The organism is Exiguobacterium alkaliphilum 12/1, assembly GCF_000714435.1.
Lineage (GTDB): Bacteria > Bacillota > Bacilli > Exiguobacteriales > Exiguobacteriaceae > Exiguobacterium > Exiguobacterium alkaliphilum.
This window is the reverse complement of record NZ_JJMW01000071.1, coordinates 1-85,323: the sequence shown is the minus strand read 5'-3', so window position 1 is coordinate 85,323 and position 85,323 is coordinate 1. Positions and strand designations below refer to the sequence as shown.

At 54.9% G+C, this 85,323-nt stretch carries 92 protein-coding genes, 1 tRNA gene and 1 other RNA gene; 19 read left to right on the top strand and 75 right to left on the bottom strand.

Annotated elements, in window-relative coordinates; translation table 11 throughout:
* Positions 1 to 635 precede the first annotated feature (635 nt).
* From RT52_RS15945 to RT52_RS15865, 18 genes are all read right to left on the bottom strand, one after another.
* Complete coding sequence (locus tag RT52_RS15945) at positions 636 to 791, bottom strand: hypothetical protein (RefSeq protein ID WP_034816047.1); 156 nt, start codon at positions 789 to 791, stop codon at positions 636 to 638.
* Between the two features lie 125 nt (positions 792 to 916).
* Positions 917 to 1,272: a transfer-messenger RNA gene (gene ssrA, locus RT52_RS16285) on the bottom strand.
* 49 nt (positions 1,273 to 1,321) lie between these two features.
* The gene (smpB, locus tag RT52_RS15940; protein ID WP_029334607.1) at positions 1,322 to 1,792 is read right to left on the bottom strand and encodes an SsrA-binding protein SmpB; all 471 of its coding nucleotides are present in this window, start codon (positions 1,790 to 1,792) and stop codon (positions 1,322 to 1,324) included.
* Positions 1,793 to 1,841: 49 nt separating this feature from the next.
* On the bottom strand, positions 1,842 to 4,253 hold the full coding sequence (gene rnr / locus RT52_RS15935; protein WP_034816045.1) for a ribonuclease R: 2,412 nt from the start codon (positions 4,251 to 4,253) through the stop codon (positions 1,842 to 1,844).
* A 15-nt stretch (positions 4,254 to 4,268) separates the two neighbouring features.
* Positions 4,269 to 5,009, bottom strand: coding sequence for an alpha/beta hydrolase (locus RT52_RS15930; RefSeq protein ID WP_034816042.1), 741 nt, complete (start codon positions 5,007 to 5,009; stop codon positions 4,269 to 4,271).
* A gap of 102 nt (positions 5,010 to 5,111) precedes the next feature.
* Positions 5,112 to 5,336 (bottom strand): preprotein translocase subunit SecG, encoded by a 225-nt coding sequence (gene secG, locus RT52_RS15925; RefSeq protein WP_012726902.1) that lies wholly within the window; start codon positions 5,334 to 5,336, stop codon positions 5,112 to 5,114.
* A gap of 73 nt (positions 5,337 to 5,409) precedes the next feature.
* Complete coding sequence (locus RT52_RS15920) at positions 5,410 to 6,297, bottom strand: YitT family protein (RefSeq protein WP_051690297.1); 888 nt, start codon at positions 6,295 to 6,297, stop codon at positions 5,410 to 5,412.
* A gap of 54 nt (positions 6,298 to 6,351) precedes the next feature.
* The gene (locus tag RT52_RS15915) at positions 6,352 to 7,683 is read right to left on the bottom strand and encodes a glycosyltransferase (protein ID WP_034816040.1); all 1,332 of its coding nucleotides are present in this window, start codon (positions 7,681 to 7,683) and stop codon (positions 6,352 to 6,354) included.
* Entirely contained in the window at positions 7,680 to 8,888 is a 1,209-nt protein-coding gene (locus RT52_RS15910) for a glycosyltransferase family 4 protein (RefSeq protein ID WP_034816060.1), read from the bottom strand. The genes RT52_RS15915 and RT52_RS15910 overlap by 4 nt, the downstream gene beginning before the upstream one ends.
* 21 nt (positions 8,889 to 8,909) lie before the next feature.
* Positions 8,910 to 9,791 (bottom strand): UTP--glucose-1-phosphate uridylyltransferase GalU, encoded by an 882-nt coding sequence (galU, locus tag RT52_RS15905; protein ID WP_034806708.1) that lies wholly within the window; start codon positions 9,789 to 9,791, stop codon positions 8,910 to 8,912.
* A gap of 626 nt (positions 9,792 to 10,417) precedes the next feature.
* Complete coding sequence (gene eno / locus RT52_RS15900) at positions 10,418 to 11,710, bottom strand: phosphopyruvate hydratase (protein WP_024370414.1); 1,293 nt, start codon at positions 11,708 to 11,710, stop codon at positions 10,418 to 10,420.
* A 27-nt stretch (positions 11,711 to 11,737) separates the two neighbouring features.
* Complete coding sequence (gene gpmI / locus RT52_RS15895) at positions 11,738 to 13,279, bottom strand: 2,3-bisphosphoglycerate-independent phosphoglycerate mutase (RefSeq protein WP_034816039.1); 1,542 nt, start codon at positions 13,277 to 13,279, stop codon at positions 11,738 to 11,740.
* Positions 13,280 to 14,032 carry a triose-phosphate isomerase gene (tpiA, locus tag RT52_RS15890; RefSeq protein WP_024370416.1) on the bottom strand — a complete coding sequence of 251 codons (753 nt, stop codon included), beginning with the start codon at positions 14,030 to 14,032 and terminating at the stop codon, positions 13,280 to 13,282.
* Between the two features lie 18 nt (positions 14,033 to 14,050).
* Positions 14,051 to 15,235, bottom strand: coding sequence for a phosphoglycerate kinase (locus tag RT52_RS15885; protein ID WP_034816037.1), 1,185 nt, complete (start codon positions 15,233 to 15,235; stop codon positions 14,051 to 14,053).
* A gap of 98 nt (positions 15,236 to 15,333) precedes the next feature.
* Entirely contained in the window at positions 15,334 to 16,341 is a 1,008-nt protein-coding gene (gap, locus tag RT52_RS15880) for a type I glyceraldehyde-3-phosphate dehydrogenase (protein WP_034806807.1), read from the bottom strand.
* Positions 16,342 to 16,399: 58 nt separating this feature from the next.
* Positions 16,400 to 17,428 (bottom strand): sugar-binding transcriptional regulator, encoded by a 1,029-nt coding sequence (locus RT52_RS15875; protein WP_081825840.1) that lies wholly within the window; start codon positions 17,426 to 17,428, stop codon positions 16,400 to 16,402.
* A gap of 110 nt (positions 17,429 to 17,538) precedes the next feature.
* Positions 17,539 to 17,796, bottom strand: a complete 258-nt coding sequence (locus RT52_RS15870) for a glutaredoxin family protein (RefSeq protein ID WP_034806809.1) — start codon at positions 17,794 to 17,796, stop codon at positions 17,539 to 17,541.
* Positions 17,797 to 18,933 (bottom strand): RNA polymerase factor sigma-54, encoded by a 1,137-nt coding sequence (locus tag RT52_RS15865; RefSeq protein ID WP_034806877.1) that lies wholly within the window; start codon positions 18,931 to 18,933, stop codon positions 17,797 to 17,799.
* A gap of 123 nt (positions 18,934 to 19,056) precedes the next feature.
* Here RT52_RS15865 and RT52_RS15860 point away from each other — a divergent pair.
* Positions 19,057 to 19,129: transfer RNA gene (locus RT52_RS15860), tRNA-Arg, on the top strand.
* A gap of 152 nt (positions 19,130 to 19,281) precedes the next feature.
* Entirely contained in the window at positions 19,282 to 19,857 is a 576-nt protein-coding gene (gene clpP / locus RT52_RS15855; protein WP_024370422.1) for an ATP-dependent Clp endopeptidase proteolytic subunit ClpP, read from the top strand.
* Between the two features lie 36 nt (positions 19,858 to 19,893).
* Here the strand turns inward: clpP and RT52_RS15850 are convergent, their stop codons facing one another.
* The 12 genes from RT52_RS15850 to hprK all read right to left on the bottom strand — a co-directional run bounded on the left by RT52_RS15850 (position 19,894) and on the right by hprK (position 29,978).
* Complete coding sequence (locus RT52_RS15850; protein ID WP_034816036.1) at positions 19,894 to 20,325, bottom strand: hypothetical protein; 432 nt, start codon at positions 20,323 to 20,325, stop codon at positions 19,894 to 19,896.
* 70 nt (positions 20,326 to 20,395) lie between these two features.
* The gene (locus RT52_RS15845) at positions 20,396 to 20,911 is read right to left on the bottom strand and encodes a DUF2179 domain-containing protein (RefSeq protein ID WP_034806813.1); all 516 of its coding nucleotides are present in this window, start codon (positions 20,909 to 20,911) and stop codon (positions 20,396 to 20,398) included.
* A gap of 92 nt (positions 20,912 to 21,003) precedes the next feature.
* On the bottom strand, positions 21,004 to 21,240 hold the full coding sequence (locus RT52_RS15840; RefSeq protein ID WP_024370426.1) for a hypothetical protein: 237 nt from the start codon (positions 21,238 to 21,240) through the stop codon (positions 21,004 to 21,006).
* An 86-nt stretch (positions 21,241 to 21,326) separates the two neighbouring features.
* Positions 21,327 to 22,280, bottom strand: a complete 954-nt coding sequence (gene whiA, locus RT52_RS15835; protein WP_034806814.1) for a DNA-binding protein WhiA — start codon at positions 22,278 to 22,280, stop codon at positions 21,327 to 21,329.
* A 30-nt stretch (positions 22,281 to 22,310) separates the two neighbouring features.
* Positions 22,311 to 23,306: a gluconeogenesis factor YvcK family protein gene (locus RT52_RS15830; RefSeq protein ID WP_034816034.1), complete on the bottom strand. Its 996-nt coding sequence runs from the start codon at positions 23,304 to 23,306 to the stop codon at positions 22,311 to 22,313.
* Between the two features lies 1 nt (position 23,307).
* On the bottom strand, positions 23,308 to 24,180 hold the full coding sequence (rapZ, locus tag RT52_RS15825; RefSeq protein ID WP_034806816.1) for an RNase adapter RapZ: 873 nt from the start codon (positions 24,178 to 24,180) through the stop codon (positions 23,308 to 23,310).
* Between the two features lie 125 nt (positions 24,181 to 24,305).
* Complete coding sequence (trxB, locus tag RT52_RS15820; RefSeq protein WP_034806817.1) at positions 24,306 to 25,259, bottom strand: thioredoxin-disulfide reductase; 954 nt, start codon at positions 25,257 to 25,259, stop codon at positions 24,306 to 24,308.
* A gap of 68 nt (positions 25,260 to 25,327) precedes the next feature.
* Complete coding sequence (locus RT52_RS15815) at positions 25,328 to 26,800, bottom strand: tetratricopeptide repeat protein (RefSeq protein ID WP_034816032.1); 1,473 nt, start codon at positions 26,798 to 26,800, stop codon at positions 25,328 to 25,330.
* Positions 26,801 to 27,096: 296 nt separating this feature from the next.
* Positions 27,097 to 27,579 carry an acyltransferase gene (locus tag RT52_RS15810; RefSeq protein WP_034816030.1) on the bottom strand — a complete coding sequence of 161 codons (483 nt, stop codon included), beginning with the start codon at positions 27,577 to 27,579 and terminating at the stop codon, positions 27,097 to 27,099.
* Positions 27,572 to 28,222 (bottom strand): pyrophosphatase PpaX, encoded by a 651-nt coding sequence (ppaX, locus tag RT52_RS15805; RefSeq protein WP_034816028.1) that lies wholly within the window; start codon positions 28,220 to 28,222, stop codon positions 27,572 to 27,574. The genes RT52_RS15810 and ppaX overlap by 8 nt, the downstream gene beginning before the upstream one ends.
* Positions 28,222 to 29,043, bottom strand: a complete 822-nt coding sequence (gene lgt, locus RT52_RS15800; RefSeq protein ID WP_034816025.1) for a prolipoprotein diacylglyceryl transferase — start codon at positions 29,041 to 29,043, stop codon at positions 28,222 to 28,224. The genes ppaX and lgt overlap by 1 nt, the downstream gene beginning before the upstream one ends.
* Positions 29,040 to 29,978: an HPr(Ser) kinase/phosphatase gene (gene hprK, locus RT52_RS15795; protein ID WP_034816022.1), complete on the bottom strand. Its 939-nt coding sequence runs from the start codon at positions 29,976 to 29,978 to the stop codon at positions 29,040 to 29,042. The genes lgt and hprK overlap by 4 nt, the downstream gene beginning before the upstream one ends.
* A gap of 149 nt (positions 29,979 to 30,127) precedes the next feature.
* Between hprK and RT52_RS15790 the strand changes: the two genes are divergently transcribed.
* Positions 30,128 to 30,484 carry a hypothetical protein gene (locus tag RT52_RS15790; protein WP_034816020.1) on the top strand — a complete coding sequence of 119 codons (357 nt, stop codon included), beginning with the start codon at positions 30,128 to 30,130 and terminating at the stop codon, positions 30,482 to 30,484.
* Positions 30,485 to 30,711: 227 nt separating this feature from the next.
* Here the strand turns inward: RT52_RS15790 and RT52_RS15785 are convergent, their stop codons facing one another.
* The 4 genes from RT52_RS15785 to uvrB are packed head-to-tail and all read right to left on the bottom strand — an operon-like array spanning position 30,712 to position 37,201.
* Positions 30,712 to 31,071, bottom strand: coding sequence for a hypothetical protein (locus RT52_RS15785; RefSeq protein WP_034806831.1), 360 nt, complete (start codon positions 31,069 to 31,071; stop codon positions 30,712 to 30,714).
* Positions 31,072 to 31,121: 50 nt separating this feature from the next.
* A complete protein-coding gene (locus RT52_RS15780) occupies positions 31,122 to 32,297 on the bottom strand; it encodes a DUF4097 family beta strand repeat-containing protein (protein WP_245175481.1) in 1,176 nt (391 codons plus the stop codon).
* Positions 32,298 to 32,356: 59 nt separating this feature from the next.
* Complete coding sequence (gene uvrA, locus RT52_RS15775) at positions 32,357 to 35,230, bottom strand: excinuclease ABC subunit UvrA (RefSeq protein WP_034816017.1); 2,874 nt, start codon at positions 35,228 to 35,230, stop codon at positions 32,357 to 32,359.
* Positions 35,231 to 37,201, bottom strand: coding sequence for an excinuclease ABC subunit UvrB (uvrB, locus tag RT52_RS15770; protein ID WP_034816013.1), 1,971 nt, complete (start codon positions 37,199 to 37,201; stop codon positions 35,231 to 35,233).
* Positions 37,202 to 37,333: 132 nt separating this feature from the next.
* Here uvrB and RT52_RS15765 point away from each other — a divergent pair, with 132 nt between their 5' ends.
* From RT52_RS15765 to glpK, 3 genes are all read left to right on the top strand, one after another.
* Positions 37,334 to 38,170, top strand: a complete 837-nt coding sequence (locus tag RT52_RS15765; protein WP_034816010.1) for a sulfite exporter TauE/SafE family protein — start codon at positions 37,334 to 37,336, stop codon at positions 38,168 to 38,170.
* A 118-nt stretch (positions 38,171 to 38,288) separates the two neighbouring features.
* Complete coding sequence (locus RT52_RS15760) at positions 38,289 to 38,996, top strand: MIP/aquaporin family protein (RefSeq protein ID WP_029334585.1); 708 nt, start codon at positions 38,289 to 38,291, stop codon at positions 38,994 to 38,996.
* 30 nt (positions 38,997 to 39,026) lie between these two features.
* Positions 39,027 to 40,544 (top strand): glycerol kinase GlpK, encoded by a 1,518-nt coding sequence (glpK, locus tag RT52_RS15755; RefSeq protein ID WP_034816007.1) that lies wholly within the window; start codon positions 39,027 to 39,029, stop codon positions 40,542 to 40,544.
* A gap of 45 nt (positions 40,545 to 40,589) precedes the next feature.
* On the opposite strand, the gene RT52_RS15750 is transcribed toward glpK, so the two are convergent.
* The 12 genes from RT52_RS15750 to cspD all read right to left on the bottom strand — a co-directional run bounded on the left by RT52_RS15750 (position 40,590) and on the right by cspD (position 54,548).
* Entirely contained in the window at positions 40,590 to 41,726 is a 1,137-nt protein-coding gene (locus RT52_RS15750) for a PDZ domain-containing protein (RefSeq protein ID WP_034816005.1), read from the bottom strand.
* 40 nt (positions 41,727 to 41,766) lie between these two features.
* Positions 41,767 to 43,179, bottom strand: coding sequence for a S41 family peptidase (locus tag RT52_RS15745; protein ID WP_034816002.1), 1,413 nt, complete (start codon positions 43,177 to 43,179; stop codon positions 41,767 to 41,769).
* Between the two features lie 97 nt (positions 43,180 to 43,276).
* Positions 43,277 to 44,659: a murein hydrolase activator EnvC family protein gene (locus RT52_RS15740; RefSeq protein ID WP_034815999.1), complete on the bottom strand. Its 1,383-nt coding sequence runs from the start codon at positions 44,657 to 44,659 to the stop codon at positions 43,277 to 43,279.
* 23 nt (positions 44,660 to 44,682) lie between these two features.
* Entirely contained in the window at positions 44,683 to 45,585 is a 903-nt protein-coding gene (gene ftsX, locus RT52_RS15735; protein ID WP_034815996.1) for a permease-like cell division protein FtsX, read from the bottom strand.
* On the bottom strand, positions 45,575 to 46,261 hold the full coding sequence (gene ftsE / locus RT52_RS15730; protein ID WP_034806846.1) for a cell division ATP-binding protein FtsE: 687 nt from the start codon (positions 46,259 to 46,261) through the stop codon (positions 45,575 to 45,577). Before ftsE ends, ftsX begins: the two co-directional genes overlap by 11 nt.
* 341 nt (positions 46,262 to 46,602) lie before the next feature.
* Positions 46,603 to 48,210 (bottom strand): BCCT family transporter, encoded by a 1,608-nt coding sequence (locus RT52_RS15725; protein WP_034815993.1) that lies wholly within the window; start codon positions 48,208 to 48,210, stop codon positions 46,603 to 46,605.
* 90 nt (positions 48,211 to 48,300) lie between these two features.
* Positions 48,301 to 48,633: a cytochrome c551 gene (cccB, locus tag RT52_RS15720; protein WP_034815991.1), complete on the bottom strand. Its 333-nt coding sequence runs from the start codon at positions 48,631 to 48,633 to the stop codon at positions 48,301 to 48,303.
* A 107-nt stretch (positions 48,634 to 48,740) separates the two neighbouring features.
* On the bottom strand, positions 48,741 to 49,598 hold the full coding sequence (locus RT52_RS15715) for a YitT family protein (RefSeq protein ID WP_034803916.1): 858 nt from the start codon (positions 49,596 to 49,598) through the stop codon (positions 48,741 to 48,743).
* A gap of 61 nt (positions 49,599 to 49,659) precedes the next feature.
* Positions 49,660 to 50,760 carry a peptide chain release factor 2 gene (gene prfB / locus RT52_RS15710; RefSeq protein WP_034803918.1) on the bottom strand — a complete coding sequence of 367 codons (1,101 nt, stop codon included), beginning with the start codon at positions 50,758 to 50,760 and terminating at the stop codon, positions 49,660 to 49,662.
* 54 nt (positions 50,761 to 50,814) lie between these two features.
* Entirely contained in the window at positions 50,815 to 53,337 is a 2,523-nt protein-coding gene (secA, locus tag RT52_RS15705) for a preprotein translocase subunit SecA (RefSeq protein WP_034815988.1), read from the bottom strand.
* Positions 53,338 to 53,477: 140 nt separating this feature from the next.
* Positions 53,478 to 54,038 (bottom strand): ribosome hibernation-promoting factor, HPF/YfiA family, encoded by a 561-nt coding sequence (gene hpf / locus RT52_RS15700; protein ID WP_034803921.1) that lies wholly within the window; start codon positions 54,036 to 54,038, stop codon positions 53,478 to 53,480.
* Between the two features lie 312 nt (positions 54,039 to 54,350).
* Positions 54,351 to 54,548, bottom strand: a complete 198-nt coding sequence (gene cspD / locus RT52_RS15695; protein WP_024370455.1) for a cold-shock protein CspD — start codon at positions 54,546 to 54,548, stop codon at positions 54,351 to 54,353.
* Positions 54,549 to 54,807: 259 nt separating this feature from the next.
* On the opposite strand from cspD, the gene RT52_RS15690 reads away from it, so the two are divergent.
* The 8 genes from RT52_RS15690 (at position 54,808) to RT52_RS15655 (ending at position 60,479) form a co-directional block, all read left to right on the top strand.
* Entirely contained in the window at positions 54,808 to 55,314 is a 507-nt protein-coding gene (locus RT52_RS15690; protein WP_245175480.1) for a competence protein ComK, read from the top strand.
* Between the two features lie 92 nt (positions 55,315 to 55,406).
* Complete coding sequence (locus RT52_RS15685) at positions 55,407 to 57,086, top strand: hypothetical protein (protein ID WP_245175479.1); 1,680 nt, start codon at positions 55,407 to 55,409, stop codon at positions 57,084 to 57,086.
* A gap of 9 nt (positions 57,087 to 57,095) precedes the next feature.
* A complete protein-coding gene (locus RT52_RS15680) occupies positions 57,096 to 57,386 on the top strand; it encodes an EscU/YscU/HrcU family type III secretion system export apparatus switch protein (protein ID WP_034815980.1) in 291 nt (96 codons plus the stop codon).
* Positions 57,383 to 57,763, top strand: a complete 381-nt coding sequence (locus RT52_RS15675; RefSeq protein WP_034815978.1) for a flagellar protein FliS — start codon at positions 57,383 to 57,385, stop codon at positions 57,761 to 57,763. The genes RT52_RS15680 and RT52_RS15675 overlap by 4 nt, the downstream gene beginning before the upstream one ends.
* The gene (locus tag RT52_RS15670; RefSeq protein ID WP_034815975.1) at positions 57,747 to 58,571 is read left to right on the top strand and encodes a flagellin N-terminal helical domain-containing protein; all 825 of its coding nucleotides are present in this window, start codon (positions 57,747 to 57,749) and stop codon (positions 58,569 to 58,571) included. The genes RT52_RS15675 and RT52_RS15670 overlap by 17 nt, the downstream gene beginning before the upstream one ends.
* A 21-nt stretch (positions 58,572 to 58,592) precedes the next feature.
* A complete protein-coding gene (locus RT52_RS15665; RefSeq protein ID WP_029334571.1) occupies positions 58,593 to 59,036 on the top strand; it encodes a YaaR family protein in 444 nt (147 codons plus the stop codon).
* An 8-nt stretch (positions 59,037 to 59,044) separates the two neighbouring features.
* Positions 59,045 to 59,710 (top strand): DUF2225 domain-containing protein, encoded by a 666-nt coding sequence (locus RT52_RS15660; protein WP_034815973.1) that lies wholly within the window; start codon positions 59,045 to 59,047, stop codon positions 59,708 to 59,710.
* Between the two features lie 271 nt (positions 59,711 to 59,981).
* A complete protein-coding gene (locus tag RT52_RS15655) occupies positions 59,982 to 60,479 on the top strand; it encodes a DUF1572 family protein (protein ID WP_034815971.1) in 498 nt (165 codons plus the stop codon).
* A gap of 29 nt (positions 60,480 to 60,508) precedes the next feature.
* On the opposite strand, the gene RT52_RS15650 is transcribed toward RT52_RS15655, so the two are convergent.
* Together RT52_RS15650 and RT52_RS15645 are read right to left on the bottom strand one after the other, a co-directional pair.
* Positions 60,509 to 61,135 carry a DUF4352 domain-containing protein gene (locus tag RT52_RS15650; RefSeq protein ID WP_034815968.1) on the bottom strand — a complete coding sequence of 209 codons (627 nt, stop codon included), beginning with the start codon at positions 61,133 to 61,135 and terminating at the stop codon, positions 60,509 to 60,511.
* Positions 61,136 to 61,282: 147 nt separating this feature from the next.
* Entirely contained in the window at positions 61,283 to 61,468 is a 186-nt protein-coding gene (locus tag RT52_RS15645) for a hypothetical protein (protein ID WP_034815965.1), read from the bottom strand.
* Between the two features lie 162 nt (positions 61,469 to 61,630).
* Between RT52_RS15645 and RT52_RS16085 the strand changes: the two genes are divergently transcribed.
* On the top strand, positions 61,631 to 62,008 hold the full coding sequence (locus RT52_RS16085) for a DUF3021 family protein (protein ID WP_051690294.1): 378 nt from the start codon (positions 61,631 to 61,633) through the stop codon (positions 62,006 to 62,008).
* A gap of 36 nt (positions 62,009 to 62,044) precedes the next feature.
* Here RT52_RS16085 and RT52_RS15635 read toward each other — a convergent pair whose 3' ends face one another.
* Genes RT52_RS15635 through RT52_RS15615 form a run of 5 tightly spaced genes read right to left on the bottom strand, consistent with a single transcriptional unit; the run spans position 62,045 to position 65,142 of the window.
* A complete protein-coding gene (locus RT52_RS15635) occupies positions 62,045 to 62,398 on the bottom strand; it encodes a flagellar protein FliT (RefSeq protein ID WP_034815963.1) in 354 nt (117 codons plus the stop codon).
* On the bottom strand, positions 62,395 to 62,769 hold the full coding sequence (fliS, locus tag RT52_RS15630) for a flagellar export chaperone FliS (RefSeq protein WP_034815960.1): 375 nt from the start codon (positions 62,767 to 62,769) through the stop codon (positions 62,395 to 62,397). Before fliS ends, RT52_RS15635 begins: the two co-directional genes overlap by 4 nt.
* Positions 62,770 to 62,784: 15 nt before the next feature.
* Positions 62,785 to 64,491 carry a flagellar filament capping protein FliD gene (gene fliD / locus RT52_RS15625; RefSeq protein WP_034815958.1) on the bottom strand — a complete coding sequence of 569 codons (1,707 nt, stop codon included), beginning with the start codon at positions 64,489 to 64,491 and terminating at the stop codon, positions 62,785 to 62,787.
* Positions 64,492 to 64,503: 12 nt separating this feature from the next.
* Complete coding sequence (locus RT52_RS15620; RefSeq protein ID WP_034815955.1) at positions 64,504 to 64,860, bottom strand: flagellar protein FlaG; 357 nt, start codon at positions 64,858 to 64,860, stop codon at positions 64,504 to 64,506.
* Positions 64,861 to 64,914: 54 nt separating this feature from the next.
* Positions 64,915 to 65,142 carry a hypothetical protein gene (locus RT52_RS15615; protein ID WP_034815953.1) on the bottom strand — a complete coding sequence of 76 codons (228 nt, stop codon included), beginning with the start codon at positions 65,140 to 65,142 and terminating at the stop codon, positions 64,915 to 64,917.
* 342 nt (positions 65,143 to 65,484) lie between these two features.
* Between RT52_RS15615 and RT52_RS15610 the strand changes: the two genes are divergently transcribed.
* Positions 65,485 to 66,117 carry a DNA endonuclease gene (locus RT52_RS15610; RefSeq protein WP_245175478.1) on the top strand — a complete coding sequence of 211 codons (633 nt, stop codon included), beginning with the start codon at positions 65,485 to 65,487 and terminating at the stop codon, positions 66,115 to 66,117.
* Positions 66,118 to 66,557: 440 nt separating this feature from the next.
* Here RT52_RS15610 and RT52_RS15605 read toward each other — a convergent pair whose 3' ends face one another.
* The 8 genes from RT52_RS15605 to RT52_RS15575 all read right to left on the bottom strand — a co-directional run bounded on the left by RT52_RS15605 (position 66,558) and on the right by RT52_RS15575 (position 72,760).
* A complete protein-coding gene (locus tag RT52_RS15605; RefSeq protein WP_034815951.1) occupies positions 66,558 to 67,964 on the bottom strand; it encodes a flagellin N-terminal helical domain-containing protein in 1,407 nt (468 codons plus the stop codon).
* A gap of 121 nt (positions 67,965 to 68,085) precedes the next feature.
* Positions 68,086 to 68,910, bottom strand: a complete 825-nt coding sequence (locus tag RT52_RS15600; RefSeq protein ID WP_034818317.1) for a hypothetical protein — start codon at positions 68,908 to 68,910, stop codon at positions 68,086 to 68,088.
* Positions 68,907 to 69,071, bottom strand: a complete 165-nt coding sequence (locus RT52_RS16410; RefSeq protein ID WP_156028834.1) for a hypothetical protein — start codon at positions 69,069 to 69,071, stop codon at positions 68,907 to 68,909. The genes RT52_RS15600 and RT52_RS16410 overlap by 4 nt, the downstream gene beginning before the upstream one ends.
* Before the next feature lie 6 nt (positions 69,072 to 69,077).
* Positions 69,078 to 69,638: a hypothetical protein gene (locus RT52_RS15595; protein ID WP_156028787.1), complete on the bottom strand. Its 561-nt coding sequence runs from the start codon at positions 69,636 to 69,638 to the stop codon at positions 69,078 to 69,080.
* Positions 69,639 to 69,642: 4 nt separating this feature from the next.
* Entirely contained in the window at positions 69,643 to 70,935 is a 1,293-nt protein-coding gene (locus RT52_RS15590) for a methyl-accepting chemotaxis protein (protein WP_034815942.1), read from the bottom strand.
* 122 nt (positions 70,936 to 71,057) lie between these two features.
* Entirely contained in the window at positions 71,058 to 71,381 is a 324-nt protein-coding gene (locus tag RT52_RS15585; protein WP_034815939.1) for a hypothetical protein, read from the bottom strand.
* A 10-nt stretch (positions 71,382 to 71,391) separates the two neighbouring features.
* The gene (locus RT52_RS15580) at positions 71,392 to 72,219 is read right to left on the bottom strand and encodes a GNAT family N-acetyltransferase (RefSeq protein ID WP_034815936.1); all 828 of its coding nucleotides are present in this window, start codon (positions 72,217 to 72,219) and stop codon (positions 71,392 to 71,394) included.
* Between the two features lie 55 nt (positions 72,220 to 72,274).
* Entirely contained in the window at positions 72,275 to 72,760 is a 486-nt protein-coding gene (locus tag RT52_RS15575) for a hypothetical protein (protein WP_024370476.1), read from the bottom strand.
* A 156-nt stretch (positions 72,761 to 72,916) separates the two neighbouring features.
* On the opposite strand from RT52_RS15575, the gene RT52_RS15570 reads away from it, so the two are divergent.
* Positions 72,917 to 73,414 carry a hypothetical protein gene (locus RT52_RS15570; protein WP_034815933.1) on the top strand — a complete coding sequence of 166 codons (498 nt, stop codon included), beginning with the start codon at positions 72,917 to 72,919 and terminating at the stop codon, positions 73,412 to 73,414.
* A 32-nt stretch (positions 73,415 to 73,446) separates the two neighbouring features.
* Here RT52_RS15570 and RT52_RS15565 read toward each other — a convergent pair whose 3' ends face one another.
* Positions 73,447 to 73,740 (bottom strand): putative quinol monooxygenase, encoded by a 294-nt coding sequence (locus tag RT52_RS15565; protein ID WP_034815929.1) that lies wholly within the window; start codon positions 73,738 to 73,740, stop codon positions 73,447 to 73,449.
* A 2-nt stretch (positions 73,741 to 73,742) separates the two neighbouring features.
* Positions 73,743 to 74,693 carry a DMT family transporter gene (locus RT52_RS15560; RefSeq protein WP_034815926.1) on the bottom strand — a complete coding sequence of 317 codons (951 nt, stop codon included), beginning with the start codon at positions 74,691 to 74,693 and terminating at the stop codon, positions 73,743 to 73,745.
* A gap of 120 nt (positions 74,694 to 74,813) precedes the next feature.
* Between RT52_RS15560 and RT52_RS15555 the strand changes: the two genes are divergently transcribed.
* A complete protein-coding gene (locus tag RT52_RS15555; RefSeq protein WP_034815923.1) occupies positions 74,814 to 75,728 on the top strand; it encodes a YitT family protein in 915 nt (304 codons plus the stop codon).
* Between the two features lie 27 nt (positions 75,729 to 75,755).
* Here the strand turns inward: RT52_RS15555 and RT52_RS15550 are convergent, their stop codons facing one another.
* From RT52_RS15550 to RT52_RS15500, 11 genes are all read right to left on the bottom strand, one after another.
* Positions 75,756 to 76,811, bottom strand: coding sequence for a GGDEF domain-containing protein (locus RT52_RS15550; protein WP_034815920.1), 1,056 nt, complete (start codon positions 76,809 to 76,811; stop codon positions 75,756 to 75,758).
* Between the two features lie 99 nt (positions 76,812 to 76,910).
* Positions 76,911 to 77,138 (bottom strand): carbon storage regulator CsrA, encoded by a 228-nt coding sequence (gene csrA, locus RT52_RS15545; RefSeq protein WP_024370483.1) that lies wholly within the window; start codon positions 77,136 to 77,138, stop codon positions 76,911 to 76,913.
* On the bottom strand, positions 77,138 to 77,575 hold the full coding sequence (gene fliW / locus RT52_RS15540) for a flagellar assembly protein FliW (RefSeq protein ID WP_024370484.1): 438 nt from the start codon (positions 77,573 to 77,575) through the stop codon (positions 77,138 to 77,140). Before fliW ends, csrA begins: the two co-directional genes overlap by 1 nt.
* Positions 77,576 to 77,590: 15 nt before the next feature.
* A complete protein-coding gene (locus RT52_RS15535) occupies positions 77,591 to 78,145 on the bottom strand; it encodes a DUF6470 family protein (protein ID WP_245175477.1) in 555 nt (184 codons plus the stop codon).
* 27 nt (positions 78,146 to 78,172) lie between these two features.
* Positions 78,173 to 79,102, bottom strand: coding sequence for a flagellar hook-associated protein FlgL (gene flgL, locus RT52_RS15530; RefSeq protein ID WP_034815915.1), 930 nt, complete (start codon positions 79,100 to 79,102; stop codon positions 78,173 to 78,175).
* A gap of 6 nt (positions 79,103 to 79,108) precedes the next feature.
* A complete protein-coding gene (gene flgK / locus RT52_RS15525; RefSeq protein ID WP_034815913.1) occupies positions 79,109 to 80,617 on the bottom strand; it encodes a flagellar hook-associated protein FlgK in 1,509 nt (502 codons plus the stop codon).
* Between the two features lie 12 nt (positions 80,618 to 80,629).
* On the bottom strand, positions 80,630 to 80,986 hold the full coding sequence (flgN, locus tag RT52_RS15520; RefSeq protein ID WP_034815910.1) for a flagellar export chaperone FlgN: 357 nt from the start codon (positions 80,984 to 80,986) through the stop codon (positions 80,630 to 80,632).
* Between the two features lie 107 nt (positions 80,987 to 81,093).
* The gene (locus RT52_RS15515; protein ID WP_034815907.1) at positions 81,094 to 81,345 is read right to left on the bottom strand and encodes a flagellar biosynthesis anti-sigma factor FlgM; all 252 of its coding nucleotides are present in this window, start codon (positions 81,343 to 81,345) and stop codon (positions 81,094 to 81,096) included.
* A 20-nt stretch (positions 81,346 to 81,365) separates the two neighbouring features.
* Positions 81,366 to 81,749, bottom strand: coding sequence for a flagellar protein (locus tag RT52_RS15510; protein WP_034808221.1), 384 nt, complete (start codon positions 81,747 to 81,749; stop codon positions 81,366 to 81,368).
* Positions 81,750 to 81,768: 19 nt separating this feature from the next.
* The gene (locus tag RT52_RS16080) at positions 81,769 to 82,437 is read right to left on the bottom strand and encodes a ComF family protein (RefSeq protein ID WP_051690292.1); all 669 of its coding nucleotides are present in this window, start codon (positions 82,435 to 82,437) and stop codon (positions 81,769 to 81,771) included.
* Positions 82,434 to 83,585, bottom strand: coding sequence for a DEAD/DEAH box helicase family protein (locus RT52_RS15500; RefSeq protein ID WP_034815903.1), 1,152 nt, complete (start codon positions 83,583 to 83,585; stop codon positions 82,434 to 82,436). Before RT52_RS15500 ends, RT52_RS16080 begins: the two co-directional genes overlap by 4 nt.
* A 164-nt stretch (positions 83,586 to 83,749) precedes the next feature.
* Here RT52_RS15500 and RT52_RS15495 point away from each other — a divergent pair, with 164 nt between their 5' ends.
* Complete coding sequence (locus RT52_RS15495; protein ID WP_034815900.1) at positions 83,750 to 84,496, top strand: hypothetical protein; 747 nt, start codon at positions 83,750 to 83,752, stop codon at positions 84,494 to 84,496.
* 100 nt (positions 84,497 to 84,596) lie between these two features.
* On the opposite strand, the gene RT52_RS15490 is transcribed toward RT52_RS15495, so the two are convergent.
* Positions 84,597 to 85,292: a hemolysin family protein gene (locus RT52_RS15490; RefSeq protein ID WP_051690291.1), complete on the bottom strand. Its 696-nt coding sequence runs from the start codon at positions 85,290 to 85,292 to the stop codon at positions 84,597 to 84,599.
* Positions 85,293 to 85,323 lie beyond the last annotated feature (31 nt).

Below are 85,323 nucleotides of genomic sequence, written 5' to 3'. Positions count from 1 at the left end.
ATTAATAAATATTACCAATTAAACCCTTAATAAAAATCTAATTCATCCCTTTGATTTATTCAACCTTTTTTTAAAAAAATAATAATCACTATATTAATATAGGTTCGCAAATAAATCAGGACGTAAAAATGCCACAAGTACTGATTTAGCAACGCCTGTAGCATTTTTATTTATTCAAAAAGTAGAGACAACAGGAGTCGATCCCTTGTCTGAAGGCATCATCAACACATGCTTCTACGTGTGTAGTTTATCGATAAAGTTCTCAATGAGACACTGCTGATGAACAGACGTTGTTGCATTCGGGTGGATGGCTCGTGATTCGCAGTCTAAAAAAATAAGCTGACTCATGCAGTTCGGCACACTCGCAATCAGTGATTTGTTAATGGCACTTTTGTTATTCATCTTCTAGGATAATAGTGATGTGATTGTTGTGGATTTATTTAACTTGTGGTGAGCATCAAATAACCGAATCGATATCATAATGGAATCAAGTTTGAAATGGAGATAAATCGACTTTGATTAACAAAAGAAGAAACAAGAAAAGGGCCACCCGTGCATAAACTACGCACGGATGACCCTCTTCTTTCATTCCATCTTCTTATAGCATGACACTTAAAGTCAGCTAACCTAGCTGATCACTCACCAGCTTGTTTCTTCTCTTGTTGCTTCTTTAAATACGCTTCTCGAAGCTGATTGATTTTATCTTTTTTATTCGATACAGCTGGTTTTTTCCCATCTTGATACTTGGCAGCGGCCACCTTACTTTTCATATCTAATTGATATTTTCCCATTCGATTCACCTACTTTCATTTCATTGTGAGACATGCTCCATTCACATTAAAAGACCTTCTAATCTCAATGAAATTAGAAGGTCTTCATGAAATATCATTGATCACAGTCATCGTAGACTGCTTAAAAATGGAGACGGCGGGAGTCGAACCCGCGTCCGAAGGCATCGTAACGCATGCTTCTACGTGTGTAGTTTATCTATTGAATCTCAATGTGACACTGCCGATAAACAGGCGTTGTCGCATCCAGTCTGGTTCATCTCTTCTTCGCGCCCTCAGACGGCGAGGTTGAAGCGTAGCTTGCTTAGTTTGAGACCCTGATAATCATCCACACAAGCGATGGATGTCAGGATCCGCAGGGCACTTAGGCTGCTGCGAGTTGTGTGTTAGTTTTGCCAGTTATAGGCGTTTGCGTTTTAACGAGGCCGACCCCTCGACACGCCACATACGACCGACCTACCCCCGTCGAATCCATAACGTCCCCGAGGTGGTAATTGGTACTACAACAACTATACCACAATCAGGTCTCGCTGTCAGTATTTTTGCCGGTCCCGGAGTGCCCGGTCGACGTCGCGCTTCGCATCTTTCTTCTTCAAGTCGTCGCGCTTGTCATACTTCTTCTTCCCGCGCCCGATGCCGAGGAGACATTTCGCGAAGCCATTCTTGATGTACACTTTGAGCGGGATGATCGTATAGCCGTCACGCCCTTGTGCGCCGATGAGCTGATTGATTTGTTTCTTATGCAACAATAGCTTTCGGACACGGAGCGGCTCGTGGTTGAACCGGTTCCCTTGCTCGAACGGGCTGATATGACAGTTGTGAAGTGTCGCCTCGCCACCGTCAAAGCGGACATACGCGTCGGCGATATTGATCTTTGACTGGCGCACCGATTTAATCTCGGTCCCCGTCAACACCATACCGGCTTCAATCGTATCTTCAATCGCATAATCGAAGGACGCTTTTCGGTTTTGGGCGAGCACGTTCGAATCTTTCTTCTTGGCCATACACATTCAGTCCTTTACTTCAATATGGAGGAGGGGTCGCCCCCTCCCGTCAACGACGCTTCTTCGCTCCGCGTTTGGCGTCGCCTTTACGTTTTTGCTTGTCTTTGTTTTTCAAGTTGAGCGCCGAACGGCCTTGTGACGATTTCTCGCCGTCCCGTTTCGGCTTCTCGCCTGGTTTCGCCGATTTGCCGGCTTGACCCGATTTCCCTGACTTGCCACGTTTCGGACGTTTGTCGTCACGACCACGGCCTCCGCGCTTGTCGTCTTTCTTCGGACGGCCTTCTTTCGCCTTGATCGTCGTCGGTTGACGACGGCGCGACTGTTCCCGCTTCGGCATCCCGACGATCGTGAAGTCAATCGTCCGCTCGTCTAGGTTGACGGCGTCGACTTTGACACGGACGGCGTCCCCGATGCGGAACTGACGGTTCGTGCGCTCCCCGAGCAACATGAGCTGCGACTCGTCGAAGTGGTAATAGTCATCCATCGACTGGAGACGGACGAGCCCTTCAATCGTGTTCGGGAGCTCGATGAACATCCCGAAGTTCGTGACACCGCTGACGACGCCATCGAACTCTTCCCCGAGACGCGATTCCATATACTCGGCTTTCTTCAAGGCTTGCGTCTCACGCTCGGCATCGACCGAACGACGCTCACGTTTCGACGCCTGCTCGGCGATCGAGTCGAGACGGTCCTCGTATTTGGCGATCGTCTTCTCTGACACGTCGCCGTTGAAGACGTATGTGCGCATGAGACGGTGGACGATCAAGTCCGGGTAACGACGAATCGGTGACGTGAAGTGCGTGTAGAAGTCGGTCGCAAGACCGAAGTGGCCGAGCGAGACGTCGTCGTACTTCGCCTGTTGCATCGAGCGGAGCATGATCGTGCTGATGACCGCTTCTTCCGGTTCCCCTGCGATCGCCTTCAAAATCTTTTGAAGCGTCTTCGGGTCGACCGTCTGGCCTTTGAACCGTTCGATATGAACGCCGAAGTTGGCGACGAAATCGAAGAAGAAGTCGAGCTTGTCCGACTTCGGATTGTCGTGGACACGATAGATGAACGGGACGTCCATCTTGTGGAAGTGCTCTGCGACCGTCTCGTTGGCGGCGAGCATGAACTCTTCGATCAACTTCTCGGCGACCGAGCGTGGACGTAAGACGATGTCGGCCGGTTTGCCTTCTTCGTCGACGACGACTTTCGCCTCGGCGAAATCGAAGTTGATGGCCCCGCGCGAGTTACGGCGCTTGCGCAGCACTTCCGCGAGCTCGGCCATGAGGTCGAACAACGGGATATACGGCTCGTAGCGTTTGAGCGTCTCTTCGTCGTCGCGCTCGATAATCTCACGGACGTTCGTGTACGTCATCCGCTCCGTCGTCTTGATGACACTCGGGAACAGCTCATGGTTGACGACCTTCCCGTTTTGCGGGGAGATTTCCATGACACAGCTGAGCGTCAAGCGGTTGACGTGCGGGTTGAGCGAACAGATTCCGTTCGAGAGGCGGTGCGGCAGCATCGGGATGACGCGGTCGACGAGATACACACTCGTCCCGCGCTCGAACGCCTCGATGTCGAGCGGCGAGCCTTCCGTCACGTAGTGTGAGACGTCGGCGATGTGGACGCCGAGCTCGTAGTTGCCGTTGTCGAGCTTCTTGACGTGGACGGCATCGTCCAAGTCTTTCGCGTCTTCGCCATCGATCGTGAAGATTGTCTCGTTGCGAAGATCGACGCGGCCCATGAAGTCTTTCTCGTCGGCCTCGTCCGGCACGGCGTTCGCCTGGTTGATGACGTCTTCTGGGAACTCGGTCGGAATCCCGTGCTTGTAGACGATCGACAAGATGTCGACGCCCGGGTCGTTCTTGTGTCCGATGATGCGGACGACGTCACACGCCCCGGCGAAACGGCCGTCCGGATATTTCGTGATGCGGACGACGACTTTATGGCCATCGACGGCACCGAGCGATTTGTCCGGGTTGACGACCGGCCAGAAGTTGATGCGCTTGTCGTCCGGCTCGATGAAGGCGAACTGGTCGAGGCGTCCGCTCGGGAGCGTGTACGTCCCGACAAACTCCGACAAGCCGCGCTTCAATACTTTGAGGAGCACGCCCTCGGTCTTGCCACGGTTGTCCTCGCGTTTTTTGACGAGGATCGTGTCGCCGTGGTAGACGTCTTTCAATTGCTCGGCCGGCAAGAAGACGTCATCGGCCTCTCCTTCGACCGACAAGAAGCCAAAGCCGCGCTGGTGAATCGAGATGATGCCGGCAACTTGGCCGAGTGCGGCGAGCGTCCCGTAACGGTTCGTCCGCGTCCGGCCGATTAACCCCTCTTCTTCGAGGGCGTTTAATGTTCGGATGAGTTCTTTAAACGCATCCGTCGACTCGAGCGCTAATCGCTCGGTCAATTGGTCGACAGTGAGCGCTTTATCGCTCGACTGGATGATTTCTAGTAGTTGGTCACGTAAATTCAACGTGACACCTCCTTTTCACACTGACCAGTCCAACGTTTCGAGAAAATCGAGCACGTCGTGGTGCAGTTTCTCTTTTTCTTTGTCGAGGGTGATCACGTGTCCTGACTCCTCATATATGAGCAGTTCTTTTTGGAACGCGTTGATCGCCTCGTAAATCTCGTGTGCAGATTGAGGATCAACCATGCGGTCTTTCGCCCCTTGGACGACGAGCGCCGGGACGAAGATGTCTTCGAGTTTCGTCGTCGTCTCGCGGACGAACGCACGAAGGTCCTTGAGCGTCGGCATCGGCTTGAAGTCGTCCATCTCTTGCTCGATTTGCTCAGGTGTTTTCGCTTCTCTTGATTTATATTCTCGGGCGTACGCCTGGACTCCTTTGTATAACCGGTCCTCGGCGTCGATGCCGGTCGGTGCGCACATCGGGATGACCCCTTTGACGTTCATTTCTGAGGCGAGGCGAAGCGACATGACGCCGCCAAGCGAGAGGCCACAGACGGCAATCTCGTCATAACCTTTATCTTTTAACGCCTGATACGCGTCCTGGACGTCTTGCCACCAGTCGGCTGGTCCGAACTGAAGCAATTCTTCCGGTGGGACGCCATGTCCCCGATACTGGGGTCCCATACACGTATAGCCTTCTTTTTGTAGGAAACGGCCGAGCATGCGGACGTCCGCGCTCGATCCGGTAAAGCCATGTAACATCAACACGGCACGTGGTCCGCCTTCAAAGAAAAACGGTTTCGGTGCAGTCACTTTCATCGTTCAAGTCATCTCCTCGTACATTCCATTATTCCCAAAAAAAATTCTAAAAAAACAAAAGCTGACCGCCTCACGTAAAAATCGAGAACGATCAGCCTTTCATCATAATGATGCGACTAGTAATCCTAAAATGAAAAACAACGTGCCTAGTACAGCTGCAGTTCGGTTCAAAACAGCGTCAAAGCCGCGCGCTTTCTGGCGGCCGAACAACTGCTCCGCGCCACCTGCAATCGCCCCAAGACCTTGCGACCGACCTGACATGAGCAGTACGACGACAATCAATAAGACAGCCACGACGAGTAGGCTGATTGTAGCGATCGTTTGCATAGTAGTCAGTTCCTCCTTCTTTTTACACGCCTTTTATTATATAGAAGTTATGACGAAAACACCAGCTTTCAAATTATCGGGACGGGTAGCTGAACCCTTCCCCGATGACCTCTTTCACTTGGTGGATGACGACGAACGCACGCGGGTCCGTCACTTCGACGATTTTCTTGAGCGGCGCGACTTGGCGCTTGTCGACGATCATATAGAGCATGTTCTTATCCTGCTTCGTATAGTAGCCGTGGCCGTGGATAATCGTCGCCGAGCGGCCGAGCGTCTCCGTCAACACGACGGCGAGCTCTTCTTGTTTGTCGCTGATGATCGTGACGGCCTTGCGGATGTTGAGTCCCTCGGCGACGAGGTCGATCACCCACGAGCCGATGATGATGGCGATGAGCGTATAGAGGACGACTTGTTCCCCGAGGAAGAAACCCGAGGCGGCGACGACGATGGCATCGATGATGAACATCGACACGGCGACGCTCAAATGAAGATACCGCTCCATGAGCCGGGCGATGATGACCCCGCCCCCGGTCGTTCCGCCGACACGGAGCACCATACCGATACCGATTCCAATCAAAATCCCAGCATAGACGGCCGCGAGCAGCTTGTCTTCCGACGGGCTGCCCCAGTTGTGCGTCAAGCTGAGGAAGAACGACGTCGCGACGACGGAGATGACGGAGTACACCATCGTCCGGCGGTCGAGTAGCTTATACCCGATGATGAAGAGAATCCCGTTCCCGATAATCGACGTGACGCCGAGGTCCCACTCGAACAGATAGAACAAGATGATCGTCACCCCGAGCAGTCCGCCTTCCGAGAAGTCGTTCGGGACGGTGAAGTAGTTGACCCCGAAGGCGAGGATGAACGACCCGGCGATAATCCAGGCGATGTCCTTTAACGAGATCGATTGCAGTTTCTTCCACACCTGTTGGCGGAGCAGATGTTGTTGTTGACGTTTCATATGAGTTCCCCTTTCCACATAAAAAAGACCGCGGCCAAAACCGCAGTCTTCTCGTTATGCTGGTTTTGGCGCACCGTCTTTCATAATCGGCAACTTGCGGTCTGCGACGTTTGCGTAGACGTCCAAGAGTGCCTCTTTTTCCAAATCCCAGTTATATTGTTCACGCGCCGTCTTCGTGTTCGCTTTGACGCGTGCGTAGAGCGCTTCATCTTCGAGCAGGCGGTTGACACCGTCCGCGATCGACTGCGGGTCGTGCGAGTCGACGACGACCCCGACATCGTTCCCGGCGACGACCCGTTCGATTTCAGGGAAATCGCACGAGACGACCGGCACTTCGGCCATCAAATATTCGAACAACTTGTTCGACGAGGCCGAGTAGTGGTTGAAACAGACGTTGTTCAACACTTGGAAGCCGAGATACGCGTTCATCGTATAATACGGTAACGCCTCGACCGGTACTTTGTCAATCATCTTGACGCGGTCCGCCACGCCTTCGTCCTCAATCATCTGCTTGATTGTCGGCTTCAGTTTCCCGTCCCCGATCATGACGAGCGTCCCTTCCTTGAAATCTTTCGCCGCGAGGATGAGTTGCTCGAGACCGCGACCGGCTTGGATACCGCCTTGGTACAACAAGATTTTCTCATCGCTTGGCAAGCCGAGGAGCGCATGCAAGTCTTTCCGGAGCGAGAAGTCGAGCGGACGATAGAACGGATAGTTGTGGAGCACGTACGGATAGAAACCGTAAAGCGTCTCGTTATGCGCCGCGCGCGTATGGTTCTCGACCATCATCGTGTCGACGTACGGCAGGAGCCAGCCTTCGAGGTTACTTTGGATGTAGCCGTAACCGGTCCGGTCCGTCTGGACTTCGTGCGAGTCGTAGACGATCTTCCCTTTGTTGACGAGCTTCCCGGCGATCAACGCTTGCGGGAGCGTGTTCAAGTCGTTGGCATGATAGAAGTCATACGACTTCTTCGTCGAGGCGAACACCATCTCGAGCATCGCGCTCAAGTTGACGATGTTTTTCCGGACCGGTGGGAGCAGAATCGCGCCTGCCGCGGCACCGAGGCCGAGCATCGTGAACGGCGCGAGGACGAACAGTCCGGCTCCGATGAGTCCGGCTCCGATTTTACGCGTCGTCTTCTGTGTGACCCACGTCCGGGCCGATTTGAGCGCCTTCATCCCGTTGACGAGAATCGACGGTTGGCGCTTCACGCGGATGACACGGAATCCTTCCGGACGCATCTCTTCAGCCGGGAGCTCTTTATTCTTCGGGTCTTGGAGGGCAATCAAATCGACCTCGTAGCCCGCCTCGGCGAGCGCCGAGCATTCGCGAAGGACGCGGGCGTCATTCGTAAAATGGTTCCATACAAACATACATACCTTCATCGTGTTTCCTCCATCGTTACTTTTTCGACCACGTCTTCGAGGACGTGGATATTGTTTTCCCAACACAAGTTGTCTTTCACATAGCGGACGCCGTTTCGGCCGTACTGTTCGCGTAACTCCGGACGTTCGAGAAGCGTTCGGAGCGAGCGCTCAATCTCATCGATGTCACGCTTCCGTGACACGTAGCCGACCTCCGCCGCTTCGATGACATTCGCCGCATGGCCTGACACCGCAGCGACGATCGGTTTGCCGACCGCCATGTAGTCGATGAGTTTTCCAGGGATGACCGTGTCGAAGACGTCCTGGTCGATTAAGCTGACGAACGCGACGTCCGCATTTTTAATCGCCTGGAACGCCTCCGTCCGTGGCATCGCTTCGAGGAACAAGAAGTTTTTGAAGCCGCGAGCCTTAATCGTCTCCTTCAACTCGTTCTTCCGATAGCCGTAACCAATCAATTTGAAGTGGACGCGCGGCTCGTCGCGGAACCGCTCCGCGAGCTCGAGCAAGAGCGACACGTCTTGGGCGAGGCCCATGTTTCCGGCGTATAGAATCTCCATCCGGTCGTCTTCTGGGACGGTCCGCTCGAGTTCCCGCTCGCTCTGTCGAATCGAGTTCGGCATGTAGTGCATGCGCTCGTTGTCGACGCCGCGCTGGCGCAGATAGCTGCGGAACCCTTCCGAGTTGATGATGATCGCGTCGGCCGACTTGTACAGCCGCTTCTCGAACCAGAACGCCGGGGCGAGCATCCAGTCGTACTTGAACACGCCGACGCCTTTCACCGACTCCGGCCACAAGTCACGGACGTCCAAGATGAACGGGACGCCATACTTCCGTTTTGCATACACCCCGACGAACGCCATAAAAAAAGACGGGGTCGTCGCGAAGACGACATCCGGTTTCGTGTCGAGCGTCCGTACGGCGCCGACGCCTTTCATCATCTGTTCGACGAACAAGGCGAGCCGGCTGAGCATGTTTGACGTGTGCTTGCGCTTCTTCGTGATGAGCCGCTTGATGAACGGTTGGTTGTTGAGCGCGTGATCGTTCCAGAACCGGTCGTCTTGATACAAGTTGAAGTTCGGATACGATGGCGCGGCCGTGATGACCTCGACGTCGTAGCCACGTTCTTTCATGAGATGCGTAATATTTTGCATCCGGTTGCCGGCACTGCCGATCTCCGGATAATAGTTTTGACAGACCATTAACATTGTTTTCAAAAGTAACACACCTTACTGTTGTTCGAGTTCGTCCACGAAACGCTTCAAGAGCGTGTGGACGTTAGGTTTCAATTCCGGGTCGCACAAGGCGTGGGCGATCGTCGCCTCGATGAAGCCGATCGGTTCCCCGACGTCATAGCGACGACCCTCAAATTCATAGGCGTACACCGTCTTCGCCTCGTTCAATCGGGCGATGGCGTCCGTCAGTTGAATCTCGCCCCCGGCACCGACTTCTTGGGCCGCGAGCGTCTCGAAGACGTCCGGCGTCAAGATGTAGCGACCGAGGATGGCGAGGTTCGAAGGGGCCTCCTCGACCGGCGGTTTCTCAACGAACGTCCGGACCGGGATCAGCTTCCCTTCGACGGCAAGCGGGTCAATTATACCATATCGTTTCGTCATTTCATACGGGACGCGCTGCACGCCGATGATGGCACGTTCGTGGCGTTCGTATTGCTCAATCAACTGCTGTGTCGCCGGTACGTCCGATTCGATGATGTCGTCCCCGAGCAGGACGGCGAACGGCTCGTCGCCGATGAACTTCCGGGCACACCAAATCGCATGGCCGAGTCCCTTCGGCTCTTGTTGGCGTATGTAGTGGATGTTCGCGAGATTCGACGAGTGACGGACCGACTCGAGGAGCTCCGTCTTCCCTTTCGCTTCCAAGTTTTGTTCGAGTTCGATGGCGCGGTCGAAATGGTCCTCGATGGCGCGCTTGTTCTTCCCGGTCACGATGATGATGTCCTCGATGCCCGAGGCGACCGCTTCCTCCACGATGAATTGGATCGTCGGCTTGTTGACGATGGGGAGCATCTCTTTTGGCATCGCCTTCGTCGCCGGCAAGAAACGGGTGCCTAGCCCCGCGGCCGGGATGATGGCTTTCCGTACACGTGTCATGGACGTCTCTCCTTTTTAGCTACTGTATCTGATTATACCCAATTTCCTAGCGTTCACGCACAAAAAAAACGGCCGTGACATGCGTCACGACCATTTCCGGTTGTCCATATACTTGTACAGGAACCAACCGCCGACACCGAGCGCGATGAGAAGAAGGAGAAAACCGCTGATCATCATCATGAACGCCCCCTTTCACCTACACTATCCTATTCCCGGAATGACGGATTAACATACCTCATGTTTCTTGCTTCACTAGACGGCAGACTGCTTTCCAGGGGTGATGCGGATGCCTCCGCAGGGCATTTCGCGCTTTGCCGGGTCATCCTTGCATCACTCTCCCCTAGGAGTCAGCCTGCCGTCTTGTTTCGCGCTCCGCCTTACATGTGACACATACGCCATCGAATAAATGATATATCTAAAAATAATATGAGAGTGAGCGAGCGCCCACAACCGTCCAAGCGGCACCGTGACTCTTGCAGGAAAGCAATCTAACGGAGACCCCGCAAGCACGATGTGCGAGGAGGCTCCGTGGATTGCCTGCAGAAAGCATCGGTGCCGCCGGGACGGATTGAAAAACACTCACACAAAAAAACAGGCCCGCACAAGGCGGACCTGAAAATAATCAATTATTTTTTGAGGTTGTAGAACGACTTGATACCGTCGTATTTCGCTACATCGCCGAGCATGTCTTCGATGCGGAGAAGTTGGTTGTACTTCGCGATACGGTCTGTACGCGAGAGCGAACCAGTCTTGATTTGACCAGCGTTTGTCGCAACCGCGATGTCCGCGATTGTCGCATCTTCTGTTTCACCAGAACGGTGCGAGATAACAGCTGTGTAACCAGCTTTTTTAGCCATTTCGATCGCGTCGAATGTTTCTGTGAGCGTACCGATTTGGTTAACTTTGATGAGGATCGAGTTCGAGATGCCTTTCTCGATACCTTCAGCGAGTTTCTCCGTGTTCGTTACGAAAAGGTCATCCCCAACGAGTTGAACTTTGTGGCCGATCTTGTCAGTAAGAAGCTTGAAGCCATCCCAGTCGTTCTCGTCGCAACCGTCTTCGATTGAGATGATTGGGTACTTGTCAACGAGCTCAGCGTAGAAGTCTACGAGCTCAGCAGTCGTCATCGACTTGCCTTCGCCAGCGAGTTCGTACTTGCCAGTCGACTTGTCGTAGAACTCAGAAGATGCAACGTCCATCGCGAGGTAGATGTCTTCGCCAGCTTTGTAACCAGCTTTTTCGATCGCTTCAAGGATAACCGTGATCGCTTCTTCGTTTGACTTAAGGTTTGGTGCGAAACCACCTTCGTCACCGACAGCTGTGTTGAGACCCATACCAGAAAGAACTGATTTGAGGGCGTGGAATACTTCTGCACCCATGCGGAGCGCTTCGCGGAACGATGGCGCGCCGACAGGCATGATCATGAACTCTTGGAAGTCAACGTTGTTGTCCGCGTGCGAACCACCGTTGATGATGTTCATCATTGGCGTTGGGAGCGTCTTCGCGTTGAATCCGCCGAGGTACGTGTAAAGTGGAAGGCCGAGCTCGTCTGCTGCTGCGTGTGCTGCTGCCATAGAGACACCGAGAATCGCGTTAGCGCCGAGTTTACCTTTGTTTTTCGTACCGTCGAGCTCGATCATTTTAGCGTCGAGTGCGTTTTGGTCGAAGACATCGTAGCCGATGAGTTCTGGTGCGATTGTGTCGTTTACGTTAGCAACGGCTTTAAGTACGCCTTTACCAAGGTAACGTGACTTGTCGCCATCGCGGAGTTCGACTGCTTCGTGCTCACCAGTTGATGCGCCTGATGGGACGAGGGCACGGCCGAAACCGCCGTCTTCTGTGAAGACTTCTACTTCGATTGTTGGGTTACCGCGTGAATCCAAAATTTCGCGTGCGTAAATTTCTGTAATCATTGACATATTAAATCTCTCCTTTTTGGTTGGAAATTATTTTTTTGTAACGATTGACGTACCGGTCATTTCAGCCGGTTGATCGGCACCGAGAAGGTCGATCAACGTCGGCGCGAGGTCGCAAAGCGAGCCTTTTAGAACAGGTTTCAGTTCAACGCCTGGCTTCGTGATGATACATGGGACAGGTTCTGTCGTATGCGCCGTCATCGGTGAGCCGTCCGGGTTCGTGACGAGGTCAGCGTTCCCGTGGTCCGCCGTGATGATCGCCGCGCCGCCTTTGGCAATGAGTGCGTCCACTACTTTACCGAGGCATTCGTCGACGACTTCGACCGCTTTTTTCGTCGGTTCGAGCATGCCCGAGTGACCGACCATGTCCGGGTTCGCGTAGTTGATGATATACGCATCGTATTGATCTGACTCGATACGCTCCAAGAGACCTTCTGTGAGCTCGTATGCGCTCATTTCCGGTTTCAAGTCGTACGTCGCGACTTTCGGCGACGGCACGAGGAAGCGATCTTCGCCTTCGAACGGTGTTTCTTGTTGTCCGTTCAAGAAGAACGTGACGTGCGGGTATTTCTCAGTTTCCGCGGCGCGGAGCTGTTTGTACCCTTGCGCGGCGAGCGTTTCGCCGAGCGTGTTCTTCAAATCTTCCGGTGGGAAGACGATATCTGTGTCGATTTCATCCGAGAACTTTGTCATCGAGACGAGCAAGATGTTCTGTGGATGTGTGTTCGAAAGTTCGAAGCCTTTGAAGCCGGTCTTCTCTTTGAACACTTTCGCAAGTTCGATCGCCCGGTCCGGACGGAAGTTGAAGAACATGATCGCGTCGTTGTCTTTGATCGTCGCGATCGGTTGACCGTCTTTCTCGATGACCGTCGGGTTGACGAACTCATCCGTGAGCCCTGCTTCATACGACTGGTTCAAGACGTCGACGGCGTTCGTGCCGACTTCGCCTTTGCCGTGGACGAGGACGTCGTATACTTTCTCGACGCGCTCCCAACGGTTGTCGCGGTCCATGGCATAATAGCGTCCAGACACGCTAGCGACTTGACCGACACCGAGTTCAGCGAGCTTCGCTTCCGTCTGTTCGAGGAAGCTTGCGCCTGATTTCGGATCACAGTCACGGCCGTCCGTGAAAGCGTGAATGTAGACTTTTTCAATGCCATGAAGTTTAGCGAACTCAACGACAGCGAACATGTGTTGAATGTGCGAGTGAATCCCGCCGTCCGAGACGAGGCCCATAATGTGGAGGCTCGAATCGTACTTCTTCACATGTCCCGCCAAATGGTTCATCGCTTGACGGTCGAAGAACGAACGGTCTTTGATGGCGTTGTTGACGCGCGAGAGTGACTGATAGACGACCCGGCCGGCACCGATGTTCAAGTGACCGACTTCCGAGTTGCCCATCTGTCCTTCCGGAAGGCCGACGTACTCGCCTTGCGCGTTGAGAAGCGTATGCGGATACGTCTCCCAGAAACGGTCGAAGTTCGGTTTGTTCGCCGCAGCGACCGCGTTACCGAACGTCTCGTCCCGCATGCCAAAACCATCTAAGATGATGAGGGCGACTGGTCTTGCCATTTAAATCGCCTCCAACAACTTGAGGAACGAAGCAGCTTCAAGTGAAGCACCGCCGACGAGTGCGCCGTCGATGTCTTCTTGCGCCATATACTCCTTGATGTTCTCAGGTTTTACAGAACCGCCGTATTGGATGCGTACTGCAGCCGCCACGTCTTCACCGTAAAGGCCTTTCACCACGTCACGAACATATTTGCATGAGCTTTGCGCGTCTGCTTCGTCCGCTGATTTACCAGTACCGATTGCCCAGACTGGCTCATAGGCGATGACGAGTTGTTTCACTTGGTCAGCTGAGAGGTCCGCGAGGCCACCTTCGACTTGCGTCTTGATGACTTCTTCGAACTTGCCGCCTTCGCGCTCCTCGAGTGTTTCACCGACACAAACGATTGGCGTAAGACCGTGTTCGAACGCTTTTTTCGTTTTGCTATTGATGAACGCATCCGACTCGCCGAAGTATTCGCGACGCTCTGAGTGTCCAAGGATGACGTACGTCACACCGAGGTCCGCGATCATCGCTGGGCTCGTCTCACCTGTGTACGCCCCGCTGTCTTTGTCGTACATGTTTTGGGCACCAAGCTTCAAGTCTGACCCTTTTGCTGCTTCTACCATTGGAGCTAGGAAGACAGCTGGTGCGCCGATTGCCGCGTCAACTTTGTCTGTTGACGGGACGTTGTTTTTGACTTCCTCGACGAAAGCGACTGCTTCCGAGAGTGTTTTGTTCATTTTCCAGTTACCTGCAATAATCGGTTTACGCATCGATAACCCTCCTCTATTTTACTTGTCGTTAAGCGCCTCGACGCCTGGAAGTTTTTTGCCTTCCATGAATTCGAGTGACGCGCCACCACCCGTCGAGATGTGGCTCATTTGGTCTGCAAGGCCAAACTTGGCAGCTGCTGCAGCTGAGTCCCCACCGCCGATGATCGAGTAAGCATCGCTATCCGCGAGTGCCTGAGCGACACCTTTCGTTCCGTTTGCGTATTTATCAAGTTCGAATACGCCCATCGGTCCGTTCCAAACGACAAGTTTCGATTCGCGAATCGCTTCCGCGTAAAGTTCGACTGTCTTCGGTCCGATATCAAGACCCATATGATCCGCAGGGATCTTGTCGATATCGACTGGTCCGACGTAAGTCTCTTCGCCGAATTCTTTCGTGATGACGCAGTCGACTGGCATCAAGAACTTCACGCCTTTGTCTTCTGCTTTTTTCATGAATTGACGTGCGAGGTCGAGCTTGTCTTCCTCAAGGAGTGACGTCCCGACTTCGTGCCCGAGTGCTTTCGAGAACGTGTACGAGAGACCGCCACCGATGATGAGTGTGTCAACGATGTCAAGAAGGTGGTCGATGACCCCGATCTTGTCAGCAACTTTCGAACCGCCGATGATGGCCGTGAACGGACGATCTGGGTTCGAGAGCGCCTTGCCGAGCACTTCAAGTTCTTTTTCCATCAAAAGACCGGCGACTGCCGTGTCGACGTTTTGCGCGATTCCTTCCGTCGAAGCGTGGGCACGGTGAGCCGCACCGAACGCGTCGTTGACGAAGACGTCAGCAAGTGATGCGAAGCCTTTTGCGAGTTCCGGGTCGTTTTTCGTTTCACCTGGGTAGAAACGAACGTTCTCAAGCACGACGACGTCGCCTTCAGAAAGTTTTGCGACCGCTTCTTCCGCGACCGGGCCATATGCCTCTTCGACGAGTGGTACGTCTTTGCCGAGGAGTTCCCCGAGACGTGCCGCGACCGGTGCGAGTGAGAACTCAGGGTTCTTCTCGCCTTTTGGACGGCCGAGGTGGCTCGCCAAGATGACTTTCGCGCCGCCGTCGATCAAGTGCTTAATCGTCGGAAGAGCCGCTTGGATGCGCGTCTCGTCTTGGATGACGCCATCTTTGAGTGGAACGTTGAAGTCAACGCGGCAGAAGACGCGTTTCCCTTTTACATCGATGTCACGAATAGACTTTTTGTTCATAACCTTCGCCTCCATGTGTCGTGCATTTCAATTTCATAAATAGAGCGGAGAACAATCTCTTGTTTCCGCTCCTATTTGATTCTATTTAGTTCACGAACTTACTTCGCGATTTCAGCGAAGTGCTTGAGTGTGCGAACCAATTGTGCAGTGTAAGACATTTCGTTGTCGTACCATGCAACTGTCTTAACGAGTTGCTTGTCGCCAACTGTCATGACTTTCGTTTGTGTCGCGTCGAAGAGTGAACCGTACGTGATGCCGACGATGTCAGAAGAAACGATTTCGTCTTCCGTGTAACCGTAAGACTCGTTTGCTGCTGCTTTCATCGCTGCGTTGATTTCGTCAACCGATACAGTTTTCTCAAGAACTGTTACGAGCTCTGTGAGTGAACCTGTCGCAACTGGTACACGTTGTGCCGCACCGTCAAGTTTACCTTGAAGTTCTGGGATAACGAGGCCGATTGCCTTCGCCGCACCAGTCGTGTTCGGTACGATGTTCGCTGCTGCCGCACGCGCACGACGGAAGTCACCTTTCGGGTGTGGCGCGTCAAGCGTGTTTTGGTCGCCTGTGTAAGCGTGAATCGTCGTCATGAGACCTTCAACGATTCCGAACTGATCTTGGAGAACTTTCGCCATTGGCGCCAAGCAGTTTGTCGTACATGAAGCACCAGAGATAACTGTCTCTGTACCGTCGAGGATTTCGTGGTTCGTGTTGTAAACAACAGTCTTCATGTCACCTGTAGCTGGTGCCGAGATGACAACTTTTTTCGCGCCAGCTTTCAAGTGAAGCTCCGCTTTCTCTTTGTCTGTGAAGAATCCAGTACATTCGAGAACGATGTCAACACCGAGCTCGCCCCATGGGAGTTCTTCTGGGTTGCGGTTTGCAAGTGTAAGAACTTTCTCGCCGTTTACGAGGAAGTGATCGTCGTGTACTTCAACGTCTCCGTCGAAACGACCTTGCGTCGTGTCGTACTTGAGAAGGTGAGCAAGCATCTTCGTGTCAGTCAAGTCGTTGATTGCAACAACTTCGATTCCTTCGTTTTTGATGATCTCGCGGAATGCCAAACGACCGATACGTCCAAATCCGTTAATACCAACTTTTACTGCCATGTTAATTTCCTCCTTAGGGTAGAAGCTATTTATTGAAGAGCCAACGGGGGTCAACTCTTTAATAACACGTTAATAATTCTGTTGCCGCACCTTCGTCCGTGACGAGAATGATGTTCGGCGTATGTTTCGCATATGCGGCAATCGCCTGCGCCTTCGATTTCCCTCCAGCGACCGCGATGACGGTGTCCATGTTGTCGAGCTCTTCTAATTGAATGCCGACCGTCTTGACCCGATGCACGATTTCACCTTCCGCGTTGAAATAATAGCCAAACGCTTCGGCGACGGCTTCATGCCGTTCGATCATCCGCAAATGCTCCGGTGTGGCGCGACGGCGCTTCGCCATCGTTTCGGCCTCACCAATTCCATGTACCACTATTCGCGCCGCTCTAATCATTTCCAGCACATTTTTTATGCTAGGTTCCTCCACCATCCGCTCGAACGTCTCTTGCGACACTTCGTCTGGAATGTGGAGCAAATGATAGTCTGCGTTGGCCCGGTCCGCCATCCTTGAACAGACGGTGTTCGCCTGAAGTTCAAGCGTCTCACCGAGTCCGCCGCGCGCTGGTACGAAATGCATCGGCCGTTCTTTCTTATCGGGCGACATCATCGCCGCGACAGATGCCATCGTCGTGCCGCCTGTGACCGCGATGATATTGTCGTCCGGTGCCAGTCGCGCTTTTAACTGCGTGACGGCGGCCCGTCCGATATCTCGCTGGACCCAGAACGTCTCGTCCGAGTCTCCCGGTACGATGACGACTTGGCGAACGCCTAGCTTTTGCTCGAGTTCTCGCGCGACTTCTGAGATACCTAGGATTTCTCCCATGACCTCATGCAAGTCTCGAAGAACGTTTCGGCCCGATTCCGTAAGGGAAATACCTTGAGTGGCGACTGCGAGTAGACCTTGGTCTTTCAAGAAGTCGACCTCCCGCCTTAAGATTCGTTCCGTTAGCCCGAGGCTCGTGGCCAATGTCCTGCGGCCAATCGGCTGCATCAATCGGACATAATGTAAGATGTCGTAACGATGTCGGAGCGTGTCGAGCAGGTCTGGGACGATTTGCTTCTGAACATGAATCAGTTGCTGGATCATACCTCATTCCCCCTCGACTTTAAGTGTGGACATTTTTTGTCCCACTTTTATTTTTACGTCCCACCGCTACGAGTTCATCTTATCAATCACCTTTCCGTCTTGCAACCCCTCTAAACGTTTTTTTTCGATGTAAGCGTATACTTAACAAAATCTTCAACTTTGCTGTCATCATATCGCCCTTGACTAATGACGTGCCCTTCATATATGACGACCGGAATCTCGAACAAGTACTTGGCCTCGAGCGCCTCGTCCGTCGTGATGTCGATTTGCTCGAGCTCGAACGGATAGTCCTCTCGCAACCATTCGAGCATGACGAGCGCCTCCTCGCATAACGAACAGTTGTCACGCCGATAAAGTGTCAGCTTCATTCAACTCTCTCCTTTCCATAGTTGCCGCTCCCGTTCCCGCGAGTTGCCGAAACCGAGCGCTTCCCGATAGTTGGCGACCGTCCGTCGCGTCACGTGATACCCTTCGTTCGCGAGCGCCTCGGTCAACGCCTGATCACTAAGCGGTGCCGTCTCGGAACGAATCAGCTCGGCGATGATGCGTTTGATCATGAACGGCGACTGTCCCCGCACGGTCGCCCGCACGAACAAATCACGCCACGCCATCGTGCCGCCCTCGGTGCGGACAAACTTCTGTTGAATCGCCCGCCCGACCGTCGACTCATGTTTACCGATGCGCGCGGCGACTTCTTTTCGTGTCAACGGGTGTAATACGAGCTCCCCGTTCAACCAGTCCGCCTGCCTTTCCGCGATGACGTCCCAAATCGACTGCAACGTCTTCGCCCGCATCGCGAGCGTGTCGTGCCACCACGTCAGCTCTGCGTCCGCCTCGATGTCGAGCGCCGGCGTGAACCACGTCGTGACGAGCTGTCCGTCCTCCCGTCTCACTTCGAGCTCTGGGAAAATTTGTTCGGTTTCTTCATATAATAGTGGCACTTTCGGCAACGTCGCGATGAGGCGCGTGACGCGATCGAATTCGGACGCACTCAACCCGAGGCGGCCCGGGACATCGTCGAAGCCCGCCTCCATCGCCTCGAACACGTCCAAGACGAGCGGGTCGTCGTGTTCGATCGCGTGTCGATATTGGCATTCGTGTTCGTTTTTCGCTCCGACGCCCGTCGGTTCTAGAAACAAGAGCGCCCGGCGCGCTGACTCGATGGCGCTCTCCTCGACACCGAATTGGTCCGCGAGCATCGCATCCGTCTCGGGCAACAGCCCCCGATGGTCGAGCGCGAGGACGAGCTGTCGTTGGAGCGCCTTCTCCGCTTCCGTCCCGCTCCCTTCCTCGATCTGCTCGAACAGACGCGCCTCGAAACCGGCCCCCGCGTCGGCAATCCACTCGACCATGCCGTTCCCTTTGGCGACCTGTCCGCTTCGAGCCGCGAGCCGTCCGAGTTGGAACACGATGGCGGCCCGGTCCGCCTCTAGTACGGGCAGGCGCCGTAGCATGTCTTGCGTCAATTGTTGTCGTTGTACTTGATGCTGCTCTTGCCGTTGCATCTCGGTCACTCCCCTCGCCTCCTATTGTAGCGGAAGCGACTCCACGCCGCTTCAAAAAAAGGTCATGAAACAGGATTGCTTTTTTAAAAAAACAAATGTATAATAAATCGTGTCAGAGAACATGCACCCGTAGCTCAGGGGATAGAGCACTGGTTTCCGGTGCCAGGTGTCGGGAGTTCGAATCTCTCCGGGTGTATCATATGTAAGAGGTCAGGCACACGCCTGGCCTCTTTTTTCGTTTCATCGCCAAAGAATGGTGGAATAGGTGAAAAACGATGACTATCGTTTGACCAACATTGACTATAACGGTATGATATGTTTACAACCTACATAAAGGAGGCAGATTCAATGTTAATTCCAACAGTTATCGAACAAACAGGTCGTGGGGAACGCGCATATGACATTTACTCACGCTTGCTCAAAGACCGGATCATCTTGCTCGGAAGTGCGATTGACGACAACGTCGCCAACTCGATCGTCGCGCAGCTCCTCTTCCTTGCAGCCGAGGACCCAGATAAGGACATCTCGCTTTACATCAACAGCCCGGGTGGTTCGATCACTTCCGGAATGGCGATTTATGACACGATGAACTTCATCAAGCCGAACGTGTCGACGATTTGTATCGGAATGGCCGCATCGATGGGTGCCTTCTTGCTCCAAGCCGGTGAAAAAGGGAAACGCTTCGCATTGCCGAACGCGGAGATCATGATTCACCAACCACTCGGCGGCACGCAAGGTCAAGCGTCGGACATTAAAATCCACGCCGAGCGGATCATCAAGATGCGTGAGAAGTTGAACCAAATCATGGCCGACAACACGGGCCAGCCGCTTGAAGTCATCGAGCGCGACACAGAGCGCGACTACTTCATGTCTGCTGACCAAGCGAAAGACTACGGTCTCATCGACAAGGTCATGACGCGTTAACACATCAATCCCTTCTCGTCTGAGAAGGGATTTTCTTTATTCCGTCACCTCGACCCCGAACACGTAGCGACTATCCCCATTCGCCCAGTCCCCGCCGGTCTCGAACAGATACACGCCTGGCTCCGATGGGACGATTCGCTCGGCCGGGATGAGTTCCCCGTCCACGATTTGATGGAACGTCTCATTGTCCGGCGCTTCATGGAACGAGACGTCAATCGTTGCACCGGGTTCGACCGTCACAATTTGCAAGTCGTCCGGCTCAGGCAAGGCGTGATCTTCACAGACGGCCTCGTCCCCATTCGCCCAACAATACGTCGACTGCTTCACTTCGGCCGTCACCGATCCGACCTTCACGGTTGGAAGCGGCGGTTTGACGCCGGAAGACGTCTGCCAAAACGACAGCCCGTACACAATGCCTCCGACAAGGATCAACACGATCACCCAAAACCACATCGTTTTTCGTCTCATTCGTCCCACTCCTTTGACCCCCTATTCCCGTTCCCACAAAAAAAGACCCACTTTCCGTGAGTCTCGTCCGTCATTTCGGGCGACGGAGCCCTTTCATCATATAGCCGCCTTTGAAGTCAATCGGGTCGAACGCGACGAGGAACGCTTTCGGCTCGTAATGCTCGACGAGCTGACGCAACTCTTTCATGCGCGTCCGGGCCGCCAAGACGTCGAGGCGATAGCGGACGCCGTCACGGCCTTGCCCTTGATAATGGGTCACCCCGTAGCCGCTGTCGCGCATCTTTTGGATGAGTTCGGCCGGGAACTCTTGCGTGTGCACTTGAATCATGTTGTAGCCAATCGCAAGCTTCCGCTCGACGAATCCGCCGACGAGGATCCCGAGTCCGAATCCGACGGCGTAGACGACCATGCCGAGCGTCGTCAAGTCTTGGAACACGATGCCGAGCGCAAAGATGTAGATGAGCGTCTCGAGCGTCCCGAACAATCCGGCGATGACCGTCTTCCCTTTAACGAGCATAATCGTCCGGAGCGTGAGCACCGGGACGTATAGTAGTTGTAACAACAAGATGAGCAAGATTTGACCCATTCCATCGACCTCCTATCGATTCAATATCTCCACTATTCCAAATTTCACAGGCGGATGCAACCAAAAAAGGCTGACCGCAGTCAGCCTTTCGCTTAGTTATCTAAGTTGCGGACACTTGTGAGCAACTCATAGTCCTTACGGATGACTTGATAGATTGCGTTCGTGTTGCCTGAGAGCATCTCTTCCGCCCGGAGTTGGTTGAGGAAAAGGCTCGTCGCAAACGTCACGAGTGCACTTTTTGGAATCCCGATTTCTTTTGCACGCTCGGTGATGACGCGGTCAAGTTCTGCGTCAATCGTGAGCGAAAGTCGTTTCTTATCATTCGCCATAATCATAAAGCTCCTTTAGTTCGCTTTTCAAAATCCTATACACAATTGCTAATTATATAGGAAGAATGGTTTTGGCGCAACCGGTCTCACGAGGAGCCGATTTCTTCGCCCTTTCGGACTTTCTCGGCAATCTGGTCAATCTTCCGGAGTCGGTGGTTGATGCCGGACTTCGAGATTGGTCCTGTCTCGAGCATCTCGCCAAGCTCTTGGAGCGAGACGTCCTGATGCGTGACCCGAAGTTCGGCGATCTCGCGGAGCTTCGTCGGCAACACCTCGAGGCCGACCGTCCGCTCGAGATACTTAATGTTCTCGACTTGGCGGAGCGCCGCCCCGACCGTCTTGTTCAAGTTGGCCGTCTCACAGTTGACGAGCCGGTTGACCGAGTTGCGCATGTCCTTGATGATACGGGCGTCCTCGAAATCGAGCATCCCGCGCGTCGCCCCGACGAGCTTCAAGAAGTCAGAGATTTTCTCGCTCTCCTTGATGTAGAGGATATGCCCTTTTTTCCGCTCGAGCGTCTTCGCGTTCAAGCCGAACCGGTTGGCGAGGTCTCGGAGCGCCTGGTTATGGTTCTCGTACAAGCTGTATACCTCGAGGTGATACGACGACGTCTTCGGATGGTTGATTGAGCCACCGGCGAGGAAGGCGCCGCGCAAGTAGGCACGGGCCAAATTCTCGTCACGTGTCATGTCCGAGTTGAGTGTCCGAATCATCTCGTAATGCTCACCGAGAATCTCGAGGTCCTTCAACATCGTCTCGGCGTGCTGGGAGACGCGGACGATGTAGACGTTGTTCTTCTTCAGCCGCATTTTCTTACGGACGAACAAATCGAGGTGGTGGTCGTACAGTCGTTTCATCAGGGAATAAATCCGTCGGGCGATGGCCGCGTTCTCCGTCGAGACGTCGAGCGTCATCCCGCGCCCGAGGGCGAGCGAGATGACACCGTTCATCCGGACGAGGGCGGACAGTTCCGCTTTCGCCTCGGCATCGGTGACGGTCAGTTGGGTCAATTCTTTTTTGACGTCTGAAGCAAAGCTCATCTCATTCCCCTCCTTTCTTGATCAATCGTTCTATTTCAGTTCAAGCTCTTGGAACGAGCGTGGTTTCTTGATACGGAGGACGCGCTGCATGACGAGCCCGGCAATCGCGTCCGAGTCGTGACGGATGTAGTCACGGTTATAGTCGACGATGTCCCCGGCGAGCACGTTCGTCCCGTAGTTCCGGAGCTTCTTGCGGTCGAAGCGGACCTCCTCGGAGCCGTCCTCGAGATAACGCTCGAGGTACGTCTCTTCAATCGGCTCGTTATTGACGACGATCGTATCAATCGACGATTTGCCGAGATACACCTCGATTGCCTTTAAGTGCTTCATCGCGTCATACCCTTTCGTCTCGCCCGGTTGCGTCATGACGTTACAAATGTAGACGACCGGGACGCCTGCCTCGACGATGGCGTCGCGCACTTCTTGAATCAACAAGTTCGGGATGATGCTCGTATAGAGACTGCCCGGCCCGAGCACGATGACGTCCGCCTCATGGATCGCCTCGACGACCCCTGGTGCCGGCTTGATGCCGTCCTCGAGCAAGAACAGCCGCTTGATCGGTTTCTCGACGAGCGGGATCTTCGACTCGCCTTTGACGATCGTCCCGTCCTCGAACTCGGCCGCGAGCGTCATGAGCGTCTCCGTGACCGGGAGCACGCGACCTTGTGCGTTCAACAGTTGCGACAAGACGTCGACCGCCTTGACGAACGAGCCTTCACAAATATGCGTCGCCGCTGTCAGCATCAGGTTTCCAAGCGAGTGCCCTTCAAGGCCATACCCGCTGTCAAACCGATACTGTAAAATCTTGTCCATGAGCGGCTCGACTTCCGACAAGGCGAGAATGACGTTTCGAATGTCGCCCGGAGGCAACATATGGAACTCGTCGCGGAGCCGTCCTGAGCTGCCCCCGTCATCCCCGACCGTGACGATGGCCGTGATGTCGAGCGGATAATGCTTCAACCCGCGGACGAGCGTCGATAGTCCGGTACCGCCGCCGATGGCGACAACTTTCCGATCGCGTCTCATCTCATTTCTCCTTCGTCGCGTGCGCCAAGTCGCGATGGACGGTCTTGACGTTATAGCGCTCCGCGAAATGTTCCGATACTTTTTCAGCGAACGTGATCGAGCGGTGCTTCCCGCCCGTACAGCCGAACGCGACGACGACTTGCGTCTTTCCTTCCCGCTTGTACTGCGGCAACAGGAATTCGAGCATGTCAATCAGCTTCTTATAGAACGCCCGCGCCTCGGGGTGCGACATGACGTAGTCTTGCACCTCGCTCGTCTGGCCCGTGAGCGGACGGAGCTCCGGGATGTAGAACGGGTTCGTGATGAAGCGGACGTCGAACAACAGGTCGATGTCGAGCGGCACACCGTGCTTGAACCCGAACGACATGAAGTTGACCGTGAACGGGATGCGCTCCTCGTTGAACTGGAGCAAGATCCGGTCCTTGAGCATCTGTGGCTTCAAATCGCTCGTGTCATAGAGCGTATGCGCCCGGTCGCGGAACCCTTCGAGCAGCTCGCGTTCCATCTTGATGCCGACGAGCGGCGCGTCTTCCGGTGCGAGCGGATGTGACCGGCGCGTCTCTTTATAGCGGCGGACGAGCACGTCGTCCCGTGTCTCAAGATAAAGTAAGTGCGGATGGACGTTCTTCTTTTCTAAGTCATCGATGACGATGAACAGGCTATCGATGAAGTCGCGCGTCCGCGTGTCGATGGCGACGGCGATTTTCGGACGGACCGAGCTGATGACATCGATCAGTTGCGGCAACAAGACCGGCGGCAAGTTATCGACGCAAAAATAGCCGAGGTCCTCGAAACTATTCATCGCGACCGATTTCCCGGCCCCGCTCATCCCGCTGATGATGATCAATTCTTCTAATCCTTTAAAGTCTTCCATCTCCATGACGCCCCCTTAATTTTGACAACCGAGCCGTGTGTGTAGCGCTCTTCACTCTTTAGTATAGCGAACGCTCGAAAAAAAGAGAAGGGATTGCGGTCGCCCGCAATGCCTTCTCCGTTGAATCACGCGTTTTGTTCGTGCAACGCCTCGAGGAGACCCTCGATATAGTGTTGCGCGTTTTGCGCGGCAATCGATCCGTCGTTCGTCGCGGTGACGACTTGGCGGAGCGTCTTGTCGCGAACGTCGCCGGCAGCGAAGATTCCAGGAATCTTCGTCTCCATCGCCTCGTTCGTGACGATATAGCCTTGTTCGTTCAAGATGCCGAGATCTTGGACGAACCCGGTGATCGGGTTCATTCCGATATAGATGAAGACGCCGTCGATGTCATAGTCCGTCTCCGTGCCGTCAATCGTGCTGACGAGACGTGCGCCGCCGACTTTGCCGTCGACTTCTTTAATCTCTTGGAGCGTGTGGTTCCAGATGAAGTCGATTTTCGGGTTGTCGAACGCCCGCTTCTGAAGAATCTTCTGGGCGCGCAACTCGTCGCGACGGTGAACGATCGTCACCTTGTCGGCGAAACGAGTCAAGAACACGCCTTCTTCGACGGCAGAGTCGCCGCCACCGATGACGAACAAGTTCTTGCCTTTGAAGAACGCGCCGTCACAGACCGCGCAGTACGAGACGCCGCGACCGCCGAGCTCTTCTTCGCCCGGGACGCCAATCTTTTTATATTGCGCGCCTGAAGCGAGAATGATCGCGCGTGCTTTATAGTCACGGTTATGGGCGTGGACGATTTTGTATTCGTTTTCGTCCGAGATGCGCTGTACGTCACCGTACGCGTATTCCGCGCCGAACGCTTTCGAGTGGTCGAACATCTTTTGTGACAAGTCCGGACCGAGGATGCTGTCGTACCCTGGATAGTTCTCGATATCTTCTGTGTTTGCCATCTGGCCACCTGGGATGCCGCGCTCGATCATGAGCGTCGACAAATTGGCGCGCGATGCGTAGAGCGCCGCCGTCATTCCGGCCGGGCCGGCCCCGATGATGATGACGTCATAGATTTTTTCTTCTGTCATAAAGATACCACCTCTGCATGAAATTGATTGCCTTCAGTATATGAAACCTCGGGAGGTATCGTCTATCTTTATGCTCGTTCGAGTGTCGCTTTGAACGAACGGATCGTGTCCGTGAGCGTCGAGACGTCGACCCCGAACACGTCGGCACAGTCCGCGAGGACGAGCGCGTCCCGTTTCGCATAAAACATCCAGACGAGCGCAGCGGCCGATGCCGTGACGTCGTCAAACGTGTGCTGTCCGAGCAACAGGCGCGCGAATCGTTCGTAGAAGTCGCCTTCGAGGCTCATCTGCTCGGCTTCCGAGACGTGCCGTTCAGCCAAGACGAGCGCTTCGTATGCACGCTCGATACGTGCGTCACCTTTAAACGGGACGGCACAGATGACGGCTTGGCACTTCTTCGCGAAAGCGATGACCGTCTCGTCATCGGTGACCGTGCTCGTCAGCGCGAGCGCCTCAAACGCCTCGTCGTCTTCAAGTTTGGCGATGATGCGGATAATCTCGATCCGCGCCAAATCGTCTTCTTGACGCAAGCCTTGGACGAGCGCCGAGCGGAACTCGAGGTTGTCGCGAATATCGAACGACTGTTTGTCCTCGATTTGCTTCGCTTGCTCACCGTTCAAATAGGTCGCCGCCTCTTCAAGACGTCCGGTCTTGTAGGCGGAGACGCTGAGCCAATGCCCAAACAGTGAATCCCCACGGAAGCCCCGCTCTTTCAAGAGCCGGAGTTCTTCGTAGGCGTGATCGTAATGCCCGACGAGCGCGAGCGTCGTCGCGAGTTTATAGCGCACTTCGAATTGAAGCGGACGGACGCGCGTCAGCGGGGCTGATAGTTGGAGCGCCGCCTCGGACTGTCCGGCTTCATGGAGCAACAAGATCGTGTTCAAAATCGCATGCAAGTTGCCCGGATTCTCATCGAGCACGTACCCGAGCGTCTCGAACGCCGTCTCGTCGTTCCCAAGATAGAAATGGACGACCGCCAAATTGTTATAGCCCGGCCAGAACGTCGGATAGCGGTCAATCAACCGCTCGAGCGTCGACTTAGCGGCAAACAAGCGGCCTTTGTCGATTTGACGCTGTGCCTCCGTATGCCACGTGATCAACTCGTCTTCCTCTTCGTCTTCAAGCTCTTGCTCGAGCTCAATCAGTTCGAGGAGCGACTGGACCGATTCCGCGTAAGGACCGTTCGCCTCTTGTTCGAGGTAGCGGCTCGCGTACGTGGCCGCTTCTTCATATTGTGAGATGTAGGCACAGTTGCTCGCGAGGTGGTAAAGGGCCTCTGTCGCCGTATCATCGAGTTGTAGCACCCGTTTCCACACGTCGTTGGCGTGGTAGACCTCTCCTACTTCAAATAACAGTTCAGCGTACTGTTTATGGTAATCGACACGATGCGTGGCGGCAGCCGTAGCTTCAGCCATGAAAAAAGTCGCTTCATCTAGGCGACCTTCTCGTAACGCGCGACGACCTCTATAGTAGTGGAGCTCCGCAGCGAGCGGAGATTCTGGTTCGGGTAGCGTCATTAGAGCTTCATAGTTCGCTTCCATATTCTAAATCCCCCACATCAAATGCTAAATCGTTTTTTAGTTGCAGGGTTAAGAATACCGCACTCAAACGGCGAGGGCAACTGTAAAATTTAAAAAAAATCGGGACTATATTCCTTCTATAATGAATATATTTTATAGGGTCTCATAATTGCTTTTCGGCAAAAACTTGTTAGCCGCCCCGAGTCGCTTGAAGACACAAAAAAACGGTATCGCTTCGTGAAAAAGTGATACCGCTCAAGTATTTTCAAGTCGTGACGTTCGTCACCGTAAGAAATTGATTTCGTGCTAAATTGTGTCTATTTCGTGTCGACCGTTTGGAGCTTCGCCCCGATGACGCGCTCGCCCGGCAAGACGTCCCGATGGACGACGGCACCGGCACCGACGACGGCCCGGTCGCCGATCGTGACACCTGGAAGGATGGTCACGTTCGCCCCAATCAACACCTCGTCCCCAATCGAGACGTCGCCGATTCGATACTCATCGACGAGGTACTCGTGACAGAGAATCGTCGTGTTGAATCCGATGACGGTGTTCCGTCCAATCGAGATCCGCTCCGGGAACATGACGTCCGGCGTCACCATGAGGGCGAGGGCGCTATACTCCCCGATCCGCATGCCGAGAAACGTTCGATATAACCAACGCTTCGCCTTCACCGACGGGAAGAAGCGGCCGACCATGACGACGGCCGTGTTCTTGAACACGCGGACGAACCGAATCGTCCGATACATCTGCCAGAGCGGGTTCGGCCCGGCGAGACGGAACCGTTCCGTCTTACGCATGGACCGTGACCTCGTCGAGCCACGCCTCGAAATGCTCCATCGACTCGATGATGACATCCGGCTCGAGCGACTCGAGGAAGGCGCGGCCCTTCAGCGCCCAGCCGACGGCGACCGTCTTCGTCCCGGCGTTCTTGCCGCTGAAGATGTCCGTGTCGTTGTCCCCGACCATGACGGCGCGTTCCGGCGCGGATTCGAGCGCGCGGAGGGCACGTTCGACCGGTTCAGGGTGCGGCTTCTCGTTTTCGACGTCGTCGGCCGTGATGACGACGTCGAACAAATGGTCGATGTTGAACAGGCGCAAGCCTTGCTCGACGACCGGACGTCCTTTCGACGTGACGACACCCATCTTATAGCCCTTCGCGTGCAGGCGATAGAGTCCTTCGATGACGCCCGGGTACTCGGCGACGAGGGCATCGTGCATCGCGATGTTGAAGCTCCGGTAAAACGCCTGCATCTCTTTCCATTCCGGCTCGTTCAGCTCACGGAACGACTTCTCGAGCGTCGGGCCGATGAACGGGTACAAGTCTTCATCCCGATACGTCTCGTCCGGGAAGTAGTAGCCGAGCGTGTGCCGGAAGCTCGCGAGGATGAGCGGGTTCGTGTCGAGCAACGTCCCGTCCAAATCAAACAGTAACGTATCCATCAATCAAACAGTCCTTTCTCTGAAGGGTCATCATACCGTTTCGCTTTGCGGCGCACGACCATCATGACGATACCGAAGACGATCATCAAAATCGAGACGATTTGAGCCGTCCGCAAGTCGCCTGCCATGAGGCTGTCCGTCCGGAGCCCTTCGATATAGAAGCGGCCGACCGAGTACCAGACGAAGTACGACAAGAAGATGTAGCCACGCGGCGGATTGCCGACCACGCGCCAGACGACGAGCAGAATGACACCGAGGATGTTCCAAACGCTCTCGAACAAGAACGTCGGCAAGTAATACACGCCGTCGATGAACATCTGGTTGACGATCCAGTCCGGGAGACGGAGCGTTCCTTCGAGGAAGCTACGCGTCGTCTCATCGCCGTGCGCTTCTTGGTTCATGAAGTTGCCCCAACGCCCAACCGCTTGTCCGAGCAGGAGCGACGGCGCGAGGATGTCGGTCACTTTCCAGAACGACATCGACTTGCGCATGCTGTAAATCACGACGACGAGGAGCGCCCCAAAAATCGCCCCGTGGATGGCGATCCCGCCTTGCCGGATGTCGATGATTTGCCCGAGGTTTTGGCTATAGTAGTCCCACTGGAAGACCACGTAATACACACGGGCGAAGACGATACTGATTGGGATCGACCAGATGACGACGTCGACGAGTCGTTCCGAATCATAGTTGATCCGTTTCGCTTCGAACAAGGCGAGTACAAGTCCGAGCATCGCCCCGAAGGCGATAATCATCCCGTACCAGTAAATCGGGAGCGACCCGATTTCAAACGCTACACGATCAAACGTCGGCTCCACCATCATTCCATCTCCCCTTCGTTATCGTGGATCGCGTTCGCGAGACGTTCGGCGAACTCTTCCGCGGTATTGATGCCCATGTTTTGCAGGCGATAGTTCATCGCCGCGACTTCGACGATGACGGCCAAGTTACGTCCCGGACGGACCGGGATCGTGAGGAGCGGTACTTCGCTGTCGATAATCTTCATCGTGTTATGGTCGAGCCCGACACGGTCATATACTTTCCCCGCATCCCAGTTCTCGAGGTTGACGATGAGACTTATCTTCTTGTGCGAGCGAACGGCCCCGGCTCCGAAGAGCGTCATGACATCGATGATGCCGATTCCGCGAATCTCGAGCAAGTGCCGGATGAGTTTCGGTGCCGACCCGACGAGCAGTTGGTCGCCCGTCTGGCGAATCTCGACCGAGTCATCGGCGACGAGACGATGGCCGCGCTTGACGAGCTCGAGCGCCGTCTCGGATTTCCCGACACCGCTCTGGCCTTTAATCAAGACACCGACGCCGTAAATGTCGACGAGCACGCCATGCATCGCCGTCATCGGTGCGAGCTCCATCTCGAGGAAGTTCGTGATTTGTGACTCGATGGACGTCGTCACCGCGTTCGTCTGCATGAGCGGCACGTTCGCCGCCTCGGCCTGTTCTTGAATCTCTTTTGGGATATCGAAGCCGCGCGTGATGAGAATGCCCGGTGTCAGCTCGGTGCAAAGAATCTTCGCGCGTTCGCGGCGACTCTCCTCGGACAGGCTCGCGTAGAACGTGAGCTCCGTCTTCCCGAGCACTTGCAGGCGGTTCTTCGCATAGTGCGTATAGTAGCCGGCGAGGACGAGCCCCGGACGACTGAGGTCAGGTGTGACGACAGGACGGTGGAGTCCTTCTTCACCTGCAACGACTTTCAACTTGAAGCGTTCAACGAGTTGAGCCGTACGTACGATATTTTGCATGAGTATCTGCCCCTTTCACGCTCATTATTGTATCATAACTCTCTACGATTGGCGTCAGCGAAAGTGAGTCGTGGCGTGTCAGAAAAAATGAAACAAATTCGTCTCGGCATCGTAAATAGGGTATAGACCACTAGGAGGAGGTGAAATTCATGAACTCACTATTTTTGATTGCCGTCATCTTTATCTTCATCGTCGCGATTGCGGCACTCGTCTATCTCATCAAGTCGCTTGTCGACATGTGGCGTGAGTACGCTGCGACGAAAAACGAAACGGTCCTGTTATTATTCATCTTGAACATCGTCGGCTTCTTCTTATCCGGCTCGCTCATCTCGATGATCGTCGCCATCATCTTCTACTGGAACCGGTCGAAAAAGATGCGCAACCTCGGGATTATTCTGCTTATCGCCGGACCGATTCTGTTCATCTTGTTGATTATCGGCTCGTTCACGTTATACGACGCACCGATGATGGACTGGGAACAGATGGAGTATGAGATGAACCTGTGACCAGACGGCACAAACGTCAAACAAAGGAGCGTCGTCCCACTCGGGATGATGCTCCTTTGTTTGATCGTCCTTTAGCCACCCTGGCCGCACGCCGCTTTCCTGAGGGGCGGGCTTTCGGGCGGCGCTGTACGTCTTTCCCGTTACGGACTAAACAGGACGTAACCGACTCAATGGAAAGGGCAATCCTGATGATGTCCGACTTGGACTCGAGGTTTTCGATGATTCTGTCATTCACCCGGCATATAGCCGACCACGGTGTCCGACTCCGGCTCGACTAAAATTGTCGGGACACCAACGACACTGTCCGGTTCAGACGCGAACGACACTGCGAGCACCTCGCTCCCAAAATACGTATCATCTAACAGTTCATAGCCGTGATCGACCGTGACACGCTGTACCTCAGCACTTCCTCCCGCATTGATTGCAGGTTCTTCCCAGTTTCGAGCGGTTACATACGCCCAAGCGACGGCGATGGCTTCGTCGTCAGCCGGCTCATTTCCGTTGACGACGCGCTGCTCCTCGTCACATCCGACGAGCAACAGCACCGCGATCATCATCCATCCGGACACTGAAACAAATCGTCGCATCTCATCCCCCCTCTATAAAAGAACCCGGGGCATCGCCTCCGGGTCGTGTATCACTTCTGATGGAACGGATTGTTCAAGTCACCCGGATTGACCGGGTCGACCGGGTCCACCGGTTCATGCTTGTCTTCTTCGAGGAACGTCGACGGCGTATGCTGCGAGCCGTGCTCGAGGTCGATCGTTCCGGTACGCGTTCCGGCCTCGACCTCGATGCGCGGCGTCTGGCCACGGCCCGAGATGAATTCGAGGCGTCGCTGGGCGACGTCTTTCCGGTCGCGGACGATCTCGAGTTCGTCCAAGTTGCAGTGGAGTCCTCCGAAGTTCGTCTCGAGCTCCCCTTCGACCTCGGCGCCGTGCGGCAAGACGAGACGGATGTTCCCCGCGAGCGAGGCGAGTTCGAACTTGGCCGGACGTGCCGTCGCCAGTTCGGCCCGGATGTTGCCGTTGCCGGTCTTGAGCGAGGCTTTGTCATACTTCCCGCTCACGATGACCGCACCGTTGCCGGTCCGGGCGTGGACGAGCTCGGTCTCGACACCGTCGACCTCGACCGTGCCGTTCCCTGTGTTGAGGAGGAGTTCCGAGGCATGGACCTCATGGAGCACGACGCGACCGTTCGCCGTCTGGACGCGCACACTCTCGACATCGAGCCCGTCGGCACGGACTTCCCCGTTGAGCGTCTGGACGTGCAGGTGGTCGAAATGATGATGCGGGACGTATAGCTCGACGTGCGCCCGGACGAGTTTGTCACGGAGCGAGACGACGAGACGGTCCCCGATGACCGAGTGTTTCACGGCCGATTGCAGCTGTTCGAGCGCCTTGTCCGCATCTTGCTGGCGGAGCGGACGGCCGGTGACGATGAGTTCACATTCGTCGTTGTCCGACGAGACGATCGTCGCCGAGGCGTTGAACAAGTCGAGCGCGATGTCAGTCCCGGTGAACGGGAACGACTTCGAGTACGTCACTTCCGGCCCGAAGTTCGAGCTGAACGAGAAATCGCTGTCCCGCAGTTTCGTGACGAGCCCTTCGACCGCCGACGTCAATTTCGTCGTCAGCGACTCGACCGAGTAGGCGTCGACCTTCTCTGTCTCTTGTTGCGCCTCAAGCGCTTGGACACGCTCGGGCTCTAACCGTTCGAGCCGTTCGAGTTGGGTCATGCCTTCCTCGATCGTCAACTTGCCGTCTTTCACTTGCTGGAGAATCAGTTCACGCATTTCTTGTTTCACGTTCATTTCCCCCTTCGAATTGGATACACGTCAATCATGTTCCCGTTTCTCATCATTTCTATACCTTACTTCCGTTTTCCTGCTTTCGGTTTCGCCCGGGCCGCATCCCGTACTAATACCGGCTTCAAATACTTTCCGGTATACGATGCCGCCACTTCGGCGACCTCTTCTGGTGTCCCCGTCGCGACGATCGTCCCGCCGCCGTCACCGCCTTCCGGACCGAGGTCGATCAAGTAGTCGGCCGACTTGATGACGTCGAGGTTGTGCTCGATGACGAGCACCGTGTCCCCGTTCTCGACGAGGCGCTGCAGGACTTTCAACAGCCGGGCGATATCGTCGACATGGAGTCCCGTCGTCGGTTCATCCAAGATGTAAATCGTCTTCCCGGTCGAGCGTTTATGGAGCTCCGAGGCGAGCTTGACGCGCTGCGCCTCCCCGCCCGACAGTTCTGTCGCCGGCTGGCCGAGCTTCATGTAGCCGAGACCGACGTCAAAGATCGTCTGAATCTTGCGCTTAATTTTCGGAATTTTGTCAAAGAAGTCGAGCCCTTCCTCAATCGTCATGTCGAGGACGTCGGCGATCGTCTTCCCTTTATACTTCACTTCGAGCGTCTCACGGTTATAGCGTTTCCCGTGACACACCTCACACGGCACGTACACGTCCGGAAGGAAGTGCATCTCGATTTTGATAATCCCGTCGCCGCGGCACGCCTCACAGCGCCCACCTTTGACGTTGAAACTGAAGCGGCCTTTCTTATAGCCGCGCATCTTCGCTTCGTTCGTCGAGGCGAACACGTCGCGGATATCATCGAACACGCCCGTGTACGTCGCCGGGTTCGACCGCGGTGTCCGTCCGATCGGGGACTGGTCGATGTCGATGACTTTGTCAATCTGGTCGAGCCCTTCAATCTTCTTGTGTTTCCCTGGCTTCGCTTTGGCCCGGTTGATGTGATGGGCGAGCGACTTGTACAGAATCTCGTTGATGAGCGTCGACTTCCCGGACCCGGATACCCCGGTGACGGCGATAAACATGCCGAGCGGGATCGACACATCGACCCCTTTCAAGTTGTTCTCTTCCGCCTTCAAAATCTTGAGGAAGCGCTCGTCCGGTACTTTTCGTTCGGTCGGCAGCGGGATGAACTTTTTGCCCGCTAAGTATTGACCGGTGAGCGATTTCTTATTTTTCATGAGCTGCTTCGGCGTCCCGGCGGCGATGACTTCCCCGCCATGTTCTCCGGCCCCAGGCCCGATGTCGATCAAATAGTCGGCTTCCATCATCGTGTCTTCGTCGTGTTCGACGACGATGAGCGTGTTGCCGATATCGCGCATCTGTTTGAGCGTCGCGATCAAGCGGTCGTTGTCACGCTGGTGTAGCCCGATGGACGGCTCGTCCAAGACGTACAAGACGCCTGTGAGGCGCGACCCGATTTGCGTGGCGAGTCGAATCCGTTGCGCCTCGCCGCCTGAGAGCGTCCCGGCTGCCCGTGACAGCGTCAAATAGTCGAGTCCGACGTTGTTCAAGAAGCTGAGCCGCTCACAAATCTCTTGCAAGATGAGGCGGGCGATGGCGATGTCTTTCTCACTCAACTCGTTCGTGATGGCGTCGAACAAGTTGATCGCGTTGACGACCGACAGCTCGGTCACTTGCCCGATATGGTGGCCCGTGATTTTCACGGCGAGCGTCTCTTCTTTCAACCGGTAACCGCTACACGTCGGACAGGCGTGCGTCGCCATATACATCTCCATCTGTTCGCGGATATAGTCGGACGTCGTCTCTTTGTAGCGGCGCTCGATGTTTCGGAGCACCCCTTCGAAGAAAATCGTGTTCGTCCGGACTTGGCCGAAATCGTTCTCGTAGCGGAACAGGAACGACTCTTCGTCCGTCCCATTCAAAACGAGGTCCTGGTCGCGTTTCGACAACCGCTCGAACGGGACGTCCATGTCGATTTCGAAATGGTTGCACATCGCCGCGAGCAGTTGTGGGTAATATTGCGAACTCGTCGGCTGCCACGCGGCGACCGCGCCTTCTTTCAACGTCTTCGTCGCGTCGGGGATGACGAGTTCCGGGTCGACGTCGAGTTTCGTCCCGAGTCCGTCACACGTCGGGCATGCGCCGAACGGTGAGTTGAACGAGAACATGCGCGGTTCGAGTTCCCCGATCGAGAAGCCGCAAATCGGACAGGCATGATGCTCGCTGAAGAGGAGCTCCGTCCCGTCCATCTTGTCGATGATGGCCCGGCCGTCCGCGAGGCGGAGCGCCGTCTCGAGCGAATCGGCGAGCCGTCCTTCGACGTCAGGTCGGACGACGAGACGGTCGACGACGACTTCAATCGAATGTTTCTTGTTCTTGTCGAGCTCGATCTCGTCCGTCAGTTCGATCGTTTCCCCGTTGACGCGGACACGGACGAACCCTTCTTTCTTGAGCGAGTCGAACACTTTCACATGCGTCCCTTTTCGTCCGGAGACGATCGGGGCGAGAATTTGCAGGCGCGTCTTCTCCGGTAGCTCCATCACTTGGTCGACCATCTGCGAGATCGTCTGGCTCGAGATCTCGATGCCGTGGTTCGGACAGACCGGTTTCCCGATCCGGGCGAACAAGAGCCGTAAGTAGTCGTAAATCTCCGTCACCGTCCCGACGGTCGAGCGCGGGTTCCGGCTCGTCGTCTTCTGGTCAATCGAGATGGCCGGACTGAGACCCTCGATCGTGTCGACGTCCGGTTTGTCCATCTGCCCAAGGAACTGCCTTGCATACGCGGACAAGCTCTCGACGTAGCGGCGCTGCCCTTCCGCGTAAATCGTATCGAAGGCAAGCGAAGACTTCCCGGAACCGGACAGACCCGTCAAGACGACGAGTTGGTCCCGAGGAATCTCGATATCAATGTTTTTCAAGTTGTTGACGCGCGCCCCTTTGATGACGATCGCATTTTTCTTCTCAGCCATTTAACTCCCTACCTTCAACTCCAAGATTAAGTCACGCAATTCGGCCGCCCGCTCGAACTGGAGGTCGCGGGCCGCTTGTTTCATTTCTTCTTCTAGTTTGGCGATTGCCGCCTCGCGCTCGGCCGGCTTCATCGAGCTGAGCGACTCGAGCACTTCCTCCTCGGCATCGACCGTCGCCCGGATGACACCGCGTACTTCTTTTCGAATCGTCTTCGGGGTGATGCCGTGTTCTTCATTATAAGCCAATTGGATCGTCCGCCGTCGGTCGGTCTCATCGATAGCGCGTTGCATCGAATCGGTCATCTTATCGGCGAACAAGATGACATGTCCGTTCGCGTTTCGGGCCGCCCGGCCAATCGTCTGGATGAGTGACCGGTCCGAACGGAGGAACCCTTCCTTATCGGCGTCAAGGATCGTGACGAGACTCACTTCCGGGATGTCGAGCCCTTCCCGGAGCAAGTTGATTCCGACGAGCACGTCATACTTGCCGAGACGGAGGTCGCGGATGATTTCGATCCGTTCGAGCGTCTTGATCTCCGAGTGCATGTAGTTGACCTTGATGCCGGCCTCACGAAGATAGTCAGATAAGTCCTCGGCCATCTTTTTTGTGAGCGTCGTCACGAGGACACGTTCGTCCCGTTTGATGCGCTCGCGGATTTGATCCATCAAGTAGTCAATTTGCCCTTTGATCGGATGAATCTCAATCGTCGGGTCGATGAGGCCCGTCGGACGGATAATCTGTTCGACCATGTGCGGCGTATGTTCGAGCTCATACGGACCCGGCGTCGCCGAAATGAAGATCGCCTGGCTCAACTTCTTCTCGAACTCCTCGAACTTGAGCGGACGGTTGTCTTTCGCCGACGGCAAACGGAAGCCGTGGTCGACGAGCACTTGTTTCCGCGCCTGGTCGCCGTTGTACATCCCGCGCACTTGCGGGAGCGTCACGTGCGACTCGTCGGCGACGAGCAGAAAGTCTTTCGGGAAGTAGTCGATGAGCGTGTACGGTGTCGCGCCCTCGGGCATCAGGTTCAAATGCCGGGAATAGTTCTCGATCCCGGAACAGTAACCCATCTCGCGCATCATCTCGAGGTCGTAGTTCGTCCGTTGTTCGAGCCGTTGCGCCTCGAGCAGTTTTCCTTCCTCGCGGAACTTCTCGAGCTGTTCTTCGAGCTCGGCTTCGATGTTGACGATTGCTTTTTGCAATTTCTCGTCACGCGTGACGAAGTGGGACGCCGGGAAGATGGCGACGTGCTCACGGTCGGCGATAATCTCGCCCGTGAGCGGGTCCATCTCGCGAATCCGGTCAATCTCGTCACCGAAAAACTCGACGCGCATACAATGCTCGTCACGCGACGCTGGGAAAATCTCGACGACGTCGCCGCGGACACGGAACCGTCCGCGCTGGAAATCGATATCGTTCCGTTCATATTGGATGTCAATCAACTTCCGAAGCATCTCATCGCGTCCCATCTCTTTTCCGACACGGAGACTGAGGACGAGACTGCGGTACTCTTCCGGGTTACCGAGACCATAGATGCACGACACCGAGGCGACGATGATGACGTCGTCCCGCTCGAACAAGGCGGACGTGGCCGAGTGACGCAATTTATCGATCTCATCGTTAATCGACGCGTCTTTCTCGATGAACGTGTCCGTCGACGGAACGTACGCTTCCGGCTGGTAATAGTCGTAATAACTGACGAAGTATTCGACGGCGTTGTTCGGGAAGAACTCTTTGAACTCCGAGTAGAGCTGGCCGGCGAGCGTCTTGTTGTGGGCTAAGACGAGCGTCGGCTTCTTCACTTCTTGGATGACGTTCGAGACGGTGAACGTCTTGCCGGTGCCGGTCGCCCCGAGCAACGTCTGGTAGCGGTCGCCACGGTTGACGCCTTCGACGAGCTGTCGAATCGCTTCCGGTTGGTCACCTCCCGGCGTATATTCCGATTGTAATGCGAACGGGATCGATTCCATGATGATTCCTCACTTTCTGTTCCTACATAATTGATTTGATTATAGCACATACACGAACAAATATTCGCTTCTGACATGTCGCCCATTCCGTTATGATAAAGGATGAATCTATGTAGAAACGAGTTGGTCGACATGTGGTCTCTCCTCTTCATCCCGCTCGGCGCCGTCGTCGGCGCCTTGTCCGGGTTCTTCGGCATCGGCGGCGGGGTCATCATCGTCCCGGTGCTGTTGTTCAGCGGTTATACGGCGGCCGAGGCGGTCGCGACGTCTCTGCTCTTCGTCGTCGGCACGAGCCTCGCCGGTGCGAAGCGGCATACGTCGCTCGGCAACGTCTCCTGGACGACCGGGCTCCTCATCGGACTGACTGGTGCCGTGACGGCCCAACTGTCGAGCCGGCTCGTCCTCGCCTTCTCCGGTACGAGTGATTGGCTGCTGAACGTGTTCTATCTCGCTATCCTATCTTATTTTGCCGTTACGCTCTTAAAGAAAACATCGAAACGCCGACCGAAAGAAAACACGACCGTCGCCGCGGGTGTCATCGGGGCGATCGCCGGGCTGTTGTCTGCGCTCCTCGGCATCGGCGGCGGCTTCATCATCGTCCCGCTCCTCGTCAGCTGGCTCGGCTACTCGACGCACCGGGCTGTCGGGACGAGCCTCGCCGCCGTCTTGTTCATCGCGTTCGGAGGACTCGTCAGCTATTTGCCGTCGCTCACGCTCGACTTCCTTGTCCCGGCCGCGCTCATCCTCGGCGCGTTCATCGGGGCCCCGCTCGGCGCGACGGTGACGAGCCGTTATCGTGAGAAAGAGATTTCACGCCGCCTCGCCTTGTTGTATGGCGTGGTCATCGTCTCGATCACACTCGACTTGATGACGCAACTTTGGATGCCGTTCACGTATATGAGTCTAGGCGTCCTTTTCGTTTTTATCGTCGGTATCACCGCCGATTTCATCGGGCGTTTTACCAAGTGAAAGCCACTTTGAAAATAAAAAAGTGGTTTTTTTGAATATCTTTGTTTTGAAGCGCTTTCAATTGGGGGATATAATGAAGTGGTAAGTCAAAATTCAATATGGGAGAGGGGAGTATCACATGTCAGCATTCGTCAGCGAAATTATTGGTACAATGCTACTCATCTTGCTCGGTAACGGTGTCGTCGCCGGCGTCGTCCTCCGTCATTCGAAAGCGGAGAACGCAGGTTGGGTCGTCATCACGTTCGGTTGGGGCTTCGCCGTTATGATCGGGGTATACGCAGCCGGAATCTACGGAGGGGCGCACTTGAACCCTGCCGTCACGGTCGGGCTAGCGACAGCAGGCTCATTCCCTTGGGCTGATGTGCCAGCCTACATCTTGGCACAGTTTATCGGGGCGTTCATCGGGGCCGTCCTCGTGTTCGTGCACTACAAACCGCACTATGATGTGACCGACGATCCGGGTGCCAAACTGGCCACCTTCTCGACCGCACCAGGGATTCGTAGCACGCCGTTCAACTTGATCGGGGAAATCATTGGTACGTTCGTTCTCGTCTTCGGAATTTTGTCATTCGGGGCCAACACGTTCACGGACGGCTTGAATCCGCTCATCGTCGGTTTCCTCGTTGTCTCGATCGGTCTCTCACTTGGTGGTACAACGGGATATGCCATCAACCCGGCACGTGACCTCGGGCCGCGGATTGCGCATGCGATTCTTCCAATCAAAGGCAAAGGGACGTCGGACTGGGGCTATTCATGGATTCCGGTCGTCGGACCAATCATCGGGGCGGTCATCGCCGCCCTCGTCTATGGCATTCTCGTCCCATAATCTTTCTAATTTCTAAGGAGGCACTCTCATATGGAGAAAGAAAAACGTTATATCTTAGCACTTGACCAAGGAACGACAAGCTCACGGGCCATCATCTTCGACCATCACGGGAAAATCGTCACGACGGCGCAACGTGAGTTCAAACAATACTTCCCGAAACCAGGCTGGGTCGAGCATAACGCGAACGAGATTTGGGGTTCTGTCCTCGCCGTCATGGCCGAGGCGTTCGGGTCGGCTGATATCGATCCAAAAGAGATCGCGGCCATCGGAATCACGAACCAACGGGAAACAGCCGTCGTGTGGGAAAAAGAGACGGGACGTCCGGTCTATAACGCCGTCGTCTGGCAATCGCGTCAAACGGCCGACATTTGTGACGAACTGAAAGAAGCGGGCCACGCCGATTTGTTCCGTGACAAGACGGGGCTATTGATCGACGCCTACTTCTCAGGGACGAAAGTGAAATGGATCCTCGACAACGTCGACGGCGCCCGTGAGAAAGCGGACAATGGCGAGCTCCTCTTCGGGACGATCGACACGTGGCTCATCTGGAAACTTTCCGGCGGCCACGCCCACGTCACCGACTACTCGAACGCGTCACGTACGCTCATGTACAACATCTATGAGCAGAAGTGGGATGACGAGCTCCTCGACATCCTCACTGTACCGAAATCGATGCTCCCGGAAGTCAAGCCATCGAGTGAAGTGTACGCCCATACGATCCCGTACCACTTCTTCGGCTTCGAAGTACCGATCGCCGGCGCTGCCGGTGACCAACAGGCCGCCTTGTTCGGGCAAGCGTGCTTCGATTCAGGCGAAGGGAAAAACACGTATGGCACGGGTTGCTTCATGCTCATGAACACGGGCGAGGAAGCCGTCAAATCGGACCATGGCCTGTTGACGACGATCGCCTGGGGCTACGATGGGAAAGTCGAGTATGCGCTCGAAGGATCGATCTTCGTCGCCGGTTCGGCCATCCAATGGCTGCGCGACGGGCTCCGGATGCTCAAGTCAGCGAAAGACACGGAGCAATACGCGAACCGTGTCGAGACGACAGACGGCGTCTACGTCGTCCCTGCCTTCGTCGGGCTCGGTGCCCCGTATTGGAACTCGGACGTGCGCGGTGCCATCTTCGGCCTGACGCGCGGTACCGAGAAAGAACACTTTGTCCGGGCGACGCTCGAGTCGCTCGCCTATCAGACGCGTGACGTCTTGACGGCGATGGAACAAGACTCAGGAATCGAGTTGAAAACGCTCCGTGTCGATGGTGGCGCGGTCAACAACAACTTCCTCATGCAGTTCCAGGCTGATATCTTGGACGTCCCGGTCGAGCGGCCGGAAGTGAGCGAGACGACGGCACTCGGGGCCGCCTACCTCGCCGGTCTTGCCGTCGGATTCTGGAAAGACCAAGCGGAAATCAAGCAACAGTGGAAACTCGACCAACAGTTCGAACCGAGCATGGACGAGTCGCACCGCGAAAATCTTTACAAAGGCTGGCAACACGCCGTCGAAGCGACGATGGGCTTCAAACCATCGAAACTTGAATCGTAAGCACACGAAAGGGAGCCTCCGCGGAGGCTCCCTTTTTTCGAGCATTCATAACTTGCGCAGACGTAGCCGCGGGCTCATCGGCTCCCCGACGAACAAGATGCCGAGCTCATGCGGGTCGGTTTCATACATCGCCCGCTGGACGAACCGGATATCCCCGTTCAAGTTGAGTACCTCGAGCTTGATGTACGGTTTATGAAGCTGGAGCGCCTCATAGAAGCTGCTCCCGCCCGTGATGACCGTCCCGTTCACTTTATAAATCGACTCGCCCGGGATGAGTTGCATCGCTTCCCCTGGCGAACCCGGGAGCGTGTCGACGATGACCGCCCCACGGTTGCCGTTGATGAACACCGGCGTCGTCGCCCGGTTCTCACGTTTGATGAGCTGTAACGCGAGCTCATACAATACATAGAGCGCGATCAAGACGTAACCGGCGTACGGCACGTCAAGTGCGTAAGACGCTCCGAACAGACCGAGCGCGATGACGGCAAGGATGCCGCGATACGTGCTCAACTTTCCGAGGAGCGTCCGTGGCAACGCCCCGGTCGACAAGAGGCTCACCCCGATTGGAATCGGTAGGATGACTGGGACCATCCCGTCGAACCCGAACGACGGCGGCAAGAAGACGACGAGTGGGAAGAACCAGAGTCGTTTGACGACGTGACCGCCGATGAATTGACCACGTTTCGACAAGATGAGCGTCGGCGACGTCTCGACGTTCCCGTTCCACCGTAGCAAGACCGCCTCGGCGAGCGTGACGACGCCGAAGACGAGCGCATACACCGGCCAACCGACCTCGGCGAGCTGAGCGACCGTCTCGTCGAGCGGTCCGAACGAGATGACGTCACGAAGCGACACGGCCGCGAGCATGACGAGGAGCGGGAACGCCGGGCTGACGAAGCGCGGATGCATCGTCAAGACGACGAGGGCGTACAGGACGGTGAACGTGACGAGCCATTCGACGTTGACCGTCGTCTCGAGCCAGACGGTCGCGACCGAGGCGAGCACGCCGAGCAGAAGGCTTGGCCAGACGAAATGAATCCAGTCCGATTTTGGCGGGCGCCGGCGTGAGCGGAACATCGCCCGTTCCCGTTTGATGCGTGTCATGGATATGTAAGCGAGGGCGACGAGCGTCACCCAGAGCAGCGGACTACCAATCAAAGTCAATAAAGCGAGTACACTCATTCGTAGAACGTCCACACGTGTCCAATCCTTTCCCTAATCCTTATTTTGCGGCTTCTTCGAGCGCACGGTTCAACTGGGCGTCGTTCGCCTCGTCTTGAATGACTTCAAGTAGACGTGATTCGAGCGCCGATGCCGTCTCCTCGTTGACGATTCCGTCCGCCGTCAAGTTGTTGTCTTCTTGGAAAGCGGAGACGGCCCGCGCCATCGTATCGCCGTAATAGCCCGCCTGTCCGCCCGGCTCGTAGCCGAGGCCTTCTAAGACGGTATGCAAGTTCGAGACCGAATCGCCGTAGTCGCCGACTTCGAGCGTGTCCGCCTCGGCGAGGATGCGGTTGACGCTGAAATAGTCCGGTTGATTGACTTCGATGTCCGGTTCGATGCCTTTCTCGTTGATCCAGTTGCCGTCCGGCGTGAGCCATTTGCTCGTCGTCAGCTTCAAGTTGCTGCCGTCCGCCAAATCGAACGCCGTCTGGACGACGCCCTTGCCGAACGTCTTGTTGCCGATCACGGTCGCCCCGGCCCCTTCTTTGAGCGCACCGGCAAGAATCTCCGACGCCGAGGCCGAGCCTTCGTCCGTCAAGACGAAAAGGCCGTACGGCTTCGCCTCACGGGCGCGGCCGCTCTGCGACTCACGCTCCCCGTTGGCGTCCTCGATTTGGACGACAGGCGTGTCCGTCGGGACGAACCCTTCGACCATCGTGATGACGGACGGCAACAGGCCACCCGGGTTTCCGCGCACGTCGATGATGAGGCTATCAATGTCTTGACTCTCGAGTTCCTCGAGCTGTTCCAAAAATTCGTCGTCGGTCGGTTCGGAGAACTGGGTCACTTGCAGATAGCCGATCTTCTTGCCCGCTTCTTCCTTCACCTCTGACGTCACCGTCTCGATTGGAATCGTGTCCCGCGTGATCTCATAGTCGGCCTCTTGCCCGCCGCGGCGAATCGTCAACGTGACGACGGTCCCTTTCTCTCCGCGGATGAGACGCACCGCCTCTTCGACGGCCATCCCTTCAATCGACTCGCCGTCGACGGCCGTGATGACATCCCCTGGACGGAGTCCGGCCGCTTCGGCCGGAGCGCCTTTGATTGGAGCGACGATTAAGATGTCTTCTCCTTTCTTCTCCAAAGTCGCGCCGATTCCTTCAAAACTCGACTCAATCGAATCGGTGAATTGCGACGTCTCTTCCGCGTCGAGGAAGTCCGAATACGGGTCGTCGAGGGCGGCGGTCATCCCGTCGAGCGCCCCGATGAGGAGCGCTTCGTCTGATATATCTTTAAGTGAGTGGGCCTCGATGAGCTTGCGCACTTGTTCGACTTTGTCCCAGCCCTCGCTCCGCGGTTGGATGGCGGTCGGAAGAGCAGTCGTATCGGTAAACGCCATCGTCGCGAGCCCTGCACCGGCCCCAGCGACGAACGTGGCGCCGGCGAGTAGTCCAGCGGTTGAATTTTTCACGGGTAGTCCCTCATTTCTCTTGATCAGTCTTTCATTCAGTATAGCAAAAAGTTTAGAAGAAAAGACGCGTTCCACACATTTGGGACGCGTCTCTCCGTCAATAGCCGATATAAGGACCTGGGTCGACCGCGTTCGGTTGCCCCGGGGCCCATTCGCCACGGTGAAGTTCGAAATGTAAGTGCGGCCCCGTCGACCAGCCCGTGTTGCCGAGCGTTCCGACCGTCTGGCCGGCCGCGATCGTCTGGCCCGGTGTGACCGTGATTGAGTCGAGATGGCCGTACACCGTCGTCCACACTTGGCCGCCTAACACGTGCGAGACAAAGACGACGTTGCCGTAGCCCGTCGCCGGCGCCGCCTTGATGACGATGCCGGGTGCCGCCGCCACGATGGGCGTGCCGGTCGCGTTGACGATGTCGATGCCGCGATGCGACTCCGGCGCCCCGGTGAGCGGGTTCGCCCTCGGGCCGAACCGGCTCGAGACGTACCCGGAGACGGGACGGACGAACGTCGACACAGGTTGCGTCACGTTCTCAGCCGCTTCGACTGGCGGAACCGGTGGCGCGACACGTGCTGTGCCCGGCGACGACTCCGTCTTCGCTTTCGCCTCGGCTTCTTGGCGTGCTCGCGCCTCTGCATCTGCCTTCGCTTGGGCGTCCGCCTTCGCCTGTGCCTCGGCTGCTGCTTTCGCTTCCGCTTGTCGTCTCGCTTCCGCTTCGGCCGCCTCGCGTTCGGCGGTTGCAATCGCCTCGAGCTGACCGGCGATGATGCGGCGCTGTTCGTCCATGAGCGCCTGTTCTTCCTCGCGCGTCATCTGTTCGAGCTCGAGTAGCTCGACTTGTTCGTTTAGTTCGGAAAGGAGCGACTGCTTCTCCTCGGCTGCACGGTCGAGCGCCTGCTTCGTGATGACGAGTTCACGCTCTTTTTGTTTGACGAACGACAGCTGGGTCCGTTGCGTCGTCTCGAGCGACTCGAGCCGCTCGACTTCTTCCATGAAGCTATGTATGAGGTCCCGGTCCTGCTCCGCGATCGACTGCGCCGTCATGAGACGCGTGACGAAATCCCCGAACGTGCGGGATTCGAAGATGACTTGGAGATAGGACCGGTCCTCGTTTACTTGAAGCACACGAAGACGCTCACTGAGGAGCGCCTTCTGGCCTTGGAGGTACTGCTCTTGGGCAGCGAGTTGGCGGCGTGTCGTCTCGAGCTCGGTGCGGGCCGCGTCGGCTTCAGCCTGCTGGACGGCAATCTGTTCACTGAGGCTATCGAGCCGTTCGTTGACGGCCTTCACCTCGGTCAAGACCGCGTCACGCTCCGCCTCGGTGATGTCAAGCTCGGCGTCCGTCTCGGCTTGCGCTTTCTTGGATGCCTCTAGCTGTTTGGATAGACGATCTTGTCGTTCCCGTAACGTCTCTTTCTCCGTCGCCATGACCGGCGCGGCAAGTAACGTCATACATAACCCAAGCGCAAGCGAACGTTTCATCCGCCAACTCCCCCTTATCTAAGTTAGACTTTCAAGAATCGACCGAGCGATGTCGTCGATCCCCAGATCCCGATGAACGCCCCGAGTGCCAACAAGACGAGTGACACTTGCGTCGTGAGCGTCGATGGATCAATCAACTTAAATATATCACCATTCAATTGATCTAGCGATGGTTGTAAAGCACTATATGCGACATCGTAGCCGAAGTAGACGACGGCGATCGGGATGAGCGCGCCGAGCACACCGAGGAGGAGTCCTTCGATGAAGAACGGCCAGCGGATGAAGCTGTTTTTCGCCCCGACGAGACGCATGATCTCAATCTCGCGGCGACGCGAGAAAATCGTCATCTTGATCGTGTTCGAGATGAGGAACATCGCCATGAGCGTGAGCCCGACGATCAATACGAGTCCGCCGATGCGAATCCCGTTGAAGAACGCGAACATCTTGTCGATATAGTCCTGTCCGTATGTGACTCTATCGACGTTCTCAAGCGACTGCACCACCTCGGCGACTTGTTCGGTCTCGAGCGGGTCTGACGCCTTGACGATGTAACGGTCGTGGAGCGGGTTGTCCTTCTCGACCGCACCGTATGCGTTCGCGTCTTCCCCTAACTGGTTGCGGAAGTTCTCGAGCTCATCGTCTTTCGAGCTGAACGTGACTTCGGCGACACCAGGAATCTGTTCGATGTTTTGTCCGAGCTGTTCGACGTCCGCCTCTTCGGCGGTCCGTGTGACGAACACTTGAATCTCGACGTCGTTCTCGACGTTTTGTGAGATCTCATTGACGTTGAACATGACGAGCGCGAAAATCCCGACGAGTAACAATGTGATGGTGACGGCACTGATGGCCGCAAACGTCATCCACCCGTTGCGAAGTGTTCCTTTGAACCCTTCCCGTAAGTGGCGGAGTCCACTTTTAAATATCATAGCCATACGCTCCTTTCTCTTCATCGCGGACGACTTTCCCGTTCTCAATCGCGATGACGCGATGGCGAATCTTATCGACGATGTCACGGTTGTGTGTCGCCATGACGATCGTCGCACCGCGGCGGTGAATCTCTTCAAATACTTCCATGATGCCCCACGCCGTGTCCGGGTCTAAGTTCCCGGTCGGCTCATCGGCGATGATGAGCTTCGGCTTGTTGACGATCGCGCGGGCGATCGAGACGCGCTGCTGTTCCCCACCCGACAGTTCGTCCGGATAGTTGCGGGCCTTGTTTTTGAGCCCGACGAGGTTCAACACGTCCATCACTTGCTTGCGCATCGTATTCGTGTCGGCTTGGACGACCTCGAGGGCGAAGGCGACGTTCTCGTACACGGTGAGCGACGGCAACAACTTAAAATCTTGGAAGATGACGCCGAGTTGGCGGCGAAGTTTCGGCACGTGGCGATTCTTCAGCTTGCCGACATCGATGCCGTCAATCAACAATTGACCGCTCGACGGCTTCTCCTCCCGATAAATCATTTTCATAAACGTCGATTTCCCGGCGCCGGATGGTCCGACGACGTAGAGGAACTCGCCGTCTTGGATTTCTATGTCGAGATCATCGACGGCGACGACGCCGTTCGGATATACTTTACTGACTTTTTGCATCGAAATCATAACGTATTCCCTACCCTTTTTAAATATTTTTCATGCATCTATGACGAAGTTTCATTGTTTTAGTAACTGTATATTTTTCGTCTAGCCTCTGTTCTACAGGAAACAGAACGTGCTGTCAAGGCACGTTGCTCGTACCCACGCCCTAGTCAATTAGACCGAAGACAGGACAAGGAGCGCTACCATTATATCAATCGGTTTTTTAAAACACCATTACAGGAGTGTTTCAGTTGGAGGGCGCACGGTGGGAAATTGTCACATCGAATGCTTACTTCACGCATTCGTCATATTTACTGAAATCGCGGTTCAAAAAAGGCGTCCTGTAATGAGGACGCCTTCCGATTTTACTCAGGGGGTTGGTCTTTCAACGCATCGAACGGCGACCGCTTTTTCTTTCGGTACTTGATGTGGATTGTCGGCGATTCGTACTCGTCCGAGGCGCGGATGTCCTTACTCGACACACGCATGAACGACCAGGCGAGCAGTAGCATGATGAAGATGAGCGGGAACCCGCCGACGATGCTCGCCGTTTGGAGCGTGTCGAGTCCCCCGAGGAACATGAGGGTAAGCGGCATGATACAGAGCGCGAACGCCCAGAACAAACGATTCCAAGCCGCCGGCTCCCCTTCGACATACTTTTGTGTCACCGATGCCAAAATATATGAGGATGAATCAAACGTCGTCGCGAGGAAGATGATGGCGAGGAACGTGAACACGGCGACGACGACCTTGCCGAACGGCAGCTGCCCGATGATGGCGATAATCGTCGCAGCCGGTCCGTACGTATCCATATAACCGATGACATCGAACGCGCCGCTCAAGTGGAGATAAAGCCCGAAATTCCCAAGAATTCCGAAGAAGAGGATACAACCGAACGTCCCATATACCATCGTCCCGATGATCATCCCGCGAATCGTCCGACCGCGTGAGATGCGGGCGACGAACAGTCCGACGAACGGCGCATAGACGAGCCACCACGCCCAGTAGAACACGGTCCATGCTTCCGGGAAGCCGGTCTCGGTGAATCCGCCGAGGTTCCCGAACGGTTCCATCCACGTCGCCATCTTGAAGAAGTTGTCGAGCAGGATGCCGACGGCGTTGAACGTCGTCTCGAGGATGAAGCGCGTCGGCCCGAGGATGAGGACGAAGGCGAGAATCGAGAGCGACAGCCAAATGTTCAAGTCACTGAGCACTTTGATGCCGCGCTTTAACCCGACGTACGAGCTGACGGCGAAGATGACCGTGCAGACGAGCATGATGACCGCCTGCATGCCGAGCGTCACCGGGATGCCGGTGATTTCGTTCACTCCTTCGGCGATCATCGGCGTGCCAAGGGCGAGCGTCGTCCCCGCCCCGCCGAGCAGGCCGAAGATGAACAAGATGTCAATCAGCTTCCCGACCGGACCGTCCGCCCATTTGCCGATGACAGGCCGGACCGCCTCGCTCACTTTGAGTACGGACTTGCGCCGGACGTAAAAGAAGTATGCAATCGGGAGCGCCGGGAGCGTATAGATCGCCCAGGCGATCGGACCCCAGTGGAACATCCCGTACGCCGTCGCCCACTGAATGGCCTCGGTCGATTCCGGTTCGACGCCGAACGGAGGCCCTTGATAGTAGTACACCCACTCGATGACCGACCAGTAGAGGATACTCGAGCCGATCCCGGCCGCGAACAGCATCGCCGCCCACGAGAACGTGCTGAACTCCGGCTCCTCGTCTTCGCGCCCGAGCTTGACGTGGCCGTTCTTGCTGAAGGCGACAAAAATCAAAAACCCGAACGCGCCGAGTCCCATCGCCAAGTACAGCATCCCGAAGTTTTGGGTCATGAACGTGTTCGCTACCCCGACCCATGTCCTGCCCGTCTCCGGGAACAAGACGAGCGGCAGCGTCACCGCGAGCAATAGGCAGAACGCGCCGATGAACGTGGGCCAATCAATCAATTTCGTTTTCAATGTACCCCACCCCTTGAAGTTGTTATTCTTTTTTACCAACATTTCATCGCGACGAAACAAAAAACCACGGGTCGCCCCGTGGTCTCCGTATTATTTCTTCTCAGCGAGCCAAGCCGCAACGGCTGCGATCTCGTCGTCATCTTGGATAACGTTCGCAGGCATATTTCCTTGACCGTTTCGAATGATTCCTTCGATGTCTTCAGCCGACAAGCGTGCCCCGACGTCTGTCAAAGCCGGACCGCTCATCCCTTCTAAGTTCGCGCCGTGACAAGCCGCACAGTTTTGCGCGTATACCGCTTCCGCGTCAATCGAGCCTGTCGTCGTCCCCGAATCGTTGCCTGACGTGTCTTCCTCGTCGCCGCCACCGCACGCACCGAGCGTGAGCATGGCGCCGAGGCCGATGGCCATCATCCACTTCTTCATATAGGGTTCCCCTCCTAAGTTGTAGAAATAACCTACAATTACCATTATAGCCGTTCTGAAGCGCTTTCTAACCTAATCTCATGAAAAGTACACAAAGATTACACATCTTACGGCACGTTGATGTAGCGTTTGTCCGACGTGAACCCTTGCCCCATTACCTCGTGCGCCTCGCTGAAGACGAGGAACGCGTCGGGATCGATGCGACGGATAATCTCCTTCAACCGGCTCACCTCATTCTGCCGGACGACGACGAGGAGCATCGGTCGGTCGAGTCGCGAGTAGGCCCCAATCGCCTGAATCTCAGTCGCCCCGCGGTCGAGCTCGTCGAAGACGGCCCGCGTGATGACGTCACGCTTCTCCGAGATGACGTACGCCATCTTGTCTTGCGTGAAGCCGAGCTGGACGAAGTCGATCATCTTGATCGTGATGAAAAGCGCGATGAGCGCATACAGTCCCGTCGTGAACGAGAACGTCACCGCCGCGACGAGGACGACCGCCCCGTCGAGGATGGCGATACACAGATAGAGCGGGATGTGCGTGAACTTATGTAGGATCTGCGCGATCAAGTCCATCCCGCCCGTCGAGGCGCGCCCCCGGAAGATGAGGCCGAGGCCAATCCCGACGCCCGCCCCGCCGAACACGGCCGCGAGCAACGTATCGTTCACTGCGGCACCGGCGTCAATCAACTCATAGAACAAGATCACGCCCGGCAAGAAGATCGAGCCGACGAGCGACTTGACGCCGAAGCCGAGCCCGAGGATCATCCAGCCGATGACGAGGAGGAGCACGTTCGCCACGAGCTGGAACGCCCCCGGCGAGATGCCGAACAGCTCGTACGTGATGATCGAGATCCCGCTGACGCCGCCCGAGGCGAGGTTGTTCGGGAGTAGAAACAAGCTGAACGCCGAGGCGACGAAGACGGACCCGGTCAGTAAATACATATAGTCTTTGACGATTTGCTTCATTAAAGGTTTTCTCCTCTACATACAACGTGGCCCAAAGACATCGGTCTTTGAGCCACATGCATCACATATTTGTCTTGCGGAGGTACGCGTCGATGAAGCCCATGATGTCCCCATCCATGACGCCGCCCGTGTTCCCGACTTCATAGCTCGTCCGGTGGTCTTTGACCATCGCGTACGGGTGGAAGACGTACGAACGGATTTGGCTACCCCAGCCGATGTCCGTCTTCTCGCCGCGAATCTCGTCGAGCTTACGTTGCTGCTCGTCGAGCTCGCGTTGATAAAGTTTCGCCTTAAGCATCTTCATCGCCGACTCACGGTTCTTGATCTGTGAGCGCTCGGTCTGACACGAGACGACGACACCCGTCGGCACGTGCGTGATCCGGACGGCCGAGTCGGTCGTGTTGATGTGCTGACCGCCGGCGCCTGACGCGCGGTACGTGTCGATGCGGAGGTCTTCGGTCTTCACGTCGACTTCGATGTCGTCATCGAACTCCGGCATGATGTCACATGAGACGAATGACGTGTGACGGCGGCCTGACGAGTCGAACGGCGAGATGCGCACCAAACGGTGAATCCCTTTCTCCGCTTTCAAGTACCCGTAGGCGTTGTGCCCGACGATGCGGAGCGTGACCGACTTGACGCCGGCCTCCTCGCCCGGAAGGTAGTCGACCGTCTCGACTTTCCAACCCTGCTTGTCGGCGAAGCGCTGATACATGCGAAGGAGCATCGATGCCCAGTCTTGCGACTCGGTCCCGCCGGCTCCCGGGTGAAGCTCGAGGATGGCGTTGTTCGCGTCATACGGCCCGTTCAAGAGGATCTCGAGCTCAAACTCGTCGAATTGACCTTTCAGCTCCGTCACCATCTCGGCGAGCTCTTGCTGCATCTCGGCGTCCGGCTCTTCCTTGATGAGTTCGAGCGTCACTTCGCCGTCCTCATGTCCGTCGGCGAGCGCCTGATATTTGTCGACCATCGCTTTCAAGCCGTTCGATTCGTCGATGACTTTTTGCGCCTTCTCTTGGCTGTCCCAGAAGTCCGGGTACGTCATCTCGTTCTCGAGCTCGGCGATACGTGCCTGCTTCTCCGTCAAGTTGAGGGAAGCCTTATAGTTGTCGAGGCGTTTGGCCATCGCCTCGAGTTCGTTCCGAATATCTGAAATTTCCATAGTGTGTATCACCTTTCCGTAGGAAAGAGGCGAGCAGGCTCGCCTCTTAAAAAATCAAGCTTGTTGTTTACCGTGGCAGTTCTTGAACTTCTTGCCCGATCCGCACCAGCACGGGTCGTTGCGGCCAAGACGTTGGTCTTCGGTGCGACGGACCGGCTTCTTCTTCACCGGGGCGTCGTCCTTGCCAGAGACGGCCACTTCTTCTTCGACGACTTTCTCACGACGGAGGTTGTCGCCGACCTCGGCGCGAAGGACGAATCCGGTCACTTCTTCCGAGATGGCCGCGTTCATCGCGTCGAACATGTTGATCCCTTCCGCCTGATACTCGCGGAGCGGGTCGTTCTGACCGTAAGCGCGCAAGTGAATCCCTTGGCGGAGCTGGTCCATATGGTCGATGTGCGACATCCAGTGCGAGTCGACGGCACGGAGGACGATGATCTTCTCGAACTCGTTGAACCGCTCTGGCGGCGCGAGTTGACGTTTCGCCTCGTACTGCGCGTTCGTGCGCTCGAGAAGAAGTTCGGTGATCTCTTCGCGTTCCTTGCCGAAGAAGTCTTTCCCTTCGACCGAATTCTCGAGCGCGAGCGTCTGGTTCGCCCAGTGCGCGAGCTCGTCGATGTTCCATTCTTCCGGCACGAGCTCGAGCGGCGTATACTGCGCCACGCCGGCCTCGACCGTGTCTTGCATCATCGAACGGACGATGTCAGACACCGACTCGTTCTCGAGGATGCTGGCCCGGTCCTTATACATGACCTTCCGTTGGTCGGCCATGACGTTATCGTAACCGAGGAGCTGTTTCCGCGCGTCGTAGTTGTTCCCTTCGACTCGTTTTTGGGCCGACTCGACGGCTTTCGAGACCATGCGGCTCTCGATCGGTTGCGTGTCGTCCATCCCGAGACGCTCCATCATGCTCTGGAGGCTGTCGGTACCGAAACGGCGCATCAGTTCGTCTTCGAGCGACAAGTAGAACTGGGATTTACCCGGGTCCCCTTGACGACCGGCACGACCACGGAGCTGGTTGTCGATCCGGCGTGACTCGTGACGTTCCGTCCCGATGATATACAAACCACCGAGATCGATGACGCCTTCTCCGAGCTTGATGTCGGTTCCGCGTCCGGCCATGTTCGTCGCGATCGTGACCGCGCCTTTTTGACCGGCGTTCTCGATGATTTCGGCCTCGCGGGCGTGGTTCTTCGCGTTCAACACTTCATGCTTGATCTTCTTCTTCGAGAGGAGCTTGCTCAAGTATTCAGACGTCTCGACCGCGACCGTCCCGACGAGCACCGGTTGGCCTGTCGCGTGCGCTGCCGTGATTTCTTCGACGACCGCCTTGAACTTGCCTTCCATCGACTTGAAGATGAGGTCGGAGCTATCCTGACGGAGAATCGGTTTGTTCGTCGGGATCGTCACGACCTGCATGTTGTAGATGTTCCGGAACTCTTCTTCCTCCGTCTTCGCCGTACCGGTCATCCCGGCGAGCTTCTCATACATGCGGAAGTAGTTCTGGTACGTGATCGTCGCGAGCGTCATCGATTCGCGTTGAATCTCGACGCCTTCTTTCGCCTCGATTGCCTGGTGCAACCCTTCAGAGTAACGGCGTCCGTCCATGACGCGGCCCGTGAACTGGTCGATGATCATGACTTGGCCGTCACGGATCATATAGTCGACGTCGTGGTGCATGACCGCGTTCGCACGGAGGGCGAGGCCGACGTGGTGGTTGACCGAAACGTGGTCAATCGCGAACAAGTTGTCGATGCCGAAGAACTTCTCGGCGAGGTCGACCCCTTTGTCCGTGAGGAGGACCGATTTTGTCTTCACGTCGACCGTGTAGTCGTCCTCGACTTTCAGTGTGCGGACGAACGCATCGGCGCGCGTGTAGAGCTCGGTCGACTTCTGGGCCGATCCCGAGATGATGAGCGGAGTACGCGCCTCATCGACGAGAATCGAGTCGACTTCATCGACGATCGTGAAGTAAAGTTCGCGCTGGACGCGGTCTTCCTTGTAGAGGACCATGTTGTCGCGCAAATAGTCGAACCCGAGCTCGTTGTTCGTCGAGTACGTGATGTCGCAGTTGTATGCCGCCTGCTTCTCTTCGCGTCCCATGTTCGAGACGTTCAAGCCGACCGAGAGGCCGAGCGCGAAGTAGAGCGGTTCCATCAACTCTTTGTCACGACGGGCCAAATATTCGTTGACCGTGACGACGTGGACGCCGCGGCCCGTGAGCGCGTTCAAGTAAACTGGGAGCGTCGCGACGAGCGTCTTCCCTTCCCCGGTCTTCATCTCGGAGATGTCGCCGTTATGGAGCACGTATCCCCCGATAAGCTGGACGCGGTAGTGACGCATGCCGAGCACGCGCTCCGACGCCTCGCGGCAGACCGCGAACGCTTCCGGGAGGATGTCGTCGAGCGTCTCGCCCTTCGCGAGACGACCGCGGAACTCTTCAGACTTCGCCTGCAACTGTTCGTCAGACAACGCTTTGATCGGTTCAGCAAACGACTCGACGAGGTCGGCCGCTTTCTCTGCTTTTTTCAATATCCGTTTCTGTGGAGCAAATAAATCTTTCAAAAAGTTCGCCATACTCATATCTCCTCAGCATTCCTATAAAATGCATGTTTTTTCCCTAATGTACAGTTTAACCGAAGTGACCCGCGCTTTCAAGGAAAGGCAAAACGAAACGGCCCCCCGTCGAGGGAGGCCGTGTGATAGTCGAGTTAAGATTATTCTGGTTCAATCAAGCCGTATTTGCCGTCTTTCCGACGGTAGACGACGTTCGTGTTGCCCGTCTCGGCGTCTGAGAAGACGAAGAAACTGTGGCCGAGCATATCCATCTGGAGGATCGCTTCTTCTGTGTCCATCGGCTTGAGCGTGAAACGCTTCGTCCGCACGAGTTCGAGCTCTGACTCTTCATCGTCATACACTGCCACGTCTTCCGGGCCTTCGAGCGCTTTGAAGTACTCGCCGATCCCGCCTTCTTTGGCGCGTCCTTTACGGTTGAGTTTCGTTTTGTGTTTACGGATTTGACGCTCCAACTTGTCGACGACAAGGTCGATCGCCGCGTACATATCGAGGTTCGTCTCTTCAGCACGAAGCAACAAGTTCGGCATCGGAATCGTGACTTCTACTTTTTGCTTTTCATTGTACACTTTCAAGTTGACGTAAGCCGTCTGTGCATCCGTAGGAGTTGTGAAATACCGAGTCAACTTCTCCAGCTTCTTCTCGACATAGTCTTGGATGGCTGGTGTGACTTCAATGTTTTCGCCGCGAATGTTATAAATCATCTGAACTCCTCCTTAAAATAACCGCTTGACCCAATGATTCGTCGCATGTGACGGAATCTCCTGCTTCATTTCTGAAAAGAAAGTGGAACCAGGTGGCTCATATTTAGTATACCCCGAATTCGTTTGCATTGAAAACGTTATCATCAGAAAATAATGACAATTTTGTTCCAAATGATCCGTCTCGTCGCTGAATCGGTTGGTATAAAGGTTTGTACCCGTTCCACAGATTTTTAAACGCGAAATTGACGAGTCAGACGTTATGTGAGAAAAACAAAAAAGCCGGCTCTACGCGAGAGCCGGCTCAGTTTGAAATTATAATTTTACAACGTTAGCCGCTTGTGGGCCACGCTCGCCATCAACGATTTCAAACTCTACCTCTTGACCTTCGTCAAGTGATTTGTAGCCGTCAGTTTGGATTGCTGAGAAGTGTACGAACACGTCTTTGCCGCCTTCTACTTCGATGAATCCAAAACCTTTTTCTGAGTTAAACCATTTTACTTTACCTACCATGTGTAAATCCATTCCTTTCACCATTGAAGAATACAGAGGCTTTCCCTCTACCGGTAATCTTACCACCTTATGGATGGCGTGACAAACACTTTCTCAATATTTTGCAAACGATTTACTTTTTGGCTTACATTGGAATTATATTTCCCTACTTTTCATATTGTCATATTGAGTTTACATTTTTTGTGATATATCATGGAAGAGATGATTTAGGTTTGTGCCGCTAACATTTAGCCGATCCTGAAAATCCAATATGAGGAGGATGGTGCAGCGTATGCGCCCCTACTATTCCGACGAAAAATATCGCATCACGAAACGAACCGTGGCGATTTTGCCTTGCTTCGACATGATGAAGCAGTCGCAAATCATTCTCGAGGATGGCACGGACATCTCGACCCCGCTCAGGCCGTATCAGTTGCTGCAGCTCTCTTGCCGCCAGTATAACAGCTCGATCGAGGAACGGATCTTCATCGCCAAGCGCGTCGCCGGCGTCAAAGGGAAAGTGCCCGTCGTCATCGAACCGACGAGCGGTCTCGTCTTCTTCCCGACGAAATCGCCGAAGCGCGAGGACTGCGAATGGTACGCCTGGTCCCACGTCCGTGAAATCGCCACGGTCGAAGGGAACCCGAACGGCATCATCGTCACGACCGACGGCCGCCGGATTCAGACGAACGCGACCGCGTACGTCTTGAAGAATCAAATCAAAGCGACGGGAGAACTCGTCGCCCGGTTCCAACAACTGAACATGAGCCCTGTGCTCGAATCTTGACCTGCCTTCCGTCATGTGACGGGAGGTTTTTTCTTATCTAATTTGCTTCACTTTTTTAAAAAGAGGTCGATATATTGGTCGAGGTGACAACTATGCAAATCCAAGCCCAACCGCTCGCCCTCGTGCAAGCGAGCGCCGGCATCCAGACGAACCGGGTCTATAAGGCCGAGCTCGTCAAACAGACCGGCCCCGATACGGCCATCGTCAAAATCAACGGCGAAGAAGTCGAGCTCACGTTCAAGGACGGCATGCCGAAGACGAACCCGTTCCACGTGACGCTCGCCGACCAAGACGGCACGCTCCTCGCGACGGTCTTCCCGGCAAAAGAAGAAGCGGAACCGGCCAGTCAGCCGGCGAAGCTCGAATCAAAGATTCAGACGCTCCTCGCCGCGCTCCCGCCCGAAGTGAGGAGCGCCGTCAGCCGCCTGCTCCAGACGGGGCGCCTGCCGATGAGCGCCGACACGGTCCGCTTGCTCGAGACGGCGATGAAAGGCGACCTGCGCGACGCGATCCTTCTATTGAAGACGGTCGACACCCCGGACGTCCCCCGCGACGTCCAGAACGCGATCGCCGCGTCGACGCTCTCTGAGGCGAGAGAGCGAATCAAGCCGCCCGCCCCTGACGCGCCGTACCCGCAGAAGGAACGCTTCGTCGAGCTCGTCAACTTGTCCCGCCCCGTGAGCGAACGCATGACGCCGACGCCCGAGACGGTCGACCGCATCATCCGCGACGTCCCGGTCCCGCAAAAATCGGTCGAGCAGCTTCACGTTCCAGTGAACCGCCCACAATTTGATACGGTGACGCTCCCGTCCGGACGGCAAGTCGTCGTCAAGGAAGTGACGAACCATCTCGCGACGGTGACGAACACGTTCCGGAACGAACAGGCGACCGTGACGAAACAGCTCGGCCAAGTCGCCGCGCTCGTCGAGACGAGTCCGCACACGGCCCGCCCCGCCCTCGAGACGGTATCGACCCGGTTGACGCAGCTCATCCAGAAGACCGACGCCTTGTTACATACGGACGCGACGCAAGAGAAAGCGCTCGTCTCGATGACGGCGAAACTCGATGTCGCGCTCGGACTGCTTTCGACGAAGCCGGCCGAGAGCGCCGCCCTCATCAAAGAAGTGCGCGCTGCGTTGAACGACTTCCGGTACGTGCCGAACCACGTCCGGCTCGAATATATCCCGCATGGTGCGACCCGTGCCGGTGAGATCGCGAAAGTCCCGCCGTTCAAGCTCGACCAACAGCTGTCGGGCCGCGTCATCCAAGAGACGGCACAGCGCGTCCAGGCGTCGGGCCTGTCCGTCAAGGCGGATGCGGCGAACCCGGAGGCCGCACGCCTCGCCTCGTTCTTCCAAGTCCAACAGACGCTCAACCGGCTCGACGGTGGCCAGTTGCATCAGCTCTTGCTCGCCTTGCCGGCAAAAGTGCAAGAGATCGACACAGGCATCCACGTCCATATCCAGAACCGGGAAGCCGGTGACGTCGTCGACTGGGAGAACAGCGTCCTCTACATCCGGCTCGAGACGCCGCGGCTCGGCGAGATCGCCGTCAAGCTCGAGGCGATCGACCGGAATCTGCGCCTGACGCTCGAGCACGATGACAAGCGCGTCGAGACGCTCGCCCGTCCGCTCCTCGGAAAGATCGAGACGACTTTGGAGGCGATCGGCTATAAGAGCGTCACGACGCAGTTTAGACCGTTGACGAAGACCGAGAAAGTCGAAGCCGAGCCGGTGACAACACCGACGAGCGGCTACGACTTCAAGATTTAGGAGGCCGACATGTATCAACGCATGGATTTGACGAAACGAAAGACGGCCGCCGTCGTCCGCTACGACGAGTCGACGGACCGGGCCCCGGTCATCGTCGCCCGCGGGACGGGCGCCGTCGCCGACAAGATTTTAGATGAGGCGAGAGCGCGCGGCGTCGCCATCGAGCATGACCACTCGCTCCTTGGCCACCTGCTCGATCTCGACCTCGGCGACGCCATCCCGCCCGAGCTGTATGACGTCATGGCCGAAGTATTGTTGTTGATTGAAGAACTCGACTCACTTAAAGGAGAACAAGGATGAACCAGAATCAACTATACGAGATGAGCGCCGAAGAGCTGACGCAAGCGATGCTTCACGCCCTCGCTTATCATTATGAACACGCATTGACAACGACGATCGCTGAACGAAACCGTCACCTCCGGCAGGCGCGCGAACTACTCGCGAAACTGCACCAAGGTTTGCACGACAACGGCGGCATCATCTCGGCCCAGCTCGATGAGATTTACTTGTATATGGCGAAATCGAGCCTCGAGGCATTGATTGAACAAGACCTGTCAAAAATTGAGGAGTTGCACAATCTCGCAAAAGACCTTGACCACACTTGGGGCGAAGCAATGGAACGGGCTCGACTCACCCCGCAACCGCTAGGAGGGAACCGCTATGAAAATTACCAATAACGTACAAGCCTTAAAAGCATACACGTCGCTCTCGATGAACCAGGCGACGATGAAGAAGACGATGGACCGCCTCTCAAGCGGTGTCCGCATCAATAAAGCGGCTGATGACGCGGCCGGTCTCGCCATCTCAGAGAAGATGCGGATGCGCCTCGACTCACTGTCGATGGCCGAGCGCAACACGCTCGACGGCATCTCGCTCACGCAGACGCTCGAAGGCGGCATGAACGAGACGCACGCCCTCCTCCAACGGATGCGCGAGTTGTCGGTACAGGCGTCGAACGGGACGCTCAGCGGCGACGACGCGAAAGCGATTCAAGAAGAGATCACCGCCCTCACCGCTGAAGTGACGCGCATCGCTGAGACGACCGAGTTCAACTCGAAGAAGATCATGAACGGCGAGTACACGCAAGGCGCGAAGGAGCTGTTCTTCCAAGTCGGGGCCGGGAGCGGTGAAGCCGTCATCTTGAACGTCGCCGACATGCGTGCGAGCGCGCTCGGCATCGACGGACTCAGCGTGTTGACGGCATCCGACGCCGGGGACGCCATCGCCAAGTTCGACGCCGCCATCAACGCCGTCTCGCTCGAGCGCTCGAAGCTCGGCGCCATCCAGAACCGGCTCGAGGCGAACGTCAGCGTCGTCACGATCGGTTCGGAGAACTTGACGGCGTCCGAGTCACGCATCCGTGACGCCGACATGGCCCGCGAGATGATGGACTTCGCCCGCCTCAATATCTTGAACCAGTCCGGCATGGCGATGATCGCCCAGTCGAACGCCCTGCCGCAAGGCGTGTTACAATTATTGAACTAACTTAAGGAAGGACGGATCCCTATGGACATTCGTCGCATCATGGAGACGCAGTCGCTCCTCGGCGCCGGCAAGGCGAAGAAACCGGACGTCGAGCCCGGTGTCTCATTCTCGAACGTCATCGGACAGAAACGAGAGGACCGCGAGCACGAGCGCTTCCAACGCCAAATCGCGGCCATCCACGAACAAGGCGAGCTCCTCGCCGAGAGTCAGACGGTCGAGTCACTCGCTGAATATAAACAACTGATTAAAGACTTTATGAAAGACGCCGTTGACGCGGCACTCCGTCTCGAGGACAAGCGCGGCTTCAACCGCCGCGGCCGGGCCAAGATTTATAAGATCGTCGAACAGGTCGACCAGAAGCTGCTCGCGTTGACGGACCAGGTCATCTCGGGCGAGGCGTCCCGCCTGTCGCTGCTTGACCAGGTCGGTGAGATTCGCGGGTTGCTCGTCAACGTGTACGTGTGAGGTGACCTATGGCTGAACATCTGTTTTCAAAGAAAGTGAAGTGCCCGTACTGTTTGAAAGAGAGCACGACGCCGCGCATCTTGTCGCGCCACATCCGCCCGCAAGAAGTCGCGAAGGACGGCTATACGACGTATGACGGCGAGAACCCGTACTTGTATGAACCGGCCGTCTGCGGCCACTGCCACCTCGTCTTCCATGATTCGTTTGATAAGGTGCGGAAGAACAACCGCGAGGCGCTCGAGACCGAGTACTTCCCGCGCGTGAACGCCGACGTCTTGGCCGGTGACCGGACGCCGGAGCAAGTCATCACGCTGTACAAGTTCGCCGTCATGACGGCCCAATTGAGCGGGCAGAAACCATCCGTCGTCGCCATGCTCGGCATGCGCCTCGTCTGGATGTATCGGTTGACGGGGAACGCGAAGGCGGAACGTGAATGGATGAAGCGGACGCTCGACAAATATAACGAAGTACAAGAAACCTACACCGATCAAGTCCGGACCGGCCTCCCGTACGACCAGCTCATGCTGCGGATTGCGGACCTTTCGGCCGCGCTCGGATTTTATGAAGAAGCGCGTCGTTGGTATGGGATCCTTCTCGGCAGCAAAGAAGTGTCGGAGCGGATTCGGAACCAAGCCCGGGACCATTGGGAAGATTTTCGATTGGAACACGCCTAAAGGGAGAGCCGCAGCTCTCCCTTTTCGCATACAAAAAACCGCGCTCATCCACTCACAGACAAACGCGGTCGGTTCTCTTTACGGGTGAACCCCTAAACCGAAAGGAGATAGACGCGACATGACTCACGTCAAAACCTAAACGAGGCATCCAAGAACCGATCGCGCGGTGGCGTCTTGCACGGTTCATTTCTATTATAAGTTGGAATTTACTATTTTACTATTATTTTTTATGCGATTGAGATTAGGGTATGAATCCAAAGGAGGTCATTTCATGTTTGAAGCCCGCTATATTGAAACGGTACGTTCGATTTTTCAGGAACAAAAGCAACTCGCCGAGGACGCCTTGAATCAAGTGAACGACGAGGACCTGCATCGTGTGCTTGCAAAAGACACCCTCTCGCTCGCCGTCATCGTGCAGCACATCTCGAATAATATGAAATCCAGATGGACCGACTTCTTGACGACGGACGGCGAGAAACCGGACCGCAACCGCGACGCCGAGTTTGAGGACCAGCAGTTGTCTCGTGAAGAACTCATGGCGACGTGGGACGCGCGCTGGCAGCTGTTGGACGATGTATTAGTGAGCCTCACGCCAGAAGACCTTGGTAAGACGGTCTTCATTCGTGGTGAGGAGAAGAGCGTCATCTGGGCGATCGAGAAACAAGTGTCGCACTATAGTTATCACGTTGGGCAAATCGTCTTTCTCGCGAAAGTATTCGCCGGGGATAACTGGAACGTGTTGACGATCCCGTTGCCGCATCAACGATAAAGAGAGGCATCCAAGCGGATGCACTCTCTTTATTTTGTGACGTCGATTTTATATTCGTAGCGGTCTTCAGCGATTTGCTCATAGTTCGCGTCGAACGGCCCGTCGACGATGAAGCGGACTTCCGTCAACTCCTCGGGCATCGCCTCGACGAAGAACAGCACATTCCCTTCCTTCTTCACTTTCCCGAGGAACTCGCCACCGACGTCGTCGGAGTGCCAGAGGTCGGCCGTCACCTGTTCGCCCGTGTTCGTCACGAGCGTCGCCTGGTTCGGGTGGAAGCTGACCGTGTCGTCAATCGTGTTCTCGACGATGACGTTCATCGCGACGACCGTCACCGCCTCTTTCCCATCGAATAGTTCACGGTACGCCTCTGCGACCGTGAGTCGTGACGTCTGGACTTTATCGATGGCGAACTGAATCGAACCGATCGTCTCGTTGACGTCGAGCGCCTTATTCTTCATGTAGATCTGGTTTGAGCCGAGCTCGCTCTCTTGCACGTCCGCCTCTTCTTTTGGTTCAGCCGTCTGTTGTTCCGTTTCAGCTGCCACGACTTCCTCCGTATCGGTCGCCGTCGTCTTCAGTTCGTCGGCTTCTCCGCATCCGACAAGTAGTGCCAAAGGCAACGCGAGCACCAATCCGTATCGTTTCATCTTCATCAAAAATCTCTCCTTTTCGTGTTGGTAGTGGTTGATAAGATGAGCATACGGGATTGTCTAGCCTGACCGGTGTAAGAAAAAGTTCAAGGTGCGTCCCCTGAACAAATAAAAGTCAAGGTCATGAATCTGACCTTGACTTCGGCTACATTATCCTCTTGATTTCAAATCCTCTTCCTCATACGGGTCGGGCCCGTCCTCGAGCGGGGCGTCGTCCTCGATATACGCCTCGAGCTTCGGGTCACGTTCCACGTATTCATCGTACGCTCCTTCTGGACCGTAGACGAAGTAACGACGTTTCTTGGCTGACTCGGGTTTCACTTTTTTCTCACTCATCTCGTTTCCCTCCTCATTCCAGAAAAGAAGCAACGGGTATAGTGGTATTTACCCGATTTTACCCGATAACAGACGTGTTTGCACCTGTCTCGAAAATCGATGAAACTTCTGAGCGGTCGTTTGCGTAGAATAGACCACTACATAAGCGGAAGGATGGGTTCGATGGATTTAGTGAAGAAAGGATTAAAGCGCGGGATTCTGCTGTTGGCAACGTCAGGCGTGCTCGCCCTATACAACGTATTAACCGGTGACATGGAAAGTGTCCGCCTCACTTTGACGTACGGCGGCATCGGCTTCTTCCTCGGCGTCACGAGCGTCATCTACGAAGTGAGAAGATGGTCGTTCCCGAAACAGATTTTCATCCACTGGGCCGTCATGCATGTGACGATTTTACCGCTCGTCTTTCTGTCGGGGCTCGTCCCCGTCAACTCTGTTCAAGACTTCGGTCGCTTATACGTGAACTTTAACGTGAGCGGGCTGATCTTGTTTGGCGTGACGCACCTCGTTTCTAGAGCCCGACGCCAACCGAAGACCCCGTGAACGACGAACAGCTCGAAGGCGCGCCTTCGAGCTGTTTTATGTCTGTTGGTCGAATAGTCCTGAGAAGTTTGAATCGAAGTCCTCGTACGGGTCGACGTACGTCTTGACGGCTTTCCGTTCTTGCCGGGCCGTCCCGAGCGTCATGCCGAGCCGTTGATGCTCGGCCTCGATCAAGCGAGCGATCTTTTGACTGTCGTCGACGAGTTGACGGATGACGGTCTGGTCGGCCGCCTCGAGGTCCGGTCCGTGCGCGGCGAGCAGTTGCTCACGGTCGTCCAACAGTTCATGGATTTGGTCCATCCACGTGTCGTACGTCGGCTCTTCCGGTACTTGCGCGAGTAGGTCCTTCAGCCGTTGCGTCTTTAAGATAATCTCGTCGATCGGTCTCATGCTTGCTTCGCGAGTTTCATCGCTTCTTTCCACGTGTCGCGGAGTTCGGTCGTGAAATCGAGCACTTCATCCAGAATCGTCGTGTCGTTCTTCACGTTCGCGTCCAACAGGCGGCGCCAGATGTACTCGTAGAGCGAGTCGAGATTCGCCGAGATGGCGATGTCTTTATTGAGCGTCAGGCGCATCTCCTGAAAGATGGCTTGTGCTTTTTGGATGTTCGTGTTCTTTAGGTCCGGGTTCCCTTGCTCGATGGCGAGTTTGGCGAGGCGCGTGAACTTGAGCGCCCCGTCATACAACATGAGCGTCAGTTCTTGCGGGTTCGCGGTCGTGACCGCGTTGTTTTGATAAGCTGCATATGGGTTGGCTACCATGTTCATTTCCTCCTCTTACATGCCTCCGCCTAAAAACTGTTGCAGTGAGGCGGCTTGCGAGTTCGCCTGGTTCATCGCCGTCTCCATCGCCGCGAAGCGACGGTAGTAGGCGTTCTCTTTATCGACGAGCAGTGCGTTCAATCGTTGGATGCGGGTATCGATTTGTGTCATCTCACGGCCCATCGAGTACGTCGGGGCACCGGCCCCGTCCGCCCCGGCGATCCGGGTGATGTTCGACCGCGATGCGGCCGCTGCGTCACGGATTTGCGGGAGCAGTCCGCTCTCCGCGTTCGTGAACAGTTGATACACTTGCTCCGGGTCTTTCTCGATGGCGGCTTTGAGCTTTTCTTCATTTAGCTCAATCTTACCACCGTTCGTGAAGTCGGCGCCGGTCGAGAGGCCGATTTGGAACAGTTGGCGCATCTCAGCGTCGTTCGTCGCCGAAGACGTGCCCGACCATTTGCCACGGAGCGAGTCCATGGCGCTACGTAAAATCGTGTCGCCTTTGAGCATCCCGCTCATCGCTTTTTCTTCCCACTTCTTGATCTCATCTTCTGACAGTTCGTCACGTTGGGCTTTCGTGAGCGGTGCGAATGAACGGAAACGTTCTTCTCGCACTTTCTTGTTCATCAGGTCGATCGTCTCATTGTATTTATCGACGAAACCTTTAATGTTGTCGAAGATTTTTTGGGTGTCGGTCGCGGCCGAGAGGGTGACAGGTCCGGCTGTAGGATTATCGGGTGTCGGGAACCTCGACTTCAACGTGAGCGTCATGTTGTCAATCGTGACAGTATTTGTCGCGCGTTCTACATCAATCCCGTTCACTTTGAATTGAGCGTTTTGACCGACAGGGTTCGTCTCACCTATCGCGAAGGCTGATTTGAATCCTAAATCAAAGTCGAGCGTCGCGGTTGCGCCCGTATCTTTTGTCGACAGTGAGATTTTCCCCGTCGATGACTCGAAGAAGGCGGATAAGCCCGTTTCTTTTTCATTTAATTTCGATACGAATTCTTGCACAGTCGCATTTGCACCGAGCTCAATTTTCTTGTATGTGCCAGTAGTGGATGACTTATATTGAATCTCAAAGCCGGTGCCGGAAATGAACTCCGCCGACACACCTTGAGGGATGACACCGTCAGGGTAAGCAGTCGTATTTGTTGCAGTAAGTTTTCCCGTCGACGCGTCATAACTAAAATCGGTTGGATTAAGCGTTTGTCCGGCAGCGTTTTTCAGTGTGACATTCGTGAAGTCTAAATCTTTCGGCAACGTCATCTCCGTTCCGGCCGTCTCTTGAATGACTCGCTTTTGACCAGCCACAAAACCATTCATATCCGAAAGTTTCGTTGCGCCTGTTAATTTTGCACCATTCTGATCGGTCGCACTTAAGATTGTCGTCGCCGATGTCGCGAGTTGCGTCACCGAGTCAATTCGAAGCGCACTGTTCCCGCTAGACGGCCCGGCCGTGACACTGATTTTTGAAGCGTCGGAGGAACTCGCCGTCTTCGCATAGAAGTTCCGGCTGAACATCAAATCGACGGCACTGTTACGGAGCGACATGAGCGAGCGGTTAATTTCACGGTATGCGTCACGTTTCCATTCAGTCACTTGCTTCTTTTGCTCAAGCTTGTCGACCGGGACACGCTCGACTTGCATCAATTGTTTAATAATTGTATCGGTATCGATCCCACTGGCGAGTCCGCCGAATCGGATTGGTGATGTCATGGTTGGCCTCCTTTACACGCGTTCATCGAACAATCGGTTGAACTCCATGAACGCGGCGAAAAAGTCGAGTGACTTCTTGCTTGGGATTTCGCGGATGACTTCATTGTTCGTATCCACGATTTGAATATAATAGTCGTTCAGTTTTTCATGTTTCATGAACTTCAAGCCGGTACGTTGTTGCTCGAGTACCAAGTTCGCCTTCTCGACAGCCGCCTCTAACTTTGTGACGTGTTGAGGCGTCGGCAGAATGACGATGCCTTCGTCGGCGAGTTTCGCTTGATTCGCTTCGACGAACACGTTTTTCGTTTGTTCATACGGCAAGACGGAAGAAGGTAGGTGAAGCCGGACTTCAGAAATGGTCGGGTTCATTTGCGTCTACTCCTCTAATCATTGTTCTCATGGACTATATCGGTAGAAATCAGGTCAATTTGTAGTGCTTTGACGAAATGGTTCTCGTTTCTTTGCTTTTAAATAGGTGACCCGGGCTTGTAAATCATGAAATTGTTCCTGTAACTGCACTCGTCTTTTATCTCCGCAAGTCGCCGCTTCAATCGCGATGGACCGCATCGTCCGCAATAAGTCTTCTAGTTCGTCTAATCGCTTTTGTTCGGTGTAGACGACCTCCAGCTCTTCTATCAAATCCTTGCCCATATAAACACCTTCTCTCTTCCTATGTATCGACGTGTCAATCAAAAACTTGAGATGGGCTGACGAATTATTGAATCAGGTCATTCCGATAAATCGGGAATGATTTCTGTAAGGAGATTACTACGTAAAGGGGAGAAGTGAGATGGACTGGGAAGGACTATCCGAGGAACAGGTAGCCATTTTAGTCGCTAGTATTTTAGGGGATGGTGAAATCACGAAGTGCTATCCATATGATCGACGTGTAAACAACAGTTACCGGGAGCATTTTGGGATGGGCCAGTTAAGTTATCGCCAATGGAAGCAAAAAAGCTCTCTGACATATTGTATTTACGAGGAAACAATCTTGTGTCGCGCTCCATTCCGTTGATGACGAAACTCTTCCCTCATTTTTATCCGGACAATAAGAAACACATTCCGTTCGAGTTGCTTGAAGACATTCATCATCCTTCATGTCTGCTCACACTCTATTTGGACGATGGCTCACTCCTCCTCAGTAAACGATTCAATCACAACAAGAAAGAGATTCAATTTACCCCGCATATCGCTTTCTACTTACAAGCCTTCTCGAGACAACAGTTGAAACAGTTAGCCATCTGGATGAAAGCACGTTATGACATCAATGTGCGAACAACGGGCACGCCGAGCGGTACAGGCTGTTATTTAAAAATGACGAAAGTGACTGACACGTTCGACATTTTGGATTTACTCGAGCCATATATCGCCGAACTACGAGAATTCACTTATAAACTGTCATGGGAAACACGTCTGAAGAACGAAATCGAGCTGTATAAGCAATCACACCCGGACTACACGATTCGCGTCTCCGTCCCCGCTAGGCCGTATAGTGACGAGGATATCGCTTTACTCATCAAATGGAAACAGCAGCGCGTGACGGATAAAGAGATTGCCCGACGGTTGAACCGTACGTATTGGTCGGTCGTTTATAAATGGCAAGACGTCAAAAACCGTGAAGCATAAGCTTCACGGTTTTTAGTATAACTTTTAAATAATCAATTGCTATATTAACGGAGCAATTGAAGCACAGCTTGTGGCTGCTGATTTGCTTGCAGATGCCCATATTTTTCAATATGGTCTAGACTATATCTTCACCCTTTTACAATATCAATATAAAAATCATTATTATTGTAAAATAGGGGCTGGGCACTTCCCTCGCCGTTGTCGAGGTACGGATCTCATAACCATGGACATTATGTCGGTAGGTCGTTCATCCTAGTCGTTGAACCTTCATCACAGTTTCCTGACAGATGCTTGGCTGCTGATTGTCCAATCCCTTCCTTTTTTCAAAACGTTCACGCTCACCGTTTCCAGTCACGTTGTCGTAAGGAGGGCTCTAAGGAGTCCCAGCAATTCACCCAGTTATACTCCTATCCGTTACCAGATAAGACGCCCGTCAATCATTACCGAAGAAGTTGTAGAACTGCTTGGGGTTGTGATTGAGATTGAGCCATCATTGCTTGCGCAGCTTGGTTGAGGATGTTGTTCTTCGTGAAGTTCATCATCTCTTTAGCCATGTCTACGTCACGTACACGTGATTCTGCAGCTTGAAGGTTTTCAGCTCCAACGTTCAAGTTGTTGATTGTGTGCTCGAGACGGTTTTGGTTTGCACCTAATTTCGAACGCTCCCCAGACACTTTTTCAATTGCAGTATTGATTTTTGAGATTGCTACTTGAGCAGAAGATGCTGACGTTAAATCAAGAGCATTAATTCCTAAACTAGAGGCACTCATATCACTGATTCCAAGTTTTGTTACTTGGCCTTCGTTTGCTCCAATTTGGAAAGTTTCTGCTTTATTAGTAACAGTACCAGCAAACAACGCTGTAGATGCTAGAGCAGCTTTCGATGCAAATGCTTCTGAGTTAAGTTCAATTTTGAAGTTACCAACCTCAAAAACTCCATTTTTTGAAACCGATCCCGAAGCAAGGGTCGCAACAGTTCCAGAAGCATCAGTTAATGTCAAAGCTGCTGCTGTTGTGGCTTCTAACTTAAAGTTTGCTTCACCAGTTGATGCTACGGCGTTAGCTGCAACTTTGAAAGTTACTCCACCCGCACCAGAGAGTGTCGCTGCAGCATTTGCTGCAACTGAAGCATTTGAAGCAACCACTTTACCGTTCGCATCTTGAAGTTCCAATTTAAAGTTTCCCGCACCAGCATCTGAAGAGATTAACTTATACTCACCTAGTTCAAGGTTTTCAAGATCTGCATCGGCTGCAAAAACAATATCAGCATCCGCATTGAATCCAGAAATTGTTGATGAAGTTACAGTTGCACCAAGAGTTACATCGCCTGCTGCCGCAGCTGTAATCGAGTAACTTCCAGCAACGACATTATCATTTTTCAACTCTACACCTTGAATTCCAGTAGTAGATGACGTAGCTTTAACAGCCATATCTCCATTTAAAAGTTTTTTTGTATTGAACTCTGTTGTATCTCGAATTCTATCAATTTCTTGCGTTAACTGAGAAACTTCTTTCTGAATCTCGTTTCGATCTGCATCTGTGTTAGATCCGTTTGATGATTGCACTGATAGTTCACGCATACGTTGAAGGATTGAGTGCGTTTCGTTTAAAGCGCCTTCAGCCGTTTGGATGAGAGAGATACCGTCTTGAGCGTTACGGGAAGCTTGATCAAGACCACGAATTTGTCCACGCATTTTTTCAGAGATTGCGAGACCAGCAGCATCGTCGCCAGCACGGTTGATACGAAGACCCGAAGACAACTTCTCCATCGCTTTACCCGTGTTTGTCGTGTTGAACGACATGTTACGGTGTGCATTCATCGCGTTTAAGTTGTGGTTAATAATCATTGTAATTTCCCTCCATAGGTTTGAGTTTTTTCCGCTCTTCCAAATCCATTTGTCCGAGCATACAAGGTTTAGGCCGGCCCCTCACCTTGTATTAGTTGGAACGTTTTATCGTTTCCATACTCTATATCGGAGTATTTTCTAATATGTTTAATGACAATTTAGAATTTTTTATTTCACCATCTTGATTCACTCTTATTTTTAAATGTCTTCCTTCTTCGCTCAAATATGTATTACTTTTTACATCAAGAGTTTTCAAAACAGGAAGCCTAATAGAGTCCATAACCGATTTTCTTGGATGCCATTTGTTCAAGGTAATCTCTTCTCCCTCATACAAAATTTTACAGAGCGATTCATGATCAACCCCAGCTGACAAATACCAAGTCGTATTGATTTGATTTAATCGGATTTCATTAAGAAAATCATCCAATGAACCAGCAAGACCTCCGTGATGAGGAACAACTACAGCCATTTCTTCTATCGACTCTAAATTTATGTATTCTAAGCATCTTTTCAAACTAAGATAATGATGATCACCACTAAACATTAATAATGTGTTAGCTATCTTTATGATTAAGATAAGACCTCCATTATTTCTACTTTGTGAATATGAAGTTTTGTACAGGCCTACATTGATTTTGCTACTGCTCAAATCCGGAAATAAAGGTGGTTCTTTTATGATATGCACACCCCCCGCAGCCCTGGGCGACTGTTTGATGCAACATAATTTATCCCCTAATATTTTGGACATCCATTTTATTACTTCTACGGAAGTTTTTGAAGTATGTGCTTCTGGTACAACTACTTTATCGAATAAATCTAGTTCTTCGTCTGCGAAGCTCTGTATGACTGAATAATGATCTAAATCCCAGTGACTGATTATTAGAAGTCTTTTAGTTTCTGAGCTTTTATTCGCTTTATAATTTACTAATGGTTCATTACCAATCACATTTCAGGAGTGAACAAAGTTGAGACTCCATTTTTTGTGTAACAAATATTTTTCATTGAAAATCCAATGTCATATAAAATCTCGTAAGTAGTATTATCTATCTGAAATTTAATCTCACTCCAATTCCCTCTTCCTACGAAATTAATTTTCGCTTCTAACATTAGTTATCATCCTTGTCTAAATAATTTTCGATCAGATATAAAATTGTATGCTTTAGAGTATTTACGTGTCATTTTTCGTTTTCCAATAATATCTTCTTCGAGTACTAATTCTTTATAATCTCTCCTATCGTCGATACCACTAGCATAAATATCTACAACTCCAATGATCAGTTTATAAAAAATGTCATATTGATTTAACAACTCTTGAAACGCTTTACTATCCAAGCTGTTTTCAAAAAGAAGATTCACTACTTTTGAGGATAATTGAAATACTTCATCCTCCTCTAAATTTTCTCTAATTCCTCTAAGAAATATATGACTTGATTTCAATTCACGTACTCGCTTCTCTATTGCTTCTTCTATATTTACACCGAGTGTTTCTTGATTGGAAAGGAAGTCTACAAAATCACTTTCTACCACGAAATCAATAATATACAGGGTTTCAATCTGTTTCAAATTTTCGCTTTCAATCACTTTCTCAACCCGAAACAAATAGTATCCCGATTCGTTAATCATAGTTATCACCTCAATTAAAATGGGACGACCTTTTTTCAAAGATTGTCCCATCAATTTACGCTTCCACCTTCACTTGCTCCGTCTCATTCTGTAAACTTTCCGCGACACGCACGAGTTCCGTCATCGCCCCGTTCACTTCCCCGAGACTGGCTGCCTGCTGGCTCGCCGCCGACGTCACTTCTGTGGCGTAACGTGACGCCTCTTCGACCATTCCGACAATGCCCGCCGAGTTCGTGACGACCGAATCAATCTGACCGCGCGACTCATCTAAGAGCGCATCGACCGAATGGACGTGGCTGTACACTTCGTTCGCCGAGTTGTGAATCGTCGCGAACGCACCGCCCGCCTTCTCGACAAGACCGACCCCTGTCTCGACTTCCGCTTTCACGTTCGCCATCGAAGACGACGTGTCACCAACAAGACGTTTGACGTCGACAATCAAATCGGTGATCTCTTGCGTCGAGTTCGCCGTCTGTTCAGCGAGCTTTTTGACCTCGGCCGCGACGACCGCGAAACCGCGTCCGTGTTCGCCGGCCCGTGCCGCTTCAATCGACGCGTTCAACGCCAACAGGTTTGTCTGTGCTGAAATGTCACTAATGACGTCCGTGATCCGTGAAATCTCACCTGTCATCTCCGTCAACTTGCTGTTGAGCGTCGACGACTGCTCGACCTTGCCGGCAATCGCATGCATCGCATCGACCGACGACGAGGCGAGGCCTTTCCCGCTCTCGGCCTCGTGTTGCATCTCACTCGCCGCATTCAAAGCCGAGCCCATCTCGTTACGAATGTTTTCCATCGTCCGGGCAACAGCCCCAAGCAAGTCCATCGAGCTGTACGTCGCGTTGACGTTGTCTTCGAGCATCTTGTTCAATGCGTCCATCGCTTGGCGGATGTTCTCGCCGGCGACGTTCCCTTCTTGGACGGCCGCCGCGATTTCTTGCGCCGAACCCGTCAATTGGTCCGCCGTATAGCGCATGTTCGTTCCTTGCTCTCGGAGGTGTCCGACCATGTTGTCCATCGACAGGAGCAGACGCCCCATCTCCGAGCGGTCGTTCGTCGACTCGTTCGCAAATTCGACCGTCAAGTCACCGTTACCGACTTGGACCGCCTTATCCGACGCCGACTCGATCGCTTTGAGCGGACGGCGCGCAATCAAGTAGATGACGATACTGCCGATAGTTGAAATGAGAAGCGACACGGCCGTCCCGACGAGCATGACTTGACCTTTTTCCATCTCGAGCTCCGTAAGTAATAGAAGCGTGATGTACCCGACCGAACCGCCCGTCACGATCGATGTGACCAAAATCCACGCGAGTAGCTGCGTCGTAAAGTTTTTGAAAATCTTCACTGTAAGTTCCTCCTCTGTGTAATTCATCACCTTCTATATCGTCTCATTGGAAGCTTTTGTATAGCGTTTTCAGTTGAACGTTTGGTCAATGAAAAAACGCCCTCCATATGGAGAGCGTCGATTCAAAATGGATCTTCTTTTGTCGACACACGCGACCGTTCCCGCGTCGTCGTGAGCGCATCGATTGCGAGTGCGATCGCCGCCGCCCAGTGGAGCAGCATCCCGACAATCGGGATAAAGCCGAGCACCGACGCCGTGATGCCGACGATCGGACCGAACGACAATCGGTTCAGCCGGGTGAGCGACAAGACGAGCACGACGATATGGAACGCGAGCATGAAGCCGAGCGGCGAGTAGCCCATGCTGATGATGAACAGACCGCCGAGGATTGGGATTCCAAGGAACGCCTCAAACGCCGCCCCGAGCCATTTCAAATTTCTGACCATGATGTTCACCTCACAGTTCTAATAGGTAAAACTCATATCCGCCATTCTCCGCGAAACCGGCCCGCTTGTAAATCTCGAGCGCGGCCTTATTCTCCGTCTCGACATCGAGTTCGAGCTTCGTCCGGCCCATGCGGAACAGCTGCTGGACCATCTGCTTCAACATCTTCGAGCCGTAGCCTTTGCCTTGCTCGCTCGCCCGGACACCGAACGCGTGGATACTGCCCGCGTCGTCGCCTGAGAGGAGCGCGCGGATGACGCCGACCGGACGACCTTCGACCTCGCCGATATACGTCACGCGGTCCGGCGTGTCGATTTGCCGATAAATGTTTTCCGTCACATCAATCGGGTCACCGAACGCCTCAGATAGCGTCTCGATGATGAGCGGACGGTCGGCGTCCGTCGCCTCGCGGAGCGACACCTCGTTCGGCTTCAAGAACAGCTCTGCCTTTTTCAAGACGAGGTTGTACTCGGAGAACCGATACGCCGCACCAAGGTGGTCGACGACCGCCTTGCCGGACTTCGACTTCCGGTCGATGACGAACGTGAATGCCTCGCAGCCGTTCGCTTTCGCGTCCCGCTTCGCCGTCTCCAAGAGCGCCTTGAACACACCTTGCTTCCGGTAATCCGGATGGACGAGCGCGTTCACTTCATATTCGTTCTCGAGATACGGGAACAACATCAAATACCCGACGAGCAAATCGTCCGCGTAAACCGCGTAGTCGTTCTGTCCGACCGCCTCGTGGCCGACTTTGACGTCAATTCCGTCAAAAGTGTTGACCGCTGCTTCGAGCGCTCGCACGTCTTCTGGTTGTCTCACTTCTTCTACTGTATAGTTCATACCATCACCTCGCCTTTATTGTAGCACAACAAAAAGCCCGCCGAAGCGGGCGGACTCATAACGTGCGGAACTCGAGCTCCGGGAGCGTCTCAAGGAGCTCCGTGATCTCGTCCGTGTGCGCCTCGGCACCCGGCACGGCTTCGGTCGGTTCGACCCAGAAGAACGTCTTGTCGCTCGCACCGAGGTAGTTGCCGTAGCCGACTTCCTCCGCGAACGCCTCTTCTGACAACTCGCGGTCGACGAGGTCCAAGTGGAACAACAACTGGTCGTCGCCGCCCTCAAGATTGTAGTAGAGGTCGAACGTGCCGTAGCTCGCCTTGTCGCCGATATCAGTCACGTCTTGCGACTTCTCGATGTAGACGTCTCCGCGCTCGATCGCCTCGGCGATCTTCGACGGGAGAATGATCTCATAGCCGAGGGCACGGTCCCGAATCGTCTGCGACGTGTCATCGGTCCGTCCCCGGGACGAGACGACACCGACCGTTGCGACAAGGGCCCCGGTCACGCCAAGCGCGACGGCCCACTTCAATGTTTTGTTCATGTTGATCCACTCCTCTTTATTCCTGCCATGAGACGATTATCGCACAAAATGCAGGCAAATCATTAAATATTCTGAAAAAATGTTTCGGGATGCGTTGACGCACGTTCCCCAATCCCATACGATAAAAGTATCGCATTATAGAAAAGAGGAACCGACATGTCTAACGAATCCCAATTATCACGGGCGCAACTCGACGCGCTCTTAAAAAACGTCTTCGCCCTTCAAATCCCGGTCATCGAGAAATTCATGACCGACTTGTTCAAACAGTACGTCTCGACGGCGTCCACGTTCAAGCAGGACATGGACACGATGAAAGCGACGGACTGGCATAAACAGTTCTTCGGCCAAAAGGCGATGCCGCACCTCTTCATCGAGAACCTCGGCTTCGGCGCCTCGTTCCGTCACCAGGAGCAGGACAAGCTTGTCAAGATCCCGGAAAACATGACGATCGTGAAACCGGACTCGGACGCGCAAATCGAAGAGATCTTGCAGAACTTAGAGAAGACGCTCGCATCGATGCCAGCCATCAAAAACAAAGGGCTCGTCAAGAAGTTCTATAAAGAGACGCTCGAACTCGTCTGCCAGCTCGGCAGCCGTACGGGTATGATGGACGATTTCTACGCCAAAGTCAAAGGCAGCCTCACAAAATCGTAACTGACAAACCCACGTCCGCGGACGTGGGTCTTTTAATACGTTCCTTTCGGCTCAAACGTCACCATCTGTTCGACACTGGCCAAGATCGGCTTCGCCTGATCGATCAATCGCCTTGTCACCGGAAGCGCGAGCGACTGTTGGTGGGCGGCCTCGCTTGCCCACACTTCATAGACGACGATCGCGTCGTCGTCGAGCGAGACGCTCACCCGATACGCCTCGCACCCCGCTTCCTGTTCCATCGACGTGGCGGCCTCAAGCAATATCGCCAGCAACGTCTCCCGCTCTCCTTGCATCGCGGTCAACTTGCCGATTATCCCATACGCCATCTTCATCCCTCCTTCCCATATCGGTCAATCGCAACTGGCTTCTCCATCACCTTGAGTGAGGCTCGGCTATGCAACGTCACCCCAATCATGACAATCCCGATCCCCACGAGCGACAGCCCTGACGGCAGTCCCGCCTGTAAAATCAACATCTCGCCGACGAGCGCGAACAGCACCTCGAGCGCCTGTGTCGCCTCGACCGTCGCGAGCCGGCCCATGTCGTGTTTGACGAGATCGGTCGCCTTGAAGAAGAGCACCGTCGCGATGACACCGGAAAGTAACGCGACGAGAAGCGTCTGCGACACTTGCGCCCCCGATGGCGTCCCGGTCGTCAGCCCGTAACCGAACAACAACAACCATACCGGGAGCGAGCCGACGCACATGCCGAGGATGCGCTCGAACACGTCGAGGTCGGTGTGGGCCATCATCTTCCGGTTGCCGAGCGGATAGGCGAACGCGGCGACGAGCACCGGCAAGACGCCGATCAGCAGGAAGCGCGGCTCGAACGTCTGTAAAAACTCGACTTGCATGAGGACGACCCCAAACAAAATGATTCCGGAGAAGCGGAGCGCCGTCCACGGAATCTGTTCGCGTGTCCCGTCCGCTCGTTTAAAGAGCGGCGACAAGAGCGCCCCGGCGAGGATCGTCACTTGCCACGTGCCGGCGATGAGCCAAGGCGGTGCCTCGACAGCGGCGATACAGATCGGGACGTAAAACAGGCCGAACCCGACCGTCCCCCAGACGAGCCACGGCACCGGGTCGTCTGCGAGTGCCTTTCGCACTCGCCCCAATCCGCCGCGCATGGCGACGACGAGGACGAGGAGCGGGATCATGAACAAGAAGCGGAGCGAGGCGCTATACGCCCAGTGGCCGCCCCCGATATGCATGGCTTCATTTAAGACGAACGTGCTCGCGAAAAAGAGTGCGGCGAACACGCCGAGGATGAGCGGACGCATCGCATCCCTCCTTTCTGAATCCCCACTAGTTCCATACGTTGTGTCAGATTCCCTGCCTCGACTGCTTAAAACGCTATGAGATTTGTTATACTGTTTAAAAAAGGAAAGGGGCGGATGTCTATGCAGCGTCCACCGATGCCTTCCCCGTCACCGGAGGAAGTGACGCGCTTGAAGCGCGAACATAACCCGATCAAACGGACGGAACTCGTCGCCAAAGGACTCCTCCTCTTGTTTGGCGCCCTCATCTTCGCCATCGGGCTCGAGGCGTTCCTCGTCCCGAACCAAATCATCGACGGCGGCATCGTCGGGGTGTCGATTATCGTCTCGTACTTGTCCGGCACGAAACTCGCCATCTGGCTCGTCCTCTTCAACTTGCCGTTCATCTACTTCGGCTATCGTCAAATCGGGAAGACGTTCGCCGTCGTCACGTTGACGGCGATCCTCCTCATGTCGGGTTTCACGATTCTGCTACATAACATCGAACCGTTCACGGACGACCTGCTCTTGTCGACCGTCTTCGGCGGCTTCTTGCTCGGCGTCGGCATCGGCCTCGTCATCCGCGCCGGCGGTTCGCTCGACGGGACGGAGATTTTGGCCGTCGCCTTCACGAACCGATTGCCGTTCTCGGTCGGCGAGATTGTCATGTTCTTCAACATCTTCATCCTCGGGACGGCCGGTTTCGTCTTCAGCTGGGACCGGGCGATGTACTCGCTCCTCACGTATTTCATCGCCTTCAAGACGATTGACGTCGTACTCGAGGGACTCGACCAATCGAAGGCGGCGTGGATCATCACGACATCGCCTGAAGACGTCGGCCAGGCGATCATGGACCGGCTCGGCCGCGGCGTGACGTACTTGCACGGGGAAGGGGCGTACACGGGCGACGGGAAGAAAGTCGTCTTCACGGTCATCAGCCGACTCGAGGAGACGAAGCTGAAAGACATCCTCGACGACTATGACGATAAGGCATTCCTCGCCATCGGCAATATTCACGACGTCCGGGGCGGACAGTTCAAGAAGAAAAATATCCACTAAAAAAATCGGCCACGGCCGATTTTTTGTTTACCCGATTTTCACTTGGTCGCGACCATCCGCCTTCGCTTGATAAAGTGCGGCATCGGCTCGCTCGAAGACGACCGTCCCCGGTTCTGCGTTCGCAATCGACACCCCGACCGAGATCGTCATCGGAATCGGTTGGCCTTCGAACGTATACGTCGTCTCACGGACCGCACGGACGAGCCGTTCGGCGAGTTGTTCGGCGTCATGCGCGTTCTCGGTCACCATGACGAGCTCTTCCCCACCGTATCGTCCGACGAATCCAGCTTCCGGGCAATGGTCGCGGAGCGTCGTCCCGATTCGACGCAACACCGCATCCCCGGCCCGGTGGCCATATGTATCGTTCAACTGTTTGAACCGGTCGACGTCGATGACGAGGAGTGCCCACGGAAGACCGGACGCCTCGACGTCGTTCAGCCGCTCGAGCGTCATATACCGGTTCGGCAGCCCCGTCAACTCGTCGACGGTCGCTCGCTGCGTGTGGAGTCGGAACATGCGCAAATGCGTCTCGATTTGCTTCGCGACCCAGTAGCACATCCAGCCGCCGAAGAATGTGATGACGAAATACGGCAGGAACACATTCGTGAACGCGTGCATCGGAATATTCCCGGCGATGCGGAATAAGACGAGCACGGCCCCAAACACGAGATAGGCCGAGTATAAGTGACCGCGCCGCAGTGACAATCGATTCAAGACGAGCGATAAGACGAAGAACAGGCCGAGTGTGCCGAACGAGCGGATGAACTGATCGGTCATGCCGTCGAGCCCGAAGCGACCAAGAAGTGTCAGCCCAATCGTGACTGCGACCCCGATCGGTCCGGCGTACGCCGCCGCCAAGGCGAGCGGGATGATGCGGAGGTCGATGCGCGCCTCCCCGACCGAGAACGAATTGACGGTCAACAAGACGGCCGCGAGCCCCATCGCGAGCCCGAACCATACCCGGACAGCGAGCGGCGACGCCACTTGCACCGGCAACACGTGTCGCATCAAGTAGAGCGTGAGCGACAAGACGAGATAGATGATACTGATATTGATAAAGAAGATATTGACAACTTGACCCAAACGACCGCACCCTTTCCCCGAAATTCCCATCCATCGTAACGCATGATCAGGGCGACTGTCATCCGTTAATAAGCTACACCAATGAAAAAAGCCGAAAGCTCACGCTTCCGACTTGTTTTGCATCATCTGTCGCATCAAGTTGGCGCTGTCCCGGGCCGACTCGTTCTCGGCCTGCATCTGGACGTACACTTCATGGCGATGGATGTCGATATGGCGCGGTGCGTCAATCCCGAGCTTCACTTGGTCGCCCTCGATCGCGAGCACCGTCAGCGTCACGTCGTCGCCGATATGAATCGCCTCGCCTTGTTTTCGTTTCAATACGAGCATCAGCGCACCTCGCTTTTCTGGCCGCCGAGCGGGAAGCGCGCCGGGTAGGCATCGTCTAGGATGACTTGTTTGCCGCGGCGCTCGTTCGTCTCGATGACGATCGGGGCCTTCAAGTTGAGCGTCGACGTCTCGAACGGTTCGCGGAGCGTGACGATGGCATACACCGACACGTGTTCCGCCTCGTCGATGCCGAGCTGGTCTTTCGCCCCGTCCGTCAACTCGAACGCGTAATCCGGCTTATGCCAGAACGGGTTCGTCACGACGAAGGCGCACGCCTTGTCCTCGAGCGACTGGAGCGACCAAAACGGCAGGTCGTCGCCGTACGGGATGAGCGCGAACGTCTTCGATTCCGGGAAGCCCGGGATCTCACTGACGAACGAGATCGTCTCTTCTTCTTTCACTTCGATCTTGCCAAAATAATCTGTCTCAATGAACATGGATCTTCCTCACTTTCAACGCGTCTCATCATACATCCCACCGACCGCCCACATCTCGAGCGACGCCTGTTGACGGAGCGAGATGTCCGTCGTCCATGGCGTGAACGAGAAATCGGTCGGGGTGAGCGATACATCAATCTGTGCCGGTGTCACGTTCCACTCGATTTTGACATCCGCCGGCGTGTACGTCAACTTGACGCGGTCAATCGACTTCGGCATGAATTCGAGGTCGACGACCGGATACGGGTCGTTCACTTTGCTGGCGGCGATCTGTGGAATCGGGTTGCCGTTCTCGATCCGCATGAGCTGGTCGCCTTCGCGGGCGGCCATGCTCGTCGCCTCGCGCGCCCCTTGTTCACCGAGCCCGCCGAAATGGCGGCCGAGTTCGAGCGCGCCTTTTAAGTTGCTCTCGCTCCGGGCGACCGACGAGTCGACCTCGAGCGTCCCTGGTGTCGTCCGCTGCGTCATCTCGGCCTTCCCTTGCGTCATCGTCATGTCGGCCCGGCCTTGTCTCATCTCGAGCACGGGCCGGTTCGACGTCATCTGGATGGCAGCATGCGTCTGCCGCATCTCAAGCCTCGCGAGATTCATCCGCCGTTACCGAAGGAAGTCGAGGAGCGTCGGCTGGATGATGCGGGCACCGGCCGAGAGTGCGGCCCGGTGCACCGTCTCATGTGACTTGAGTTCCATGATGACGCGCTCGATGTCGATGTCCTCGTTGTCCGACATGATCGTCTTCGCGATGATTTCGTGGTCTTGCAGGCGATTGTCGACGAGCTCGAGTCGGTTCGCGCGCGCGCCGAGTTCGGCCCGCTCCGTGATCAAGTTCTGCCCGAGCGTGTCGAGCGTCGCGAGCTGTGCCGACAAGTCGGCCCCGCCCGTATCCGGTTTATTTAACATTGTACTCAATTTATGGAGTCCCTCGAACAGCTCTTTTCCAAATATCGTTTCTGGTTGCATATTCACTTGCATCGTAATACCTTTTGACACCTCGAAGGAAATCTTGCCGCTGTCCGTCGGCACACCGCCCGTATAGATCGAATCGACGTCCGCGTCCGGGTCGGCGAGGAACGCCTTCAGCGCGGCCATGTCGATGAGCGGCTGGTCCGTCTTCGTGCCGTTATAGATGTACTTCTCGCCCGATTTCGCGTTCGCGAGCGAGCCGATATGCTCGACGAGCTGGTCGATTTCACTCTTGATGATTTGACGTTGTGACGACTCATACGTGTCGTTTGCCGCCTGCGTCGTCAATTCGCGAATCCGTTTGACGGCTTCCGTCACTTCGTTCAGCGTCGAGTCGGTCAAGTCCATCCAACTCGTCGCCTCGCTGACGTTACGGCGGAATTGGTCGACCTCGCGCACCTCGGTTCGGTAGCGGATGCCTTGCATCGCGACGACCGGGTCTTCCGACGCTTTTTGAATCCGCTTTCCGCTAATCAATTGTTCTTGAACACGGGCAAGTGTGTTATAGCTACTTGATAAGTGTTTCAAGTTTGTCTGTGTAAGCATCGTCTGTGTGACACGCATCAATCATTACCTCCCTACAATTCCCATGCCGTTAATGATTTTATCGAGCATCTCGTCGACGGCGGTAATATTCCGGGCCGCCGCATTATAAGCGTGTTGATACTGGATCATCATCGTCATTTCCTCATCAAGCGACACGGCGCTCACCGACATGCGTCGCTGATCCGAGCTCGCCATGAGGGCAAAGGTACTCTTAGCAAGACTACCGTTTTGACTTGCCTCGACAGCCATGTTCCCAATAACGTTTTGATAATATTTCCCAATCGAAGTCGACGTCGTAACAGAGCCATCAAAACTAAGTGAGAATTCTTTCAAGCGAGCGAGTGCTAGCGCCCCGCTGCCATCGCCGATGTTGCCGTCCTGTGACGCGGCAATCAAATCAAGGTTCTTCATAAAGTCATCGCTCACTTGGATGGTCGAGGCTTTTATCCCTACATTCGTACCTGATACAGAATCAATAAAGAAATCGTCTCGCCCTTCCACACCTGCCGCATCTTTGTTTAACTTATGGGTATTGTTGAACGCTGTCGCGAATACGCTTGCCATTTCATCTAAGTCTTTCAGCATTTTCGTGAAGGCCCCGTCATGCATATCGACAAGTGCTTTCAACTTTCCATTCGGCATATCGTCAAACGTCATTGGAAGCATTGGGTCTGCCGCAAGCGCCCCCGCATCTTTATAACCAGAACTCCCAATTGAGCCAACCTTTCCATTAGCTGCATCCACTAACGTTACCGGTGTTTTTGTCGGAGTCGTATTCAAGTTAATGACAATATCAATACGCCCTTCCGCCATCCGTTGCGAGTTCCCGCGCGTCTCGCCGTTCAAATAGTCGATTGGTTTGCGCTCGAATTCGATATATCGGGCAAGTTCGTCCATGTAACGGTCACGTGCGTCATACAATTCGTTCGGTAACACGCCGAGCGGTTCCGCATCTCCGATTTGACGGTTAACATCACTGATTTTTGTTAAAAGATCGTTCACTTTCTTGACGACAACGTCCGCTTCTGCTTTTAAATCGTCCTGCACTTTAGTAAGTGAGGAGGACATATAGTTGAACGTACTGGCTAGCGTCATCGCCCGTTGGCGCACGACGCTACGCGCGCCCGTGTCGTCCGGGTTGACCGACAAGTCCTGAAGCGACGCCCAGAACAAGTCGAGCGACTTGGCGAGCCCGTTCTCAGAAGGCTCGTTGATGATGTCTTCCATTCGTCCGAAGGCCGCTTGCTTCGTCGCATAAAACGAATTCTTTACCGTCTCATCTCGATACTGCTGGTCAATCATCAAGTCGCGAATCCGAGCGAGCGTCTCGCCGCGGACACCGGTCCCGAACTGTCCGGCCTTCGTGCCGCCGAAGTTGACGCTCAGTTGTTCGGTCATGCCGATCGTCAGGCGTTGGCGTGAATAGCCCGGGTTAGAGGCGTTGGCGACGTTGTTGCCGGTCGCCTGGAGCGCCCATTGGTGTGTCGAGAGGCTCCGCCGTGCCGTCTCCAATCCCATAAATGTTGAACCCATCAATCTTCCCCCTTATACGTCGCGGCTGAACGAGCGTGTCTCGAACGCTTGTTGGCCGTAAGTGAAATCGTCTGCGTCTGGCATGAGCATGTCGAGGTGCCAGTTGATATAGTTGAGCGACTGTTCGAGTAGCGCGGCGTTCAATTCGTTCTGCCGTTTCAGTTCGAACAGGACCGGTCTGAGTGCTTCTTTCTCTTCATCGTCCAAAATGAGCAAACCTTGAAGTCGTTCCGCTTCTTTTTGTGCGATTTGCCGGACGAGTTTCGCTTCTTCCTTGACGAGCGTCGTGAAGGCGGGCATGTCGCCTTTGATCAAGAGCTGTTCTTTCTCGTAGGCGAGTTCGAGCAAACGTGTATGTAATGCGAGCATAAGTCTCTCCTTTTTCCAAAAAAAGAGCCGACTAAAAAGGGGTCCCCTCTAGTCAGCTTCCGTGCCGTGTTATCCGTGCGAAGGCCTCAAGCGGACCTTGCTTCCATTCATCCTTGTAGAAAGCGTTTGGCGATGTCGCGCGCGTCCCGTGAATACGTCCCTGCGTCAATCTCGGCCTTCAAGGCGTTGATCTTCTCAAGGCGTTCCGGATGTTTCACCGGTTCTTCAAACCGGGCGCGGGCTTCCGCCGATATCGATAGTCGGTCCGTTTGGCGTGTTGGCTCGGGCTTCGTCTCGGCTTGCGTTTTCTTCTCGTACGTGTGTGGTAAATGTACCCACTTGGCAGAATCGATGCGCATGCGTATCCCCCCTCTTGATGTTAGTCCAAACGATAAGCGCGAGCGCTTGGTTTCGTGATGCTTTGTTGTAAACTGTGCAGTTCTTGCTGCATGTCGGTCTGGCAACTCGTACAAACTTTTCCGGCGTTCGTCGGTTCCCCGCACCGGACACAGCTGATGGCGAGACCTGGGTTGTCCTTGATGATCAGGCGTCCTTCATGGATATATCGCGTGATATCAAGCTCGGAGACGCCTGTCGCTTCGACGAGGGCCCCGATCGTGGTCTCTCTATTGTCTGGTTCACGGATGAAGTCGCGCACTTTCAAGAAGTTTTGAAAGTCGACTTCCCCGCAGGACGGGCAGTAAGGCGAGCGGCCTTGTTTCATGAACAGGCGTCCGCACTTTTGACACGTTGTGGCTTCCATTGTCCTTCACCTCTGCCTTTTATATCGGACGCGTTTTTGATTTGTTTAGCGCCCGGAACAAGCAAACGGCAGAAACTTCTCGGTAGCCCGCATGTTTCAACGTGAGCGCCGCCTGATGGAGCGTCGTCCCTGTCGTATAGACGTCGTCGACGAGAACAATTTTCTCACATCGGACTTCGGTTTGTATAGCGAACGGGTTTTGACGGTGCCGCCTTTCTCCTTTCCCAAGTTCGCGTTGACTCAAAACCTCTGTCTTTTGAAGTAGCGGCCGCATCGGTCCGATGGCACGGGCGAGCAGTTCCGCCTGATTGAAGCGTCGCTGCTTTAATCGCTCCTCGCCGAGCGGAATCGGTACGTACCACACGCCTTTCTCACGACACGCCCGGAGGACCGGCTTCACGTGTTCGACGAGCGCCACGTCCCCGCCGAACTTGTACCGGTGGAGCCAGTTCGCCCCGGCCTCGTCATAGGCGTAGAGCGAGCGCACGGTCAAGTCGAGACCGAGGGCGAGCCAGCGGATGCAGTCCGGGCACGTCTTCTCGTCCTCGGTCGGATGCCCGCATCTCGGACAGCCCGGCACGAGCGGGGTGAGTGACGTCTCGCAGTCCGAACAGACCCAGTCACGTTTGAACAACGTCGACGGCGTCCATTTGACATTGAGCGGTTTCCGACAGACGAGGCAGTTCATCGGCGATTCGCCCGTTCAATCGCTTCGATGGCCCGGTCTTGACGCCACGTCCGCTCGTTGTAGAAGAAGACGACGTCCCCGGTCGGCGCGTCCGGTTTTCGTCCGGCCCGCCCGGCCATCTGGATGAGACCGCGCGAGGTGAAGAGCATATGTTCACTCTCGATCACGGCGACATCGACCCCGCGCACCGTCATGCCCCGCTCCCAAATCGACGTCGCGAGCACGATGCCGTTCGTCGAGGCGAGCCACTCGAGCGTGTCCGTCCGCTCGTTCGTGTCGGCCGAGACCATGCGGACCGTGAAGCCGGCATCGGTCAAGCGTGCCCCGTAACGGACGAGGTCGGCCTTCGTCGGCACGAACAAGAGCCGCGGCGTCTCTCTTTGGCAGAACGCGATGATCGCCTCATCCGTCTGTCTGACGAGCGTCGGGACGGGCAAGTCATGCCCGTGATAGCGCCGGGACAAGTGGACGGTCGGGAACTGACGCTGCCAGACGGTCGGGGTCGCCGTCACGAACAAGAAGACGCCTTTCCCGGCGCGTCGAATCGTCCACCAGAGCGACAAGTCAAAGGCGAACGGGAACGCGTCCGACTCGTCGACGAGCACGTAGTCGAAGACGTGTTTCAAATTCAATAGGAGCGGTGCCGTCGCGACGGTGATCATCCCGACCGTGTCTTTCTCCCCACCGCCGTAACGCCTTGTGATCGGGACGGAGAAGGCGCGCTCGAGTCGGTCGGCCCATTCGATGGCGACATCGCGACGCGGCGAGACGATGAGGACACGCTTCCCAACGTTTACGACGCGTTCGATGACCGGGAACGCCATCTCCGTCTTGCCGGACCCACAGACGGCGTGGACGAGGCCGGACGTCTTCGTCTCCCACCACTTCAGGAGCTGTTCGCTCACATGTTCTTGGCCGTCGCTCAAGTCGAACGGCATGACGAGCTCGGTCGGCTCGACCGGCGTCGTGACGTCGAGTTCTTTTAAGAAGTCACAGCGGCATACCCGACCGAGGTGGAGACAGTTGCGGCAATAGCTGCAGCTCCCGTGAAGACACGTGAAACCCCGGACGTCGGTACTCAGGCAGCGTTGGCACATGCCGAAACGGATGGCGCGTTGCCCGTCTGGATGGATGACAAGTTGTCCCATGAAATCAGTCCTTTTTCTCTGACGCTATCAGGTTGACTGGTTACATGACACACGAGTTATCGTCCGTAAGTCGACGCCTTTCGTTCTTTAAGCGGATGTGTTCAAATACGCAATCGATTACGATAATGGAAGAAACAGACTTTTTTAGTGAGGAAGTGGTATGTATGCGGCGTTTTCTCGGGACGCTGATCGGAGCCGGGCTCATCCTGTACGGGGTCGGTACGCTCCTATCACACACATTGTTCGGTGACCCGCGAGATGAACAGCGAGCAATCGCGACGGCGGAACAATACGTCACGACGTACTATCCACATATCGAGGTATCGGCGGTACACGCTGGGCTACAGATTTGGGGGAGCGATGCGTACGTCGTCACATTTGCATCACAAACGAGCGAGGACACACAGTTTGATGTGGTCGTAAACGGGGATGGCGCGATTATCAACGATTACTATGATGACGTCCTGTCCGGGACGGTGACGTTCAATCGGCTACATGCAGAATATCATCCGCTCGTGGAAACAGCCCTCCGCTCGCTCCCTTTCGACTATGAGTTGTATGAAGAAGTGTTGACCATCTATGAAGGCGAAGGTTCGGCCGAGGAGGCGCTCGACCCGGCGACGCTCATCCTCGACCACCCGTACGACATCAAACAAATCGGACGCGATCACGGTTCCCTCGTCATCTGGATTGAAGGCGAAGATGCAACGGCGCAACATGCGAGTGAACGGATGCGTGACGTCAAGCGCGTGCTCGACGAGGCCGACGTGCCGTTCCGGACACTTCTCATCTCGATTCAAGACGGGAACAAGTCATTCTATTCCGGACGCGTCAACGCGGAAGACATCGATCAGGAAGGTTTGGTTGAACGACTGCAACGAAATCATAAAGAATGGATGGAGATGGAATGACCGACGGGTAGACTAAACCTCCTCGCTTCAGAAACATCGTCGCCCCGCATTGATGGAACGACAAAAGGTTCATCCGCAACACACGCGGATGAACCTTTTGTTATGCCTCTTTGACGTCAGGATGGACGATGAGACGGACCCGTTCGACGTGATGCTCTGTCATCTCGAGGATGGTGAGCATGTAGCGGTCGAACTCGAACGTCGTCCCGACGCTATTCTCGTCCCGGTTGACTTGGAGCCAACCGCCAAGCGTATCGATCTCCTCGGCGTTCTCGAACATGAGGCCGAAGCGTCCTTCGAGCTCGTCGAGGCGGACGCGTGTGTCGATGTCGTACGTCGACGCATCGACCGTATGGATCGGGTCGACCTCGTCCTCATCGAACTCGTCACGAATCTCGCCGACGATCTCTTCAAGCAAATCTTCGAGCGTGATGAGGCCCGATGTGCCGCCATATTCGTCGAGGACGATAGCGATATGCGTCCGCACCTCGCGCATCTGTTTCAATGTATCTTCTAACGGTGTCATCTCGTGGACGACAGGCAACTCTTTCACGTACGCCTTCAAATCGACAGAAGGTTGCATCGCCAAGCCCATGAGCACTTCCTTGACGTTAATGTAGCCGATTAAATGGTCCTTGTCCCCGCCTTCCATGATCGGATAACGGGTGTACTGGCTGTCGGCGAACGTCGCGAGCACTTCGGCGCGCGTCGCCTCGATGTCGATCGCCTCGACTTTCGTCCGCGGCACCATGACGTCTTTCGTGACGTGCTGGTCGAACGAGAAGATGTTTTGCATCGATGAATTATAAAATTAAGTGCAACACCCA

Bases quoted from the DNA above. Each gene is read 5' to 3' on its own strand.
- RT52_RS15865 (WP_034806877.1), bottom strand. From the start codon at position 18,933: ATGCAACGGCAAGAGCAGCATCAAGTACAACGACAACAATTGACGCAA.
- galU (WP_034806708.1), bottom strand. From the start codon at position 9,791: ATGACACGTGTACGGAAAGCCATCATCCCGGCCGCGGGGCTAGGCACC.
- RT52_RS15555 (WP_034815923.1), top strand. From the start codon at position 74,814: ATGCAGCGTCCACCGATGCCTTCCCCGTCACCGGAGGAAGTGACGCGC.
- glpK (WP_034816007.1), top strand. From the start codon at position 39,027: ATGGAGAAAGAAAAACGTTATATCTTAGCACTTGACCAAGGAACGACA.
- ftsX (WP_034815996.1), bottom strand. From the start codon at position 45,585: ATGATATTTAAAAGTGGACTCCGCCACTTACGGGAAGGGTTCAAAGGA.
- whiA (WP_034806814.1), bottom strand. From the start codon at position 22,280: ATGAGCTTTGCTTCAGACGTCAAAAAAGAATTGACCCAACTGACCGTC.
- cccB (WP_034815991.1), bottom strand. From the start codon at position 48,633: ATGAAGAAGTGGATGATGGCCATCGGCCTCGGCGCCATGCTCACGCTC.
- trxB (WP_034806817.1), bottom strand. From the start codon at position 25,259: ATGACAGAAGAAAAAATCTATGACGTCATCATCATCGGGGCCGGCCCG.
- tpiA (WP_024370416.1), bottom strand. From the start codon at position 14,032: ATGCGTAAACCGATTATTGCAGGTAACTGGAAAATGAACAAAACACTC.
- RT52_RS15500 (WP_034815903.1), bottom strand. From the start codon at position 83,585: ATGGGACAACTTGTCATCCATCCAGACGGGCAACGCGCCATCCGTTTC.
- smpB (WP_029334607.1), bottom strand. From the start codon at position 1,792: ATGGCCAAGAAGAAAGATTCGAACGTGCTCGCCCAAAACCGAAAAGCG.
- RT52_RS15765 (WP_034816010.1), top strand. From the start codon at position 37,334: ATGTGGTCTCTCCTCTTCATCCCGCTCGGCGCCGTCGTCGGCGCCTTG.
- RT52_RS15815 (WP_034816032.1), bottom strand. From the start codon at position 26,800: ATGGAAGCGAACTATGAAGCTCTAATGACGCTACCCGAACCAGAATCT.
- cspD (WP_024370455.1), bottom strand. From the start codon at position 54,548: ATGGTAGGTAAAGTAAAATGGTTTAACTCAGAAAAAGGTTTTGGATTC.
- RT52_RS15785 (WP_034806831.1), bottom strand. From the start codon at position 31,071: ATGCGACGATTTGTTTCAGTGTCCGGATGGATGATGATCGCGGTGCTG.
- RT52_RS15845 (WP_034806813.1), bottom strand. From the start codon at position 20,911: ATGGGTCAAATCTTGCTCATCTTGTTGTTACAACTACTATACGTCCCG.
- hprK (WP_034816022.1), bottom strand. From the start codon at position 29,978: ATGCAAAATATCGTACGTACGGCTCAACTCGTTGAACGCTTCAAGTTG.
- gap (WP_034806807.1), bottom strand. From the start codon at position 16,341: ATGGCAGTAAAAGTTGGTATTAACGGATTTGGACGTATCGGTCGTTTG.
- RT52_RS15690 (WP_245175480.1), top strand. From the start codon at position 54,808: ATGGTGCAGCGTATGCGCCCCTACTATTCCGACGAAAAATATCGCATC.
- RT52_RS15675 (WP_034815978.1), top strand. From the start codon at position 57,383: ATGAACCAGAATCAACTATACGAGATGAGCGCCGAAGAGCTGACGCAA.
- gpmI (WP_034816039.1), bottom strand. From the start codon at position 13,279: ATGGCAAGACCAGTCGCCCTCATCATCTTAGATGGTTTTGGCATGCGG.
- RT52_RS15570 (WP_034815933.1), top strand. From the start codon at position 72,917: ATGTCTAACGAATCCCAATTATCACGGGCGCAACTCGACGCGCTCTTA.
- RT52_RS15535 (WP_245175477.1), bottom strand. From the start codon at position 78,145: ATGCGGCAGACGCATGCTGCCATCCAGATGACGTCGAACCGGCCCGTG.
- lgt (WP_034816025.1), bottom strand. From the start codon at position 29,043: ATGATGGTGGAGCCGACGTTTGATCGTGTAGCGTTTGAAATCGGGTCG.
- flgN (WP_034815910.1), bottom strand. From the start codon at position 80,986: ATGCTCGCATTACATACACGTTTGCTCGAACTCGCCTACGAGAAAGAA.
- RT52_RS15665 (WP_029334571.1), top strand. From the start codon at position 58,593: ATGGACATTCGTCGCATCATGGAGACGCAGTCGCTCCTCGGCGCCGGC.
- RT52_RS15810 (WP_034816030.1), bottom strand. From the start codon at position 27,579: ATGCGTAAGACGGAACGGTTCCGTCTCGCCGGGCCGAACCCGCTCTGG.
- RT52_RS15660 (WP_034815973.1), top strand. From the start codon at position 59,045: ATGGCTGAACATCTGTTTTCAAAGAAAGTGAAGTGCCCGTACTGTTTG.
- ppaX (WP_034816028.1), bottom strand. From the start codon at position 28,222: ATGGATACGTTACTGTTTGATTTGGACGGGACGTTGCTCGACACGAAC.
- RT52_RS15680 (WP_034815980.1), top strand. From the start codon at position 57,096: ATGTATCAACGCATGGATTTGACGAAACGAAAGACGGCCGCCGTCGTC.
- csrA (WP_024370483.1), bottom strand. From the start codon at position 77,138: ATGCTCGTATTGAAACGAAAACAAGGCGAGGCGATTCATATCGGCGAC.
- RT52_RS15760 (WP_029334585.1), top strand. From the start codon at position 38,289: ATGTCAGCATTCGTCAGCGAAATTATTGGTACAATGCTACTCATCTTG.
- RT52_RS15885 (WP_034816037.1), bottom strand. From the start codon at position 15,235: ATGAACAAAAAGTCTATTCGTGACATCGATGTAAAAGGGAAACGCGTC.
- RT52_RS15645 (WP_034815965.1), bottom strand. From the start codon at position 61,468: ATGAGTGAGAAAAAAGTGAAACCCGAGTCAGCCAAGAAACGTCGTTAC.
- RT52_RS15580 (WP_034815936.1), bottom strand. From the start codon at position 72,219: ATGAACTATACAGTAGAAGAAGTGAGACAACCAGAAGACGTGCGAGCG.
- RT52_RS15585 (WP_034815939.1), bottom strand. From the start codon at position 71,381: ATGGTCAGAAATTTGAAATGGCTCGGGGCGGCGTTTGAGGCGTTCCTT.
- RT52_RS15870 (WP_034806809.1), bottom strand. From the start codon at position 17,796: ATGAAGCTGACACTTTATCGGCGTGACAACTGTTCGTTATGCGAGGAG.
- RT52_RS15740 (WP_034815999.1), bottom strand. From the start codon at position 44,659: ATGAAACGTTCGCTTGCGCTTGGGTTATGTATGACGTTACTTGCCGCG.
- RT52_RS15830 (WP_034816034.1), bottom strand. From the start codon at position 23,306: ATGAGACGCGATCGGAAAGTTGTCGCCATCGGCGGCGGTACCGGACTA.
- RT52_RS15515 (WP_034815907.1), bottom strand. From the start codon at position 81,345: ATGCGCATCGATTCTGCCAAGTGGGTACATTTACCACACACGTACGAG.
- RT52_RS15850 (WP_034816036.1), bottom strand. From the start codon at position 20,325: ATGAGACGAAAAACGATGTGGTTTTGGGTGATCGTGTTGATCCTTGTC.
- RT52_RS15875 (WP_081825840.1), bottom strand. From the start codon at position 17,428: ATGATCCAGCAACTGATTCATGTTCAGAAGCAAATCGTCCCAGACCTG.
- uvrA (WP_034816017.1), bottom strand. From the start codon at position 35,230: ATGGCTGAGAAGAAAAATGCGATCGTCATCAAAGGGGCGCGCGTCAAC.
- flgK (WP_034815913.1), bottom strand. From the start codon at position 80,617: ATGGGTTCAACATTTATGGGATTGGAGACGGCACGGCGGAGCCTCTCG.
- RT52_RS15750 (WP_034816005.1), bottom strand. From the start codon at position 41,726: ATGAGTGTACTCGCTTTATTGACTTTGATTGGTAGTCCGCTGCTCTGG.
- RT52_RS15635 (WP_034815963.1), bottom strand. From the start codon at position 62,398: ATGAGACCGATCGACGAGATTATCTTAAAGACGCAACGGCTGAAGGAC.
- RT52_RS15790 (WP_034816020.1), top strand. From the start codon at position 30,128: ATGAACTCACTATTTTTGATTGCCGTCATCTTTATCTTCATCGTCGCG.
- secA (WP_034815988.1), bottom strand. From the start codon at position 53,337: ATGGCGAACTTTTTGAAAGATTTATTTGCTCCACAGAAACGGATATTG.
- fliS (WP_034815960.1), bottom strand. From the start codon at position 62,769: ATGGTAGCCAACCCATATGCAGCTTATCAAAACAACGCGGTCACGACC.
- RT52_RS15945 (WP_034816047.1), bottom strand. From the start codon at position 791: ATGGGAAAATATCAATTAGATATGAAAAGTAAGGTGGCCGCTGCCAAG.
- RT52_RS15930 (WP_034816042.1), bottom strand. From the start codon at position 5,009: ATGAAAGTGACTGCACCGAAACCGTTTTTCTTTGAAGGCGGACCACGT.
- ftsE (WP_034806846.1), bottom strand. From the start codon at position 46,261: ATGATTTCGATGCAAAAAGTCAGTAAAGTATATCCGAACGGCGTCGTC.
- RT52_RS15780 (WP_245175481.1), bottom strand. From the start codon at position 32,297: ATGAACGTGAAACAAGAAATGCGTGAACTGATTCTCCAGCAAGTGAAA.
- clpP (WP_024370422.1), top strand. From the start codon at position 19,282: ATGTTAATTCCAACAGTTATCGAACAAACAGGTCGTGGGGAACGCGCA.
- eno (WP_024370414.1), bottom strand. From the start codon at position 11,710: ATGTCAATGATTACAGAAATTTACGCACGCGAAATTTTGGATTCACGC.
- rapZ (WP_034806816.1), bottom strand. From the start codon at position 24,180: ATGGAAGACTTTAAAGGATTAGAAGAATTGATCATCATCAGCGGGATG.
- RT52_RS15560 (WP_034815926.1), bottom strand. From the start codon at position 74,693: ATGCGTCCGCTCATCCTCGGCGTGTTCGCCGCACTCTTTTTCGCGAGC.
- RT52_RS15510 (WP_034808221.1), bottom strand. From the start codon at position 81,749: ATGGAAGCCACAACGTGTCAAAAGTGCGGACGCCTGTTCATGAAACAA.
- RT52_RS15595 (WP_156028787.1), bottom strand. From the start codon at position 69,638: ATGGGACAATCTTTGAAAAAAGGTCGTCCCATTTTAATTGAGGTGATA.
- RT52_RS15565 (WP_034815929.1), bottom strand. From the start codon at position 73,740: ATGGCGTATGGGATAATCGGCAAGTTGACCGCGATGCAAGGAGAGCGG.
- RT52_RS15615 (WP_034815953.1), bottom strand. From the start codon at position 65,142: ATGGGCAAGGATTTGATAGAAGAGCTGGAGGTCGTCTACACCGAACAA.
- RT52_RS15575 (WP_024370476.1), bottom strand. From the start codon at position 72,760: ATGAACAAAACATTGAAGTGGGCCGTCGCGCTTGGCGTGACCGGGGCC.
- RT52_RS15490 (WP_051690291.1), bottom strand. From the start codon at position 85,292: ATGCAAAACATCTTCTCGTTCGACCAGCACGTCACGAAAGACGTCATG.
- fliW (WP_024370484.1), bottom strand. From the start codon at position 77,575: ATGTTCATTGAGACAGATTATTTTGGCAAGATCGAAGTGAAAGAAGAA.
- RT52_RS15920 (WP_051690297.1), bottom strand. From the start codon at position 6,297: ATGAAACGTCAACAACAACATCTGCTCCGCCAACAGGTGTGGAAGAAA.
- RT52_RS15605 (WP_034815951.1), bottom strand. From the start codon at position 67,964: ATGATTATTAACCACAACTTAAACGCGATGAATGCACACCGTAACATG.
- RT52_RS15650 (WP_034815968.1), bottom strand. From the start codon at position 61,135: ATGAAGATGAAACGATACGGATTGGTGCTCGCGTTGCCTTTGGCACTA.
- RT52_RS16410 (WP_156028834.1), bottom strand. From the start codon at position 69,071: ATGTTAGAAGCGAAAATTAATTTCGTAGGAAGAGGGAATTGGAGTGAG.
- RT52_RS15495 (WP_034815900.1), top strand. From the start codon at position 83,750: ATGCGGCGTTTTCTCGGGACGCTGATCGGAGCCGGGCTCATCCTGTAC.
- flgL (WP_034815915.1), bottom strand. From the start codon at position 79,102: ATGCGTGTCACACAGACGATGCTTACACAGACAAACTTGAAACACTTA.
- prfB (WP_034803918.1), bottom strand. From the start codon at position 50,760: ATGGAAATTTCAGATATTCGGAACGAACTCGAGGCGATGGCCAAACGC.
- RT52_RS16085 (WP_051690294.1), top strand. From the start codon at position 61,631: ATGGATTTAGTGAAGAAAGGATTAAAGCGCGGGATTCTGCTGTTGGCA.
- uvrB (WP_034816013.1), bottom strand. From the start codon at position 37,201: ATGGAATCGATCCCGTTCGCATTACAATCGGAATATACGCCGGGAGGT.
- RT52_RS15715 (WP_034803916.1), bottom strand. From the start codon at position 49,598: ATGAAGCAAATCGTCAAAGACTATATGTATTTACTGACCGGGTCCGTC.
- RT52_RS15670 (WP_034815975.1), top strand. From the start codon at position 57,747: ATGAAAATTACCAATAACGTACAAGCCTTAAAAGCATACACGTCGCTC.
- RT52_RS15655 (WP_034815971.1), top strand. From the start codon at position 59,982: ATGTTTGAAGCCCGCTATATTGAAACGGTACGTTCGATTTTTCAGGAA.
- RT52_RS15840 (WP_024370426.1), bottom strand. From the start codon at position 21,240: ATGGCGAATGATAAGAAACGACTTTCGCTCACGATTGACGCAGAACTT.
- secG (WP_012726902.1), bottom strand. From the start codon at position 5,336: ATGCAAACGATCGCTACAATCAGCCTACTCGTCGTGGCTGTCTTATTG.
- RT52_RS15915 (WP_034816040.1), bottom strand. From the start codon at position 7,683: ATGAAGGTATGTATGTTTGTATGGAACCATTTTACGAATGACGCCCGC.
- RT52_RS16080 (WP_051690292.1), bottom strand. From the start codon at position 82,437: ATGAACTGCCTCGTCTGTCGGAAACCGCTCAATGTCAAATGGACGCCG.
- fliD (WP_034815958.1), bottom strand. From the start codon at position 64,491: ATGACATCACCAATCCGATTCGGCGGACTCGCCAGTGGGATCGATACC.
- hpf (WP_034803921.1), bottom strand. From the start codon at position 54,038: ATGATTTATAACATTCGCGGCGAAAACATTGAAGTCACACCAGCCATC.
- RT52_RS15685 (WP_245175479.1), top strand. From the start codon at position 55,407: ATGCAAATCCAAGCCCAACCGCTCGCCCTCGTGCAAGCGAGCGCCGGC.
- RT52_RS15620 (WP_034815955.1), bottom strand. From the start codon at position 64,860: ATGAACCCGACCATTTCTGAAGTCCGGCTTCACCTACCTTCTTCCGTC.
- RT52_RS15910 (WP_034816060.1), bottom strand. From the start codon at position 8,888: ATGTTAATGGTCTGTCAAAACTATTATCCGGAGATCGGCAGTGCCGGC.